The following is a 101843-nucleotide window of genomic DNA, read 5'->3' on the forward strand; positions in this document are numbered from 1 at the left end:
CGCCGAAGTTGAAAGGCAGATTGCCGCTCTGGCGGGTTTGCAGCGTCAACTGGTTACGCGGGCTGGTAAGCCCGCGTAACCCTAATAATTGGCCTCGTAACCGTTGCCGTCGCCGGTGGGCTGTTCGTAGTAGTCCGAATCGCTCGAATCGCTTGAGCCATCGGAATCGTCAGAGCTGACCGATGAGGTTGCGGTGCCGTTTGCGTAGTCGTCAGACGTGTTGTTGCTGAGGTCGCCGATCGTAGAGCTGGAGCCGTCGGAAAGACCCATGGTGTTGGGACCCTTGGGATCCTTGCCGGCATCGACGCGCTCCATCATTTCCTTGAGCTCGTCCTCGTAGACAAAGACGTAGCTCACACCGTCAATCATGGTGCTGTCGTCGGCGTACGAAGGCAGGTTGGCCGAGTAGATACCGTCGACATCCATACCGCGCATGGCGTTGACCGTAGAGACGATATCCTGAACGCTCATATCGGTCACGAGCATATCGGACAGCGAATTAACCAGGCCAAAGATCTTCGTGGCATCGAAGTTATTGAGAATCTGGTTGGCAAGGGCGCCAAGCACCTGACGCTGGTGGCGCATGCGCGTGTAATCGCCGTCGGCATAGGTGTAGCGGCAGCGGGCATAGGTAAGGGCGGTGGCACCGTCCATATGCTGCTGGCCAGCGGTAATCTTAATATCCAGGTGCTCGGGGTCGTCAACATCATCGGTTGCGTTAATGTCGATACCGCCAACCGAATCAATCAGCGCCTGCATACCGTCGAAGCTAACCTCGGCATAGTGGGAAATCTGAACACCGCACAGCTCGTTGACCGCCTCGACCATGGCCTCGGCGCCGCCAACGGTATGGCAGGCGTTGATCTTCATGGTCTCGCCCTTGTACTCGACCTTGGTGTCGCGCGGAACGGAAATGAGCGTCGCCTGCTTTTGCGTGGGGTCGATGCGTGCCAGGATAATCGAGTCGGCACGATACGTATCCTCGCCCGGACGGCCGTCGGTGCCAAGAAGCAGCACGTAGAACGGATCCTTTGCCTCATCGGTGTCAACCAGAACCCGACGCAGATTGTCAGTAATGACATTAGAATCGCCGAGCTTGCCCATAATGGTGGCAAACCACAGGCCGGCAGCGGTAGTGGCACTCAGCAGCACGCCAAGCACGACAATGAGCGCGACGTGACGAATCGTGTGGCTACGGCGACGTTGACGAGCGCGCTCGGAATAGCGAGCCACGTTATCGCGACTGTAGATCTTGGCCTGCGCACCAGTTGAGGGTCTTCGGGTGGTGGTATCCGCGAGGGGCTTTTTATTAAACATAGGCAACCTGTATTAGTAGATGACGGGATCGGGGACGGTAGCATGCTCGACATGCGCGCCAAGCGCCTGCAGCTTTTCGACAAACTGCTCGTAGCCGCGCTTGATGTGATGGATAGCCGAAACCTCGGTCGTCCCGTCGGCGATCAAGCCCGCTACGACGAGGGCCGCTCCGCCGCGCAGATCGGGCGAGGTAACCTGTGCACCCGAGAAGCCCTTGACGCCATGAATCATGGCATGATGGCTCTCGATACGAATGTCGGCACCCATGCGCACCAGCTCAGAGGCAAACATAAAGCGATTCTCGAAGATGTTCTCGGTAATAACGGAACTGCCGCCGGAGAGGGCGGAGAGCACCATAATTTGTGCCTGCATGTCGGTCGGGAAGCCGGGGAACGGAAGCGTCTGGATGTCGACAGGCTTGATACGCTCGGCACGGTTCACATGGACGCCATCCTCGACGCGCTCGCAGTCGATACCCATGAGCTCCATCTTCTTGAGCACCATACCCAAGTGAATGGGACAAAAGCCCGTGACATCGACACCGCGATCGTCTGCCATCAACGCACCGGCGACGATAAAGGTACCGGCCTCGATGCGGTCGCCCACTACGCGATGGGTAACAGGATGCAGCTCTTCCACGCCCTCGATGGTCACGACAGGCGTACCGGCGCCAACAATCTTGGCACCCATTTCGTTGAGCATGTTGGCGAGATCGACGATCTCGGGCTCGCGGGCGGCATTGTCGATAACCGTGGTGCCCTGCGCGCGCACGGATGCCATAATGAGGTTCTCGGTCGCACCGACACTGGCAAACTCGAGCGTGACGGTGGTACCGCGCAGGCCCTGAGGCGCGCTGGCGTTGATGTAGCCGTGGGCGGTATCAAACTCGACGCCCAGGGCCTCGAGACCCAGAATATGCATGTCGATCTTGCGGGCACCTAGGTTGCAGCCGCCCGGCATGGCGATCTTGGCGCGATGGAAGCGACCCAGCAGGGGCCCCATGACGGCGGTGGAAGCACGCATCTTAGCGACGAGCTCATAGGGAGCCTCCCAGGAATCGACCTGAGAGGTATCGATCTCGAGCGTGTGCTCGTCGAGAACATCGATCGTAGCGCCCATGCCCTTGAGCACCTTGCCCATCACGTGGACATCGGAAATATCGGGCACGTTCTGCAGCGTCGTCTTGCCCGGCGCCAGAAGCGTTGCCGCCATGAGTTTGAGCGCGGAGTTCTTAGCACCCGAGACGGGCACGGAGCCTCCGATGGCGTGGCCACCCTCAACGCGGATAATATCCAAGGTCTACCCTTTCAAAAAGCATGCCCGGGGTGGCCAAGCCATCCCGGGCATGATGTGTTCGCAAATGGTCGAACGCTAAATCGTTTGACTATTGGGCAAGCTTGAGCTTACACCATGCGATTTCATTATAGAGGTAGGCGCGGCGTGCATCATCCTCCGACAAATTACCCAGCTTCTCTTCAAAACCTTGAATATCAGCTTTAAGCTTGTCGGCATCGACGGTCGCCAAATCGCAAGCGCGCTCGGCGAGAACGGTCACGACATCGTCCGCAACCTGGGCATAGCCGCCGGCCACGGCAAACGTGTGGTCGACAGTGCCCATGGCCTTATCGAAAACGCGAACGTAACCGCGGTCGATCGTGCAGATCTCGCTGGAGTGAGCAGGCAGAACGCCAAACTCGCCATCCGTGGACGGAATCGACACAAACGCAGCGTCGCCCTCATAGGCGCAGCTCACGGGGCACACGATGCGGATACGCATAACCTACTTCTCCCCCATCTTGCGGGCGCGCTCGCGCACGTCCTCAATCGTGGAAGCATAGCGGAAAGCCTGCTCGGGCAGGTCATCGGCCTTGCCGTCGACAATCTCGGCGAAAGAGCGGACGGTATCCTCGACGCGGACGTAGACACCGGGGTTACCGGTGAACTTCTCGGCGACGTGGAAGGACTGCGAGAGGAACTGCTGAATCTTACGGGCACGGTTGACCGTAAGGCGCTGTTCCTCGGACAGCTCGTCCATACCCAGAATGGCGATGATGTCCTGAAGGTCGGAGTACTCCTGCAGGAGCTCCTGGACCTTGACGGCGACACGGTAGTGCTCCTCGCCGACGATCGAGGGATCGAGAGCGTCGGAGGAAGACGCGAGCGGGTCGATAGCCGGGAACAGGCCGAGCGACGAAATGCTACGCGAAAGAACCGTGGTAGCGTCGAGGTGCGTAAACGTCGTGGCAGGCGCCGGGTCGGTCAGGTCGTCTGCGGGGACGTAGACAGCCTGGACGGAGGTAATGGATCCCGTCTTGGTCGAGGTAATGCGCTCCTGGAGGTCACCCATCTCGGTAGCCAGTGTGGGCTGGTAACCAACGGCGGACGGCATACGGCCCAGCAGTGCGGAAACCTCGGAACCCGCCTGGGAGAAGCGGAAGATGTTGTCGATGAACAGCAGGACGTCCTGGCCGCGATCGCGGAAGTACTCAGCGGTGGTAAGGCCGGCCAGACCGATGCGCAGACGCGCTCCAGGCGGCTCGTTCATCTGACCATAAACCAAGCAGGTCTTGTCGATAACGCCAGACTCGCTCATCTCGAGGAACAGGTCGGTGCCCTCGCGGGTACGCTCGCCGACACCGGTGAACACCGAGGTGCCGCCGTGCTCCTGGGCGAGGTTGTTGATAAGCTCCTGAATCAGAACGGTCTTGCCGACGCCGGCGCCGCCGAACAGGCCGGTCTTGCCGCCACGGATGTAGGGCTCGAGCAGGTCGACGGCCTTGATGCCGGTCTCGAAGATCTCGGTCTTGGTGGTGAGCTCGTCAAAGCGGGGCGCTGCATGGTGGATGGGGTAGAACTCCTCCACCTCGGGCATGGGCTTGCCGTCGACGGGCTTGCCCATGACGTTCCAAATGCGACCGAGCGTCTTGGGACCAACGGGCATCTTCATGGGCTCACCGGTATCGGTGGCGATGAGGCCGCGCTGCAGGCCGTCGGTCGAGGACATGGCGACCGTGCGGACGACGCCGCCCGGAAGCTGGCTCTCGACCTCAAGGATCGTGCTCAGATGACCGATCGGGGTCTCGGCCTCGACCGTGAGCGCGTTGTAGATCGGGGGCACCGCACCGTCAAACTTGACGTCGACGACAGGGCCGATGATTCGCACGATGCGACCATCACCGGCAGTCGTCTTCTTGGTGGCTTCCTCGACCGCAAGCTTTACGGTGTTATTAGCCATTACTGTTCCTCCAATGCTGAGGCTCCGCCGACGATCTCGTTGATCTCGGTCGTGATCGAAGCCTGGCGCACGCGACTATACGTGCGGGTAAGGGTCGAGATGATCGCGGTGGCGTTTTCCGTCGCGGAGTGCATGGCCTTGCGGCGTGCACCCTGCTCGGCAGCCGCCGAATCGATCAGGGCCTGGTAGATGACCGTCAGGATATAAGACGGCACAAGCTTGCCGAGAACATGCTCGGGAGAGGGCACGAACTCGAACGTGGACGAGATGCGCTTAGGGGCGTCGGTCTCGTTCTTACGCGGACCGTGGGCCATAGCGATCATCTCGGGGTCGAGCGGCAACAGATGCTCGACGCGAAGCTCCTGATCCACGCGGTTCTTGGCGTGGTGGTAGACAAGCTCGACACGGTCAAGCTCACCGGCACGATACGCATCGCAGATATGAGAGGAAATCATGCGGGCCTGATTGAAATCGGGCTCAGAGGAGTTGCCCTCAAAGTGCATGACAACGTTTGCGCGGTCACGGAAATACGTGACCGGCTTACGCCCGCACGCGATGATCTCGCACTCGATGCCGTCGTTCGCCCAAGAAGCGGCGAGCTTTTCGGCCGTGCGCTCCACCGTCGTATTGAAACCGCCGGCAAGGCCGCGGTCCGAGGCAATAACGACAATCAGGCCATGCTTGACGCTCTCATGCTTCTGCAGCATGGGATCGGTGCCCGAACAGGAGGCGTCGCCGGCGACCGTCAACATGACGTCGGTCAGCGCCTCCTTATAGGGCTCGGCCTGCTTGGAGCGATCGAGGGCACGACGGATCTTGGCCGTAGAGACCATCTCCATCGTGCGCGTGATCTGCTTGGTCGTGGTAACCGAGGAGATTCGCTTCTTAATGTCGCGAAGGTTGGCCATGGGGCTTAGTTCTCCTCTGATCCAGAAACATCCGAATGGTGCTTGGCCATGAACTGCTGCTTGAAGTCGCCGATGACGCGCAAGAGCTCAGCCTTGGTGTCATCATCGATCTTCTTGGCGCGAACCTTGTCGAGCAGCGAGCCAAAGCCATTGTCCATGTACTCGATGAGCTCGGCACGGAAGGGCAGCACGTCGGCGATCTCCAGGTCATCCAGGAAGCCCTCGTTGCCAGCGAACAGCGTAACGATCTGCTCGCCAACCTCAAACGGCTTGTAACGCGGCTGCTTCAGGAGCTCGGTCATGCGAGCACCATGGGTCAGCTGCTTCTGAGTAGCCTCGTCGAGGTCGGAGCCGAACTGCGTAAAGCCAGCGAGCTCCTGGTACGAAGCGAGGTCCAGACGGAGGTTGCCGGCGACCTGCTTCATGGCCTTGGTCTGCGCATCGCCACCGACGCGGGACACGGAGATGCCCACGTCGACTGCCGGGCGCTGACCCTGGAAGAAGAGCTCGGACTGCAGGTAGATCTGACCATCGGTAATGGAAATGACGTTGGTCGGAATGTAGGCCGAGACGTCGCCGTCCTGGGTCTCGATGATCGGCAGTGCCGTCATGGAGCCGTAACCGTTCTTCTTGGACATCTTGACGGCACGCTCGAGCAGACGAGAGTGCAGGTAGAAGATGTCGCCAGGATAGGCCTCGCGTCCGGGCGGACGATGCAGCGTCAGCGACATCTGACGGTAGGCCACAGCCTGCTTGGACAGGTCGTCGTAGATGACGAGCACGTGGCCGCCGGGGTTGGTCTCGCTGGCGGGCTTGCCGTCCTCGCCGTTGTACATGAAGAACTCGCCGATAGCGGCACCGGCCATAGGCGCGATGTACTGCATAGGGGCGGAATCGGCAGCGGTGGCCGAAACGATGATGGTGTAGTCGAGCGCACCGTGCTGAGCGAGGGTCTCGCGGATGTTGGCAACCGTGGAGGCCTTCTGGCCGATGGCGACATAGATGCAGACCATGCCCTTGCCGCGCTGGTTGAGGATAGCGTCGATGGCGATGGCGGTCTTACCGGTCTTACGGTCGCCGATGATGAGCTCACGCTGACCGCGGCCGATAGGCACCATGGAGTCGATGGCCAGCAGGCCGGTCTGAACCGGCTCGCACACCGGGGTACGGTCGATGACACCGGGGGCCTTGAACTCGATGGGGCGACGGTGCGTGGCGACGATGTCACCCAAACCGTCGATAGGCTGGCCGAGCGGATTGACGACGCGGCCGAGCATGGCGCGGCTCACAGGGATATCCATAATGCGGCCAGTGGTGCGGCACTCGTCGCCTTCCTTGATGGCGTCGACGGCACCGAACAGAACGGCGCCGACCTCGTCACGGTCAAGGTTCTGGGCAAGGCCGAAGACGGTCTCACCGGTATCGGAGCTCTTGAACTCCAGAAGCTCGCCTGCCATGGCGCTCTTGAGGCCGGAGACGCGCGCGATGCCGTCGCCTACCTCGTCGACCGTTGAAACCTCATGCGTATCGACCGTCGCGGAGAGGCTCGTGAGCTGCTCCTGCAGTTTCTTGGCGATATCCTGGGCATTGAGGGTTTCGGACATTAGGCTTCACCTCCGTACGAATTAGCAGAGTTTGCGAGGGTCTCCTGCGCGATGCGCAGCTGCGTCTTGACGGAAATGTCACGACGCTCGCCGCGGGCCTCGAGCACCAGGCCGCCCACGATAGACGGGTCGACCTGCTCGATAAGGAATACCTTGCGGCCGAAGTCCTGCTCGCATTTCTTAGTGATGGTTTGACGCAGCTCGTCGTCGAGCGGGATCGCCGTGGTGACGGTCACGCCCACTACATCCTCGTCTTCCTCGGCAACATACTTAAAGGCAGCTGCCACCTTGGGAAGAAGGTCGAGCTGGTCGCGCTTGGACATGGTGTCGAGCACAGCGATGATCTCGGGGCTGGCGCTAGCCAGACGCTCGATCATCTCGAGGTCCTCGAATACATGGTTCTCGGCCTTGGCGGCTTCCAAAAGGGAGCGCGCGTAGGTCTCGAGCACCTTGTCCTGATAGCGGCTAGTCGGCATTCAGGCTACCTGCTTCCTGGATGTAGCGCTCGATGAGCTTCTTCTGCTCGGCCTCGTCCTCGAGTGCCTCGCCCACGATCTTGGTGGCGACGGCAACGGACAGGTCGGCGATAGAGCTCGCGGCACCGGCGTAGATGGACTTGCGCTCGTCCTCGACGGTCGTGTGGGCCTTGGCGATGATCTCCTCGGCCTCCTTGTGAGCAGCCTCGATGATACGGGCGCGCTCGGACTCGGCGTCCTTACGGGCCTCGAGAACGATGTCGGCAGCCTGACGACGGGCGTCGGTAACGATCGAGTCGGACTCAGCGCGCTTGGCGATAGCCTCCTGCTTGGTCTTCTCGGCCTCGTCGAGGCTCTCCTCGATCTTCTTGCCGCGCTCCTCCATGGTTTTCATGATGCCCGGCAGGGCGACCTTGGCCAGCACGATCCAGATGATCAGGAAGGCGATAAGCGCCGGGATGAACTCCGCCATCTTAGGGATGAGGATGTCCGCACCGGCAGCGCCGTCCTCGGCGAACGCGGAAACCGGCATGAGCAGCGCGGCCGCGGACGCGGAGAGTGCGATCGCGCTCTTCTGGGATGAAAGATTCATACTTGACGCTCCGTGCTATTTAACGATCAGCGCGACAACGAAGCCGATCAGAGCCAGAGCCTCGCCGAAGGCGGAGCCCATGATGAAGACGGTGAACACGCGGCCCTGGACCTCAGGCTGACGGGCCATAGCACCCGTAGCACCCAGAGCAGACAGGCCGATAGCAAGACCAGCGCCGATAACACCGAGACCGTAACCGATAACTCCCACGATTCCTCCTTTGTCGTGCGTGTCTTATTTCACGCAGGATAACCTTTTTTATAACTGCCGGGCTCCATGGGTACGGGCACCGGCGGTTTAACGAATTGCTTACCTTTAAGGCGCGAGCGGAAGGCTACTCCTCCTCCGCGACCTCCTCTGCCTCGGAGACATACACGGCGGTAAGGACCGTGAAGACGTAAGCCTGGATGGCGCCGACCACAAGCTCGATCGCATAGATCAGGATGAGGATGGCAAGCCAGGCTAGCGAAGGCAGGGCGCCAACGGCGTGGGCCGCGGAAACCTGCTGAAGCAGCGGCTGCATGAACATGCTCGCCATGATGGCGAACGAGCCCATGACCACGTGTCCTGCGAACATGTTGCAGAACAGACGGACGGCAAGCGTGATGAGACGCAGGAAGGTCGAGAAAAGCTCGACGACCCACACAAGCACGTTCATCGGGAAGCTTACGCCCTGCGGGGCGAGGCTCTTGATGTAGCCGATCACGCCGTGAGCCTTGCATCCGTAGTAGATGAAATACACGAAGGCGAAGATGGCGAGCGCGGCGGTGGAGCCGATTGCGCCGGTGCCGGGCTTCATTCCCGGAATCAGGCCGATCATGTTATTGATCAGGATGAACAGGAAAAGCGAGCACAGGAACGGGAAGTGCTTCTTCCAGTTCTCACCCACGACGCCCTTGCCGATATCGTTCTCGACGTACTCGATGATGTACTCGAAACCGTTGACGAAGAAGCCCTTGGGGACCAGGGTCTGCTTCTTCTTGAACACGGCCAGGACGATCAGGAGCACGATCGTGGAGACGATCAGCCAAAACGAGTACTGCGTGATGCCGCAGCTCAGATCGCCCACGACAGGGGTGGAGCTGAACTCGCTGACCAGATGATTAATCTCATCAGGCAGCTTTTCAAAAATTTCCACGACTTACCTTTCGACCTCATGAGGATCTCGCAGCGCCTTGACGACACGAACCGTGCAGGCAGCCATAAAGGCCACGAAGCCGATCGCCTCGCCCAGGAGGAACATGCGAAATGCCTCTCCGAACAACACAAACACAACCAAGGTAAAGACGAGCAGGGCGATTGCCGAGACCGCAAGACTCACCATACCCTTGAGCATGTCCGCATTCTGTTTATCGTCAAGAACCGGCTTGAGCGTAAAGACAAAGGGAAGGAAGGCAATTGCGCCCGCGATGGCGCCTGCAACGATAGCGAGCAGATCGGCTATCTGAAACACTGGCGTCCTCACTTTCCTTTTTAACGCTTCACAGAACAGTTCCCGCCAAACATTGGTGACTATTGTACGAGCCAATCGCTAAAGTACAACCGAAAAAGCATCGGTTAATACGCACCTGTTCGTTTTCTTAAGACCTTCTTTATGCCGCAGGTACGGTAATACGTTTTTCTCGAACCCTGCAGGGCAAAACGTCCGTTAACAGGAGTGCGCGCGGTCGCCTTTTGTTCGTCCGCGCGCACCGTTTCTTCGTATTTGCAGCCGCGGCCGTTTAGCCCAGCGACTAGAGCGTGCCGTAGATGCGGTCGCCGGCGTCGCCGAGGCCGGGAACGATGTAGGCAGCCTCGTTGAGATGGTCGTCGATGGCGCAGGTATAGATATGTACATCGGGATCCTTCTCGGTCAGCGACTTGAGGCCCTCGGGGGCCGCGACGATGCACAGCATGCGGATGTCCTTGACACCGCGCCCGCGCAGGTAGCTGATGGCCATCTCGGCCGAACCGCCCGTGGCGAGCATGGGGTCGACGACCAGGCAGATGCGCTGGTCGATATCCTTGGGCATCTTGCAGTAATACTCGTGCGGCTCGTGGGTGACCTCGTCGCGCTCCATGCCGATGTGGCCCACGCGAGCGGAGGGCACCAGGTCGAGGATGCCGTCGACCATGCCAAGGCCCGCACGCAGGATGGGCACGATGGCGAGTTTCTTGCCGGCGAGCTGCTTAAACGTTGCGGTGGTGATAGGGGTCTCGACCTCGACGTCTTCCATAGGCAGGTCGCGCATGGCCTCGTAGCCGTCAAAAAGCGCGAGTTCGCGCACGAGCTGACGGAACTGGTTGGTGCCGGTGTTTTTGTCGCGCAGGATCGACAGCTTGTGCTGGACGAGCGGGTGATCGACAAGCGTCACACGGGACGCATCGTAGGTGACGGTCATGGGTTGATTGCCCCTTTCGTTGCGGCCGCAAAACGGCCTTGCTGACAAGGCGCGCAGCAATGTTGCCGCCGCACGCCATGCATTAGTTTAGCGGTTTGTTGTATCGAGCAGCCCATCGCAGCCCTACTGTGCGGTACTGAGCGAGCGCCTGACTGCATCACACCAGCCCGCAAGGTTTTGTTCGCGGCGCTCGGCGGACATGTGGGGAAGGAAGGTCCTAACGATCTGGGCATTTTGCTCCAGCTCTTCCAGGTCTTCCCAATAGCCGACGGCAAGACCCGCCAAGTACGCGGCACCGATTGCCGTGGTCTCCACCGTCTCGCATTGCAGCACGGGAATATCCAGCAGGTCGGCCTGGAATTGCATGATGAACTCGTTGCGCGAGGCACCGCCATCGACAGACAGGCGCTCGATCGAAAGCCCCACGTCCTGCTCCATGGCGCGCAGCACGTCGTAGCTCTGATATGCCATGGATTCGCAGGCGGCACGTACGATGGTCGCACGGCTCGAGGCGCCGGTCAGACCGCACACGATACCGCGGGCATGCGGGTCCCACCAGGGAGCGCCCAGACCCGCAAAGGCGGGAACGAAGTAGCAGCCCTCGTTGTCGCTAATCGAAGCGGCGAGTTGTGCCGACTCGCTCACGCTCGAGATGATGCCCATGTTGTTGCGAAGCCAGTTCATGGTGGAACCGGCAGCAAAGATGGAGCCCTCGAGCGCATAGCTGATCTTCCCGTTCGCAGCGATACCGATGGTGGAGACCAGACCGTTCTTGGATTCGACGATCTCGTCGCCGGTGTTCATGAGCATAAAGCAGCCCGTGCCATAGGTGTTTTTGGTCTGGCCGGGATGGAAGCAGCAGTGACCGAACAGCGACGCCTGCTGGTCGCCCGCCACACCCATGATGGGCGGCATGTTGGTCATGATGTCGCTCGCGACGCGGCCGTAGTCACCCGAGCTCCAGCGAACCTCGGGCATCATGGAACGTGGAACGTCAAAGAGCGCCAGCAGGTCGTCGTCCCAATCGAGCGTATAGATATTAAAGAGTGCCGTGCGGCTGGCATTGGTGTAGTCGGTGGCAAAGACCTGGCCGCCGGTGAGGTTGTAGATGAGCCAGGTGTCGATGGTGCCAAACATGAGGTCGCCCGCCGCCGCGCTCTCGCGTGCGCCGTCGACGTTGTCGAGAATCCACTGTACCTTGGAGGCCGAGAAATACGGGTCGAGCGTGAGTCCCGTGCGGGAGCGCACCAGCTCCTCGCAACCCTGTTCAACCAACGCGTCGATTGCCGGCGCGGTACGGCGGCACTGCCATACGATGGCGTTATAGATCGGCTGACCGCTCACGCGGTCCCAGACCACCGTGGTCTCGCGCTGGTTGGAGATGCCGATGGCGGCAATGCGGTCGGAGTGGATACCGCTCTTAAACTGGACTTCCATCATGACGGCGATCTGGCTGGCAAGGACCGCCATGGGGTCTTGCTCTACCCAACCGGGACGTGGGAAGCTGGTTTTGACGCTGCGACGTGCCTGCGCGACGATGCATCCGTACTCGTCGACGATGGTCGCAAGTACCGAGGTGGTGCCGCAGTCGAGCGCCATGATGTAGGAACCGCCAAAGTTAAACGAGGCATCTTCCATGCCCAGGCTGCCCAGATTCAACGACATCGCTTACACCTTTCTATTGCATCGGGTCGGACAGGACCCGTTCGATCTCTGATGCGGGAAGTGCGCCTTGGCGCAGGATCTGGAGCCCGCCGTGCTGGAACGACACGATGGTCGAGGCGTCGCGACACGGGGTCTCACCGGCGTCGACGGCAACATCGACCCCCTCCAGGATGCGACCCTCGACGGCGGCAAAGCTTGCCGGCGAGGGCGCACCGTGCGTGTTGGCGCTGGTGCAGGCAAGGGGGCTGCCACAGGCGCGAATGAGCGCCTGCACCACGGGCGAGGCCGAAGCGCGAAGTGCCACCGTGTCGTCGGCGGCGCGCATAAAGGTCGGCACGCAGGGGGCCGCCTTGACCACGATAGTCAGGGCGCCCGGCCAGCATCGTCGGGCGAGCACGCGGGCCTCGTTAGGGATATCCACGCCATAGCGGTCGAGCGCTTCGACGCCATCGACCAGCCAAGCGACGGTTTGCGTGAGTTCACGTTGCTTGAGAGTGAAGATGCGGCGGTAGCCGGTACCGAGCGCAGGGACCGCGGCGCCATTGACGGTGGCTTGCGGGTCGCGCGGCCACGAGGGGGATTCGCTTGTGTCTTGGGGTGCGGCGTCCGAAAAGGCGTTAACTGCCACAGCGACACCATAGACGGTCTCGGTCGGGATCAGGGCCAGACCGCCACAGCCGAGCACCTCGGCCGTGTGCTCGACGGCAAGCCGATGCGGCTCGCGCGCTCCCTCGTATACCCGATAGACCGTCTGCATGTGTATGCCAGCCCCTTACGCTCTGGTGCAAGTTTGTTTACTGTGGGGCATTCTCGCACGAAACGTTCAATCTATTTGCCCAGAGCGCATGTTGGTTTGGTGAGCGGCTCTAGTAGTCGGTGAAAGTAAGGGGGTTATTGGACGGCTACGAACTTCTTTGGTCTTCCGGCGTGACGTTCTTGGGCGGCGTAACGCTCGATACTGTCTATCGTTATCATCCGACGGCCGTCGACGAGTTCAACATCGAGTTTGCCGGCTTTGACCAGCGCGGTAATCCGCGGAGCGGAGACTTTGAGGTCCAGCGCTGCGTCTTTAAATGTTCGGCACGCCGCTTCCCGAGCGTCCTCGTGGTCGATTTCGACTGAAAGGGCCACGACCTCGGCCGAGCGTTCGTACCCTGTCGGAGTCAAACCGTTGTTGAGGTCGTCGGCCAAAAACGCCATCAGTGCCTCGGTAGCATGGGCAATCGCTTCTTCGCGCGTATCGCCATCGGCAAAGGCGCCGGGAATCTGCGGGAAGCTAGCGCAGTAACCGTCGTCTTCTTTTATGAGAACGCAGTCATAGGTAAATCGCTGCCTCATTTTGCCTCCAACTACCATCCAGCTTGGCGACGAATACTTGCCCACGTGCCCTTCTTTGGTCGATCACCACCAGAGCCGTTCACGGTGACAACACGGTCACCAGAAACATACTTAGCATGACTACCGACTTGCGCGACCTTCACGAATCCATCGTGCTTGAGTAGGGCAATGATTTCCCGAAAGGTAGGAGGTTGCATGGGCCGACCTCTTTCAGCCGTCCTAATTATAAACTAATTTATAATTTTTGCTAACCAGTTAATAAATATTACTGGCGCTGTTTGGGCTCGGTGACGATGGCTCGGACGATGCGGGGGCGATCGGTGAGGTCGTGGACGATGCGCACGTCCGACAGACCCGCTTGGCGGCAGAGCTCGGCCGCAGCGTCGAGCGCGCCCTCGTAGAGCTCGCAGGCAAAGAGGCCGCCGGCGCGCAACATGTAGGGCGCCGCGTTGAGCAGGCGACGGAAGATATCGAGGCCGTCGGCGCCACCCTCGAGCGCCAGATCGGGCTCAAAGTCCTTGACCTCGTGCGGCAGCGAGCGCATGACATCGGTGGGGATGTAGGGCGGGTTGGAGACGAGTACGTCAAAGGTGCCCCACTCTTCACGGGGAATGGAGCTCACCAGGTTCGTGAGGCTGAAGGCGACCTCATCGGACGTGAGGCCAAGCGCATCGCGGTTTTTGGTAGCAAGGTCGATGGCGCGCGGCTCGATATCGGTAGCAGTGCAGGTGACGTGGCCGCGACGCTCCCAGGCGATCGAGAGCGAGATACAGCCCGTGCCGCAGCCGACCTCGAGAACGCGGGCAGTGCGGGGCTCGGCTGGGGCAGGCGCAGCGGCATCCTGAGCTGAAACCGTCTCCTGGTCGGCACCCTCGATGGCGATGCCGCATTCGTCGAGCTCGGGCTCGGCGGCTTCCGCGGCTTCGGCTTCTGCTGCTTGCGCGGCGGCTTCCTCGGCCTCGCGATCGGCCAGTTCCTCGGCATAGGCACGGCTGCCCAGTACGTCGCCGCCTAGCGCCGCCTCATCGGCAGCCGTCAGGTTAGCGGCACGGCGCTCGGCAGTCGCCCGTTCGTCTGCCAGCGCGGCCTCGGCCTTGCGTGCCTCCTCGACCTCATCGTTCCAAGGCAGCTCAACACGCTGACGGGCAGCAGCCTCGGGGCTCAGCACCTCGGCATCCAGATAATTGAGGACTTCCTCGACGAGCATCTCGGTTTCGGGGCGCGGAATGAGCACACCGGGAGCGCACGCGACGTCAATCATGCGAAACTGCGTGCTGCCGGTAATGTACTGTAGCGGCTCGCCTTTGGCGCGACGAACGACGGCCGCATGCATGGTCTCGAGCTGGGCCGCGTTAAGCGTCTCGTCCATACGCATATATAGGTCAATGCGCGCCAGGCCCGTGGCGGCGCACAGCAGCCACTCGGCAGAAAGACGGGGGTGCTCCTCGCCGCGCTCGGCCAGGTACTCCTTGGTCCACTCGAGACAACGCTTGATGGTCCAGATCTCGTTTGCCATGGGGTCCTCCCCTCTTAAGCGCCGGGCGGCGCGCGAATGTCGGAGCAGATTGTAAGCGAGGCCAGCGCTTGGCAAGGGACGATTGAAGGCGATTATCGAGAATCAGCCCAGAATTTTGGTTTGGCCCCGTCCAAAGTGTTCATTCGTCGACGTCTAGATTTGCATTCGTCAAGCTTTTGGCAAGGTTGCCCCAAAACTGACCAATATCTAACCAAGAACTTGCCAAATCACTTGACGCGCGACGCATCAAAAAATGCACTGCGACTTCTTGGACGATTATTTGAGCAATATTTTCGGCAGAAGATGCACGCCGTTAATTGCTTTAAGCAGGTAGCTGGCTTAATGGCCATCAAAGCCGATTAAATAACATCTCAAAGCAATGTGCACAACCTAGTCATTTAAGAACGTCCCCAATGACCACCTCTAAGGCGCCGTAGGTTGAGCATAAGTCAGCGAAAACGCCCCTAAGCGAGCAAGGTGACGTGAAATGAAAGGGCGCTGACCTTCTGGTCGCGCCCTTGAAATTGAACGTCAGATTGCCGCTTAGGGGCGTTTGCAGCGTCGAGCCGTTACGGCGTTTGGTAAAACGCCGTAACTTAAACTGCCTGTGCCAGCTTCTCGGCACGCTCGGCGGCGGCGAGCGCCTCGATGACGGTGCCGAGCTGGTCGCCCAGGAGGACGCCATTGTAGGTGGAGTTGAAACCGATGCGGTGATCGGTCACGCGGTCCTGGGGCTGGTTGTAGGTACGGATCTTCTCGGAACGGTTGCCGTGGCCGATCTGGCTCTGGCGCTCGGCACCGAGCTCTGCCTGCTGCTTCTCGAGCTCCATCTCGTACAGACGGGCGCGCAGCATCTGCATGCAGACTTCGCGGTTCTGGATCTGGGAGCGCTGTTCCTGCGACTGCACCACGGTGTTGGTGGGCAGGTGGGTGATGCGCACGGCGGAGTAGGTGGTGTTAACGCACTGACCGCCAGGGCCGGAGGCACAGTAGGTATCGATGCGCAGGTCGGACTGGTTGATCTGAACGTCGATCTCCTCGGCCTCGGGAAGCACGGCGACGGTTGCCGTGGAGGTCTGGATGCGACCCTGGGACTCGGTCTTGGGAACGCGCTGGACGCGGTGCACGCCGGACTCGAACTTCATGACGGAGTAGACGCGGTCGCCCTCGACCTTGAACTCGATGGACTTAAAGCCGCCGGCCTCGCTGGGGCTGGAGTCGAGCACGGTGGTCTTCCAGCCGCGCGACTCGCAGAAGCGCTGATACATCTTGTACAGGTCGCCGGCGAAGATGGCCGCCTCGTCGCCACCGGCGGCGGAGCGAATCTCGACGATGGTGTTCTTGTCGTCATTGGGGTCGCTCGGGATGAGCATGTACTTGATGTCTTCCTCGAGCTGGGGAAGCTTGGCCTCGTTTTCGGAGATGTCCATCTGGAGCATCTCCTTCTCATCGGCATCGGTAGTATCGTGGAGCATTTCCTTGGCAGCCTCGATGTCATCGAGCGCGCCGATGTACTCGCGCGAGGCAGCGATGAGGTCGGACTGGTGCGCGTACTCCTTGTTGAGACGCGTGAACTCCTTGATATCGGAGGCGACGGCTGGGTCGGAAAGCTTCTTCTCGAGCTCCTCGTAGGCCTTGATGATCTTTTCGAGCTTGTCGCGCATGACGGACTCCTTTTATATGCGTGAAGGTGAAAATCGGCAGAATTGATGGGGCGCGGGGCGCCGCTGCGGGGGTAAAGCCCGGCTAGAACATGTCGATCTTCAGATACATGCGCATCCCTTCGCGTATGGGGGTACATAGTTGCGGTCTAACCCATACATGATAGCGTGCGCAGGCAAACCTGCATATAACCCGCACGGAATCCGACAAAGGGAGAGTCCCTTTGTCGGATTCTAGAGCGTATGGAGCAGGGCGATGAGGAAGCGTACGCCCTGGAGGTAGGCGCGGCGGGTGATGCGCTCGTTGGTGCCGTGGACGCCGCGGTCGCACTCGTCATCGTCGACCACAAACGCCGAAAAACGAATGCATTCGGAGCAAATGTGCTGGTAGTTGGCAGCGTCGGTCGCGCCGATCACGGTCGAGGGAACAATCGCCAACGGCTCGGATGATCCGTTTTCCTCCGTCCCCTTTGGATCGCGGAAATAGCGGGCGGCGATGGAGCGAACCGCCTCGAGGCCGGGACCACCGATGCGCGGGGACGGCGAGGGCTCGGAGCTGCCGGGGCCCAGCTCCACTTCGACACGACCGGCAAGGTCCGCCCCGGCAACCGCCTCATGGCAGCGCGCCACAACGTCGGCCACGCTCGTGCCCTCGAGCATGCGGAAGTTAATGTTGGCCCACATATCCTGCGGCATTACGTTGGCGCCGGCGCTGCCTCCCTCGATCTGCGTGGGCGCGCAGGTGGTCGTCACCAGCGGATAGAGCTTTTTGCTGGCGAGGCACTCGCGCACGATGGCATCCCCGTTGGCGGCAATCTCATCCGCCGTGTAGAGCCCCAGCTCGACAAGCTGCGCGGCAAGCAGATCGGTCACGCGCGTCGGCCACTCGATATCGCAGATTGCGGTGATGGCACGGCTCAACACCTCGAGCGACGTGCCGCCGTAGGGGTTGGAAGAATGCCCACCCGCGCTCTTTGTCTTGAGCACAATGTCGGCATAACCCTTCTCAGCCAGGTCGGCGTGCATGAGCCAACCCTCGCCCGCGTTGTACTCGGCAGCCGAAACAATACGGTAGTCACCCTCGTCGATCAGATATTCAAGTTCAACACCGCGCTCCTCGAGCACGCGGCCGATAGCTCCAGCGCCGTACTGCGTGGTTTCCTCGTCCTGGCCAAAGGCGAGCAACAGCGAACGCTTGTGCTCCCAGCCGTGCGCCAACGCATACTCAACCGCCTCGAGAATGCCTGCGACCTGATCCTTCATGTCGATAGCGCCGCGACCCCAAATGTAGGTGTCGTCCACCTGTCCGCTAAAGGGGGCGTGCGTCCAGTCGGCCTCGGTACCCGGCACCACGGGGACCACGTCCATGTGGCCCATGAGCATGACGGGTTTGAGGGCGGAGTCGGAACCGCCAAGCGTCACCAACAGCGAGTGGTCGATAAGCTCGACCTCGCCCGCCGCAAACACGCGCGGCCAGGCCTGCTGCATATAGGCGCGCAGGTCGTCGAAGGGCTGCCAGTCCACCGCCTCGGCATCCATGCTCGAGATGGTCGGAAACGACAGCACGCGGCCCAAGCGCTCGCACGCGCCGGCCTCGTCCATATCGGCAAAATCGTCCTCATGCGCAAAGAAGCGCCAAACCTCGGCCATGACATCCTTTCGATTGTGACGACAAAGGCCGCCCCACGGGAGCGGCCCTGCAACGCAGGCGTTTGCGCCGGTTATTTGTCCTCGAGATAGCGAGAGAGGAACTCGCGAGTGCGCTGATGTTTGGGGTTGCCAAAGAGCTCGGCCGGCGCGGCGTCCTCGAGCACCACGCCCTTGTCCATAAAGACCACGCGGTCGGACACCGTGCGGGCAAAGGCCATCTCGTGCGTGACGACAACCATGGTCATGCCGTCGGCCGCGAGCTTGCGCATGACCTCGAGCACCTCGCCCACGATCTCGGGGTCGAGTGCCGAAGTCGGCTCGTCGAACAGCATGATCTGCGGACTCATGCACAGGGCGCGAGCGATGGCCACGCGCTGCTTTTGGCCACCGGACAGGCGACCCACGGCGGCGTGCGCGAACTTTTCGAGTCCCACGCTCGCCAGATGCTCCATCGCGACCTTCTCGGCCTCGGCCTTGCTCATCTTTTTGAGCGTGACGGGCGCGAGCGTGCAGTTGTCGAGCACATCCATGTTGTTGAACAGGTTAAAGCCCTGGAACACCATGCCGATGTCCTCGCGGAGTTTATTGATATTGCAGCGCTCGGCCGTAAGGTCCTGGCCGTGGAACCAGATGTGGCCCGCGTCCGGGGTCTCGAGCAGGTTGAGGCAGCGCAGAAAGGTCGATTTGCCCGAACCCGAAGCACCGATGATGGTGACGACCTCGCCGGGATTGACGGACAAGTCGATACCCTTGAGCACCTCGAGCGAGCCGAAGCTCTTGCGCAGGCCCTCGACGCGGATGAGTGACTCTTTAGTTTGTGCGGCGGCCGCGGTGCCGGTAGTGGCGGTATCTGCCATGATGATTCTCCTCGTCTTAAGCCTAGTTAGAGCTGGGCAGCGTGGCAGGAGCCTCGGCGCCGAGCTTTTTGCCAAAGGCCTCGAGCAGGCGGCTCGCCACGAGCGTCAGGATCAGGTAGACCACGAGCGCCACGCAGTAGACCTCCATCTGGCGGTAGTACACGCCGGCGACGGTGGTGGTGGCATACATGAGGTCGAACACGCCGATGACCGAGAGCACCGACGAATCCTTGATGTTAATGATGAGCTCGTTGGTGAGCACCGGAATCGCGTTTTTAATGCCCTGGGGGAACACGACCTTGCGCATAGCCTGCCACTGCGAAAGCCCCAGCGAGCGCGCTGCCTCGGCCTGGCCGGGATCGATGGACTCGATGCCGCCGCGCAGGACCTCCATCATGTAGGCGGTGGAGTTGAGCGAGATGGTGACGAGGCCGGCGGTGAAGGTACTCCAAATCTGGTTGGCCTGGGCAGTCTCGAAGCCCATGCCGCGCAAAACGGTGAAGCCCGCGTAATAGATGAGCAGGCCCTGGACCATCATGGGCGTGCCGCGCACGATGGTGGAGTAGACGGTCGCAAAGCCGCGGCCGATGCTCTTAAAGAAGCGCACCAGGTCGTTGTCTACGCGGTCGAAGGTCTGAATACGCAGGAACACAAAGAGCAGCGCCAGGAAGAATGCGATGACGGTGCCGAAGGTGGCAAGCGCGATGGTGATCTCGATGCCACGGATGAAGAAGTCGCCGCTCTTGTAGGTCATGTAGACCAAGCTCGACAAAAAGTCGCTGGGGTTGGAATCCGAGACAATGCTCACCTGCACCAGATCGATAAACGACATGACGCAGCGGTCGACAAAGAAGATCGCCGCGATGACGACCACGACATAGCTGCCCAGGCGCGCGCCGCGACGGAAACGCTCGGATGCAAACGGTGACTTTTCGCGATAGTCGCTCCAGTGCATAACCTTGGTGACGAGCGCTGCCGCCGACACGACGATCCAGGCCCAAAGAATCGCCCAAAGGCAATCCTGGAAGATGCCGGTGGGCGCCAAAAAGCTCAGCGGCGTGGGGTTGCGCTGGCTAAATGCCAAGCCGAGCGCCGCGATAACGCTCGTGCCCAGGTACACATAACGGTGGTCGGCCTTGATAAAGGAGGCCAGACGATTGATGCCTTTCATGCTGCCTCCCTATGCCGGCTGACGGTCGAGGCACGCGTCCCACATTTGGTCGCGCTCCTCTTGGCTAATGCCCTTGAGTGTCTTGTCGATGAGCTTAAGCAGTTTGTCCGAGCCCTTGCGGCAACCGACATTTGCCGTGACCTCCTGCTTAAAGCCCTCGCCCTCGGCAAAGTGGATGGGGACGATACCGGGATTTTGGGCCATATAGCCCTTTTCGTTCTCCGTGTTGTAGGTCACGGCGTCGCACGTGCCCTGCAGCAGATTCGAGAACACCGTGGGGACCGAATCGACCGGATTTTTGTGAACGACGCCCGGGATCTCGTCGATGACGGTATCGAGCATGGTGTCCTTTTGGCCGAGCACCGTGGCACCGCTGAAGTCGCTGAGCTTGGTCGCGTTTTGGTAGGGCGAGCCCTCTTTTACGAACAGGCCAAAGTAGCCGATAAAGTACGGGTCGGAAAAACCGACGGACTCCTCGCGCTCGGGCGTGGCGCTCATGCCGGCGATGATGAGGTCAATCTGGCCGTTGTTGAGCGAGTCGATAAGGCCCGAGAAGCTCTGCTTGACGGCAACGGGCTCGCCGCCGAGAGCCTTGCAGACGATCTTGGCGATCTGCACGTCGTAGCCATCGGCATAGGCGCCCTGCACGTTGTCGATGGGGATCGTGAACTCGCTGGCCTCGGAAACCTGCCAGTTGTACGGGGCGTAGGCCGCCTCCATGCCGATGCGGATCTTGTCCTTGCCGATAACGGAATCGGACAGGTCATCGCGACCGCCGCCCGTCGTGGGCTGAACTACTTCCAGCGTGGAGGGACGCTGGCAGCCGGCAAGTGCGCCGGCGACGACAGAAGCGCTCGCAGCGAGAGCACTACCCAAAAAGATGCGACGGCTGCATACCGGCTGTGGATGCGCGTCGCGTTGATGGGGAGAATGCATAATCTGCCTTCCCTGTTGAATCGTATGCTGACGACTTAACAGGATATACGCCAGCGACCAGCAGCGCAGCACAAGCTCGAAAAATTAATAGACACACGGTAGTCATTGGGAGCGTCGATGTTTTGGCAATGCCAGCGGGCGCCACCCAGAGCGAACAAGTTAGCATGAAAAAGGCAAGGCATAGACCTTCTGGTCATGCCTTGCCTTTTGAATGACAAATTGTCGCTCTGGGTGGCGCGCAGCGTCGACCGGTCCGTCGTTCGTTAGAACGGCGGAACCTCTAGAGCAGGGTAACGCTAAAGCTGCGAACGTCCGTCTCACCCGGTGCCAAGGTAATGGTGTTGACCTTGTGCTCAAAGACGTCGTCCTCGGTGTCCATGGTGGTGTGACCGGTCCAAGGCTCGAGCGCCACAAACGGAGCATCGTTGGCGGCAGACCACACGCCAATGTACTTAAAGCCCTCAAAGTCGATCTTGACGCCGTGGCCCGACTTGCGGCCGCGCAGCGTGACCGTGGAACCCGGGGTATCGGTGAACATGATGGCATCGTTATCGAAACTGCGGTGCGTGATGGGCAGCACGTCCGAGTTATCGGGAGCCTTGTAACTACCCTCGAACGTCATAAGACCGTCGGGCGTGATGACGGGGACCTCGTTAGTCCAAGCCTCGGTAAACGCCAGCTCGTAATCCTCGAACGCCTCGTCCTCGGCACCGGGAGCCGGTACGTTAAACGCGGGGTGGCCGCCCACCGAGAACGGCAGGTCCACGTCGCCGGTGTTGGTGACGGCAAAGGTCTGCGTGAGGGTGGCGTCGCCGGTCAAGGCATAGGTCATGCTGAGCTTAAAGTGGAACGGGAACGCCTTGAGCGACTCGGGCGTGTCGATGATCTCGTACGTTACCGAGGAGCCGTCCTCCGAAACCTCGACCAGCTTGTGTTCGACGATGCGCGCGAGTCCGTGGCGCGGCATCTCGCAGGTGCCGGCCGCAGACGTCGCCGTGTTGTTGCGCAGCGAGCCCACAATGGGGAACAGGATGGGCGCATGCTTGCCCCAAAAGGCGGGGTCGCCCTGCCACAGATACTCGTTGCCGTTGAGGGCAAGGCTCGTGAGCTGGGCACCCATGGAATCGATGGCCGCGGTGAGGCCGCCGCGCTTGATGGTAGTGACGGTGGACATGCTACTTCCTCCAAAAGTAAACAACAGTGTCGAGGGCTATTGTCCCACTCTTGGCGGCGGGGTTGAGCGACAGGTGCAGTTATTGAGCAATAGCGTAAAGGTCAAACCCGCCCTGCGGCGTGCTATCGACCGTATCGGGCGCCTGTGAATTAAAACTCACCGGAACCATGCGCTTTGAGGCACGGTAACGCGTGCCGTCGGTGGCGACGGGCGGCTCATCGACCGTGAGCTCGTAGTCGCCGGGCTTGAGCTCGATGCCGTCACCTTCGGAATTGACGTATTGGTACTCGTCGATTGCTTGTCCCTTGAGCGTGCGGCCCACGATATGGATGAGCATCTGGCTGTCGCCGCGCGCGGTATCCCACGCCGCGCCGTCCTTAACCTCGACCGACACATGCACCGAGCGCGTGCGGCTGAGCGATTGTTCGACGGACATCTCGACCTTGGCGGCGTCTTGGCGCTGCTGCTCGACATGACCCCAGATGCTGCCGATCGCCGAGCAGGCAATGACACCGGCCATAAAGGCAATGAGGATGGGGCCGAGCGGCGAGCGACGTCCTGCATCTTCCTCGCGAGACAGATTGGGGCGACGTGTGGGTGCGGGCGCCTGAGCGCCCTGCGAGGGCACGTCGAGAATGCTGAAGGATGCCGTGCTGTCGGGGTCGATAGTGTGACGCGGCTGCGGGGTCTTTGCCGGCGAGATGGACATATCAGCCGGCTCGCCGAGCGTGGCCGTGGCATCGGCCTTCGCCTCGTCGGCCTCGGCCTGGGCCCAAGCCTGTTCAAAGGTTAGGGGTTCGGCGGCATCGGAGGCGGCTTCAGGCTCGACACCGGCATCGCTGCCGGTCTCGTCCTCGTCGCTCGACACGTCACACGGCGCGGGCTCGTCCCACTCTTCGTCCGGAGCCTCGCCCTCGCTATACCACCATTCAAAGTTATCGATATCCATACGGGGCGCCCCCTTGGCCTCGCAAATAAACACTTGCTAGCCTTATACCCCCAGATGACACGGGAGCTCGCCGGCACAGACAGGAAAAGCGTCACAACATTCGACGCTTTTCCTCGTTTTCGAGATTTTCATCAAATGTTGTGACGGTTTGGATGTGGCAAAGGGACTGTCTTTTTTCACATAGCGAGGGCTGCGCGGATGGAGGGGACCTCCAGAGCCTCGCGGAGCCAGGGGGCCAGCTGCTCGGGGTGACCCTGCAGGTAGCCTTTAAGCTCGGACGGGGCCACGCGGCGCACTTCCGAGATCTCCTCTTGGTTGATATGCAGCTCGCCCGGCTCAACATGGGCAAGGTAGACCTCGCACCATTCGCACTCGCAGCGGCCGTCGCCGTGGTCCTCGCGGTACACCACGTGTCCGAGGTGCTTGAGCTGATCGGGCTCGCGCGTGATGCCAAGCTCTTCGTTGATGCGACGTGCCGTGGCGGCCGCGACGTCTTCCCCGGGGAGCGGATGGCCGGCACAGCTATCGGCCAGCACCCCGCCCCACAGGCGTTTGAGCGGACTGCGACGACAGAGCAGCAGGCGCGCGTCTTCGCCCTGGCCCTCGACCAAAAGCGTCAGAAATGCCTGATGCAGGATTCCCTCGCCGGTATGGGCCTCGATGCGGTCGACGGGGCCAAGCGCCTCGCCGGTCGCGACATCGACCGCCACGACCTCGGCGCCTGCGCCGCCCTTATCCCAGCCGGCGCGCAGAATGCGGGCTGCGGCCTCCTCGAGCGCGGCGATGAGTTCCTTGGTGGTATCGAGCATGCGCCGCAAGTCGTCCGCGGTCGCGTTCTCCACATGAAAACCCGTGCTTGCAACTACCGGCACGCCAAAGCGCGTGGCCAGCGCCGCCGCAATATCGTGCGCCGGGATCTCGTCTCGATGGCACGGAACGGCCAGGATGCTCACCGTCGCCGTACGGCCGGGCTCGGGGCGAGGAATGGCCTGCGCCGTGGCGCCCAGGTGCGCAAACTCCGGCGAGCAGGCGTACACCGCCATGCCTCGCGGCGTCACCGTCAACTGGGCCTCGAGCGCAAACTTGCCCTCGCCCACTACAACCTTTGTCGTGTGCATACCCATGGGATCTCCTGTCGCCCGCAATGTACCTGAGACCATCTTCGCCTGTATTGCGACTATACAGGCAAGCGCAGCCTGCGACAAAGGAGGCAGGCACCTGACACATTCTGTTAGAGTTGCAGGGATTGAATCCCGCTTATTCATGCGACATTGGAGTGACAACCTTGACCGCCGCAACCACGCCTAAAAGTAAGTCAACCGCCGCCGCGCTCTCCCCCGCGCGCACCAAGCTCTGCCTGGCGCTGCTCGTGCTGTTGGGATTCTCGCTCGGCTGCTCCGAGTTCGTGGTCATCGGTATCGAAAGCGACTTGGCAACGGAACTCGGCATATCGCTTGCCACCGCGGGTCAGCTCATCAGCGTGTTCGCGCTGGTCTACGCTATCGCCACGCCGGTGCTCGCGCTCAGCACGGGGCGGTTCCGCCGCTACCAGCTGCTCGTGTGCTACAGCATTGTCTTTGTGCTCGGCAACCTGGTCATGGCGTTGGCGCCCAACTTCCAGGTACTGTTTATCTCGCGCATTGTCCTGGGCTCTGTCTCGGGCGCACTGCTCGCCGTGGGCGTGACGTACATCCCCGAGCTGCTGTCCCCGCAGCAAACTTCGCTTGCCATCTCGGTGGTATATGGTGCGTTTTCCGTGGCAATGGTCTTTGTCACTTCGATTGGCAAGTTCGTGGCCGACACGCTCGACTGGCACGTGGCCATGTACGGCACGCTGACCTTTGCCGTTCTGATCTGCGGAGCGCTCGTGGCGTTTATGCCGCGCGCTGGGCAAACCGACGAGCCTGCCACCTTTCGCGAGCAGGCGGGTCTGCTGCGCGAGCCGAGCATCATCACCGGCATGCTCATCTTTTTGTTTGGCGTAGGCTCGGTCTATGTGTTCTACGGCTACGTGACGCCTTATCTTGAGCAGGTGCTGGGTATGGGCACCGTTCAGGCGAGCACCACGCTTATGGCCTACGGCGTGTTCTGCCTGATCTCGAACATCCTGGGCGGATGGATCGATGCGCGCTTTGGCATGAAGGCGCTGCTTGTGACGTTTGTGTTGCAGGCTGCGGCGTTACTCGGGCTGTTTGCCGTGGGCGGCACCATGCCACTCGCGCTGGTCTTTGTCTTTAGCTTGGCGCTACTCATGTACCTGTTCTCGGTGTCGTGCATCACGCACTTTATGGACGTGGCACGCAGCCGCCACCCCAAGTCGATGGTACTCGCAAGTTCGGTTGAGCCCATGGCGTTTAACGTCGGCATTTCGTTTGGCACCGCGGTAGGCGGAGCCGTGGTGAGCAGCATTGGCATTGCACACGTGGGCGCCGTGGGCGCCGCGTTCTCGCTTGTGGCCTGGGCGCTCACGCTGGTGACGATTAAGCTGGCCCGCTGGGAGCGCAAGCGGGCGAGGGCGTAGGCGTAGGCGTAGGCGTAGATGCGATGCTCGAGCTCGATGATGATCGAAAGGAAACCGCATATGCAACGCGTACTGTTTATCTGCTACGGCAACATCTGCCGCTCGACGATGGCTGAGTCGGTGCTTACCGAGCTCGTGCGCCGCGCTGGGCGCGAGGCGGAGTTTGTAATCGATTCCGCAGCGACCTCAACCGAGGAGATTGGCAACCCGCCGCATCATGGCACTGTTGCCAAGCTGCGCGAGGTCGGGATTCCCGTCGTTGCCCACCGCGCGCGCCAGGTACGTCGCGCGGAGTATGGCGACTGGGATCACATTGTCTATATGGATGCCGAGAACGCGCGTGGCTTGCGTCGCATTTTTGGCAGCGATCCCGATAGCAAGATCTCGCGCCTGCTCGATTGGACCGATCGTCCCGGCGACGTGGCCGATCCCTGGTACACCGGCAACTTCGATGCCACCTACCGCGATGTGCTCGCCGGCTGCACCGCTATGCTCGAGCAACTGTAATCGATGGAATGCAGAGTTTTTAGAGCCACAAATCGGATGAAATGCAGAAATTTGATTTTACTCGCGCACAGAACAACGACGACAACGCCTAAGCATAGGCATAAGCGAAGTCGGAATTCCCATATACAAATCGAGCGTGGACTTTCTCCCACTTTGAGCGTTCAAGTGCGCTCTAAACGGGAGAAAATCCACGCTCATTATCTCGGTGGGAGAAAATCCTCGCTCGCCTACTCGTCGACGATTTCGGCGAGCCAGACGTTTAACGTATCGACCTCGGGGCAGCAGAACTTTGCCGTACCGGGCTCGTTGCCGGGCACGGTTCCGCCATAGCGCAGGATATCGATATAGGGAAAGCCCACATGGCAGGCCATGGCGCACATCTTGCCGCGATCTCGGTCAAAGTCAAAGACGTCGCCCGGCTTGTGACCATGGTGGCAGCGGCACGTCCCCAGCTGGTCCACGCAGCTCACGCGGATACGCGGCCGCTTGCCACGCGGCGCGCCGAGCGGCTTGTCCCCGCCCGCAGGCTTGGCACCGTTCTCGCCAGCGTTACTCATGGTCGATCACGTCCAGGCAGGCCTCGATGGGAAGGCCGGCCGACTTGTCCTCCTGGTCGGCATTGCGCTCGATGAGCTCGGCCACCACGCGCATGGCGTCGGCCGTCGCGCGCTGAAGCGTCCAGCCGCTCATCACGCGACCCATCAATACGGCCGAGAACGTATCGCCCGTACCCGGGAAATACACCGGGATCAGCTCGAAGGGGATCGTGAAATACTCGCCCGCCACATGGTCATAGCCCACCACGGCGTTCTTGCCGTCCACCTTGGCGCTCGTAATGACCACCGACCTGGTGCCCAGCGCGAGCATGGCGTCTACGAGTGCATGAGCCTCATCAGCCGTAATCTCTTCGACGATAGGCGTATCGGTGAGTAGGCATGCCTCGGTATAGTTGGGCACCGCATAGTCGGCGCATTCGACCAGGCTGCGCATAAGGCCGATGGTCGACTCGGGCACACCGGCATAGAGCTTGCCGTTGTCGCCCATGATGGGGTCGACGAACACCTTGGTGCCCTTTTGCGCGCGGCGGTGGCAAAAGTCCGAGATGATGCGCGTCTCTTCCTCGGTCACGATAAAGCCGGTCGAGATGGCGTCGAACTCAAAGCCGAGCTCCTCCCAGATGGCAAGACTCTGACGCACGTACTCCGTGGTGTCGTGGATGTAGAACTTGGGGTAGTTGAGCGTGTCGGAAACGAGCGCCGTCGGCAGGTTATGGATACGGTAGCCCATGTGCGACAGCACCGGCAGCATGGCGGAAAGCGCGACCTTGCCGTAACCGCACATATCGTTAATCAGCAGCAGCTGAGTGTTCTTCATGAGGGTCTCCCTTGTTTCGGGCACAGCGCAGCAGCGCCACAGTGCGACTAAGTGTAGCGCAGGAGGCGTTGTGGGCGGAGGCGAGCGGTACGAAGGGCAAATTGTTGCGGAAAGGTTTCGGAAAATGATCCCTTTTCCTCCGTCCCCAAGGGATCACATGCACCGAAGCGGACCGTGGCGGAATCACATGTTGAGGACGGACAGCGAAAACGCTCCTAAGCGAGCAAGGTGGCGTGAAAGAGGAGGGCATAGGCCTTGTGGCCATGCCCGACGATTGAACGCCAGATTGCCGCTTAGGAGCGTTTGCAGCGTCGAGCGGTTACGGCGTTTGGCAAAACGCCGTAACTATAAGTTTGGTACCTTGACATTCATTTCTCATGCTCCTAGATTGGTTAGGCACAAAACAATTCCACTACCTAACTAAAGAAAGGAGCAACACTAATTCATGTGCGATGAACCTCTTAACCTTTGTCCGCACGAACCCGGCGGCGACCCGTCACAGCCGGCGGATGTACCCGAAGCGGTTAGCTCAGAAGACAAGCTTGCCAAGCGCATCCTCAATGGCCTGGGCTTTTGCGGCCATTACATGCATTTTCATGGCGGAGGCGTGTCCGGCAAGGCGCCCATCATCTGCCTGCTGGCCAAGCAACCCGGCGGCGAGATGTCGCAGCAGGAGCTCGGCATGCACTTTGACCTCAAGCCGGGATCGCTTTCCGAGATCTTGTCCAAGCTCGAGCTCAACGGCCTCATCGAGCGCAGCCGTAACCCCAAGGATCGACGGCAACTCACCATTCGCCTGACCGAAACCGGCCGGGAAAACGCCCGCATCGACCAGGCAGCCCGCATCCGCTTTAGAGAACGGGCCTTTAGCGCGCTCACCCACGACGAGCGCGAGGACCTCGCCGAAATGCTCGATAAAATCCGCGTAACCTGGGAGGAACTGGATGATTAAAACCCTCATGGGAAGCATCCGCGACTATATGAAAGTCACCGTTGCCACGCCGTTGCTCGTGCTTGGCGAGGTGCTCTGCGAGATGCTGATTCCATTTATCACCGCCAACCTGATCGACGCTATCAAAGACGGCGCCACCGTAGCCGAGATGCTTCCCACCGCAGGCTTTTTGGTGCTCATCGCGCTGACGTCACTTGCTTTTGGTGCCGCGGCCGGCGTCACCTGCAGCCATGCGAGCTGCGGGTTCGCCAAGAACCTGCGTCACGACCTGTTCTACAAGATCCAGACGTTCAGCTTTGCCAACATCGATGAGTTCTCGAGCTCCTCGCTCGTCACGCGCCTGACCACCGATATCAACAACGTGCAGCAGGCCTTTATGATGATCATCCGTATCGCCGTGCGCGCGCCGCTGGTATTGATCTTCGCCTTTACCATGGCGTTTATCATGGGCGGCAGCGTCGCCATGGTCTACCTGGTCATCATTCCGCTGCTGGGCTTTGGACTGTTTTTTATCATCTTTAAGGTGCGCCCCATCTTCTCGCGCGTGTTCCACAAGTACGATGCCCTTAACGAGTCCGTCGAGGAAAACGTCACCGGCATGCGCGTGGTCAAGAGCTATGTGCGCGAAGACTTTGAGAAGGAGAAGTTCGCGACCGCCGCGCGCGACGTCCAGATGGACTTCACCCGCGCCGAGAAGCTGCTCGCCTTTAACAACCCCATGATGAACATCTGCGTCAACGGCGCGTTTGTCGTCATCATCTACCTGGGCTCCAAGCTCATCATCACGAGCCAGGGCACGCTGTTCGACGTGGGCCAGCTCTCCTCGACCTTTACCTATGGTTTCCAGATTCTCATGAGCCTGATGCAGCTGTCGATGATCTTTGTCATGGTGACCATGGCCGACGAATCGGCACACCGCATTGCCGAGGTGCTGGCCGCCGAGCCCACGATCGCCGATCCCGCCGAGCCCGTGCTCGAGGTTGCCGACGGTTCCATCGACTTTGACCACGTGAGCTTTAAGTATTCCAAGCATGCGAAGCGCCAGGCGCTCGACGATATCGACCTGCACATTACGAGCGGCGAGACCATCGGCATCATCGGCGGCACCGGCTCGGCCAAGTCCACGCTCGTTAACCTCATCGCCCGCCTGTACGACACCACCGAAGGCGCTGTGCGCGTGGGCGGCGTGGACGTGCGCGACTACGACCTGGACGCGCTGCGTCACCAGGTCGCCATGGTGCTGCAGAAAAACGTGCTGTTTAGCGGCACCATCGCCGAGAACCTGCGTTGGGGCGACCCGAACGCCACCGACGAGGAAGTCCGCGAGGCAGCGCATCTGGCCTGCGCCGACGAGTTTGTCGACGGTTTCCCCAAGGGCTACGACACCTGGATCGAACAGGGCGGCTCTAATGTTTCGGGCGGTCAGAAGCAGCGCCTGTGCATTGCACGCGCCCTGCTGCGTCGCCCCAAGATCTTGATCCTGGACGACTCCACCAGCGCCGTCGACACCAAGACCGACGCCAAGATCCGCGCAGGGCTGGCGAGCTATCTGCCCAACACGACCAAGCTCATCATCGCCCAGCGCATCAGCTCCGTGCAGGACGCAGACCGCATCATCGTCATGGAGGGCGGCCGTATCGCGCAGATCGGCAACCATGACGAGCTACTCAAGACGAGCGAGATCTACCGCGAGACCTTTACCTCGCAAAACAAGATGTCTGCCGAGGGCGAAGGGGCCGTCGAGGCCGACACCGAGGCATCCGCAACGCAAGCTCAGACCCAGGAAGGAGGCGAGGCACATGAGTAAGGCAACGACGGCCGAGCGCGCGCTCAACCGTAAGGGCGGCACCATGTCGCGCCTCATCAAGACGCTCTTTGGCTTCTATCCCGTGCTTTTGCCCCTTGTCGTCGCCGGCGTGGTGCTCTGCGCCATCATCAACTCCATCGGCGCGACCTTCCTGCAGAGCGCCCTGCAGATTATTAGCGAATCGTGGCAGTCGGGCGATTGGGAAGCCGCACAGCCCAAGATCGCACAGCTCGTAACCACCCTCGCCTGCATCTACGGCGTCGGTGTCCTGTCCTCGCTCTTCTGGAACCGCGCCATGGCTATCGTCACGCAGGGCTCGCTGGAGAAGCTGCGCGAGATGATGTTCAACCGCATGCAGGACCTGCCGATCCGCTACTTCGACACGCACCAGCGCGGCGATATCATGAGCCACTACACCAACGACATCGACACGCTGCGTCAGATGATCAGCCAGTCGCTGCCCAACCTGCTCATGACGATCATCATCATCGTCACGGTGTTCTTTATCATGCTGTACTACAGCGTGTGGATGTGCCTGGTCATCATCGCCGGCGTCGCCTTTATGACCTTTATGACCAAGCTGCTCGGCTCCAACTCCGCGCGCTTCTTCATTGCGCAGCAGACCGAGCTCGGCGTGGTCGAGGGCCATATCGAGGAAGTCATGAACGGTCAGAAGGTCGTCAAGGCGTTCTGCCACGAGTCTGCCGCCGAGGCCGATTTTGACGAGCGCAACGAAAAGCTCTTCGAGGTCTCCCAGAAGGCCAACATGTACGCCAACATCCTCATGCCCATCCTTATGAACCTGGGCAACCTGCTCTACGTGCTGGTCGCACTGGCGGGCGGCATTTTCCTGGCGCTGGGCGTGCCCAACCTGAGCATCTCGGGCATGGCGCTGTCCATCGCCGTCGTGGTGCCGTTCCTCAACATGACCAAGCAGTTCTGCGGACAGATCGGCCAGATCTCACAGCAGATCAACGCCGTGGTCATGGGCCTCGCCGGCGCCGACCGCATCTTTGAGCTCATCGACGAGAAGCCCGAGGCCGACGAAGGCTACGTGACGCTCGTCAACGCGCAGGTGAACCCCGAGACTTGGGAGTTCGAGGAAGCCGACCACCACACCGGCATGTGGGCATGGAAACATCCGCACCGCGCAACCGGCGAGATCGAGTACGTGCCGCTGCGCGGCGACTTGGTTATGGACAACGTGGACTTTGGCTACACGCCCGACCACGAGGTGCTGCACGGCGTGTCCGTGTTTGCCAAGCCGGGCCAGAAGGTTGCGTTTGTCGGCGCCACCGGTGCCGGCAAGACGACTATCACCAACCTCATCAACCGTTTCTATGACATTGCCGACGGCAAGATCCGCTACGACGGTATCAACGTCAATAAGATTCGCAAGGCCGATCTGCGCCGCTCACTGGGCGTCGTGCTGCAGGACGTGAACCTGTTCACCGGCACCGTGATGGATAACATCCGCTACGGCAACCTGGATGCCACCGACGAGGAGTGCATCGCGGCGGCCAAGCTCGCGGGCGCGGACGACTTTATCACCCGCCTGCCCGACGGCTACGACACCATGCTCACCGGCAACGGCGCCCAGCTGTCGCAAGGCCAGCGCCAGCTGATTTCGATCGCACGCGCTGCCGTCGCCGATCCGCCGGCGATGATCCTGGACGAGGCCACGAGCTCCATCGACACCCGCACCGAGGCCATCGTGCAGGCCGGCATGGACAAGCTCATGGAGGGTCGCACGACGTTTGTCATCGCGCACCGTCTCTCCACCGTGCGCAACTCCGACGCAATCATCTGCCTGGACCACGGCCGCATCATCGAGCGCGGCAACCACGACGAACTGATCGCCAAGCGCGGGTATTACTACCAGCTCTACACGGGTGCGTTTGAGCTGGAGTAGGAACGATTACTGACGGAGGGTTCCCCGGGGCGGCGGGGTAACTCCTCCGTGCTCAAACATTCTCGCTGCGCTGCGAAACTGCGCGCGGAGGAAATACACCGCCGTCCACGGGGCACCCTCCTACGCGTGATCAGCCCGTCGTTTAAAACGGAATAAAGGTTAGTGAGGCCCTGGCCGTTTGGCCAGGGCCTCGTTTTGTGTGAGCTACTTGAGGAGTTGGGCAATGGCGTTGACGAATTTTTGGACTTGGAGGGTGGGCTCGAGCGGGTAGTGTAAGTAGACCGGCACCTCGCGGCCGCACAGGAACGGCACGCCCACAAAGGCCGGGTGCACGCCCGACCACGCTCCGCAGGTGAGCACCGCGTCGCCCTTTTCCTCCGCCTCGTTAAAAAGCGCAAAGTCAAAGCTGTCCACGTCGATCACGTCCACGCCGCCGTCGGCCAAAAGATCGATACGCAGGCTGTCCATGGCGTCGTTGCCGTGACGAAGCACGCGCAGGCGCATACCCTCCAGGTCGGCAACCGTGATGCGCGTCTTGCGCGCGAGTCGGCTTGTGCGCGGCACGTCGATATAAAACGGCACGGTAACGATGCGAAGCTTTTGGCAGGCGTCTCCCCAGCGCGGGGTCGAAAAACTCGACTGCACCACGTCGACCTCGCGTCCCAGACTGCGCATAACGGTCTCGTGCTCATCGTAAAGGTCCCCCACCGGCACAATCTCAAAACGCAAACGCGGTTCCATGTCGTGCAGCTGCGGCCATAGCGCGAGTGTATGGCGCCCCGGGCACATCATCGACACACCCAGGCGCACGGCGCCGCCATCGCCCGCCGCGCGTCGGGCACGACGCAGTGCGTCCTCGGACTGGCGCATGATCGAGCGCGCGTCGTCCACCAGCAGAGCACCCGCCGGCGTCACCTTGACGCCCGAATGCGAGCGCTCGAACAGCGTGATGCCGAACTCGGCCTCGAAGCCCGAAACCTGCTTGACGAGTGCCGGCGTCGACACGCGCAGCTTTGCCGCGGCACGCGAGAAACTTCCCAGCTCCGCGGCGGCCGAAATAGCGTCAAGTCGTCGATCGTACACGTCAATCTCCCGTTTTCGCACGCGCGGGCCCACAGCACCGCAGGGGGTCGTTTTCGCAGGTCACACGCTCAATTGCGAACAAACCTCAATGCACAGTGTAAACCTACGGTTAACGTCATTCTAACAAATATGCAATTCACCTGCGCGAACGCTAAGCATACGATAACCAGCGAAAACCACGTGGGTCGGTTAATGGGAGCGACCCACCGGGAGGCACAAGAAGGGAAGTTCCTATGAGCAATTGGCTTAAGCTCGAGGGCGATGTTTGCGCCGTGACCGGCGCGCTCGGCGGCATGGGCGTCGAGATTTGCCGCGAGTTCGCCCGCAATGGCGCCAACGTCGTCCTGCTCGACCTGGACGAGGAGAAGGTCAAGGCCGCTGCCGCCGACCTCGCTGCCGAGTTTGGCATCCACGCCGAGGGCTACAAGATGAACGCCACCGACGAGGCCGAGGTTCAGGCCGCCGTCGACGCCACCATCGCCAACTTCGGCCGCGTCGACGTCCTCGTCAACACCGCCGGCATCCTGCGCTTCGCAGCCATGGAGGACCTGCCGCTCTCCGACTGGAACGAGGTCATCAACGTCAACCTCACCGGCTACTTCATCACTTCGCAGCGCTTTGGTCGCGAGATGATCAAGGCCGGCCAGGGCCGCCTGGTGCACATCTCGACCGTCGCCAGCCACTCCCCCGAGACGTTCTCGGGCGTGTACAGCTCCACCAAGGCGGGCGTCAACATGATGTCCAAGATGCTCGCTGCCGAGTGGGGCCCTTACGGCGTGCGCTCCAACTGCGTCGAGCCCTGCTTCGTCAAGACCCCCATGTCGGCAAGCTTTTACGCCGACCCCGAGGTCGAGAAGAGCCGCAGCCGCCTGATCGCCACGCGCCGCATCGGCGAGGTCAGCGATATCGCCAACGCCGTCATGTTCCTGGCGTCCAAGCGCTCGGACTTTACCACCGGCGACGCCATCAAGGTCGACGGCGGCTTCTCCAACATGATGGGTGACCTCACCGCCAAGCCCGGCGGCCGTCGCGCTTATGCCGACAACTACCTCAAGAACAAGGGTGTCGAGCTTTGGTCCGACGAGTCCGGCGTCGCAAAGCCGACTGACCAGTAAACAAGCCCGGTAGAAAGGGGCGCGGGGCAAGCACCTCAGCGGCGTTTGCCCCTCCCCTCCCCCCGCATCGATTAGAAAGAGTCCCATGGCTTCCACCAACTCCAACAAGGGTCGCGCCGTCGTGCTTTCCGCCGCGTGCGTCACCATGTTCTTCATCAGTTCCATCGCGCTGTACTCCGTCGTGTCCAAGAACCTGCTCGCCGTCTACCCCGAGTGGTCCAGCGCACTTACCTGGGCTTTCCCGGTCTTCCAGACCATCATGGCCGTGACGGGCATCTTCGCCGGCCGTATCTCCGACAAGATCGGCCCCCGCAACGTCGTGATCGCCGCCGCCGTGTGCTACGGCGTGGGCTGGTTCATGTCCGGCACCGTCACCGAGCCGTGGCAGTTCTACCTGTGGTTCTCGCTCGTCGCCGCCATCGGCAACGGCCTGGGCTACAACCCCGCGCTCACCACCGGCCAAAAGTGGTTCATCGACAAGAAGGGCCTCGCCTCCGGCATCACCCTGGCCGCTTCGACCGCCGGCCCCGCCGTGCTGTCCCCGGTGCTCGCCTCGCTGCTCATCCCGAGCCTGGGCATCTTTGGCGCCCTCAAGGCACTCGGCGTCATCTTCTTTGTGATGATCGCCGCCTCCGCCCTGTTCCTGAAGGCCCCCGAGGCCGGCTGGCTGCCCGAGGGCTTCGAGGCCCCCAAGGGCGGCGCACACGCCGGCACCTTCGGTGACCTCACCCCGGGCGAGATGGTCAAGACCCCGCGCTTCTGGGTCCTCATCCTCACCTTCGCCTTTGCCGCCACCGCAGGCACCCTGCTCGTGGGCAAGGTTGCCTCCATCGCCGCCGTCCAGCTCTTCGCCGACCCCACGAGCGCCGCTGCCGTCGCCCTCGGCGGCGTGGTGGTCTCCGTCAACACCTGCGCAAACCTGGTCGGCCGTCTGTCCTTTGGCCAGATCATCGACAAGCTCGGCGCCTACAAGTCGCTGCTCATCAGCCTTGTCGTCACCATCGTCGCGCTCGTCATCATGTCGATGAGCTTTACGCAGAGCATGTTCTTTGTGGCGCTCGCCCTGCTCGGCTTTAGCTTTGGCGCCCTGCTCGTCATCTACCCGCCGCTCACCGGTGGCGCCTTTGGTACCAGCAACATCGGCGTCAACTACGGCATCATGTTCCTGGGCTACGCCGCTTCTACCTGGATCAGCCAGCCCATCACCGCCGTGCTGTATCACGCCGAGGCCGGCAGCGCCGCCTACCAGCAGTCCTTCTACGGCGCCATCGTGATTGCCGCCATCGCCGTCGTGCTCACCGTCTACATGATGGTCTCCGACAGCAAGAAGAAGTCCGCCTAGTTGTACCGATGCGACAAAGGGACAGTCCCTTTGTCGCATTCCACCAGCCACCAGCATTAAGGAGTCGTAATGTCTGAGCTCAACCCCGTCCGCATTGCCGTTATCGGCGCCGGCGCCATGGGCCGCAACCACATCCGCTTTGTCACCGAGGAGCCCGAGGCCGAACTCGTCGCCATCGCCGACGCCTTTGAGGGCGCCCGCGCCACGGCCGAGGCCGCCGGCGTGCCGTTTTACACCGATCCCGCCCAGATGATGGACGAGGCCAAGCCCGAGGCCGTCATCATCGCCACCCCCAACGACCTGCACCTGGGCGTTGCCCGCGAGGCCATCAAGCGCAACATCGTGCCGCTGGTCGAAAAGCCGATCTCCAACGACCTCGAGGATGCCCAGGCTTTCGCCGCCGAGGCCGAGACCGCCGGCGTGCCCGTGCTCGTGGGTCAGCACCGTCGTCACAACCCCTTCGTCAACAAGGCCAAGGAGATCATCGAGTCCGGCGAGCTGGGCAAGCTCACCGTGTCGAGCTTCCACTACATGATCTATAAGAATGACGAGTACTTCGATGTCGAGTGGCGTCGCAAGAAGGGTGCCGGCCCGATCCTGGTCAACCTGGTGCACGACGTCGACCTGCTCCGCTATCTGCTGGGCGAGCCCGTTGCCGTCCAGGGCATGCAGTCCAGCGCCGCCCGCGGTTTTGAGACCGAGGACTCCGCCGTGGTCAACGTCCGTTTTGCCGATGGCGCGCTCGCAAGCATGACCATCTCCGATGCCACCGCCAGCCCCTGGAACTGGGAGGCCACCGCTCGCGAGGACCCGCAGTACCGTCCCTTCGACGCCGATGCCTACTTTATTGGCGGCACTAAGGGCGCCCTGTCGCTGCCCCGCCTGCACCAGTTCTCCTACGACGGCGCCTCCAACTGGCACAAGCCGCTGCAGATGGAGATCCCGGCCGTGGACCCGGCGCTGCCGCACAAGATGCAGCTCAAGCACTTTGTGAAGGTCGTCCGCCGTGAGGTCGAGCCCGTCGTGACCCCCGCCGACAACGTCAAGACGCTCACGCTTCTCAACGCCATCAAGGAGGCCGCCGAGACCGGCCAGCTCGTCGAGCTGTAATGCCTTAGGGCAGACCGCAACAGAAACCCCATGCCGAGCCCCTCGGTCCGCCACAAATAAGCCCCTCTTCTTTGCCCTGCGAGCAGCCTCCTGCCCGCAGGGCTTTTTGCTACTTCGCTGACGATTTTTCTGAGACGGAGGCCTTTTGCACCTCAGCTTGATTCGTTCGTTCCAAAACAGTCTTTTGGGACGGGTGGTATCCTTGGTAGCTCTGCGCTGCAAACGCACCTTTACCGCAAGGAGTTTCATGGATCTTATCGCCCAGCTCGCCCGCGAGCTCAACCTTAAGGCTGACAACATCGAGGCAGCCGTCAAGCTCATCGACGAGGGCAACACCATCCCCTTTATCTCGCGCTACCGCAAGGAAGCCACGGGCGGCATGGACGACGTCGCCCTGCGTGCGCTCGACGAGCGCCTGTCCTACCTGCGCAATCTTGAGCAGCGCAAAGAGGACGTCATTCTGCTCATCGACGCCCAGGGCAAGCTCACGCCCGAGCTCGAGCAGCAGATTCGCGAGGCCACGCAGCTCCAGCGTGTCGAGGACCTCTACAAGCCCTACCGCAAAAAGCGCATGACCCGCGCGCAGAAGGCCCGCGAGGCCGGCCTGGAGCCGCTCGCCAACATGATCATCATGCAGGCCTCGGCCAAGGGCAGCGCACTCGACGCCGCCGCGGCATACGTCAACGAGGAGGCCGGCTTCGACACGCCCGAGAAGGCGCTCGCCGGCGCCGCCGACATCGTTGCCGAGACGGTGGCCGAGGACCCTGAGAACGTCGCCGACCTGCGCGCCTTTACGCAAAACACCGCCGATATCGTCGTCGAGGCGACCGACCCCGCGGAGAAGACTCCCTACGAGCCTTACTACAACTTTGACGAGCCGCTGCGCCGTATCCCAAACCACCGCGTGCTGGCTATCGACCGCGGTGAGCGCGAGGGCAAGCTCCGCGTGCGCGTGAACGTCGACGGCGCTGCCGCCACGGCACGCCTCGGCAGCCGTTGGCCCCGACGCCAGGGCGTGTTTGCCCCCATCTTCGATGCTGCCATCGCCGACGGTTACAAGCGCCTCATGGCCCCCTCGCTGGAGCGCGAGGCCCGCGCCAAACTCACCGTTCGCGCCCAAACCGAGGCCATCAATGTCTTTGCCAAGAATCTCGGAGGCCTGCTCTCGGCACGCCCCGTGCGCGGCGCCCGCGTGCTCGCGCTCGATCCGGGCTACCGCACCGGCTGCAAGGTCGCCGTCATGGACGAGACCGGCAAGCTGCTCGACCACGGCGTGGTCTACCCCACCAAGCCGCGCCACGACGTCGCCGGCACCAAGCGCGAGCTCGCCCGCCTCGTCAAGAAGGACGGCGTCAACACCATCGTCATCGGCAACGGCACCGCCAGCCGCGAGACCGAGGAAGTCGTCTCGGAGTTCATTGCCGAGCAGGCGCCCAGCCTTCGCTACACCATCGTCAACGAGGCCGGCGCGTCGGTGTACTCCGCCTCCGAGCTCGCCAGCCAGGAATATCCCGACCTGGACGTCACCGCGCGCGGTGCCATGAGCCTGGGCCGCCGCCTGCAGGACCCGCTGGCAGAGCTCGTCAAGATTCCGCCCCAGTCCATCGGCGTGGGCCAGTACCAGCACGACCTTGACCAGGCCGAACTCTCGCGCACCCTGGGCCACGTGGTGGAAGACGTCGTCAACCGCGTGGGCGTCGACGTCAATACCGCAAGCGCGAGCCTGCTGGGATACGTATCGGGCATCACGCCGAGCGTGGCCAAGAACATCGTGGCCTACCGCGAGGAAAACGGCGCCTTTACCGATCGCCGCCAGCTCAAGAAGGTCCCCAAGCTGGGACCCAAGGCATACCTCAACGCCGCAGGCTTCCTGCGCATCAACGGCGGCAAGAACCCGCTCGACGCGACAAGCGTCCACCCCGAAAGCTACGAGGTGGCCACGTCCGTCCTGGAGCGCGCCGGCGTTCAAGCCAGCGAGCTCAGCCGCGGCGGCGTGCCCGACATCGAGCGCCGCCTGGGCAGCATCTCGGCGCTGGCAAGCGACCTGGACTGCGGCACCCTCACGCTCATCGACATTGTCAACGAGCTCAAGAAGCCCGGCCGCGACCCGCGCGACGATGCGCCCGAGGTGGTCTTTAGCCGCTCGGCGCTTTCCATCGACGACCTGGAACCCGGCATGGAGCTCAAGGGCACGGTGCGCAACGTCGTCGACTTTGGCGCGTTCGTCGACGTGGGCGTGCACCAGGACGGCCTCGTACACATCTCCAAGCTCGCCAACCGCTTTGTCAAGCACCCGAGCGACGTGGTACGCGTCGGTGACACGGTCAAGGTGTGGGTCGAGAAGGTCGACCGCGACCGCAAGAAGATCTCGCTCACCATGGTGCAGGGAAAGTAAACCGCCAAAGCAAGGGTACCCCCTGTAGCAGCGTGCAAAATCGCGAGTATTCTGCAATTTCCGCCGTTCCGTATGCCCCTCAGAGACGAAAAAGCAAGAAACAGCCCCCGTTTTAGCGTCATCAGAGCCAAAACGGGGGCTGTTCCATGCTTCACCCAGCTGGTAAAAGCCTTTACCTTGCTGAATACTCTCAATTTTGCACGGCGCAGGCGGGGGTACCTTTGTCCACGGCAGGATATGGAAGCCTATCACCAACCTACCGGCAAGTTCGTGTCGGCAGCCCCGGCCTTTCCTTTGCCTAGCGCGACCCTCGCGAAGCGCGTGAGCGATAGGGAAAGGAAAGGCCGGGGCGAACAACCCGCGATGTAGTCAGCGTTCGCGTTACGGCAGGATATGGAAACCGAGCGAGGCGATATCCTTGGCAAAGCCGCGCACGGTGTCGAGCGAGACCTCGTACGGGTCGCGGCCGATGTTCTTGCGCTTGGCCAGGATGCTGTTGGGCACCGTAATGATCTGGCAACCGCAGGCTTCGGCCTGGTAAATGTTGATGAGCTCGCGCGTGGATGCCCATAGGACCTCGCAGTTGGGCTTGGCGGCGGCCTTCTTGACCGACTCCGTCATAAACGGAATGGGATCGACGCCGGTGTCGGCGATGCGGCCGGCAAAGAGCGAGATGATGGACGGCGTCTCGGCGTCAACGGCCTCGACCATCTCGTCGACCTGCGTAGGCGTAAAGATGGTGGTGACGTTGACCTTGATGCCGTCGGCCGAAAGCTTGCGGACCAGCTCGGCGGTGGACTCGCCCTTGGTGGTCACGCACGGAATCTTGACGTAGACGTTCTCGGCCCAGGTAGCGATCTCGCGGGCCTCGACCTCCATGGTCTCGACGTCGTCGGCAAAGACCTCAAACGACACGGACACATCGGTGATGTGGGCCAGGACCTCCTTGGCAAACGCGCGGTAATCCGTCACGCCGCCCTTCTTCATAAGGGACGGGTTGGTCGTGAAACCCTGAACGTTGCCGTTCTCGTACATGTCGAGCATGCCCTCGAGGTTTGCACCGTCAGCGAACACCTTGATTGCCATCTGCCTGATTCCTTTCGTTAGCATACGGCCGATAAACTGCTAAACACTTTACCTACGTTTATCAAGGCGTTAGCTGCGGTTTTTTTATCTTCTCGGCGAACGGTTTTGCAGATTTACCATTTTTTATCAACGCCCCAGCGGCAAAACGTTTTTGCCGATCATTGCGTTTGGTTCCGTTCACGGAACAGAAGCAGCGCCTCACCGGCTCATATTCACAACCGCTCCAAATAAAAAGCGGTGACGCCTCGTTTGAGACGTCACCGCTTCCGTGTAGGAGCCGGTTATCGGAGCTCCGCCCGATTAGGGCTTAACGTATGCCTGGATTACTCTTCCTCAACGTGATTGATCACAGCACCCTTGGTGTGGATGAAGTTGGGGACGAAGGCAACGACCAGAAGGACAGCGAGAATCGCGTAGACACCGGTGGTACCGAAGGCCTCGGCAGCGCGGCCAAGCGTAATACCAATGACGGAGAAATCGAAGTCGCCGAACGTAGTGTTCTTGAAGCCAAAGACGTCAAGAACGGGCAGGAGCAGAGCCGGGGCAAAGGTGATGAGCAGGCCGTTGACGAAAGCGCCAAGAGCTGCGCCCTTGCGACCGCCGGTAGCATTGCCGTAGATACCTGCGGTAGCACCGCAGAAGAAGTGGGGAACCATGCCCGGGATGATGAAGATGCCCAGGGTAGCGCCCACGATGAACATACCGACCACGCCACCGATGAAGGAGGCAACAAAGCCGAGGATGACGGCGGTGGGAGCATAGGGGAAGAAGACGGCGCAGTCGACGGCGGGGATGGCGCCGGGGATCAGCTTGTTGGAGATGCCCTGGAAAGCCGGGACCAGGTCGGCAAGGATCATACGAACGCCGTTGTAGACGATAGTGACACCGACGGCGAAGGACAGGGCACAGGTCAGGGCATAGACGATTACATTGTCGCCGCCAGCGATCTTGGTAACGACCGCAGGATCTGCGATGTAAGCGGCGAAAGCGGTAACCAGGTAGAAGAAGGCCATGGTAAGAGCCGTGGAGATGGTGGTGTCGCGCAGGAAGGAGAACTTCTCGGGAACCTCGATCTTCTCGGTGCTGTTCTCCTCGGCGTCCTTAGCAAAAAGCGTACCGACTGCAGCGGAGATGTAATAGGCGAGTGAACCGAAGTGGCCCATGGCGATTTCATCGCCATCGGTAACCTTCTCGGTGAAACGCTGACCAACGGCGGGAAGCATAGCGCTCACGAGGCCCAGGAACATGCCGCCCACGATGACAAGCTGGACATCCTGGAAGCCAGATGCCTGCAGAACGGCAGAAAGCAGGCAGGCCATAAACATGCTGTGATGGCCCGTCAGGAAGATGTACTTAAACTTGGTAAAGCGGGCAATGATAATGTTCACGACGTAGCCGAGAATCAGGATCATCATGGTCTGAACGCCGAGGACGCTCTGAGCCATCGAAACGACGACCTCGTTGTTGGGCACGACGCCGGTGATGTGGAAACCGGTCTCGATGAAGGTACCCAGCGGAGCAAGGTTCTCCTGAACAACAGCGGCGCCGGCAGACAGCATGATGTAACCAAGAATGGGCTTCAGGGTGCCCGTCATCACCTTGTGGGCAGGACGCTTAAGCGCGACAAGGCCCACAAAGGCAAATAGACCCATAATCCACGCTGGCTTGGTCAGAATCGATTGGATAAACTCAAGTATGGGAAGGATGGCTTGCATCTGCGCTTCCTTTCTCTCTAACGTGGGCGCGTTTCCCTCTTCCACAGGGAACCGCCCTTTTTTGTGCCGCTTTAGGCGTTAGCGGCGGCCGCCTTGATTGCCTCGAGGGCGTCTTCGCGGATCTTCTTCTTGTTCACATAGCTGCGAACGATCACAACGTTGCCGTGGAGCTCGGGTGCGAGCTCTTTAACGGTGATGAACAGATCCGGATTTGCGGAAGAAGCACCGTTCAGGTCCATAGACTCAACGTCGGCCTTGATGCCCTCCTCCTCGCAAAGCTCCTCGACTTTGCCAGCGAGCATCAGGCTAGACCCGATGCCGTTTCCGCATACGGTGATGATATGCATGGCAACCTTCCTCTCCTACACGTGACGGTTTTCCGTCTATCCAAAAGCGGCGACGCATCGCCGTGCCATTAAGGCCTAAAAGAATGAACGCATGGTCTCCAAAACCTGCTCGGGCGTATCGCATGCGCTGAGTTTGGCAACGCAGTCATCGTCCTCGAACATCTGCGAAAGCTCCGCCAAGCAACCAAGATGAGCCTTAGGGTCGGGCGCGCAAATACCCACGAGCACGTGAACCGGATCGAAATCCTCGTGTCCAAACGCAACGGCTGGGTCAAGCGTGACGATACAGATTCCCGCTTCACTCACATTGCCATCTGCCTGAGCGTGGGGCATGGCGATGCCCTCTTCCAAGACCATATAGGGGCCGAATTTGTGAACCGATGAAATCATGGCGTCAACATAGCTCTGGTCGCATTTGCCAGCGCCTACGAGCAACTTACCGCATGCCCTGATCGCTTCCTCCCAATCGGAGGCCTCGACGTGGCAGGCAACAAGCTCGGGCTTAAGAAGATCGGTCAGCATGCTCGTCCCCTACTCCTCGGGCAAGATATGAAAACCAAGCGCCTGAACGTCGCGGGCAAAGCCCTTGACCGTATCAAGCGAGTACTCAAGCAAATCTTTCCCGAAATTCTTGCGCTTGGCAAGAATGGCATTGGGGACCGTAATGATCTGGCATCCAACGGACTCCGCCTGGAAGATATTGAGGACCTCGCGCGTAGACGCCCAGAGAACCTCGGCAGCAGGCTTAACGGCAGCCTTCTTTACGGACTCCGCCATGAGGGGCAGCGGATCGACGCCGGTATCGGCAATGCGACCGGCGAAGATGGACAGAATAGAGGGGGTCTCGGCAGAGACGGCATCGACAAACTCGTCGACCTGCTCGGGCGTGAAGATCGTGGTGACATTCACCTTGATGCCGTCGGCAGAAAGGCGCTTGACCAGCGCGGCAGTGGACTCGCCCTTGGTGTTGAGCGCCGGGATCTTAACGTAGACGTTGTCTGCCCAGGTTGCAATCTCGCGAGCCTCGGCTTCCATACCAGCCTCGTCGTCGGCGAACACCTCAAAAGAAACCGACACATCGGTAATGTGCTCAAGAACCGTCTTGGCAAAAGCGCGATAGTCAGTCACGCCACCGGCCTTCATAAGGGAAGGATTGGTCGTGAAGCCCTGAACGTTGCCATTGTCATGCATGTCAAGCATGCCTTCGAGGTTAGCGCCGTCGGCAAACACCTTAATCGCCATGTTCGGTCCTTTCTCATCTAGCACTATTGCTATCGAAAGCCTTCTTCTTTGTTTCAAAAGCTTTTCGGCTTTCTTTTATAAACTATTTCAAAAGCCATCGAAAGCTCAATTGTCAACTTTCCGTGAACGGTCGAATATCGGGTGTGAACGTACTTCTTTTGGGCGGCACCTTCAGAATGAGACTCTTTATAGCCCGTCTACGTGCGAACTATCTGCTACGCATGCATTTGTGACATGCCATTCCGTTCTTTTGATTCATTCGAATTTGCCTTGTTCTTTTCATATCGATACGTTATATTTCGATTACGAAAGGCGCATCTTTTACCTTTTGTTCAAAAGGAGCGGCATATGTCATCTACTTCAGACCTTTCACCGGCCGAGCGTCAGCGATTTATCATGAATTGGCTGGCCGAAAAGCCAAATATCTCGGTATCCGACATCGTTCGCCGTTTTTCGGTTTCGGAAGTCACCGCACGACACGACCTCATCTCGCTGGAATCCGAAGGCAAGCTGCGTCGCGTACGCGGCGGAGCGGTATCGCTTTCTCGCTCCAACGCAATCTCGTATCCCGAAGAGCGCATCAATGTCCAAGTCGAGGCCAAGGAAGCCATCGCCGCAACCGCAGCAACTCTTGTTGATGATGGCGATGTTCTGGTAATTGATATCGGCACCACAGGCTTTTACTTCGCTAAGGCCCTCATGGACAAGCGTGAGATCACCATTATCACCGGCGATCTTGCAATCGCGAACTACGCCAGCTTCAATCTCCCCAATGCTTCGGTAGTGCTGCTGGGCGGCTCCGTGCGCAAGGGCCACCTCTATCTCGCGGGCGCACTAACGCTCGACTGCATGAGCAAACTACATGCCGACAAGGCGTTTGTCAGTGCCGACGGATTCCACCCCGACCACGGTTTTACCGTCGAGCACGACTTCTCGGCCATGATCAAGCATATGTACCTTACCAACTCAAACCAGGGCTACATGATGGTTGACCAGGGAAAGTTCAACAAAACCAGTTTTTATCAGTCCGCGCAGATCGATGACCTCGACGGCATCATCGTTGATGGAGACGACGAGAGCATCATGACGGCGGCAATCGAGAGCAGTCGCAGTCATCCCAAGCTCTATATTGCAAAATAGCTCAAATGGCCGGGTCGCCCCCACTGCGGGCGACCCGGCCATTTATTAAATCAACCCAAAATGCTGCATCGCTGTGACGGTACCGTCGTGTGCGACATCGTCGGTCACGTAGTCGGCGAGCGCCTTGACTTCGGGCATGGCGTTGTCCATGGCGACAGCCGTCTCGACAGCGGCGAGCATACCCAGATCGTTGCCGGAATCGCCAAAGCCAAAGGTGCGCGCGTTGCCGGTGCGACCTAGATACGCCAGCGCCCGCGCCAGGCCCACGCCCTTGTCGATGCCCTTGGGGCTCAACTCGCGATTTGTTTGCTGGGCTCACTTGGAAGAGCGGCGGTAAACGCATCTCCCGGTTAATCCGGCACCGCCGAAGCGAACCCCACACACGCCCGCCGGCAAGCGGCACGCGCCCGCCAACGCAAAGGTCCGGCGGGACGCACCTAGCATCCCGCCGGACCGTCACTCGTCCAGGAGGTCGCCGCGACGAGCCCCTAGATCTTCGCAAGCTCCTCGGAGATGACGCGACAGACATCCTCAGCCTGAGGCATCACGCCGTACATCTCGAAGAAGCCGTGGTCGCAGCCGCGATAACGAATCGCAGTGACGTCAACGCCCGCATCCTGCAGCCTCTTCGCGAACAGCTCGTCCTGATAGCGCAGATAGTCATACTCGGAAGAGATGATGACCGTGCGGGGGAACGCGCTCACGTCCTCCGCGAACAGCGCGGAAATCAGCGGGTCGAGCATCTTGTCCGCATCGCCGTTGACGTACATGGGCGGAAGGTCGTTGTTGGCGAGGCGAATGCGATCAACCCTGCTCAGCGCCTCGGGCCTCTGCTCATCCACGACCTCGTACAGGTCATAGGACCACTCATCCGGAACGGGACCGCCATCAACGAGCGGATAAAGCTCGACAACCGCCTTGATCCTATCCGCGTGAGAGCCCTCGAGCACGACGGCATTCGACAGGCTGCCACCCGCAGAGTCACCAGCCACGGCAATGCGAGTCGCATCAACGCCCAGCTCGTCAGCGTGATCGACAAGCCAGTCGAGCGTCTTCACGCAGTCCTCGACGCCACCGGGGAACATCGTCTCGGGAGACAAGCGGTACTCCGGATAGATCGCGACGCAACCCGTGCGCTCCACGATGTCGCGCAGGCAGTTCTCGTACTGGCCGATGTTGCCCACCATGAACCCGCCGCCATGGATGAACACGAGCGCGGCAGACCCATCCTCGTGCCCCTCCGGCGTGAAGATGTGCAGCGGAATGCCCTTGTCGCCGAAGTTCATGACGACGGTCTTCTTGGCAACGTTCGCGCCCCTCACGACGTGGGTCTCCTTGTTGGGCGCGGAGCGCCACGCGATCACGTCCACCGGTCCGGCCGGCGCCGACCCCGCCGCAGGAGTCGCAGCGAGCTTCGCGTGCGCACGAGCATAGACGCGCGGATCGAGCACGTGCTCGCGGTCGTCACCCGGCACGGGCTTCAGCATCAGCCTCAGGCCGTTAGGCTCGACAACCTCCCTCGCGCCACTCTCAAGCACCTCAAGCTCGGAAGTGGGGTACTTCCTATCCTCGGCGCTCATGGCTAGCCGATCTTCAGCTCGTCGAGCCTGGCGTCGAGCTTGGCCATCTCGTCGGCGGAAAGCTCCCACTCGAACGTCTCGCAGTTCTGAATCGCGTGGGCGTCCGTGCGCACGCCCACGAGAGCGGTGCCCACGTACTCCTTCTGGGTGCTCCAGTTCACGGCAACCTGCGCCACGGGTTTGTCGTGGGCCTCGGCGATCTCGTCCATGACCTTGAGCAGCTCCTGGACGCGCGAGAACTTGGGCTCCCGGAAGTAGTCGTAGAAGCCACCGCGGACGTCGCCTTCCTCGAACTTCGTCAGCTCGCGGAACTTGCCCGACAGGATGCCCGCGCCAAGGGAGCCATAGGTGAAGGAGTCGATGCCACGCTCGTAGCCCCACTTGATGAGGTCCTCGGAGGAGCGGTCAACCATAGAGTAGGGCGGCTGCTGGACGTCAATCTGAGCGACCTTCTCGCACTCCTCGATCATCTCGGTCGTGAAGTTGGAGACGCCGATGTGGCGAATCTTGCCCTGCTCCTTGAGGAGCTGGAGGGCGCACATCGTCTCGGAGAACGGAGTCTTAGCGTCGGGCCAGTGCACGAAGTAGAAGTCGATGTAGTCGGTGCGGAGGTTGCGCAGCGAGCTCTCGACCTCCCTCATGATGTTCTTGAACGAGGAGTCGCGGTCATAGCCGGCGGCGCTGGTGATCAGGCCAACCTTGGTCGAGAGCAGGTAGCTCTCTCTGTCGACGCCCCTGAGCGCGTTGCCGACGACCTTCTCGGACGTGCCGTTGCCATAGCACGGCGCGGTGTCGATGAGGTTGACGCCGTGATCGAGCATGGTGCGGATGGCGGACATGCTGGCGGCGTCATCGTTCTCACCAAAGGAGTCGCCGCCGATCGCCCAGGTGCCCACAGCGAGCTGGGAGACGTCGACATCGGAATTCTTGAGGTGCGTGTAGCGCATGTTCTCTCCTTCTAATGGGGCGGCACGCGTCGAATGTCCTCGATCGCGTGCCGCCGGGAATTGCCTTAAACAAGCTTCGAATGATCCGGAAGCCGCCCTACACGATGCCCACGAGGCCGAGGACGAGCGCCAGAATCATGATGCCAACCAGGATGATGTTGACGTTCACGTTCTTCTTGCGCAGGAGCCAGAGGACGACGAGCGTAAGCCCCAGGGGCACGATGCCCTTGAAGATCGAGTCGAGGTAGGTCTGGATCATGACGGGGTCAGAGTCCTGAACCGGAATGGACAGGATCGTGTTGAATTGGACGTTCGCCGCAGTCATGGCACCGATCATCACGAGGCCAACCGTGGAGGTCGCCTTGGTGATGAGCTTCATGAGACCACCCTCGTACATCTCGGAGATGAAGTTGGTGCCCATGCTGAAGCCGAGGTAGGTCATGAAGTATCGGCAGAGGATCGACGGGATGTTGTAGATCAGCAGGAACATGATCGCGCCGAGGGGCGAGCCGCTCATGGCGAGGTTGATGCCAATGCCGGCAGCGATGACACGCAGGACGCCCCAGAAGATTGCGTCACCGATGCCGGACATCGGGCCCATCAGGGAAACCTTGATGCCGTCGATGGACTCGGTGTCGAAGTCTTCGTGCTGCGAGTTCTCCCTCTCCATGGAGGCGACGAGGCCCATGGCGAACGTGCCGACGTTCTGGGTAATGTTGTACCAAGTCGTGTGACGCTTCATGGCTTCGGCACGGGCCTCGGGGTCATCGGCGTAGTAGCGGTTAAGCGCGGGCTGGACGGAGTACAGCCAGCCGTCGGCGCCAGCCTTGACGGAACCGCCGGCGCAGGAGGCGAACACGGAGAAAGAGCGCAGGAAAATGCTGTTGAGCATCTTCTTGTCTTCAGGGCTCACATTCTTGGTCAGGTTGCTCATGCGAAGAAATCCTCCTCGTCGCTGGTTACAGAGTCGTTGGAAACGGCCTGGGTGGCCAAGCCCTTCTTGGTGAGATCGAAAATCTCCTTGTCGCGGAGGGCGGAGGCAACCGCGATGATGACGCCGAGAACCGCGATGGCGATCATCGGGAGGCCGAGGTACTGGTAGAGCGTGAAGCCCAGGAAGAAGTAGATGCTGAGCTCGGTGCTCCACAGCATCTGGAGCAGGAGCGCCATACCAACGGCGGGCAGGAGGGCGCCCACGGCGTTGAGGCCGCTCATGACATTGGCCGGAATCTGGTTGACAATGGCGGCAACGGGCTCAGCGCCAAGGTAAACGCCGAGGAAGGCGATGAGGCCAAAGGCGGCGTACTTAACGAACCAGAGAACGAAGTGCTGAAGCGCGAGGCCCTTTTCGTTGCCCTCGGCGGCCATCTTGTCAAAGGTGGCGGCGAAGAACGCGAGGAACACGTTGTTCATGAAGATCGAGAGGAACGCGGTGACGACGCCAACGGGAACGGCCAGCGTGATGGCGGCGCCTTGGTCGATGCCGGCGCCAACGGTGAAGGCGACGGCGAGGGCGGTCGCGGTAACGGGCTCGGCGGAGATGGCGCCACCGATGTTAACCGCGCCCATGAAGATTGCCTCGAGAGAGGCACCGATGATGACACCGGTCTTGACGTCGCCCATCAGAAGGCCCGCAACGAGGCCGACCACGAGAGGACGCTCGATCATACACTGACCGAGAACCCAGTTGCCGCCGTAGCAAATCAGCACGGTCAACCAGGCCATTACTGCTAACCCAATCATTTGACTTCCTTTCTCTCATTTCATTTGACCGCCTGGCCAAATCCCCTTATTTCTCCGCCGCCTCGATCAGACTCTTGAGAGGAGTCTTGGGATTGGACGGGATAAGCTGATGGAAAACCGGAATACCCTGCTCGCAAAGCTCCTTCGCGGCCTCGAGCTCATCCGGGTTGAGCATGATCGTGGAGTTGAGGGCGACCTTGCTATCCGGATCGGACTTGTCGAAGCGGCCGACATTGGCAACGTTCACGCCCTCGATCTTGCCCGGTGCGCCTTTAACGAGCTCAAGCACGTCACGCACGCAGTTGGTGAGCGCGAAGATGCGCATGGAGTCCGCACGCGGATCGTTCGCGATGCGGCAAGCATCCGGAACATCCTTGACGAGGAGCTTCTGGCCCGCCGGCGTACCCATGGAAAGCGTCATGCGAAGGGCATCGCTCTCCACGGCGTGCTTGTTGGCGACGATGATCCTGGTGGTGTTGAGCTCCTTGGTCCACACCAGGGCGACCTGCCCGTGAATCAGACGGTCATCGACTCGAACCTGAACAATCATTGTTTCCTCTCCTTACTTATTAGTGCTCTCTAATCGAAGAAGTCTCCGTCGGACCCCTCGTTGTCCGCGGCCTTGCTCGGAGGCTCGACGACCTGCATCGTCGCCCTCGCCAGCTCGACGCTCTGCTTGATCGAATCTGCCGTGACCGGCTCAGCGCCGAGGAGCGCCTCGATCACGAGGCCGAGGTTCATACCGGTAACATGGACGATCCCGCGCTTCTCCGGCTCCATGAGGACGACCTTCTGGAAGACGGAGCCACCGTAGATGTCGGTGAAAATGATGGCCTCGTCCTCAGGGCCCACCGAGTCAATAAACGCCTGGATGCGAGGGGTGAAATCGGAGTCGTCCACGTAGCAGTCAACTGCTTCCACCATGTCCGCCATACCGGTCAGGATCTCGATCGAGCTCCTGATTCCGCTTGCGAGGTGACCGTGCGACGCGACAAGAACTTTCTTCATCGAGTCTCTCCTAGAGCGAATAGTGGTTGGGGTTCAGAAGCTGGATCTTGCTTGCGACGAACGCGCGCATGTCGGGGGCGGCGTCCATCAGGAGGCCAACGCCGTTGCCGTCGTTCTTGCCGGAGCTGATGTCCTTCTCGAAGGCGCGGTACATGGAGCGGAAGTACTCCGTGGCGATGTTGAACTTGCTCATGCCGAGGTTCACGGCCTCCTGGAGCTGCTCGTCGGGGATGTCGGAGCATCCGTGCATGACGAGGGGGACGCTGACGGCCTCCCTGCAGGCCTTGATGCGCTCCATGTCGAGGTTCGGGACCTTGACGTAGGGGCCGTGGGCGTTGCCGACGGCGATGGCGAGCGAACCACAGCCGGTGCCCTCGACGAACTCCTCGGCGAGGTTCGGGTCGGTATAGTGGTCGCTGTTCACGAAGTCGTTGGCGTCGGAGCCGTTGCCGACGTGGCCGAGCTCGGCCTCGATGTCAACGTCGAAGATCTTGGCGACCTGGACGACGTCCTTCGTGAGCTGGAAGTTCTCCTCATAGGGAAGCGAGGAGCCGTCGACCATGACGGAGGGGAAACCGGCCTTGACGCCCTTGACGGCGATCTCGTAACCAGCGGAGTGATCCTGGTGGACGGCGACGGGCACGCTCGCGCGCTCGGCGTAATAGCGGGCGGCGAAGGCGATGATGTCGAGGGCACAGTGGTCCTCGAAGCCGGGCCAGTACTGAATGATGATAGGCATGTGCTCATCCTCGGCGGCCTGGATCGCATAACGGATGGTCTCCGTGTTGATGACGTTGATCGCGGGCACGCCATAGTGGTGCTCGGTCGCATGTTGAAGAAGCTCGTTGACCTTGATGAGAGACATCTTTGTCTTCCTTTCACTTGGATAACCATTGGATTGGACAGTTCTCAGCTCGTCAGCTGGTTGAACACGAAGAGAAGCGCGAAGCAGGCAGGCGCTTGCAAAACGCGGTGGAACCTATGCGGCCGACTGGCCCTCAGGCTGTGGCGCTGCGCTTCGACGCCACAGCACGTACGCCACAAAAGCAACGACCGCAGCAATCGTTGAAGCGAGGGCGAAGGCCAGAAAACCCGCGTGCGTGCCGAGCGCGTCGCACGCCCAACCGCCAAACAGGTTCGCAACCACGACGGACAGACCGCTCTGAACCATCGCGAAGGCGCTCTGACCTCGAGCGCGACAATCCTCGTAAGTGTGGTTGGCAATGTAGGTAACGCAGGAGTAGTAGACGGTCATGTAACTCACGCTCTGCAGCAGCTGGCCGCAGATCATGACCGGGACGATGCCGGTGCCCACGAGCACGAGCCTGAGCGCCGCCATGAAGCAGGAAAAGATCAGGAGGTTCATCTCGCCGAAGCGCCTGACCAGCTTGGAGGAAACGAGCAGGATGGGGATCTCGCTCGCAGCGGAGACCGCACTCAGGACGCCCACGAGGTTCTGACCCTCGCCAAGCTCGACCGCGTAGCGGCCCAAGAACGCCCCGATGAAGCCAATCGCGGCCGAACTGATGAAGGCGAAGACCAAGACGAAGGCGATCTCATTGCTGGTAAACAGCGAGAGGAGGCCCTTTCCGTGGGAGACCTTGGGATCGTCCGCGGCATTGGCGCGAATTCCCGCCTCGGGGAGGCGCCACATGTGAGCCGCGAAGACCACCAGCGCGGCAGAGACCACCGCGAACTGGATTTGAGGAGCCATGTCGAGCAGCCGACCGACGATCAGGACGACGATGGCATAGCCGATAGTGCCACCCATGCGAATGCGAGAAAAGTCCAGGCCAGAGCGATCCGCGAGCTCGATGACGAGGGAGTCGCTCAGGGGCAGGAGCCCCGAGAAAAACGCCGAGAACGCAAAGGTTACGAGAAGGACCGGGACGAACGTCGACGCCAGGTAATACAGCGGAGCGAGTACCGCCGCCGCAAGGCAGAGGATCACGATGACCGCGCGGCGGCGCCCGAGCTTGTCGGCGATCGTCGACCAGAGCGGCTGGATGGCGAGCGCACACACCGGGGTCGCCGCGAGGAGGATGCCGGTCTGGGCTGCGCTGAGGCCGAGGCTCGTGTAGTGAGCGGAGAGGAACGGCGAGTACACGCCCGCGCAGACCCAGTAGAGGACGTTCGCGAAGAACAGCGAAGTCATGCTTGCGTTTGTCCTGGCGTTGTGCATCGTGCTTCTCCCTTCTTGCTCGCCGGGTGCCTGTCTGGGCTTCGAAGTGATTCGCCATCTAGCGTGAAACAAAGTTGTGAGGCGTTGGAACAATGTTCTGTTGTTTCATCGTTTTCGTGCCGTTGTTTCACGGCTCATAAGATAGCAGCTCAAGATGAGATTGCGCCGGGGAAGCACCGATTTACCGTGAACGGTAGGAAATCAGCGGTGAAACGCTATTTCACCGCTTATGAAACATTTTGCTTTATTTTCACCTCTCTTGACCTAAGATACGAAGCAAACTAGGGCCAAGGAGTAACCATGGATAAGACAGGGGATGTGCTCAGCCACATCTGCGCGGTCATGAACAGCCTATCCCCCTCGGAGAAGGCAATCGCAACGTATGTGCTCGACCACCCGTCGGACGTCGCAACGATGACCGTCCGCGAACTCGCCGCAGGAACCGGTACGTCACCGGCGTCTGTTTCGAGGTTCGCAAGGACGCTTGACTACCGAACCTATTCGGACATGCGTCTGGCGCTCGGCATATCCATCAGCAGGGCCTCCGGCGAGGAAAAGGCCACGGGCGGCAAGGTTACTCTGGACGACGTCGAGGGCTCCATTAAGTACGTCCTGTCTCACAAGGTCAAGGAGCTCTCCCAAACCGCCTCGCTCATTGACTCCGATGACTTTTCGACAGTCGTCAATCTGCTCCACAACGCCAACCTCGTCCTGATTGCGGGCGTCGGCAACTCGATTAGCATGGGCGTAAACGCGGCGTTCAAGCTCTCACAGGTTGGAGTCAGGGCGTTTTGCCCCAGTACCACCGATGCCATGGTCTCCGCCGCAACCAGCCTCAAGGAGAATGACATCCTGCTCGTCATTTCGACGTCCGGATACTCGAAGCGCCTCGTCAACATATTCGACTCTGCCGAGGATTCGAACACCCCCATCATCATGATCACAGACAACCCAGATACGCCGCTCGCGAAGCGTGCCACGTATATCATCCGAGCCATCTCGCGAGATCAGGCCATCACCGGAACCGAGGTCGCCTTCTCGCACAGCTCGATCAACTTCGTCATCGAGCTGCTGTTCCTCTTCCTGACCTCTTGCTGGGATGACCCGGTAGAGTTTAACAGGATCATCTCGAAGAATCTCTTGGGAGACAGGCAATACAGCTAGGACGACGCACACCGGCGCACCGACGCCCAGACCGAAACGGGAGGACCCCTTGATAAAGCTCATCCTCGCAGACATGGACGGGACCCTGCTGCCGTTTGGCTCAAGGGTCGTATCGGAGCGCACGCACAGCGCGATTCTTTCGGCGCTTGATGCGGGCATCGCGTTCGGCCCCGCAAGCGGCCGCGACTACGCCGACCTGGCCGATGCCTTTGACGGCGACGCGCGCTGTTTCTCGACCGGCATCATGGCCAACGGAAAGAAGGTCTTCTCCAGCGGCGAACTCGTGTTCAAAAAGACGCTCTCGACGGAGGCCCTCGTCAAGCTCGATAGCGCCGTACGCCCCTACGCGGGGACGTCACTCTGGCTAGTCGCCGATGTCGATGAGACAGGCAAACGCTGCGAGCAGTTCCTCTGCGCCGTCGAGCCTGGCGACGAATTCGCCCTGGAAATCGTTAAGGACTCCGGAAGAGACATGGCGCTCGGAGACGTGCCCACGAACCGTGACGTCACCACCGCCGGCATCTTCGTCAACGTCAGCTCCGCCCCGACGGAAGTCGTTCGGAGTCGATGCAAGGAAGCCTGCCCAGAGCTTGATTTCCCCTCGCCCGTCCCATTCTTCCTCGATGTTGTTCCGGCTGGCTGGAGCAAGGTAAACGGACTCGACGCGCTTCTCGGCAGCCTTGGGGTCACGCTGGACGAGGTCGCTTTTATCGGAGACTCGGAAAACGACGTGACGCTCCTCGAAAAGGTGCCGAACTCCTACGCAGTCGCGGGCGCGATGCCAGAGGCGAAGGCCGCGGCCCATCACCTGATCGGGGACGCAGCCGAGGACTCCGTCGCGAAGCTCATCGAACAGATTGTCCAGCAGCGAGGCTAGGGTTCCGCCAGCGTGGCATGCGCCGCGTGCCTCGTCATCCGTTCGTGGCGCGCTACCTCGTGACGATCCAGAGCGTGGCCATCGTCGCGACGCCGATGCCTACGATGAGCGCGACCCACAGGACGCGGACCACGAGGTTCATGTCGCCCGCCACCACCATGTCGTTCGCGTGCCAGAACCAGCTCTCGTTTCCCTCGCACATGATGCCCTCCCTTGGCCTCGATTACGCCATCTATGGCCGAGCAATCGCAGGTCACGTGCCATGGATTTGCCCTACGCCCAGCTTTCAGTTCTGTAAGGCGGCGGGAGCCTGTGCGAGGCCCCGAGTCCTGAGGCTGTTGCAATGAAAATGGGAATCAAGGAGCACGCATCAATCATATGGGTTCCTTTCGAGGATAAGGGCAAACGAAGCATCCATCATATAATGGAGCGACGCAACCAGAGAGGTCACCCATGGAATTTTACGCAAGCTGCCCCGAGGGCTTTGAGTCCGCACTCGCCGATGAGCTTAAACGCCTCGGGCTTTCGCATGTCCGCCGCCTGAAGGGCCGCGCTACGTTTGAGGGCGAGCTTGAGCAGGGCTACCGCGCCTGTCTGTGGTCGCGCCTGGCCAGCCGCGTGTTCGTAGTGCTTGGGCGCTTTGAGGCGCAGGATGCCGATGAGCTGTACGACGGCGTTTACGACATCGCTTGGGAGACCATCGTCCGCCCCGGCGCCACCATCGCCATCACCGCCCGCGGCGTGACCGAGCAGCTGCGCAACACGCGCTTCTCGGCCCTACGCGCCAAGGACGCGCTGTGCGACCGTCTGGCCGAGACCACGGGCCGTCGCGCCGATGTCGACGCTGCCGATCCCGACGTTCACCTGCTGCTTTCGCTGCGCCAGCGTCGCGCGAGCATCAGCCTGGACCTTTCGGGCGACCCGTTATTCAAGCGCCTGCCGCCTGCCGCGACCCGCGCCGGCGAGGGCACTCACGTGCTGCGCCCCGACTACGCCGCCCTGGTGCTGGCGCAGGTCGGCTGGACTGCACTGTGCGAGCACGAGCTGACGGCCGACGATTACGAGAACGAAGCCCTGCCCACGCTGGTCAATGCCTCGTGCGCCGGCGGCGGCCTGCTGTTGGAGGCCGTGAACATTCTGACCGACCGCGCCCCGGGCGCCGCACGCGAGCGCTGGGGCTTTGAGGGCTGGCAGTTGCACGACGCCGCCCTATGGGAGCAGCTGCTCGCCGAGGCACGCGAGTGCGAGGCGGCAGCACGCGAGCGCCAGGCACGCATCGTGGCCGTAGACATCGACCCCGCCGCCCGCCAGACCGCCGAGCGCATGGTCAAGTGCGCCGGCTACAAGCGTTTTGTCGACTTTTGCGCTGCCAAGCCAGCCACCGTACTGGACCATGTGGGCGCTGTCGCCGGTGCCGCCGTGGTCGCAGATACGACCGAGACACCGCTGTCGCTTATGCATGACGCCATGACGCTGGTCGGCGAGCTGCGCCGTGCGCCCGAGCTCACTTCGGCACCGGTCGCCGCGCTCACCCGCGACGGATTGCTGGCCCGCGCGCTCCACGCTGAGCCCGCGCGCTCCATCGCCGTCATGCCCAACAACGAGGAGGCGACCGTCGAGGTTTGGCCCTCGCTCGACCACGCCGCCGCAGCGTTTGAGGCTGCGACCAGCGCGGATGCTGAGGGCGAGACCTCGGACGCCGACGACGTCATCAGCGACGAAGCCCCCGCCCCCGCCATGCCCGAGCCTGCCGCTACGCTCGACCTGGGCGACGGCAAGCCGCTGCCCGTGCTCATCCCCGAGTCGGAGCAGTTCGCCAACCGCCTGCGCAAGAATGCCCGTCTGCGCCGCAAGTGGGCCAAGCGCGAGGGCGTGAGCTGCTACCGCGTCTACGATGCCGACCTGCCCGATTACTCCGCCGCCATTGACCTGTACGAGGGCTGCCCGCAGACGCCGGGCCGCTGGCTCGTCATCGCCGAGTACGCCGCGCCTAAGACCATCGACCCCGCACTGGCCCAGGCCCGTATGCTCGACATTCTGGCCATCGCGCCGCGTATCCTGGACGTGCCGGCCGAGCACGTGCACGCCAAGGCCCGCATGCGCTCGCGCGGCGGCTCGCAGTACGGCAAGCAGGGCGCCGGCAAGGGCGCATCGGGCGAACGCGCCAACATCGCGCGCCGTCGCCTGCCGCTCATCGAAGAGGGCGGCCTTACCTTTGCCGTCAACTTTGACGACTATCTGGATGTGGGCATCTTCCTGGATCATCGCGTCACCCGCAACCTAGTGCGCGAGCACGCCAAGCAGGCACGCCGCTTCCTCAACCTGTTTGCCTACACCGGCACCGCTACCTGCTATGCGGCCGACGGCGGCGTCGAGGAAACCGTGACGGTCGACCTTTCCAACACCTACCTGGACTGGGCCGAGCGCAATATGCGCCAGAACGGCTTTGTTGGTCCGCAGCATCATTTTGTGCGCGACGACGTGCTCGCCTGGATTCGCGACCAGCGCCAGACGCGCAACCGCTGGGACCTGATCTTTGTCGACCCGCCCACGTTCTCGAACTCGTCCAAGATGGGCCGTCGCACCTGGGATGTTCAGCGCGACCATGTTGAGCTTTTGGCCGGCGTATCGCGCCTGCTCGCGCAGGGCGGCCACGCCATCTTTAGCTGTAACCTGCGCGGCTTCCGCCCCGAAACGCGCAAGCTCGCGCGCGCGGGCGTCGTGTTGGAGGACATTACGGCGCAGACCATCCCCGAGGACTTCGCGCGCAACCAGAAGGTGCACCATTGCTACATCGTGCGCCGCCTGCCCATCGAGGATGCCATGGCCGAGGTCGGCTTTAGTGCCGAGGAGATTGCCGAGCGAACCGAGGAGCTGCGCAACCCCGAAGCCCGCAAGCCCCGTGCAGCGGCACCCGCGCATGCACAGGCCGGCAACGGCAAGTCCAACTTTGCCGGCAAGCCCTCCCCCACCGGCAAGCTCAAAAAGAAGAAGTTCTACGCCAGCAAGCCCAAGGGCAAATAACAAAGTTGCGGTGGAATACGGACTGTTTTGCCTGGAATTAGGCAGTTTTAGACCGTATTTCACCGCGGCTCATATTGGGATGATGGTTGGCGATCTAGCCTTGGGTGACCAGTCGGTAACCGATACCCACGTGCGTTTGGATATAGCGCGGGTGCGCGGGATCGGACTCGATCTTCTTGCGCAGCGTGCCCATAAAGACACGCAGGCTTGCCAGGTCGCTCTTGGTCGCCGTGCCCCAAATCTCGTGCAAGATAAACTGGTGCGTCAGCACCTTGTCGGCGTTGTGCGCCAGCAGGCACAAGAGCTTGTACTCGATCGGCGTCAGATGCAATTCCTCGCCGTCCATCGTTGCGATACCGGCATCAAAATCGATATGCAACTCACCGGTATCGAACGAGCCCTCGGAGGCAACGCCGCCCGCCTGCGCATACGAAAGGCGCCTGAGCGTCGTGCGAATGCGCGCGAGCAGTTCCTCGACCGAAAACGGCTTGGTCAGATAGTCGTCGGCGCCGGCATCGAGCGCGCGGATCTTGTCCGCGTCCTCGCTGCGCGCCGAGACCACAATGATCGGCATGCCCGACCATGCGCGCACCGACTCCACCACCTTGACGCCATCCATATCGGGTAGGCCCAGATCGAGCAGCACAATGCTCGGTGCCTGCGACGAGGCGGCGGCGATGGCGGCATGGGCGGTCTCCACAGCCATATGACGCAGGCCGTGCGCCTCGAGCGCGGCAACGATAAGGTTGCGGACGGCGGGATCGTCCTCAACGACCAAGATGAGCGGTTTTACGGCAGAGTTCGGCACGGCGCTACTCCTTATCAAACGAAACATCGGCGGCGGGAAGCTCAATCGTAAAGACCGAGCCGTGCGGGTCCGCCGCGGCAACCTCTATGCTACCGCCATGCGCCAACGCAATGGAGCGGCAGAGCGAAAGACCCAGGCCCACGCTGCGGTGGCTGTCGGCCAGACCATGGTTGGCGGTGTAGAACGACTCAAAGATCCGCTCGCGGTCCTCGGGCGCGATGCCCGGCCCGTCATCGGCCACCGAGCACGTCACGTGCCCATCGTCGACGCCAATCGAAATCACGATATGCGAGCCTGCGGGCGTATAGGTGATGGCATTGTTCACCAGGTTCACCACGAGCTGTACCATCAGACGCGCGTCGACGCTAACGAGCGCCGGCTCATCGCACGCCACCACCTTAAGGTCGTGCTCGCGCACGGCCGGACTTACGTGGCGCAGCGCCTCCTCGACGATATCGTCCATGAGCTCGAGCGTGGTCGACAGGTGCATACCGCCACCCTCGAGCTTGGTGATGGCGAGCAGGTTCTCAACGGTGGCGTTGAGCCACAGTGCGTCCGAGCGAATGGATAGAAGCAGGCCGCGGCGCGTCTGGGCATCGAGCACCGCGGTGCCGGTCGAGCCCTGGTCGAGCAGCACATCGGCATTGCCCGAAATACTGGTAAGCGGCGTGCGCAGATCGTGCGAGATGGAGCGCAGTAAGTTGGCGCGCAGCTGCTCGTTTTTAGCGAGCACCGCCGCATCCTCGCGAGCCTCCATGGCGCGGGCGCGATCGAGCGCAAGCTCGCCTTCGCTCACGATGGCATCGGCAAGCGTCCGCTCCTCGGGCGTCAAAGCATCGGGCTCGGCGACAATGGCGAGCACCCCCACCACCGAGGCGGGATCACCCGCGCGCACCATGGTGTCACCCGAGCGCACGGTCAGGTATATGCCGTAGAACGCCGAAGCGCCATAGGTGGCATCGAGTGGCGTTCCCACATAGGCGGATGCCGAGAGCCGCGGCGGCATCTGGGGCGCCAACTGGTGCACCGGCACGGCATCGCCCACGGCCGTGTACGTCGTGCGCGGTAGCAGGTCATCGTTATCGGCATCGGCGCTATACCACATGACCGGACAGTCCGAAAGACGCGCCAGCTGCGTTGCCATAGCGTGCACAATCTGTTGCTGATCGCCACACCGCTGCAGCATGCGGTTGGTCTCGAGCACCATCTGCGTGCGACGGTCGCTGGCGGCAGCCTGCGCCAAGGCGCGGCGCAGGGCCAGCGCGATCGAGCTCGATACGAGCGAGACCGCAAACATGATAAAGAACATGCCGGGATAGACGCGGTCGATAAACGACAGCGAGCAGCGCGGGTCGACAAACAAGAAGTTGTAGAGCGCCACGGCGGCGGCAGAAGTCAGCAGGCAGTACAGGCGGCTCCAGGTAAAGAAAGCGCACAGCTGCACGGCGAACACATAGACGATCATGATGCTCGGCGCGAGCCCCGGATGATCGAGCAGCGCGCCCACAACCGTCGCCGCGACCAGCAGCCCCGCCGATACGCAGGCGTCATACAGGGGGCTGCGACGCGTCAGCGTTGTACGCCGCCACCAAAAATTCTCGGCAATATCGCCGTCCGCACGGACGTCCATCAGCGCCCCGCCCCTCTCTCAAAAACAAAAACCACCACAAAGGGGACAGGCACCTTTGTGGTGGTTTACCCTCGTGGTGGTTCTAAGTGTAAAGCCTTCTACGACCGGCAGCCGCTAGACAAACAGCACGTGCGCGAGCAGCGCGCACACACACGCCGCGACAAACACCAGCGCCACGACCGAAATCACGCGATCGGCCATGTCCATGTTGGCCCGATTCGTAAAGAACCGATCTTCGGCAGCGTCGACGCGTGCCTCACGCACCAGGGCGGCGAGCGCCTCGCGGCCATCAAGCATCTTTGCATCCATGCTTGCCTCCCCGGTCTCAATCTTGTCCATCGAAATCCAACTCCATGCAACCTGTCGGCGCCTACGGACGCTCGTCGGGAGCCAGGCGCTGCATCTTGCTCACGGCCTTAAACTTGGTGAACAGCGGCACGTACTCAAAGCTCACGTTGGAGTTCTCCAGGCCGTACCAGCGCGCAGGCGTGCCGGCGGCGCGGCGGATGATGTACTTGAGCGTGATGGCCGTACGCTCGCTGGGCTCCACGTCGCTTTCGGGCGCCAGCAGCTTGCGGATCATGACGAACTTAAACGTACCGATGTTGCCCGGGTCCTTGTAGACCGAGTAGTCATGCGTCTGCGCCGGCAGCTCGCCGCTGGCAGCCAGATCCTGAACAACCTGACGCAGATAGGCATTGACGCGCTGGTTGATCTTGTAGCCCAGATACAGATGCACGCGGAACACGTAGTCGGTGCCGAACGTCTCGACCGAGTAGGCAAAGGTATGCGGCTCCTCCATGGTCTCGACATTCACGAACCACCAGGCGCGAGCGCGCTTGGGGTGCTTATCCAAAATCGAGTAGACGATATCGCGGTCGATATAGTCGGTGTTGGTGTCCTTGGTCAGGTACACGATGTTGTCGCTCATGAGCTCGTAGCGATCGTCGTCGCGCAGGCGTTTGAGCTGCGGCAGATAGCTGCGCAGCGGCAGCAGCGTAAACTGACGTTGCTCGACCGCCGTGCCGTTGTACCAGCACACCATGATGCCCATGATGAGCGCGGCCATAAGGATGGTGAAATAGCCGCCGTGGAAGAACTTGGTGAGCGAGCTCACGAAGAAGAAGCCCTCGAGCATAAGGAAGAAGGCGGCAAAGATCCACGGCGCGACCTTGAGATTGCGCTCCACGTGCAGATAGAAGAAGAGCAGCATTGTCGTGCACATCATGGTCAGGGTAATGGCCAGGCCGTACGCGGCCTCCATGTGCGCCGAGTTCTGGAACAGCAGCACCACGACGACGCAGCCCACGAGCATGACGTTGTTGACCATGGGGATGTAGAGCTGGCCCTTGGTCTCGGCAGGATAGAAGACCTGCATATGCGGCATGAGGTCCAGGCGGCTGGCCTCGGACACCAGCGAGAATGCGCCGGTGATGAGCGCCTGCGAGGCGATGATGGCCGCGACGGTGGAAAGGCCGACGGCAAAGGGGCGCAGACCCGGGGCGAGCATCTGGTAGAAGGGGTTGAGGTCGGCAATACCCATGAGCTCCGGGTTGCCGGCGTTGTTGATAAGCCACGCGCCCTGGCCCATGTAGGACAGCAGCAGGCAGCACTTAACGAACGGCCAGGTGGCATAGATGTTGCCGCGGCCCACATGGCCCATGTCGGAATAGAGCGCCTCGGCACCGGTGGTAGCGAGGAAGCAGCTGCCCAAAATCATGATGCCCGCGTGGTTGTTGGGGCTCAGCAAAAAGGCGATGCCGCGCACCGGGTTGAGGCACAGCAGCACGGCGGGGTGCTGGCAGACAAAGAACAGGCCCGTGCCGCCCAGGAACAAAAACCACAGCGTCATGATGGGGCCGAAGGCGTGACCGATCTTGGCCGTGCCGATGCGCTGCACCAAGAAGAGCGCGATGATGATGGCAAGCGTGATGGCGACGACACGACCCTGGTCGTCACCGAGCACGGCATGGACCGCCGGGATGGTGCGCAGGCCCTCGATGGCCGTGGTGACGGTAACGGCAGGCGTCAGGATGCCGTCGGCGAGGAGCGCCGCGCCGCCCAGCATGGCGGGGATGATGAGCCACTTGCCGCAGCGCTTGACCAGGCTGTACAGGGCAAAGATGCCGCCCTCGCCGTGGTTGTCGGCGCGCAGCGAGATCAGCACGTACTTGACGGTCGTCAGCAGCGTGACCGTCCACACGACAAGGGAGAGCGCGCCGAGCACGAACTCCTGCGTGACGCTTCCGATGCCGCCGTTGCCGGCAACGAGCGCCTTGGTTACATACATGGGGCTGGTGCCGATATCGCCATACACCACGCCCAGCGTGACGAGCATCGCCGAGATGCTCACAGGAATCGCAGCGTGCGAGGCTACTTCCTTTGCCTTTTGTTCCATAAGCCGGTTTCCTCCCAATTTTAACGTTCGACGGGATTATATGTAATCAGCCCATATTTTAATGGCACCGTTTTCCCAGCTAGATAAACATTTATGCGGCCTTTAGGCCACCGCGGCGATATGGAATGTGACAAAGGGACGCCCCCTTTGTCACATTCGTCATTTTCCGAGCCAGTTTTTGAACCACCACTCCATAGAGCGGCTCATCTCGGCCATAAAGGGGCTCGTGTGCTTACGGGTGTAGATGTCGATGACGCGCTCGCCCACCTCGCGGGCGTGCGGGCGAAACATCGCATCCATCTCGGCCACCTGCGCATCCATCGTCGCGGCGTCGGCGCGACAATAACGCTCCTCGTGCACCAGGTTCACCACGGGATGCGCAATGGCCGGGCGCTCCTTACGGGGCGTGCCGATGATGAGCATCGACAGCGGCATGGTATAGGCAGGCAAGTCCAGCAGTGCGGCAACTTCCTCGGCGTTCTCAACGATATCACCGATGTAGCAGCTCCCCAGCCCCAGGGCCTCGGCGGCGACCACGGCGTTTTGAGCGGCGATCACGGCATCCTGCGCCGCGATGGCAAAGTCGCCCAAACCCGGCGCGGGGCGGGGCGCCTTGCCCGTGCGCTCGACAAACTCGGGCTCAAAGCAGCCCACATGCTCAAACAGATCGATCCACTTGGCATAGTCGACCACAAATATGAGTGCCCAGGGCGCCTTGGCGATCATGGGCTGGTGGTCGCACAGGTCGGCCAGACGGTCCAGCGTAGCCTGCTCGCGAATGCTCACGATGGAATACATCATCATGGCGCCCGCCGACGGTGCGCGACTCGCCGCATGCAAAATCGCCGCACGCTGCTCGTCGGTCACCGCCACGGGACGGTCGTCGTCATCACGCGCGAAGGCACGCGTAGACGAGCGATGCTCCAAGATGTCCAGCACCGCGTTGCCCGTAGTCTCGACCGGATAGCCGTATGTATCCACGACCGCAGCTCCGTCGCTGCCCATGTCCGCCTTGCAAACCTGCTCGCTCATCGCCCTACCCTCGCCATTTCTTTAAGAAGCCTTTACGTTTCCGTGTAATTCCCGTCCATTATCGCGCAGGTCGCCGCTACATTGCGCAACACCGCCACGCACGCGCGTTATTATGGCTGGTTGTTGTGCGCAGTCACCAAATGCAGCGCATATCTTGGTAACAATCGGGTAAACCCCCGCTTTCGTAGGTTTTAGTTTGTGAGGAGTCTCAGCATGTTCGCTGCCGCCATCTCGCTCGTCGGTCTTGCGGCGACCGTCTACCTTGTCTTGCGCGAGGCCAAGGCCATTCGCGCTCAGTCGGGCACCGTTGCCAAAAGCGCTCTTGGATGGAGCGTCGCCTTCGGCCTGTTCCAGCTCTTTTTGACCATTTGGGGCGCCATTGGCCTCGTCGCTCAAAACGAGCCGCTCGCCTTTGTGATGCTCATCCTGACCAACGCCATTCTCACCGGATGCGCTTGGGCCAGCATCGCCCGCGACCGCCTCGCCCCGCGCGTCTTTGCGTTCGCCTCTGCCGACGCCCCCGCCCCCACCGGCAAGCTCGCCCGCCTGCGCGGCGCCTTTGTGGGCAAACCGCTCGTCGCCGCCGTCCTGTGCCTGCTGCTCGCCGGCGTCTTTGCGCTGCTGGGCATGGAGGTCTCGTCCAACCACGACTTTACCTGGGTCTACCCCCTGTGCATCCTGCTCGAGTGGGCCATCATCACCGTGCTCATGACCGGCTTGTTCTTCCTATTCCAGCGCCACGGCGCAGCTCCCGCGGTCCTGGCCTTTGCCCTCTTTGTCCTGGGCATTGCCGAGTTCTTCGTCATCACGTTTAAATCCATGCCGATCCAGCCGGGCGACCTTTCGGCCATCTCCACCGCCGCCGCGGTCGCCGGCAACGGCTACACCTTCTCGATCTCGCTGTTCTGCGTGCTGTCCATGAGCTTTACCGCCATCGCCATGCTGCTGTGCGAGTACGCCGGCCTGGTCGCGCCGCATCGCCAGAAGGGCGCCGCCAACGCCAAACGCATGCTGCTCACCAACCTGCTCGTGGCGGTGCTGTGCCTGGGCGGCGTGACCGCGCACGTCACCCTCATCGACTACTACAACACCCTCGGCATCACCGTCTACACCTGGCGCCCGCTCGAGAGCTACTGGCGCGAGGGCTATCTGCCAGCCTTTATTAGTGCAGCGCAGTCCATCAAGCCGCCCAAACCCGCCGACTATTCTGTCGATGACGCCAAGGCCACGCTCAAAAAGTACGCCAAGGCCTACGACAAGTCCGACGCCGCCAAGAGCGACGAGCGCACCGCCGCAAAGGAGCAATTCGACAGCGAGAAGCCCACGGTCATCGCCATCATGAACGAGACCTTCTCGGACCTGTCCATCTACCAGAACATGCGCGCCGGCTACGAGGGCCCGCAGTACTTTAAGAACCTGTCCAACTGCCTCAGCCGCGGCAAGCTCTATGTGAGCGCCTACGGCGGCGGTACCGCCAATACCGAGTTTGAGTTTATGACCGGCAACTCCATGGCCAACCTGGGCTCGGGCGTGTACCCCTACACCATCTACAACATGGAGACGACCGGGAACCTGGCAGAGCAGTTCAAGTCGCTCGGATATTCCACCACGGCCATGCACCCCAACCACGCCACCAACTGGAACCGCGAGAACGTCTATAAGGACTTTGGCTTTGACCAGTTCCTGTCCATCAACGACTTCCAGGGAGCCGATACCCTGCGCGGCATGGTGACCGACCAGGCTACCTACGACAAGATTCTGGAGCTGCTCGACCAGAACGCCGACCCGCAGTTCATCTTCGATGTGACCATGCAGAACCACTCGGGCTACGACACGGGCCTGCTGCCGGTCGACAAGCAGATGCACCTGAACATCGACACGACCGACCTGGACGCCAAGACCGTCGAGGACGGCACGCTGTCCGATGTCGACGAGTACGTCTCGTGCATCGAGCAGTCCGACCAGGCGCTTCGCTACTTCCTCAACGCCCTGAGCAAGCTCGACCGTAAGGTAGTCGTGGTGTTCTGGGGCGACCACCAGCCGTTCTTCCCGTCCAAGTTCAACGATAAGTGGTTTACCAGCGAGGACGACGCCACCCACCAAGAGCGCTTGTGGCAGACCGACTACATCATCTGGGCCAACTACGACGTTGCCGGTTGCGACCAGACGAGTGAGACAGACGACCTGTCCACCAACTACCTGTCCACCCAGCTCATGCAGCTGATCGGCGCACCGCTGACCGACTACCAGAAAGCGCATATGACGCTGCGCGAGTCGCTGCCCGCCATCAACTCCGTGGGCTACGAGGACGCCAGCCTGCGCTGGGCGCTCTCCTCCAACGTCACCGGTGACGACGCCGCTGCCGCAGCCGCCACCAAGGCGCGCGAGGATTACGCCAAGATGCAGTACTACGAGATGTTCCGCGACGGCAAGAACGTCTATACGGAGCACTTCCAGACCGAGGCCAACGAGACCGACCCCAACCTGGCACCGGGTACAACCAAGATCAAATAGCGACACGTCTTAACTGGTTCGTCTGCCCGGCGGCGCGAAACGTAAGGTTCCCTGCTCGGACAGTCCTGCTCGCACGGAGAGCACATTAAGTGCTCTCCGGCTCGTGCGGAACTCGCGATGAACCTTACATTCCGCGTCGCCGGGCAGACGCCTCGGTGTTGAAGCGCGGCTTGTCATGGGGGCATCCGCTGAACATATATAAGACGAAGGCCACGTCATGTGGCCTTCGTCTTGCGCAGGACTGTAGAGCAGGGAACTTCGTGCCAGCCGCCCGGGAGGGCGTTGCGTTTAGAAGATGGACCTAGTACTTATCCCTCCGGGACAAAAGAAGCGCGGCTATAAATGCGATGATTGCAAGCGTCAGCAACACCAAAAGCAACGTGAGCGTGTTGTCGCCTGTTGCCACCAGACCAAGCAAGCCGGGCTTCTTTCTGCCAGCAGACTGCACGGGGATCTTCTCGCCATCGTCCTCGGCGGTGATTTCCCAGCGAATGGTCTTGTTTGCATCGGCAAGCTCGTTGCCCACCGACGTCGGAACGCTTAGCTGCAGATTAAGCACCGTGCTGCCATCGCTCGTAAACGTGGCGATTTCCGTGGGATAGGCGAACACGCTGCCCGGTGTTCCTGTCTGGAGCCAACCTGCAGAGGCATCGCCCACAGTCGCCGTTAAGGTGGTGGGAGACAGCATATGTGCCGTCTCGTGATCAACAACAGCCCGCACAAACACACGTACCTGGGACTTTACACCCGTGGCACGAACCCCAATCTGTTGCTCGCGTACATCGCCGGGCATTAGATCTTTAAAGGCTGGAAACAGATCGGGCTCCCCCGAGGAGTCCGTCGCTCCCGATACCGTTAGCTGGCGTGCATTTCCGTCATAGGCAATCGTGGGAATGTCAGCAAACGCACGTGCAGGAACGGCGAGCGCGATAAGGCAGACGATTGCCGCCATCACGCAATGCAAGAAACACGCAACGTCTTTACGAATCGGAGAGGCCATACTTACGCACCTCCATGCGGCGGCACCAGCACGCCATCCTTGACTGCACAGCCCCATGCCTCTGCAGCTGCATCGCCGGGCGCGGATTGAATTGCCTGGGTCGAAATGTCAACGACCAGGTTCTTCCCATCTGCCTTCCTCTCAGTCACGCTCTTGATGAGCACATCGGTTTTGCCCATCGGAGCAACGGGAGACGTCCAGTAGTAGTACCCGTCGGACGCGACAACCCAAGACGAGGCGGTGTTAGAAGCAGATGCCTTGGACACACTGCCCCACGCAATGACGTAGTCGGTGCCGGCAACTGGTTCATCCCACAGGCGCGCGCCATTCTGGTCCTGCCAGTAGATATCCACCGCAACACGCAGGTATGCCGGGGCCGAGCCGTTGTTTGTAATCATGACGTTGCTCTTCACATTGCCATCGAGCTTCTCATCTACCGAGGGCGCCACCGAACCAAAACCAAACTCGTTGACCAGCACGCCCGTAACCGAAAGCCACGCAAAGGTACCGGCAGCGCCAGCCAACAGGAGAACGCCAACAAGGAGGGCGACGATTTGCTTGCGCTTAGTCATCCTAGTCCTCCTTCTTCAGCGTGCCGTTTTTCCAAACATTCCTGGCACGCGAGCCACCATCGACCCATTTGTCATTCGCGCGCGTGTTGACGCACGTCACCACGGTGTCGCCCGCACTCGAGGCAGACGAGATGATGAGCTCGGCAGATTTGCCGGGCGCCTTGCCCGGCGTACTCAGTTCACCCTCGTAGCGCCATGCCCAAGCCGTGTCTTCCTCGACGGTATAGGTGCCCGCCGGAGCAGCAAATTGCACGCTGCCGACATACCAGACCTCACCGTTTTCGTCGCGCTGCTCGCTAACTTTCACCTCGACCATGCGCGTCTCGGCAGGAGAACCCTCCGACGCCTTTCGCGTTACCTTAAAGCGGAACGTTTGCCCCATTGCGCTGGCGTCGGTAGTCTTTTTAACGATCGTCAGCGCATGAGTCTGGGCAAATTTGAACACGGCATTACCGGGACCTTGCTCGCCTTCGCCTGTCTTCTTGGACTCCAGGCGGTTGACCAGGTCGAACGAGCCGCCACCCGAACCCAGACTGTAGAGCGAGACAAACTTGCCGTTCACAGGCTTTTCCGCCGCAGAAACGCCCTCTGCACCAGGGCCGTAGCTTGCCTGCGTTACCGTAACAGTCAGTTGCGTCCCCATGAACGGCTTGGCAAAGCAGACCTTAAACGGCGCATTGTCGGCACTGTCACCGACGGTGTTGGCCGCGGCGGGATCGAGCAGCCACTTAAGCTGCGCGGTCATAGTTACGGGGCTCGCGGGATCAGACGTATCGTTGGCAACCACGCGATACGTCACAGGATACAGGTCCATGTCACCCTTGACTGGCTCGCCCTTGAACTCATCCCAAGACTTTGCAGTGCCATCGGCACCCACATATCGCCACTCCAAGAAGAGCTCGCGCTTATCGCCATTGGCAGCAGCCTGTTCATCGAGCAGCGCGACGATCTTGGAGTGGGCGTCCGGGTCGTACGCCACGGATTTTTGCTCCATCACAGGATTGCCGTCGTTGTCGTAGACAGGGTTGCCGCTCTCGTCCATTTTGGGAACATCGACCGTGTAGACAAAGCCAGGCTTACCGTCCTGCGCGCGCTCGTCGCCCGAGTCGACCGTCGCCGTAAAGATGACCGCCCCGTCGACGCTGTGATAGCGCACCTTATACGGCGTGACCTTGTACACCGCGGTATACGTCGCGCCCTTAAAGGGTTCACTACCCTCGAGGGGATACTTATCGTCTTCGGTCATCAGAGTGTATTTACTATCGGATTCATAGTCACGCGACCAGCCGACAAAGTCGTACTTGGTGCCATCCTTGCCGACAACCTCAGCTGTAGCTCTTACTTCCAGCGAAATTTGATCGCCAGAGTCGGTGCGCGAAAGAGAACGCACGGAATCGGGGTTATCCAGATTGGCATCGATATTCGATTGGACAATTACCGCGCTGGCACGGTAGACCGGGTACAGCTCCATGGGGGCGTTAACCACAGTGTTTGTATTCACCATGGGGAGGCCGTCCGACCAAACGACATAACCGTTGCCGGATGCCGGTTTAGTTTCCGTCCAGCCTACGAAGGCATTGTATGCGTTCGTTGCAGCATCGATGTCGCCAACGTTATACGTCGGCAGCGGCATGCCATCCTTAAGGCTGCCGAGCGTATTGCCTTCCTGCGCGAGCTTGCCATCGATATCGGTGTCGTTCAGGTGATACACCACCGCAATGGGCGTGTAGTAGGCCACAAACGTATAGGGTTTACCCGGCTCCACGGTATAGGAATAGGTATTGCCGCCTTCGCCCGTCGGATCGAGCTTCTTTACCGTTCCGTCGGGAAGCTCGATCTCGAGCTTCTTAAGCTGATAGGCGCCACCAGTACCGTCGGCATATACCGTCGTCGCAATGTCGGGGCTCACCCTAGCCACCACGTCACCGTTTTGCTGGACATCAAGTGTAGGCGTAATGTCGAATCGCGGAACATTGATGCCCGGCGTTCCGTCAAAGCCCTTGCGGTGCAGGTTGGTGGTGTAGCTAACGTCGTACTTTACGTACACGGGATAGGCATCCTGCCACTGGGTGACCTTGGACTCGTCGGTCGCCAGATACGGCTCTGCCTTATCCGGATCACTCGTCACATAGGGGTCGCCGGTGACGTCGTAGATATACTTCCAGACGTCGGAATCCTTCTGAACCTCGGCGGTCGAAATCCAGCCCAGGAACTTATAGCCCGGCACGGCCATGTCGGCATCGGTCGGGGAAGCTTCGAGTGTCAGATTGGGATTGACGTCACCATCCTTTCCGTCGTAGGGCTTTGTATTAACCGTCCTATCCTTATAGAGATGCGGATAGCAATACAGGAACGTCGGATCTTTACCTTCCGCCGTTTTCTGCTGAAGCAAGTTGCTTTTATAGCGTCGAGTAGCAGCCTGCTTGACGTTGCCACTCTTGTCATAGAAGTTGACGTCCGTGGTCACCATAGCACGGACATAATATTGCTCCGTCGTTTCAACAAAACTCGAAAAAGGATTCTTTATATACGTCCAGGAACCGTCGTCGGGTCTTTCGAGCGTCCAAAAACTGAAGTGGTACCTATCATGCGCGGGGGTAAATTGAACTTTAATACTTGAGGCTTTCCACTCATCACTCAGTTTACCGGCTCCTGGAAAATCAGTGTCGGCAATCATATCCTTGAGAGTGTTCGCGCCGCTGTCGTTACGCACATTATGCGAGTAGGCGTTAATAGGCGCAACGATTTGCGTCGCATCAGAGAGAGCGGTGGTGCACTTATCTGCTGGATTCTTATCATCGTGTAGCACATGGGCGGAGGCGTCCGTGCCAGCACCCCAATGGATAATGTTTTCACGAACATATGTCGCGCCGACGTTTTCCTCGAAGGGCGACTTGTATTTATTCCAAATCGAGCACAACTTCTTGCTGTCCGTTAGACCGCTATTTGTAAATGCCCGAACGTAATAGTCCACCCGGTACTCAAAACGAGCCGTATAGGTATGCAGGACGGTCAGATCGACGTTTGCGGGAAGCTTATAGCTGGGGTCACGGCTTACGCGCACCTCGAGCGGAGCATCCTCGGTTCCCTTGTTTTCGTACCAGCCCAGGAAGCGATAGCCGTCGGGCAGCTTGCCGCCATCGGACAGGGGCGTACCGTCCGTGTTGCACACCTGTACCGTGTAGACGCTAGTGCCGCCCCCGGCAGTCTTGACGTCGACTTTGGTTTTGCCCACGCCAACGCGCTGGCTCACATCATTGAGCGCGTCCTGCTCATTGCCCTCGAACACAGTTATGATGTTCGACACGTAGTCGCTGTACACGGGATAGAAGTCGGCTGGACGGACAACAGTGATCTCGCTACCCGCAGGATAAAAAGCTCCCTGATTTTTAACCTCGGCTAACTTATCCGAAGTGATGGCGGCATAGGCGCCGTTCATACCTTCCTCGCTGCTAGGCTGCGTGGTCCAGCCGATAAATGTCGCGGTAGCGGAAAGCCCCTCGCGGTCTTCGGGAGCCGCGGGCGTCAAACCCACGCCGTAGCGATACCAATCAGTGGACTTGTCGTGCGCGGCACCGGTTTTCCAATCAAGCGTCTTGCCCTTAACGTTATAGAACAGCACCTGCGCCTCGTATGAAGCGATAAAGAGGTCGTTACCCTTGAAGCCGAATTTTTCATCGACGCCGCTTCCGTTGTTGGCGGTGTAGGTCGAAGCCTTATCGTGGTCCGTGTTCTCCTCGACGCGCTTGTCAGCAGCGACAGCAGCAGCATCGGTCTTGCCGTTAAACCAGGCGTTATCGGCATCGATGCGGTTCACATTGACTCCGGACTCGTGGAACCAGCCCATAAAGCGGTAGCCGCCGTTCGCCTCGCTCAGCCCCGCGGGCTTTGCGGAGGTTTCCTGCCTGAACGTTACCGACGTATCGCCCTGGGCCAGGCCTTGGGCCGTTCCCGCCAGCACGGCGCTCACGGCAAAGGCGTACGGATCCGAGGTCGCCTGGTCTTTGCCAAGTTTGGTCTTCTCGATTGTCGCGGTGCCCGCACCGGGAAAATCGATCGTCGCCTTAACGCTCTGGCCATGCACAGGAATATTCAGCTTGTAATCCATCGCCCACTCATTGAAGTGCGAGCCACCCAAGGCCCCGTTGTTAGCAGTCGAGCGCTTGGTGCCGGCACAAAAGTCGTAGTCGTGCTCTTCCCACAGCTCGCGCGTGGTGTAGCGCTCGTCATCCCATGGACCATAGCCATCACCCTTGGTGGTGTCATCGCCGCCAAACGAGGGGATTTTCTTTTTGGCAGGGTTGCCCTGGCTGTTGCCAGAAAGGCTCACGCTCGGCTTAAAGTAGCACTCGGTGACCGTGGCATCATCCTTGTTGGCACGCGCGGCAATGCCGCCCAGGTTCACATCGTTTTGAATGATGGGGATCACGGCGATGGGATTGTACTGACGCGAGCTCAAGTCACCCGCAAAATGGCTTCGAACGAGCTCGTTGCCCTTTTCGGTTAGAATACGACCCGCCAAGCCACCCGTCCACGCGCGCGTCACGGCGACGACGCCCACGTACGACGCGGCATAGCTGTAGCACTGCGCCGTCGAGAAGCAGTCGATAATCTTGGCCTCGCCCGCCATGCAGCCCACAAAACCCGAGGCGTACACGTTGTTGCCGCCCAGGGCGCCAATGGCCACGTCGTACTTATTGGTGACGTCGGTCATGCCCTTCTCGGCAATCGAGCCGTCGTCCTTACGCGTCGGCGTCACGCGACAGTACTCGATAGTCGAGTTCTTAACGTAGCCGGCAAACGCCGCCATATACAGACCCTCACCGCCGAGCGCCTGCACGCCCGAGGTCGTATTGTTGACGGCACGGCCGCCACGGACCTCGCAGTTGTAGAGGGTGCAGCCGTCGAGCTCGCCGGCGATGAGACCGCCCTCAAAGCCTGCGTTGGTAATGAGGTTGAGAGCATTGTTGGCGCAGGTCACGTGCAGCGTGCTCTCCATGACCATAACGTTTTCGAAACGCGTTTTGACGGCCTTGCCCACGATAATGCCACCGCGGAAGTCCGCCCACACGTTGGCGTCCTTGACCAGGAAGTTTTTGATGGTGGCGCCGTTGGTCTCGGCAAAAAATCCCGTATCGCGCTCGGGGTCAAAAGCGTCTTTATCGTAGTTCAGGCCCTCAACGGCGTGGTTTTGACCATCGAACACGCCCTTAAACGGATGCTCCTTGTTGCCAAACGACAGATGCTTAACGGTGTCTGCAACGATGGTTTTCATGTCGTCGCTGTCGAGCTCAATGTCGTTATCGAGATAAACGTGCCAGCCGGACGTATCGCGCTCGCGCGACAGCGCCACACACGACAAAAAGTCAGCCTCGTTTTTGATGTGGAATTCGATTTTGGCCTCGGGCACATCCTCGGCATGCACCACCGTTGGCAGCGCCATAACGCAGCAAAGGGCAATCGCTGCGACGGCAACCAGCCTGCTAAGCATACCCCGGTTCATATTCTTGATCTTCATAGGCTAGTTCGCCTCCGGCCAACCCACAACGTCAAGTACGTCGAGGGCGGTATCGCTTGTCTGCTGGTTTTTGGCCTGCACGGCCTGAACATCGATATCGAGCTTGAATGAGCCGCCGCGCGCGGCATCGTGGTAGTCGCCCACAAATCGCAGCGAGTCCATAAGGCTTTCCGTCATGGCGCCGGGGTCGAGCATGCCGCCACGCCCGGCCAATCCACGGTAGTAGTACCACCCATCGCCGCCGTCGATCCACGGGGACCCCTCGCCCGCGTCCACATGAAACGCAACGTTGCCCGAGGCATCCGCGCACGAGCCGTCGGGTGCCACTGACTTCATGCGCAGGCGCGCGCGAACGTACTCAGGCTGCGAGCCGACGTTCTCCACGCGCACAATGCGGCTGATGTCAGAACCCCCGGCTTTGGTGTCGGGATAGTCCCCGTGCTCGTTGGGCTCAAACGGAATCTCCTCGCCCTGCTCGTTTAGGGTGTATTCGCAGACTCGTACCTTCACGCTGCCAAACGATAGAACGTTGTTCGCCGGAACCATATCAACAGTAAAAGCCAGCGTGCCGCACAGGCACGCCAGGGCCAACAGCGCCATCGCGGCAAGCGCCAAGGTGCGTTTCTGATTGTCGGAAAGATTATTGAGCATTACGTTCGCCAGTCGTCGATAAAAAGGGGGACCGAGATCCCGACCCGAAAATGGGGATGGGGAGCGGGCCGGGATCTCGGTAGAGGGGGTGGGATTACTACAGGTCCTTAGCCCAATTCTTGGCAGCAGCCAAAGCAGACGCAGACGAACCCTCAGCGGTATTGTCTGCCGCGTAAATGAAGCAGTTGACATCCATCGTGGCAGAATTGGCGAAATCCTTTTGCTCGGTGTCCTTGGGCGTAGTCACCTGGCTGAACAGCTCGCCAGTCCACTTATCCTCATTCTTGCTGGCAATAAGCGGGGTAGCCTCGGTTCCTTCGCCAACATAAACGAAAAGGCCACCGAGATAATGAGTCGGCTCGCCCTCAACGGCGGTCGCATCAACGGCCTTCCAGCCAGAGTTAATGGTGAAGTAAGTCGTCTTGGAATGATCGGCCCCGGCAGACGCCGTCTTGTTGTTCACGAAGACGTACACATATGCATCCTCGGATCCCTTGCCGATACCGACATTAGGATTCTTGGGTACAGACACGCCAGGGGCGAGCTTAGAGTCCTTAACCCATTTGGTCTCGGTCAGGTTGCCGTTGACCTTATTGTTATCATCCGGAAGCGGCTGATTCGGATGGTCGGGATCGGTAGTGGGCTTGTTGATGCCCGCAGTGGTGAAGTTGTTGGTCAGGCTCGACTGCGCCGTCAGCCAGGCGTAGGTACCCACGCCGGCAGCCAGCACCAACAGCAGCAGGGCGGCAATGATGCCGTAGCGCTTTTTCTTCTTGTTTTCCATCGTTCTCTTCCTTTCGAGAATCGTCTTCCCCGGCAACGGCCCCTACCGCCGCCGACGTTTTTCCCTGCCGCTATGAACGCCGCTCCCTCGCATGCACGCGGGTATGCTTGCCCGCAGGCTCGTCGGGAACCATCCGATCGAGCACTATCGACGCCGTGATCAGCAGCGCCAGAACGGCCACCACAACAAGCAAACCGGGCATCGTCGTGCAATATGCGTTAACGAAGCCCAGGTAAGGGACACAAAAAGAAACGACACCGATCACGCGTGAAAAAGGCGTCTGCTCGGCGTCGTGCATGATGGTTCCATCTGCATTTTTGTTTGCGATTCCCTGCGTGCTAATCGTCTGCGCCACAGGGTCGATCTCGTACACCTGATGCGTCACCACGGCACCGTCCGATCGGTAAAAGGTTGCATTGTCGCCCACGGCAATATCCGCTGGCTCAACTTGGCGAACAAACACCATGGAGCCAACGGGAAGCTCGGGTTCCATAGAGCCAGAAAGAACAGCAAAGGGCGTGTATCCAAATGCGCGAGGCACAAAAGAAACAACGGCAAGGGCTATGACAAGCGCGAACGCCAAGCTACTCAAAAGTGCAATAAATCGTTTGAGTCTACGCGCAGCCAAAGTGATAATTCATCCCCCTTGAGGCCCTATTCGACCCATCCAAAGGTCAGCAAGTTTCAACAGGAACCGCAAGGCGCTTGAAAAGTGAGTTCGAAATAAGCCAATTTGGAATCTTTTCCTAATAAAAACATAGCGATGTGCTACACATTTTTCAATGTTTTGTCGTTAAATGCTACTTATTTTGGCGTAAGTGGTCATTTATCCCCAAATTGGTCTGTTTTATCCAATATCTGTGACTAACCCCCTATGCAATTCGTCCATAGAGGGTTAAATATTTTGAAAAACCAAGATATCGTACCCCCCCCCCCACATTAAAAATAAACTGCTGGAAGTACCGTTTATTTTTAACCCTCTTTTTGCAGCTTTATGACAGCCCCATCTAATTCGCAGCCCATAACCCTCTGAAAACCGTGTCCCAAAATTCGCTTGCGAAACGGGATGCGGTTTCCGCTTGTGGCCCCGTTGGGAAGCCACATCCCACTTCGGCCGTAAATTCCGGGTCGCGCTTTCCGCCAGACCCCTCAACCGGAAACCACATCCCATTCCAGAGGCAAATTCCGGGACTCAGCTTCCGCAACCCCGTGTTAAGAAAAAAGCCTCGAGAACTTCGAGGCTTTCACATTTGTATTGTTTTGCACGAAGGACCGCGAACGGCGAAGCTACTCGCCCAGCACGGCCTTCTTTGCAGCTGCAGCCATGTTGTCCAAATCCTCCTTGGTGGGGTGATCCTTCGCGGCAACCCAGTTGTCGAGCAGCATCTTAAATCGGGCGTTTTCGGGATCTTGCTCGAGCATGGCCTCGTAGCGCTGCTTAACCGCGGGACCCATCTTGCCCTGGCACATCGCCCAGCCCGCAAGCTCGGCATCCTCGGCCAGATTGGAAGTTACGCGGTCGACAATCTGCTGGTAATAGCTCTGGTCGGCCCCAAAGCCGCAGGTGCCAAACAGGAACACGCGCTTGCCGTGCAAGGCGGAGAGCAACGCCGCCACCGAGGGCGTGCTGGCACCCTTGTCGCACCAAAAACCGACAAGCACCGTATCGGCAGCGCAGGCACCCTCTGCCTCGTGCGCGACCTGCTCCGGATCTGCATCATCGCTCAGCGCGGCGGCATGGATAAACTCGACGCCTGCAGCCTGCAGGGCGCGCTTGATCGCCCCCGAAACCATCCTGGTATTACCGCTCTTGCTGTTAACCACCATAGAGCATGTCATAGTCACGTTGCCTCGTTTCCCCCGAAACTCGAGCCATTAATGCAATTTGTTAAAAGCATATCTTAGTACTAACGACGCAGATGTAAACCATCTGCCGCTAATCGGCAGCCCCTACTGGGCAAACTGGCTGCGGTAGAGCTCGGCGTAGAAGCCGCCTGCCGCTAGCAACTCGTCGTGCGTGCCGCGCTCGATAATCTGGCCGTCGCGCATAACCAGAATGCAGTCGGCATTGCGGATCGTCGACAGGCGGTGCGCCACCACAAAGCTCGTGCGGCCAGCCATGAGCTCGTCGAATGCCGCCTGCACCTGCAGCTCGGTACGCGTATCGATGCTCGACGTTGCCTCGTCCAGCAGCAGAATCGCCGGATCGGTGAGCATGACGCGCGCGATGCACAGCAGCTGTTTTTGACCTTGGCTAAACGTGCCGCCGTCCTCGCCGATCACCGTATCGTAGCCGCCTGGCAGCTGCACGATAAACTTGTGCGCGTGCGCGCGCTTGGCGGCCTCGACAATCTGCTCGCGCGTGGCATCGGGGCAACCGTAGGCAATGTTTTCGGCCACCGTGCCCTCGAACAGCCAGGTGTCCTGCAGCACCATGCCAAAGACGCGGCGCAGGCTCGCGCGCGTATAGTCACGCGAGGAGCGACCATCGACCGCGATGCGCCCAGCATCGATATCGTAAAAGCGCAGCAGCAGATTGATGAGCGTCGTCTTGCCACAGCCCGTGGGACCGACGAGGGCAAAGCGCGTACCGGGTTTGGCCTCGATGCAGATATCCTGCAGCAGCTTGCGGTCGGGCACATAGCTAAAGTCCACGTGTTCAAAGGTCACCTCGCCCTGCGGGGCGGCAAGTTCCACGGCATCCGCCGCATCGGGCTCCTGCTCGCGCGCATCGAGCAACGCAAACATGCGGCGCGCCGAGGCGTACGCGGTCTGGATCTGCGTAATGACGTTGGTGACCTCGTTGAACGGCTTGGTGTACTGGTTGGCATAGGACAGGAAAATCTGCACGCCGCCCACCGTAAGCGCCGCGGGCACGCCCGTGATCACGCCCACGCAGCCGATCACAGCGACCACGGCATAGATGATGTTATTGATAAAGCGCGTGCCGGGGTTGGAGAGCGAACCCATAAACTGCGCGCGCTCGCCCGCGGTGTAGAGCTCAGCGTTGAGGGCATCGAAGCGCTGCTGGGCGTTGGGACCATAGGCAAAGGCGTCGACAAGCTTTTGCTCGCCTACGTACTCCTCGATATGACCACCGAGCTGCCCTTGAATACGCTGCTGTGCCGTAAAGCTTTTGTTGGAGAGCTTGGCAATAGCACCGGCTGCAAAAATGGAAAGCGGCGTGACGAGCACCACCACGAGCGTCATGGTCAGGTTGATGGAAAGCATAAACGCAAGCGTGCCCACGATGGTAATGACACCGGTGAAAAGCTGCGTGAAGCCCTGCAGCAGACCGTCGCCCACCTGGTCGACGTCGTTGACCACGCGGCTCATAAGGTCGCCGTGGGCGTGGCTGTCGATAAAGCTGAGCGGCATGCGGCTGAGCTTATCGCTCGCCTCCACGCGCATGTCGCGCACCGTTTCGTAGGACAGGCGGTTGACGCAATAGCCCTGCAGCCACTGGAAGGCCGCAGCACCTACGACGACAATCGCGAGCTTGGTAACGAGCGGCAGTAACGCATCAAAGTCCACCTGGCCCGTCGCGACGATCAGGTCGATGCCCTCGCCGATGAGAATAGGTGTGTAGAGCTGCAAGATCACCGAGATGGCAGCGCTCACAAACGACGCCGTAAACGAAATGCGGTGTGGGCGAACATAGTCAAGCAGGCGGCGGGTCACCGCGCCCACGGGATAGCGCTCGGGGTCGCCGGGCTGGCGCGGACCGTCTCCCAGGTCGTTGAGGTTATCGTTACCGGACACGTTGGCCGTCATCGTGGCGACCGACCCGGAAGAAGTGTACGGATTCATTTAGCAGCCCTCCTTTGCGCAAACAGATGCAGGGGCGGTCTGGGCGGACGCGAGCAACGCGCTCCCTTGCTGGCCCTCGAGCTCTTCGCGGCGCAGCTGCGACTGGCAAATCTCGCGATAGAGCTGGCAGGTCGCGTACAGCTCATCGTGCGTGCCCAGGCCCGCGACCGAACCGTGGTCGAGCACGCAGATCATGTCGGCGTCGCGCACGGTCGAAACGCGCTGGCTCACGATGACGGTCGTCAGCGGCAGCCCGCCCTCGGCGGCACCGCGCATGCTGAGCTCGCGAATGGCACGGCGAAGCGCCGCATCAGTCTTAAAGTCGAGCGCCGAGGCGGAGTCATCCATAATCAGGATTTGCGGCGAGCCCACCAGAGCGCGCGCGATGGTCAAGCGCTGGCGTTGGCCACCGCTGAAGTTCTTACCGCCCGCCTCGACCGGGGCATCGAGCCCCTGCGGCTTGTTGCGCACGAACTCGCTCGCCTGCGCCATGTCGAGCGCCGCCCAGAGCTCCTCGTCGGTTGCCGCCTCGTCGCGCCAGGTTAGGTTGCTGCGAATGGTGCCGCTCACCAGCGACGCTCGCTGCGGAACGGTCGCGACCACGTGGCGCAGCTGATCGAGCGGCCAGGTGCGCACGTCGGCGCCCATCACGCTCACGCTGCCGGTGCCCGCATCGTACAGGCGCGGGATGAGCGAGACGAGCGTGGACTTACCACTGCCCGTACCGCCAATAATGCCGAGCGTCTTGCCCAGCGGGAGCTCCAGGGTCACATCGTTGACGGCGTTGGCAGCGCCCGCGCCAAAAGAGAAGCTCGCATGGCTCAAGCTCAGCGCAGGAACTGGAGCGACATTGCCCGGCTTGAGCAGCGCGACCGGCTGGTTGCCCCCGTCGGTGATGCTCGGCTCGCAATTGAGCACCTCGTTGATACGCGACGCGCTGGCGCTCGCCTTGGTAAAGACCACGACCAGGTTGGCGACATACACGATGGAGGTCAGGGTCTGCGTCATGTAGTTCACAAACGCCATGACCTGACCCTGCGTTAGCTCGCCCACGTTGACCTGGATGCCGCCCACCCACAGGATGGCGCACACGCCCAGGTTCATCACAAGAAACGTGACGGGGTTGAGAATCGACGAGAGCTTACCCACCGCGATGGCAGTATTGGCCTGGTCATCGGCGGCCTGGGCAAAGCGCTCGCGCTCGTGGTCCTCGCGCACGAAGGCGCGAACCACGCGAGCGCCCGAAAGCCCCTCGCGGCAAATGAGCGCGATGCGGTCGAGCTTTGCCTGCAGCTGCTTGTAGTACGGAATGCAGCGCGCCATGACAAACCAAAACACCAGGCCGATGGCGGGCGTGCAAATCAAAAAGATCATGCCGAGCTTAAGGTCGATGACAAGGGCCGCGCACATGGAGCCCACCGCCAAGAAGGGCCAGCGGATGAGCATGCGCACGCCCAACGCCACGGCAAGCTGCACCTGGTTGACGTCGTTGGTGATGCGGGTGATAAGCGACGGCGTGCCAAAGCGGTCGAGTTCGGCATAGCTCAGTTTGTTGATGTGCTCGTAGAGCGCGCCGCGAATGTCGGTGCCCATGCCCTGCGAGGTCAGCGCCGCCATCTTTTGGCAGACGAGCGTAAACGAGATGCCGATCACAGCCATGGCGCCAAGTACCATGCCGTAGTGGACGACGGCGTCCACGTCGTGCGAGCCAATGCCCTTATCGATCATCTGGGCAATCACCAGCGGCGTCAGCAGGTCAAAGATCACTTCGATCAACTTGCACGCAGGGCCGATCACCATATATCGGCGAAACTTACCACCAAAACGCCTGAGCAACTCAATCATGTATAGGCGCTCCCTATCATCATCCACATTCAATTCGAACCATGATAGTACCGCCACCCCAAAAGAAGCGTAAACAACTCGTCATTTCTAACGGGATTCAGTTTTCAGAGGGGTATACGCGCACACCCAGCCAGTGTCGGGTCAACTAGCATGGTATATTTACATTAGTGCTACCAAGTTAGTCGCCGACCCTTGAAATGAGGTGCCGAGATGAACGACATTCTCGCAAGAAGAGCAAGACGAGCAACTGTGGGCATCGCCCTTTCCGCGGCACTTGTCGCGGGAATCGCCCCCGCAACGGCGATCGCGGCAGAAACCAGCTCCCCCACCGGTGCAGTTGCCTTGCAGACGGAAGATGCGGCCACCGCAAAAGAGAGAGCGTATGCAGCCATGCAGGAAGCGCTCAAAACCTCGAGGCCGCAAAAGACGCCGCAAGTACTGAGAAACTTGCGGTAATCGATGATGACATTGCCGCTTTTCAAGAGATCTACGACATGGTGGTGACGGAAGCCGCCAAACGGAGGGAACGCCTTCCCGCCATGCAAGCGAACGTCGATGCAGCCCAAGCCAAATACGATGAGGCCCACGACCGGACAAGCGGCCTTCAGGCAGAATTAAATAAGGCAATCGACGACGGAGCTTCTAACGAAACTATTAAGCAGTTGCGAAGTAAGATCATGTCGGCAGAAAGGCGAGAAAAATCTTGTGAAGATGATCTTCACCACTGCCAACGCCGGCTCGAAAGCCAGAAAAAACAGGTTCAGTATTTCGAAAGTGAGGCAAAGGAAGCTAAAGCCCACATCGACGAGGACATAGCCAAGCGAAATGCGCTCCTTAGCGATTTGGAAAAGGCGCAAGCGGCCTATGACGACGCCTGCAAGGCATACGAAGAGGCGAAAGCCGCGGCAGACAAGGCCACCTCGCCCGAGATAACGCAACCGACCGAGACGACGCCTCCCTCCAACTCGGCGCAACCGGCCAAAACGGCACAGCCCGCCAGCTCGCCCGCGACCGGCAAAAATACCCCGCCAAGCTCCACCAAGCAGTCGAACTCGAGCAGCGGCAAGCAAGCAGGTACAACCGCCGGCAAGCTCGCGAACACGGGCGACACAGCGCCGAGCGCAATCGCACTCGCAGGAATCGCCGCCATGGGGCTCGGAATAACCGCCACAGCCACACGCCGCCTCAAGAACTCAAAATAGCCGCCAGAGCATACTACCTTCGCCAATCCACAAACCCAGAGACAAAAGAGGCCCGTTTCCCCAACCCATGGAAACGGGCCTCTTTACTTGAAAAAACAGATGGCAATGCCGCCGTCTCTTGTACCACGCAGCCATCAATGCCCAGACAACACTAGCAAGCCGCGTTCCTTAAGGGATAGATTTAATGGCTGTTAATCAAGAGGTATACGCGCACGCCCGATCAATGGCGGGCAAACCGCCTGATATACTTACATTAGTGCTACCAAGTTAGTCGCCGACCCTTGAAATGAGGTGCCGAGATGAACGACATTCTCGCAAGAAGAGCAAGACGAGCAACTGTGGGCATCGCCCTTTCCGCGGCACTTGTCGCGGGAATCGCCCCCGCAACGGCGATCGCGGCAGAAACCAGCTCCCCCACCGGTGCAGTTGCCTTGCAGACGGAAGATGCGGCCACCGCAAGGGAAAAAGCGTATGCAGCCATGCAGGAAGCGCTCAAAAACCTCGAGGCCGCGAAAGACGCCGCAAGTCCCGAGAAACTTGCGGAAATCGATGATGACATTGCCAGTTTTCAAGAGATCCACGACATGGTGGTGACGGAAGCCGCCAAACGGAGGGAACCCCTTCCCGCCATGCAAGCGAACGTCGATGCAGCCCAAGCCAAATACGATGAGGCCCACAACCGGACAAGCGGCCTTCAGGCAGAATTAGATAAGGTACTCAAGGAGCTCGGCGACGAGGCGCCCAGCGCAGCTGTTAAGGAGCATATTAAGCAGTTGCGCAGTGAGATCATGGCGGCAGAAAGGCGAGAAGAATCTTGTGAAGATGATCTTCACCACTACCAACGCCGGCTCGAAAGCCAGGAAAAACAGGTTCAGTATTTCGAAAGTGAGGCAAAGGAAGCTAAAGCCCACATCGACGAGGACATAGCCAAGCGAAATGCGCTCCTTAGCGATTTGGAAAAGGCGCAAGCGGCCTATGACGACGCCTGCAAGGCATACGAAGAGGCAAAGGCCGCGGCAGACAAGGCCACCTCGCCCGAGATAACGAAACCCGCCGAGACGACAAAACCCTCCAGCTCAGCGCAGCCGGCCGAAACGGCACAGCCCGCCAGCTCGCCCGCGACCGGCAAATACGCTCCATCGAGCTCCACCAAGCAAGCAAATACGACCACCGGCAAGCTCGCAAACACAGGCGACGCAGCGCCGAGCGCAATCACACTCGCAGGAATCGCCGCCATGGGACTCGGAATAACCGCCACAGCCACACGCCGCATCAAGAACTCAAAATAGCCGACAGAGCATTCTGCCTTCACCAATCCAAAAGCCCAGAGACAAAAAGAGGTCCGTTTCCCCAACCCAGGGAAACGGACCTCTTTAACTGCAAAAATTCAAACAACAGCACCGCCGCCTCTTAAACTACGTAGCCATCAATGCCCAGACAACGCCAGCGAGCAGCAAAAGGCACGGGATTAAATTATTCAGATAAATGTGACCCTTCAGGCGGTTTTGGTCGGCTACCCGCGAGTGCCGGCAGGGCGCTTGGTAGTCGAGCGATCCCGCAGGCGAAGCCGAGGACCAGCGAGACACCAAGCGCCCTGCCGGCACTCGCGGGTAGCCGCGGCACCAAAAAACGCCTGCGCACTCGATGGATTCGGATGCCCGACAGAGGCTCCTTATGGCTGCTTCCTTCCGGACCTGACCAGATTCGGAACATGTCGTCATCCGAACCCATCGAACGCGCTAGGCGCTCGGTATATCTTACCTGCTCCCGCCCGCCACGGCAAGTGGGGCGAACCCATCGGATGGATTCGCCCCACTCGTCCATATCGTTAGCGGCGCCTGCGGTACAGGACCGCGCCGCCCGCCACGGCCAGCGCGCCGATGCCGGCCATGGCGCCGAGCGCCTCAACCGGCAGGCTGCGGTCGCCGGTGTCGGGCATGCCGCCCTTGGAGCTGCCGCCGGAACCGTTATCGGAACCGCCACCTGAGCCGCCGCCCGGCGTGCCGGGGTTCTCGGGGGTGCCGGGGGTCCCGGGATTCTCGGCATAGCTGTTGGTGAAGACCGGCGGCATGTTGGCGTCGCCCTCGTAGGAGACCCTCGCCGACAGGTAGCCCGTCTTGGTGCCGTCTGCCGCCTCGTCGCCCACCGTGACGACGATCCTGTGCACCGCCTTGTCGTAGGTCACGTGCGCCTGGCCGTCGTCGACCTCGCTCACCGTGAAGGTGTAGGTGCCGGCCTGCTTGAAGGTCAGCGCATCGAACGTGACGCTGCCGTCGGCGGCATTCTTGGCGGTCGACATGACCTTGCCGTCCCGGCCCTTGAGCTCAAAGCTGAACTGGCCCGCCTTGAGCTCGGCGCCCTTGAGCACCTTGGCGGCGCCCAGCTTGAGGGTGACGGGCGCGGCCTCGTAGCCGTTGGTGAAGGTCACCGAGGTGTCGTTCGCGGCATTGCCCTCGGCATCCATGAGCTCGTGCTTGACGGCGAGCGTGCCGTTGCCGGCATCGGTGACCGTCGTGCGCACGCGGTACGTCGTCTTGTCGTATGTCACGCCGCCCGCCGTGCCGGCGACCTCGCGCAGCTCGTAGCTGTGCGTGCCGGGCGCGGTGTAGGTGACGGGGCCGAGCGCGACCGTGCCGTCGGCGGCGTTCTTGCCCGTCGCCGCGACGCTCTCGCCGCCGTCGGCGGCAAGCTTGACCAGCTGGAACTCGAACTCGCCCTCGGCCAGGCCACGGCCCTCGAGCTTCTTGCTCACCTTGATCTGGTCGGTGACGGAGCTCGGCGTCGGGTCCACGCCGTAGGTGTTGGTGAACTCGAACGCGCCCCTGCCCTCGGGCGTGCCCTCTGCGGGCAGGACCTCCGCGGCGAGCGTGCCCGCCTTGGTGTCCTCGACCACCCTGACCGTGAAGGTCCTCGTCGCCGTCGCGTCGTTGACCACGCCGTCGACCGAACCGGACTCGCTCACCCGGTAGGCGAACGTCTTGGTGCGCAGGCCGTCGCGGTCGATCTCGACGCCATCGAGATCGCTCGGCTGCCTGAACGTGACGCGGCCCAGCACGACATTGCCGGCGGCGTCGTTGGTCGCCTCGGTCACCGTCTTGCCGGAGGCGTCGACCGGTGCGGGCGCGCCGTCCAGCGGCTCGATCTTAAAGGTGTACCTGCCCGCGATGTCGGCCTGCGCCAGGCCGAGTCCAGCCTGGCCGAGCGCCAGCGTCTTGGTGCCCGCGAGGTCGACCGTCGCCTCGCCGGCGCTATAGCCGTTCACGAACGACAGCGTGCCGTCGGAGCCCTCGGGGTAGACCACGGCCACATCCAGCCCGCCCTTGCCGTCATCGGTCACCTTGACCGTAATGCCGAAGCTCGATGCGACCGCCGTCACGCCCGCGGGCAGCCGGTCCGTGCCGTCCTCGGAAACGGTATAGGGAATGGCCCAGGAGCCGTCGGCGGCCCTGGTGGCGGTGCCGTCCGCCACCATCCGCTCGAGAGCGTCGGTGGTGTAGGCAATGGGTGAGAACGCAAGCCCCGCGGCCTCGCCGTCGCCGGAGGCCTGGTTGGTCGCGGTCGCGACCACGTTACCCTGGGCATCGCGGACGGAGAACGAGAACTCGCCTGCCGCCGCGGCGCGGCCCGTCAGCGTCTTGGTGGCATTAATTGCCACGTTGCCCTCGCCGCCGAGCGTTCCGGTGGCCTCGTAGGAGTTCTCGAACGCGACCGTCACGGGCGCGGGCGCCGCCGTGGCGTCATCTGCCGTGGAGACCTCGCTGCGGGTGACCTCGACACCGTCCCTGGCAACCGCGGTCGTGACCGTGAGCTTGCCCGTCGCGGCGTCGTAGCCGGGCGCGATGGTCACCGTGCGCGGCGCGGTGTCGTTGGTGTAGCCCTTGCCGCCGAGCTTGGTCTCGGTAACGGTGAAGCTGTAGGTCTTGCCCGCGTCGGCGTCGGTGAACTTCACGTCGCTCTCCGCGGTCCCGCCGATGAGGTCGACCAGGCCGGCCGCACCGTCATCGGCCGCGGCCACGGCGTAGACGTCCTTGCCGGTCTTGAGGCCGAGCTTGGCGGCCGTCTCGGCGTCCGCGGTCACGGTGAAGGCGAACTGCCCCGCCTCCATGGCGCGGCCGGAGAGCGTCTTGGACAGGCGCACTCCCGCGCGGGCCGAGTAGTCGAGCTCGGTCGTGTAGGTGTTGACGAAGTCGCCGCCGCTCGCCTGCGCGATTGCGGGCGTCGTGGCCGTGAGGTTGCCGGAGCCGTCGTCGGTCACGGTCACCGTCATCGTGGCGGTGTGGCCGTCGTAGGCCACACCAGCGATGGCGGAGCCGTCATCGGGCCTGACCTCGCGCACCATGTAGGTGAAGGTCTTGGCGCGCACGCGCTTGCCGCCGACCTCGGCGAACCCGGCGTCCTTGATGTCATCGAGCGTGTAGCGGATGGGGCCGAAGTCGAAGGCGACCCTATCGCCCGCCTTGGTGCCGGCGCCGGCCGTCACGCTGACGGTCTTGGAGCCGTCGGCAGAGCCCTCGGGCATGGGGGCGCCGTCCTCGCCCGCGAGCGTGAACTGGAAGCTGTCGCCCTCCGCCCAGTCGCGGCCCTCGAGCGTCTTGGTGAAGAGCCCCGCGGTGGAGACGTCCCTGCCCTCGGTGGCCGTTCCGTACGTGTTGGTGAACGCGACAGTCGCGCCGTCCTCGGTCACGGCGCCTTCGGCCCCCTCGGCCGTGGTCGCGTAGCCCTCGGCGGCATCCTCGGTCACGGTATAGTGCGCGCCCACGGGTAGGCCGGAGATGATCTTCTCCCCGCCATCCTTAAGCGTGAAGTTCGCCTTGCCGCCCGCGAACGTCACGGCGTGCTCGCCCTTGCCGAAGGTGCCAGAGACGGACTCGCCGTCCCCGTCGGTCAGCGCGACCGTAAAGCCGAACTCGCGCTGGCTGTCGCCGCCGACGACCGTCTTCTTGACGGTGAGGCTGCCCCCGCGGGGCACGCTGTTGTGGGTCGTGTTGGTCTGCGACTCGTTCTCGCCCACCTTGACCGTTGCGGTGTTGGCGATGTCGTCGACCACGGCGGCTTCGGCGGAGACCTTCACGTCGAAGCTGAGCGTGCCCGTGGCGCCCGCAGCCTGCTCGCCGAGCGACCAGGTAAGGGTGCGCGTCGCGGCGTCGTAGGCGGCACCGTCGGCAGAACCTTCAACATAGTTAACGCCCTTGGGCAGGACATCGGTCACCGTCACGTCGGCCGCCTGCGCGGCGCCCCTGTCGTCGACGCTGTTATTGGCCCAGCCGATGGTATAGGTGAGGGTATCGCCCACGCCCACCGGTTTGCCATCCACATCGACCTTGGCGCCCGAGGCGTCCGCCTTGGTGACGGTCTTGGTGTTGTCGTGCGGCGTGAAGGTGTTGGTGAAAGTCTTCTTGCCCCGCTCGTTGGAGATCTCGGCCTTAAGGCCGGCGCCAGTCTGAGTCACCGTGATGTCGAAGGTGTAGGCGTGCGCATCGTCCTCAATCAGGACATCGCCGCTTGCTTTCTCGGTCACGGTCGCGTGGTAGGTGCCCAGATTGGTGAAGCTGAGCTCGCCAAAGGAAACCTTGCCGTCCTTGTCATTCTTCGCCTCGATTGGGTAGCCCTCGAGAACATTGCCCGCACCGTCGGTGAGGGAGAGCTCAAAGACGAACTCCCCCTTCTGAAGGCCGGGCTTGCGGCCGCCCGCGAGCACCTTGGTGAGCTCGGAGACGGACGCCGTGGCGGGGGCGGGGTCGAAGGTGTTGGTGAAGGCGGCGAAGGAGACCTGGTCTGCCGCGATGGAGCCCTCGGCCTTGGAGCCCTCGGCTCCGTTCACCGCAGCCTTGTAGCCAGCGGCGGCGCGCTCGGTCACCGTGTAGGCAGTTCCCGCGGGCAGCCCCGTGATCCTCGCCGTCTGGCCATCTTTGAGCTTGAGGGTCGCCTTGCCGTCCTCGAACGTCGCGTCACCGTAGGTGCCGGACACTTTGCGGCCCATGGCATCGGTGGCCTCAACCACAAACTTAAATATCTTGTCCGCGTCGACCGCCAGGCCCTCGCGCGCCACGACGGTCTTGGAGACGTCGAGCTCGCCCGTCTTCACAGTGTTGGTCACGGTGAAGCCGTCCTTGGCGTCGCCGGTGACCTTAGAGCTGTAGCCCTCGACGGGCACCTCGGCCACGGTGTAGCGGACCTCGGAGCCGGACTCGGAGTACTTGGGCAGGCCCTTGAAGGAGCCCTTCCAGCCGTTGGACTCGTTGAGCTCGATCGACTGGCCGGCGTCCTCGCCGTCGGCGAGCAGGCGCACGGTGGCCTTCTTGGCCGCCGGGCCGACCCACTTCTTCTCGACGGGCACCGAGACCTTGGCCGTGGAGGCGTTGGTCACGGTGAAGCCGTCCTTGGCGTCGCCGGTGACCTTAGAGCTGTAGCCCTCGACGGGCACCTCGGCCACGGTGTAGCGGACCTCGGAGCCGGACTCGGAGTACTTGGGCAGGCCCTTGAAGGAGCCCTTCCAGCCGTTGGACTCGCTCAGGGTGATCGAATCGATGACGGTATCGCCGTTCTTGAGATTTACTTTGACCTCATCAGGATGGGGAATCCTGGGGTTCTCCCAGACCTTTTTAATGGGAATGTCGATATTCTCGGACTTACCGATGACGACACCGCCGTTGGCGCCGATGCCGCCTCCCAACGGCGCCATATTGCCAGAGATCGTCAGCGACGTCTGACCGCCGCCGAGGTTATACGCATCCTCGCTCATCACAGATTTAAGCGCGACGTTCGGCGTGGCGTCGGTAAAGGACAGGGGCTCGCCGTTGTCACCACCGGGCGAGAATCGCGGGATTTCGGGGTTTGTTGCCGCATAAGTGCCTTCGGGGTTAAACAGCCCACCGTCTCTGTACCAGCTGACCTTTCCGCCGCCCGGAGCGCGGTTGGCCAAGGTCAGTTTGTATTTGGCGTCTTTGAAGCCGGTGAAGACAAAGTCGTCTCCCGCCTCACCAGCCGTGTTCCTGGCGATCAGGCCGCCGTCCTGGACGTAGACCTTGGCATCTCCGGTCGGGCAGAACCACATGCCGCCGCCCTGTTTATCCGCATGGTTATCAACAACGAGAGCGTTTTCGATATGGAGCGTACTATAGCCAAGATACTCGTTGCCTTCGCTATACACGCCGCCACCCATGCTCCAAGCAGTATTGCCCTTGATCTCGCCCGCGCTGAGCGTGACGTCATTCGAATAGGTATAGACGCCTCCGCCGGCGGAAGCGGAGTTGCCAGATATGGATCCGCCCTGCATGGTGAAAGCAGTATTCCCCTTTTCGCCGCCCTGGCAGCCCGGGTCAACCACACACACTCCGCCGCCTTTGCCTTTGCCCTTGCCAGACACAACGTTGTTCTTAATCTCTCCACCCGTCATGGTGAACTCGGCGTTGCCCTCAATATGAACTGCTCCGGAAGGATCGTAGGCCGCCTCCAGCCTACTGCTCCTGTTGCCGGAAATCTGGCCACCAGTCATCGTGAACTTGGCTCTTTGGTTTTCGCCCTTACCCTGGCCGTACGCAAGCACCGCACTGCCTCGATAACCGTTGTTGCCCTCGATGCGGCCTCCGCTCATGTCAAAGCGAGCATCGCCCCACAAAATGACGCCAGAAGATGTAAGCCAATAGCAATTGGTGGCCCCGGTAACGACTCCGTTGTTACGGATAACGCCACCCCTCATAACTACATGAGCGCCACTGGACGCGCGAACGGCACCGCAATACGAATGGCGCAGCTCGCACTGCTCGATAACGCCGCCCGTCATGGTAAGCGAGGCATTTTCTCCCGACACGTCGACGGCGCCCGCGTTATCACTGCTCGTGGTGCCGTCGTACACGACGGCCTCGTCAGAGAGCACAACTGCTCCCCTGCTAGAAATAATGGCGCCCTTGTTGTAACGGCCTCTCAGGGACGCTTTCCCTGACAGCTCGAGGGACGCCCTCTCGGCAACATTGACCAATACAGAGACGCCACTTTTCTTTGCCAAGATGGTATAGGGCTTATCCGACGTGATCTTAATCATCTTCCCGGCAGGAATCGTGAGCGTGGAGCCGAGCTTCACGTGCTTTTTCAGGGTGATGACGGTTTCCTTGCCATCGGGGGCCTCGTTGACCAGATCCTGAAGGGTCTTGGTGCTGTCATTGCTCACGGTATCGCCGACGCCGTCATCGATGGACTCGCGCGTGTAGACGATATCGACGCCAAAGAACGGGAGGTTCTCCGAGCCGGTGATGTCGTCCATGCTGTTTTCGATTGTGATCTTTTGAACCGTGCTGCCGTCAAACATACCCGAGGGTATTTTGGTGAGGCCGCGCCCGATCGTCACATCCTTCACGCCATCTACGCCCGAGAAGGCTGCCGTGCCAACGGAAGTCACGGAATCCGGAATGGAAAACTGCTCCGGCAACGTGCCGTAATAGAAGGCGTAGTTGCCAATTTTCTCAAGTGTCCTGGGGAGCTGGACGGCAACGTTGCTCTGGATAAAGGCCCAGTCACCGATACTCCTCAGGCTGTCGCAGAGCCCCACGATCTTAACCGGCGTGTAGCAGAACGCATTGTCCGGAATGTTCTGAAGCGAGGACAGATCCACGGACGCCTGCAGTTTTTTGCACTCGTAAAACGCCCCCCAGCCCATCTTTGTTACCTTGCTTAGATTGGGCACGCTCACCAGGCTGGCACACCCCTGGAAAGCAGAGGATCCGATGCTCGTCAATGTGCCCGGGAAATCGATCCCGGTTAAACTCGAGCAATTCCGAAACGCCCCATCCCCGATGGACTCGATTTCGCTCAGCGCGGTGACGGACGTGAGAGAGGTGCATCCGTCAAACATGTGCGAGGGGATCTTGGTAACCGAAGCGGGCAACGACACGCTTGTCAGAGACGTGCAGTCTTCGAACACGCCCGTTATGGTGTCGGAGAAGGCGACATCTTTTGGAAACTCGATGCCCGTGAGGGCCGTAGCCCCCTCGAAGGCGCCCGAGCCCGAAATCATTTTGAGGGTGGAGGGGAGATCGATCTCCGAAAGGTTGCTGCAGCCATAGACCATCATGTTGGCGCTAATCTCCTCGACGCCCTCATCGAAATAGAGCTTTTCGAGCGAGCCAGCGTTTTGCAGCGAGCAACCGAAGTTCTTGATGGAGCCAGGGATATGGAGCTCCTTGACCTTTGCGAACCTCCGGAAATTCCCTCCGTACATTTTTTCGAGCGTGTCGGGAAGCGTCAGCTGCTCAACGTTCTTGGCCACGATACCAGACGAGAAATATAGTTTGGTGACTTTGTAGGTCTGGCCACCATGCTCGATAGAGCTGGGCACACTCACCGCGGTCACACTGTCGTCGGCAACAATACCTGTGATTTCCGCCGTTCCCTTATCCGTGGTCTCGCACGAATAGGTCACGCCGTCCTGGGCGATCTCAAACTCCTCCGCAGTATACGCAGTCCGCGATTCCGTGGCCGCATATGCGACACCGGCCGTCGCGCCAACGGATAAACATCCGAAGCCGAGAACCAGCGCAAGGCAGAGAGCAGCGACTCTCTGCCCCCCCCCCGCCGAAAACTTTCCTCTCCAATTCCCTTCTCCCCCTCTGGTGTCGCCTTCTCTTCCCACGAGCGATCTATTGATTAAGGACAGTTAAAGACAACATTATGACCAAAGAGGCCCATCATGGAGATAATCCACGTCTTCGCCCGAAATGGTAATTAATTGGCAGGATTAATTGGCGAACAACTGAACGAAGAGCAATCTACTAATGGCACATGAATGACAGCGTCAACACCTGAAGTGCATAGTCTCCGATCCCCAGACAGCACCATCGAGCGCCACAAGGCACAGGATTGATTTGTTCAGATTCACATGCCTGTACGGGTGTTTTCCTAGCCCCGTCCCAAAATGACTACTTTTCTAGATGCGACCGAGGTCGTAGGATCGAGCGACCGCTTCGCCGGCGCAGACGAGGTTCGCCTCGGCCTCGCGCGGATCGAGCGCCGCCTCAAGGGACATAGGCTTGCGACAGATCGGCAGGACAAGGTCGATACCCTGCCCATATACCGCATCCAGGTTGACAGCGCGACCGCCCACGACGGCGACCACCGGCTTGCCATATCGCTTGGCGCGGCGAGCCACACCAACCGGCGCCTTTCCAGCGGCGGATTGCTCGTCCATATTGCCCTCGCCCGTTATGACCAGATCGACATCCCGCACGCGCTCGTCAAACCCAATCAGATCAAGCGCCGTCTCCACGCCCGAATGTAGCTCTGCACCGAGCGCTAGCAGCGCGGCGCCCAGACCGCCGGCGGCACCTGCGCCGGGCACGCCGAGCACCGAGCCAAATGTCCGTGCGCCCTCGGGTGCGCGCAACAACCCCTGGGCCCGAGCCTCGACAATTGCCGTATCGAGCAGGCGGCCGTAGCCGACCATCCAACTGTCGCACCTGCTCAGCGCCTCGGCGTCACCCGCTGGCAGACCCTTCTGTCCGCCAAACACCGCAAGCGCGCCGCGACGCCCTACAAGCGGATTCTCGACATCCGAAAGCACAACGATACGAGCGTCATCCAAAGCCTGAAGCGCTGGCGCCAAATCGATACTCGCCACGTGTTCAAGGCCGGCAAGACCGGGGGCGACATCGCAGCCCTGATCATCGACCACACGCGCGCCCAGCGCCTGCAGCATGCCGGCGCCACCGTCGTTGGTGGCACTGCCGCCCAGACCAATATAGAGTGTCTTTGCGCCCTTGCGAACCGCGCGAAGCATGAGCTCGCCCACGCCATAGGTTGTGGCCGCCAACGCCGCCGATTCCGTGCAGGGTGAATACCCAATACCCGCCGCCTCGGCCATCTCGATGACCGCGGACTCGCGCTCGATATCAACCAGCATCCGGGCAGACGCGCGCTTGCCCAAGGGACCTGCCACCTCGCAGGTCACAAGCTCGCCGCCGCAGGCGGCAATGGCATCGAGCGTTCCCTCGCCGCCATCCGCCAGCGGCAACGCGGCCACCTGGGCATCGGACCACACACGGCGCACGCCCTCGGCAACCGCCGCCTCCGCCCGCGCACTCGACACGCTACCCTTAAAGGAGTCGATCGCCAGCAGCACACGGCGGGGCCGGCGGCACGCAGGACCAAAGTCAACCGCCGTGTCAGTATCCTCACCGGCACCTGCAAGTGCTGCGGCGTGAGCGGCGTGTGCTTCAAGATCGGCCCCACAACCGCAGCCAGCACCATCGGTGCCACGCAGCCTACTAAAATAGCTGCTCAACACCTCACGACACTCGTCTGCCAGCACGCCGGCGGTCACGTTAAACCGATGATTCAGGCGCGAATCGGCATTCAGGTCATACAGCGAACCCAGAGCGCCCGCCTTGGCATCAGCCGCGCCATACACGCAGCGTCCTACGCGCGCGTTAACCATAAGCCCCGCACACATGCAGCAGGGCTCGAGCGTCACGTAGACCGTACAGTCGGAAAGGCGCCAGCGACCGAGCGACCGAGCGGCAGCGCACAGGGCCGCGAACTCTGCATGCGCCGAAGGGTCCTGATCGAGCTCACGACGATTATGCGCCCGCGCGACAATCTCACCCGCGCGCACCACCACAGCGCCAATGGGCACCTCGCCCACCGCCGCGGCGGCGCGCGCCTCCGCCAACGCCTCGCGCATGAACTTCTCGTCGATTTCGGTGCTCGTCATCGTTCGCCTTCCCTGTTTCAAATTCAAAACGATGCTATCATTACGACTCACGGAGAGATGGCAGAGCGGTTGAATGCGGCGGTCTTGAAAACCGTTGAGCGCGAGAGCGTTCCGGGGGTTCGAATCCCCCTCTCTCCGCCACTTTTAATGATGCACCGGCGTCATGGTTCGCTCGAACAGTGCATCGACCACGTCGGCTATCTCAGGTCGACGCTCAAGATCGTGGCCCGATTCCCACCATATCGTGAAAAGTCGAATAATACCGCCGGCGACAAACTCAGACGTCGTCTCGAGTGACACGGGGGCCAGGGCATCCTCGGCAAGCACGTTCATCACACGCTCGCGGATGGAGCGGGCAATGCGGTCGCAAATAACGTTGGTCAACATGCCCGACATGCTGCTTGCCAAAATGTTATCCATGAGCTGCTCGTGCGCCAGAATCAAATCCATGGCATCGTCCAAAATCGCGTGCCGAAGCGCGCGCACGTCCTCGGCAGACACTGCGCCGGCCTCATCGGGCTGTTTTTGCGGCAATCCCGACATGAGCTCATCGATATAAAAGGCAAAGTAATCGTTCTTGTCGCGAAAGTGCTTGTAGAACGTCGTGCGGCGAATCATGGCGCGGTCACACAGCATGGCAACCGTCAGGTCCTCAAAACGATGCTCCTCGAGAAGCTCGGTGAAGGCATCGAACAGGGCGCGGTAGGTTTTCTTAATGCGAAGGTCCACTGGTATCGCCATCCTCAGGGCAAAGACAACACTCGTCAATCTGTCGCATATCTTACACCTGTACCTCGCGCGCTTTGCCCCGGTGCCAACCCCGCCGAAAACATAACGCTTACCGGAAAGTTCGGCACGGCAAAACGTTGCGGGTATACTAGTAGCGTTATACCAACGGCAGCTGGCGCATGCCGCCGCGGCCATTCGAAACGGAGACATCATGATTACCGTCATCATCGGCATCGTTGTTGTCATTGTGATTGTCTGCGCCATCGCCGGCATCTACAACAACATGGTCACCAAGCGTAACCGCATCGATAACGCCTGGCAGAACATCGATACGCAGCTGCAGCGCCGCAACGACCTGATCCCCAACCTGGTCGAGACCGTCAAGGGCTACGCCAAGCACGAGCAGGAGACGCTCTCCGCCGTGATCAGCGCGCGTAACACCGCCGTCAAGGCCACCACGCCCGAGGCCAAGATGGAAGCCGACAACGTGCTGACCGGTGCGCTGCGCCAGCTCTTCGCCGTAGCCGAGGCCTATCCCGATCTTAAGGCAAACACCAACTTTACGCAGCTGCAGGCATCGCTCGAGGATACCGAGAACAAGATTAGCTATGCACGCCAGAGCTACAACGATTGCGTGCTCAGCTACAATAACGCCATTCAGACGTTCCCGGCTGTCATCTTTGCCGGCATCTTCCAGTTTAAGGAGCGCCAGGGCTTCGAGGCCGCCGAAGCAGCCCGCCAGGCCCCGACCGTCAAGTTCTAAACAACAAGGCCGAGTCTTAAGCCAGTTCATCAACCCTTTGGGGCCCAAGGCACAAACCTTGGGCCCTTTTCGTGTCCACGCACAACGCGCAGCCAAACAAAAAGCGCGGCCTAAAAGGCCGCGCACCATATTCAATTCAGCCAAGTAATCCCCTGTCGCGACAGCGCCGAGCCGCAGGGCAGAGAGCAAGTTCCCTCCCAGCGCACTCCGCAGGACGCAAGAAGCCCTCGCCGCACGAAGTGCGCAGCGAGGACTTCTTGCATGTCCGAGGACGCGCTGGGAGGGAACTTGCTCTCTGCCCAGACGTGCTCGCCAAGAGCTGTAAGGCAAATTACGCGACGGTGTAAACCCAGTTGTGCTTGTCCTCGACAGCACCGGACTGGATACCAGTCAGGGTCTCGCGAAGCTTCTTCATCACGGGACCGATCTCGGTGTAGCCAGCCGGGAAGGTCACGGTCTCATCGGCACCATAGACCTTGTTGTCGATCTCGCCCACCGGGGAGATGACGGCAGCGGTGCCGCACAGGCCGCACTCGACAAAGGTACCGGCCTTGACCTCGGCCCACTCGACGGGACGCTGGTCAACGGTCATGCCCAGGTCCTGAGCAACCTGAACGAGCGAACGACGGGTGATAGAGGGCAGGATGGAGTCGGTGTGCGACTGCGGAACGACGAGGGTGCCGTCCTCCTTCACGAACAGGACGTTCGCGCCGCCGGTCTCCTCGACATAGGTGCGAGACTCGGAATCGAGATACAGGTTCTCGGCATAGCCCCCGCGGTGAGCCTCCATCGTGGGCTTGAGGGACATGGCGTAGTTCAGGCCGGCCTTGATGTTGCCGGTGCCGTGCGGTGCCGCACGGTCATACTCGGAAACGCGCAGTTTGACGGGCTTGAGGCCACCCTTAAAGTACGGACCGACCGGGGTCACGAGAATACGGAACGTGTACTCAGGAGCGGGAGCCACGCCGATCACGTCACCGGAGCCGATCATAAACGGACGCACGTACAGGGTCGCGCCGGAGCCGAAAGGCGGAACCCATGCGGCGTTGGCAGAGACGACCTGCTTGACGGCTTCGACAAACTTGTCCTTGGGGAACGGGGGCATCTCCAGACGCTGGGCAGAGTTGTACATACGCTCGGCGTTCATATCGGGACGGAAGCAGACGATGCTGCCATCCTCGGCGGTGTAGGCTTTCAGGCCCTCAAAGACCTCCTGGCAGTAGTGGAAGATGCCGCCGCACTCGGAGACGTGCATGGTGTGGTCGGTGGTCAGGCCGCCCTCGTCCCACTCGCCGTCCTTCCAATGGGCCTCGTAGCTGTAATCGGTCTTCATGTAGCTAAAGCCGAGGCTACCCCAATCGATATCCTTCTTCTCGACAGTCATATGTCGCTCCTTACATACACGGTTGCATACTCGCGAACCCGCACGCAAGGACCGAAGCCGGCCGCGTCGCAACGTCGCATACCCGGAGCGTAGAGCCGGGCAGGACACGCGGGCAGCATCAAAGCCGATGGCGCGTCGATTCGCATGCAGGTGATTGTACTCCCCGCACGCCTTAGATAAAACGATTTTCTTTAACTAAGTAAAGTATTTTCATTTGCCTTCTACACAAAAGGCCCGCCATCGAATCCGATGACGAGCCTTGGAATTAACGTCCGAAAACAAGCTCGGACTAGGCGTTCTTTTTACCGAGCTTAGCCTTAACCAGACCGACCACGGTCGGGATGATCGACACGGCGACAATGCCCACGATCAGCAGCTCAAAGTGCTCCTGCACAAACGGAATGCCACCAAAGAAGTAACCAAGCAGCGTAAAGACTGTCGACCAGGTAATGCCACCCAGCACGTTAAAGATGACAAAGTTGCGCCAGTGCATACCGCCCATGCCGGCGATAAAAGGCACAAAGGTGCGAATGAACGGGAAGAAGCGACCGAGGAAGATGGCCAGATGGCCCCACTTATCCAGGAAATCCTCGGACTTTTTGATGCGCTCGGGCGTCATGGCCTTTACCTTGCCCGAGGCGATGATCTTACGGCCAAAGAAGTGGCCGATCATAAAGTTGCACTGATCGCCCAGGATGGCTGCGGCCCATGCGGTGGCCAGAAGCGCCACGATGTTAAAGCCGCCATTATGGGCAAAGAAGCCCGAGGCAAACAGCAGCGAGTCGCCGGGAAGGAACGGGAAGAACACCACGCCCGTCTCGATAAAGATGATCAGGAACACGCAGCCGTAGGCCATGAGCGGGCCGGCGGCGATCCAGCTGGCGATCGCAGTGCGCGGATCCTTAAGCAGCTCGGCGATAAAATTGATGAAACCCATGAAGTAAAACCTCTCAGTTGTGGGCGCGGACACGTCCAAGTTGACCAGTATACGGTTGCGGCGCGAGCACGGGCCAAACCCCTCAAAAGTCTTACTTCATTACCAGCAAGTTTGCATAACTGACACCTGTCGCCTATAGCAAAGTAAGATTGCCCTTCCTAATCCCTAGCGAATCGCTATACTTTATTGAATCGCATTATCACGGCGCTAAGGGAGGGCGGCCGGTGAGCTTTATCAATACCATTCGCGAGGACATCAAGACCGTCCAGGCGCAGGACCCTGCCGCGCAAAATGGCCTGGTCATCTTCCTGTCCTACCCCGGCCTGCACGCCAAGTGGAATCATGTGCCCGAACACTGGCTGTGGGAACACGGCCATCGATCGCTTGCCCGTGTGCTCTCGCAGTTAACCCGCCATATCACCGGCGTCGAGATTCATCCCGCCGCGCAGATCGGCAAGCACTTCTTTATCGACCACGCCATGGGCGTCGTTATTGGCGAGACTACCATCGTGGGCGACAACTGTGTGCTCTACCAGGGCGTCACGCTCGGCGGCACCGGCAACGAGACCGGCAAACGCCACCCCACCCTGGGCAATAATGTCACCGTGGGCACGGGCGCCAAGGTGCTTGGCAACATCCACATCGGCAACAACGTCAAGATCGGCGGCAACTCGGTCGTCGTCAAGGACGTGCCCGACAACTGCACCGTCGTGGGCGTGCCCGGGCGCATCATCAAGCGCAACGGCTGCCGCGTGTTCGAGGAGAGCTTCGACGCCAAGCAGCATCGCGAGTACATGCCCGACGATGCCGCCGAGCAGAGCGCCCTCAACCGTCAGGGCATCACCGAAAACGCCCGTCGCGTCAGGGAACTCGAGCAAGAGGTGGCCGAGCTCAAAGCCCTCGTCGCCAAGCTCGTGGACGAGCGCTAGGGCCGCGGGCAACCGCCACAGCCTGAACGCCAACACGAAAGGCGCGCCGGGGAATCCGCTCCCGGCGCGCCTTCTTTTCGATGTGACATGCGGGACTGACCCTTTGTCACCTTATGCGAACTGGCTTAGGTAGAGGTCGGCATAAGCGCCCTCGGCAGCCAGCAGCTCCTTGTGCGTACCCTGCTCGATGATATTGCCGTGATCCATGACCAGGATGAGGTCGGCATCGACGATCGTCGACAGACGGTGCGCAATCACAAAGCTCGTGCGCCCGCGCATGAGCGCATCCATGGCACGGCCGATGGCGAGCTCGGTGCGCGTGTCCACGCTCGACGTCGCCTCGTCCAGGATGAGGATCGCCGGGTTGTTGAGCAGCACGCGCGCGATGGTCAGCAGCTGACGTTGGCCCTGGCTGATGCTCTCGGCATCGTTAGCCACACGCGTGTCGTAGCCCTGCGGCATAGTGCGCACAAAGAAGTCGACCTGGGCGGCACGTGCGGCCGCGACAATCTCCTCGCGCGCCGCCTCGGGACAGCCGTAGGCGATGTTCTCGGCAATGGTGCCATCAAATAGCCAAGCGTCCTGCAACACCATGCCAAACTGCTGGCGCAGCTCGCCGCGGTTCATGTGGCTCGTGTCCACGCCGTCGAGGGTAATGCGGCCGCCGTCGATCTCGTAAAAGCGCATGAGCAGGTTGATGAGCGTGGTCTTACCCGCACCCGTGGTTCCCACCACGGCGATCTTCTGACCCGGCTCGGCGGTAAACGACACGTCTCGCATAAGCGGCTTGTCGGGCGAATAGCCAAAGCGCACATGCTCAAAAGCGATGCGGCCCTCCACCTTGCCCGGCAGCTTGGCGGCGGCCACCGGCAACGGATCGGCCTCCATCTCGGGCTCGTCGAGCAGGTCGAACACGCGCTCTGCACTCGCCAGTGCGCTCTGCAGCGAGTTAAAGGTAAACGACAGCTCCGTCATGGGCTCGGACGCCTCGTTGATAAATTGGAAGAACGCCTGGAACACGCCGACGGTCATATGCCCGGCAACCAGCATGCTGCAGCCCACCAGCGCGATCACGATCTGCGCCAAACGGCCGATAAAGCGCACCGCGGGGCCGACGGCGTTAATCATAAAGTCGGCCTTGGTGCTCACGCGCGCCAGCTCCTTCGAAGCCTCGTGCACCTCGGCAGAGCTCTGGCGCTCGCGGTTAAACGCACGGATCACCAGACGGCCCGAGTAGCCCTCCTCGACCGCGCTCGTAATCTTGGACACCCACTCCTGGCGCTCGCCCGTCACATCATGCGTGCGGCGCGACACGACCTTCGTCACCAGCAGCGAAAGCGCCGTAAAGAACAAAAAAACGAGCGTGAGCGGCACGCTAAACACGAACATCACGCTCACGGCGCCCACCACGGTACCGATCGACACCAGAATCTGCAGCAGGCCGCGCTGCATGCTCTCGGACATCTTGTCCAAGTCGTTGGTCGCACGGCTGACGACCTCGCCGGGACGATGCGCGTCAAAGTAGGCAAGCGGCAGACGGTTGAGCTTTTGTGCGATGCGGTTGCGCAGGCGCAGGTTGAGGCGCTCGGCAACGCTCGACATCAAAAAGCTCTGGAGTGCGTAGAACGAGGCGGCGGCGGTCCAGATCATAAAGTAGATAAAGATGGTCCTGCCGCAGTTCTCCCAGGTAATGCTGAAGGTAGCGTTGTTGGCAAACGCCAGCTTCATGTGCCCCCACAGCTCATCGATCACGCGGGCACTGTAAGCCGGCGCCGCGGTGTTAAAGATGGCATAGAACACGATACTCGCGAACACGATATAGAAGCGCCAATGGTCGCCGGCGGCCTCGCTCCACAGGCGGCGCACCGTCGCCCAGGTGTCGCGGGGCGTCTCGTCCTCGTCCTCGTCGTCAACGTCGCGCATGCGCTCCGCCTCGGCGCGGGCGCGCTCGTCCTCGGCGCGCTCGTTTTCCTCGTAGAGTGCCTGGCGGCGAGCCTCGCGCTCCGCCGCTGCCTTGGCGTCTTCCTCCAGGTCGGGCGTGGCGCCCGTCTCCTCGACTGTCTCTGCAGCCGCGGCGTCATCGGCGATGCTCCACTTCTTGAGCTCCTCGGTCATGCTACTCACCTCCCTTCATCTGCGATTCCGCGATAGCGCGGTACACCTCGCAGGTTTCCATGAGCTCGTCGTGCGTGCCTAGGCCCACGACTTCACCGTCTTTGAGTACCACAATCTGATCGGCATGCAAAATAGTCGAGATGCGCTGGGCGATGATGAGCACCGCGGCATCGCACGTCTCGTCCTGCAGCGCATGGCGCAGTGCCGCATCGGTCTTAAAGTCCAGGGCCGAAAAACTGTCGTCGAAGATATACAGATCAGCGTGCTTCATGAGTGCGCGGGCAATCGCCAGGCGCTGGCGCTGACCACCCGAGAAGTTCGTGCCGCCCTGGGCCACCGGCGTATCGAGCCCCTGGGGCTGGTCGAACACAAAGGTGCTCTGGGCAACCTCCAGCGCATGGAGCATGTCAGCCTCGGTCGCGTCTTCGTTGCCAAAGCGCAGGTTGCTCGCCACCGTACCCGAGAACAGCCATGCCTTCTGCGGCACATAGGCGATACGCCCGCGGATATCGTCTTGCGAAAGGTCGCGCAGATCGACGCCGTTTAGGCGAATGGCGCCCTTCGTGGCATCGTGGAAGCGAAGCAAGAGCTTGGCCACCGTTGACTTGCCCGAGCCCGTCGAGCCCACGATCGCGGTCGTCTGTCCGCGGCGGCAGGCAAAACTCAGGTTGTACAGGGTGTCCTCGTCGGCATCATCAAAACGGAATGACATATGGTCGAACACGGCCACCGTGTCGGCCCCATCTGCGGACTCAGGTGTCCCGTCGCCCAGCGTAGCCTTACCGTCCACGATGCTCGGCTCGATTTCGAGCACCTGCTGTGCACGGCTGAGGCACGCCGCGGCGCGCGGAAGCGTCAGCACCACCACCTGCGCCATCATCACAAAGAACAGGATCAGGATCGCGTACTCCAGCACGGCCGAGATGCTGCCGATTTGCATAGCATGGACGCCCACGCGGTTGCCGCCCACCCACAGCACCGCCACCTCGGCGATATTCATCAAAAAGAAGCTGGAGCTATCGAGACCCACAAACAGGTGGTTGACCTTGATGGCATTGGCTGCATAATCGCTAAACACCTCGTCCAGGCGCTGCTCCTCGTGGCGCTCCTTGTTAAATGCACGGATGACGCGCACGCCCACGATGTTTTCGCGCAGCACCACGTTCATGCGGTCGATAAAGCTCTGCAGGCGCATAAAGATCGGCGCGGCGTTGGCAACGGTAAAGACCGCCGCCACCAGCAAGATCGCAACGACCACGCCCAGCAGCGTGCCCATGGCAGGATCGATAAACCAGGCAAAGATGATGCCCGCCACGGCCAAGAACGGTACCGGTAACACCAGCTGAATCGTCTGCAGGATCGCTTGCTGGATCACGTTGATGTCGTTGAGCGAGCGCGTGATCATCGAACCCGTACCAAAGCGCTCAAAGTCGCTGGCGGACAGCTCGAGCGACTTATCGTAGACAGCGTTGCGAATGTCGCAGGCCACATTGGCCGCCAGACGGGCCGAAAGATAGCAGCCCAGCACCGCGCCGCCACTGGCCATGCCGGTCGCGATGAGCATATACACGCCGTTGCGCAAGATGTAGTCGATATCACCCGTCGTGATACCAGTATTGACCATATTCGCCAACATTGTAGGCACCAGCAGCGTGCCGACGTTATCTATCAGCAGTACAAACAGCGTCACCGCAATCAGCCCGCGATACGGCCTCATAAATCTCATTAAGAGTCGCATGTCTCCCCTTCTCCCTTATCGTCAGCCTCGTTCTCGGCGGCCACTTGCCGTTTAAATGCCTCGCACTCTTCGTTAAGAACATGGGAGAACTTACCGACCAAGCGCATGATCTCGCGCTGTTCCCACGGCTCGAGCGCCTCGATTGCTCCGCTGGTATATAACAGGCTCTCCGTCAAGGTC

84 protein-coding genes, 1 tRNA gene, 1 other RNA gene and 1 pseudogene are annotated in these 101843 nt (G+C 60.8%); 21 read left to right on the plus strand and 66 right to left on the minus strand.

What is annotated here, in order from left to right:
- Positions 1 to 81: 81 nt before the first annotated feature.
- The 17 genes from DW892_RS07520 to DW892_RS07600 all read right to left on the minus strand — a co-directional run bounded on the left by DW892_RS07520 (position 82) and on the right by DW892_RS07600 (position 15032).
- Entirely contained in the window at positions 82 to 1317 is a 1236-nt protein-coding gene (locus tag DW892_RS07520; RefSeq protein WP_117655380.1) for an LCP family protein, read from the minus strand.
- A 12-nt stretch (positions 1318 to 1329) separates the two neighbouring features.
- Complete coding sequence (gene murA, locus DW892_RS07525) at positions 1330 to 2613, minus strand: UDP-N-acetylglucosamine 1-carboxyvinyltransferase (protein ID WP_117766713.1); 1284 nt, start codon at positions 2611 to 2613, stop codon at positions 1330 to 1332.
- Between the two features lie 88 nt (positions 2614 to 2701).
- Complete coding sequence (gene atpC, locus DW892_RS07530) at positions 2702 to 3094, minus strand: ATP synthase F1 subunit epsilon (protein ID WP_117766715.1); 393 nt, start codon at positions 3092 to 3094, stop codon at positions 2702 to 2704.
- A gap of 3 nt (positions 3095 to 3097) precedes the next feature.
- On the minus strand, positions 3098 to 4552 hold the full coding sequence (gene atpD, locus DW892_RS07535) for a F0F1 ATP synthase subunit beta (RefSeq protein ID WP_006235717.1): 1455 nt from the start codon (positions 4550 to 4552) through the stop codon (positions 3098 to 3100).
- Entirely contained in the window at positions 4552 to 5460 is a 909-nt protein-coding gene (gene atpG, locus DW892_RS07540; RefSeq protein WP_117635546.1) for an ATP synthase F1 subunit gamma, read from the minus strand. The genes atpD and atpG overlap by 1 nt, the downstream gene beginning before the upstream one ends.
- Positions 5461 to 5465: 5 nt before the next feature.
- Complete coding sequence (gene atpA / locus DW892_RS07545) at positions 5466 to 7064, minus strand: F0F1 ATP synthase subunit alpha (protein WP_117635547.1); 1599 nt, start codon at positions 7062 to 7064, stop codon at positions 5466 to 5468.
- Positions 7064 to 7540 (minus strand): FoF1 ATP synthase subunit delta, encoded by a 477-nt coding sequence (locus DW892_RS07550; RefSeq protein WP_006235713.1) that lies wholly within the window; start codon positions 7538 to 7540, stop codon positions 7064 to 7066. The genes atpA and DW892_RS07550 overlap by 1 nt, the downstream gene beginning before the upstream one ends.
- The gene (gene atpF / locus DW892_RS07555) at positions 7530 to 8132 is read right to left on the minus strand and encodes a F0F1 ATP synthase subunit B (protein ID WP_117635548.1); all 603 of its coding nucleotides are present in this window, start codon (positions 8130 to 8132) and stop codon (positions 7530 to 7532) included. The genes DW892_RS07550 and atpF overlap by 11 nt, the downstream gene beginning before the upstream one ends.
- A gap of 15 nt (positions 8133 to 8147) precedes the next feature.
- On the minus strand, positions 8148 to 8342 hold the full coding sequence (locus tag DW892_RS07560; RefSeq protein ID WP_022094262.1) for an ATP synthase subunit C: 195 nt from the start codon (positions 8340 to 8342) through the stop codon (positions 8148 to 8150).
- 124 nt (positions 8343 to 8466) lie between these two features.
- The gene (gene atpB, locus DW892_RS07565) at positions 8467 to 9270 is read right to left on the minus strand and encodes a F0F1 ATP synthase subunit A (protein ID WP_022094263.1); all 804 of its coding nucleotides are present in this window, start codon (positions 9268 to 9270) and stop codon (positions 8467 to 8469) included.
- Between the two features lie 3 nt (positions 9271 to 9273).
- Positions 9274 to 9585 carry a hypothetical protein gene (locus DW892_RS07570; RefSeq protein ID WP_117564996.1) on the minus strand — a complete coding sequence of 104 codons (312 nt, stop codon included), beginning with the start codon at positions 9583 to 9585 and terminating at the stop codon, positions 9274 to 9276.
- Positions 9586 to 9865: 280 nt separating this feature from the next.
- Positions 9866 to 10513 (minus strand): uracil phosphoribosyltransferase, encoded by a 648-nt coding sequence (gene upp, locus DW892_RS07575; protein ID WP_035138786.1) that lies wholly within the window; start codon positions 10511 to 10513, stop codon positions 9866 to 9868.
- A 123-nt stretch (positions 10514 to 10636) separates the two neighbouring features.
- Complete coding sequence (gene glpK, locus DW892_RS07580) at positions 10637 to 12178, minus strand: glycerol kinase GlpK (protein WP_117766717.1); 1542 nt, start codon at positions 12176 to 12178, stop codon at positions 10637 to 10639.
- 13 nt (positions 12179 to 12191) lie between these two features.
- Positions 12192 to 12935: an L-threonylcarbamoyladenylate synthase gene (locus DW892_RS07585; protein ID WP_117766719.1), complete on the minus strand. Its 744-nt coding sequence runs from the start codon at positions 12933 to 12935 to the stop codon at positions 12192 to 12194.
- Positions 12936 to 13069: 134 nt separating this feature from the next.
- Entirely contained in the window at positions 13070 to 13516 is a 447-nt protein-coding gene (locus tag DW892_RS07590) for a type II toxin-antitoxin system HicB family antitoxin (RefSeq protein WP_158567041.1), read from the minus strand.
- 11 nt (positions 13517 to 13527) lie between these two features.
- A complete protein-coding gene (locus tag DW892_RS10665) occupies positions 13528 to 13713 on the minus strand; it encodes a type II toxin-antitoxin system HicA family toxin (RefSeq protein ID WP_089573106.1) in 186 nt (61 codons plus the stop codon).
- A 68-nt stretch (positions 13714 to 13781) separates the two neighbouring features.
- Positions 13782 to 15032, minus strand: a complete 1251-nt coding sequence (locus DW892_RS07600; RefSeq protein ID WP_117766723.1) for a HemK/PrmC family methyltransferase — start codon at positions 15030 to 15032, stop codon at positions 13782 to 13784.
- Between the two features lie 36 nt (positions 15033 to 15068).
- Between DW892_RS07600 and DW892_RS10315 the strand changes: the two genes are divergently transcribed.
- Complete coding sequence (locus DW892_RS10315; RefSeq protein ID WP_147349859.1) at positions 15069 to 15395, plus strand: hypothetical protein; 327 nt, start codon at positions 15069 to 15071, stop codon at positions 15393 to 15395.
- A 233-nt stretch (positions 15396 to 15628) separates the two neighbouring features.
- Here DW892_RS10315 and prfA read toward each other — a convergent pair whose 3' ends face one another.
- The 8 genes from prfA to idi all read right to left on the minus strand — a co-directional run bounded on the left by prfA (position 15629) and on the right by idi (position 24548).
- Positions 15629 to 16696, minus strand: a complete 1068-nt coding sequence (gene prfA / locus DW892_RS07605; protein WP_055252487.1) for a peptide chain release factor 1 — start codon at positions 16694 to 16696, stop codon at positions 15629 to 15631.
- A gap of 231 nt (positions 16697 to 16927) precedes the next feature.
- Positions 16928 to 18343: a M20/M25/M40 family metallo-hydrolase gene (locus DW892_RS07610; RefSeq protein ID WP_117766725.1), complete on the minus strand. Its 1416-nt coding sequence runs from the start codon at positions 18341 to 18343 to the stop codon at positions 16928 to 16930.
- Between the two features lie 71 nt (positions 18344 to 18414).
- Positions 18415 to 19200 carry an amino acid ABC transporter ATP-binding protein gene (locus DW892_RS07615; protein WP_117766727.1) on the minus strand — a complete coding sequence of 262 codons (786 nt, stop codon included), beginning with the start codon at positions 19198 to 19200 and terminating at the stop codon, positions 18415 to 18417.
- Positions 19201 to 19222: 22 nt separating this feature from the next.
- A complete protein-coding gene (locus DW892_RS07620) occupies positions 19223 to 20371 on the minus strand; it encodes an amino acid ABC transporter permease (RefSeq protein WP_117766729.1) in 1149 nt (382 codons plus the stop codon).
- A 9-nt stretch (positions 20372 to 20380) separates the two neighbouring features.
- The gene (locus tag DW892_RS07625; RefSeq protein ID WP_117640968.1) at positions 20381 to 21307 is read right to left on the minus strand and encodes a transporter substrate-binding domain-containing protein; all 927 of its coding nucleotides are present in this window, start codon (positions 21305 to 21307) and stop codon (positions 20381 to 20383) included.
- 280 nt (positions 21308 to 21587) lie between these two features.
- A complete protein-coding gene (locus DW892_RS07630) occupies positions 21588 to 22481 on the minus strand; it encodes an aldose 1-epimerase family protein (RefSeq protein WP_117766731.1) in 894 nt (297 codons plus the stop codon).
- Between the two features lie 79 nt (positions 22482 to 22560).
- Positions 22561 to 23430 carry a hypothetical protein gene (locus DW892_RS07635; protein ID WP_117766733.1) on the minus strand — a complete coding sequence of 290 codons (870 nt, stop codon included), beginning with the start codon at positions 23428 to 23430 and terminating at the stop codon, positions 22561 to 22563.
- A 176-nt stretch (positions 23431 to 23606) separates the two neighbouring features.
- Positions 23607 to 24548, minus strand: coding sequence for an isopentenyl-diphosphate Delta-isomerase (gene idi / locus DW892_RS07640; RefSeq protein ID WP_187365008.1), 942 nt, complete (start codon positions 24546 to 24548; stop codon positions 23607 to 23609).
- Positions 24549 to 24706: 158 nt separating this feature from the next.
- Between idi and DW892_RS07645 the strand changes: the two genes are divergently transcribed.
- Positions 24707 to 25951 carry an MFS transporter gene (locus DW892_RS07645; protein WP_233546881.1) on the plus strand — a complete coding sequence of 415 codons (1245 nt, stop codon included), beginning with the start codon at positions 24707 to 24709 and terminating at the stop codon, positions 25949 to 25951.
- Positions 25952 to 26011: 60 nt separating this feature from the next.
- Positions 26012 to 26458, plus strand: coding sequence for a low molecular weight protein-tyrosine-phosphatase (locus DW892_RS07650; RefSeq protein WP_117766737.1), 447 nt, complete (start codon positions 26012 to 26014; stop codon positions 26456 to 26458).
- Positions 26459 to 26685: 227 nt separating this feature from the next.
- On the opposite strand, the gene DW892_RS07655 is transcribed toward DW892_RS07650, so the two are convergent.
- Both DW892_RS07655 and DW892_RS07660 read right to left on the minus strand, forming a co-directional pair.
- Positions 26686 to 27015 carry a TIGR04076 family protein gene (locus DW892_RS07655; protein ID WP_117766739.1) on the minus strand — a complete coding sequence of 110 codons (330 nt, stop codon included), beginning with the start codon at positions 27013 to 27015 and terminating at the stop codon, positions 26686 to 26688.
- Positions 27008 to 27832: a PfkB family carbohydrate kinase gene (locus DW892_RS07660; RefSeq protein ID WP_117766741.1), complete on the minus strand. Its 825-nt coding sequence runs from the start codon at positions 27830 to 27832 to the stop codon at positions 27008 to 27010. The genes DW892_RS07655 and DW892_RS07660 overlap by 8 nt, the downstream gene beginning before the upstream one ends.
- A 445-nt stretch (positions 27833 to 28277) precedes the next feature.
- Here DW892_RS07660 and DW892_RS07665 point away from each other — a divergent pair, with 445 nt between their 5' ends.
- Genes DW892_RS07665 through DW892_RS07675 form a run of 3 tightly spaced genes read left to right on the plus strand, consistent with a single transcriptional unit; the run spans position 28278 to position 32503 of the window.
- Positions 28278 to 28784: a MarR family winged helix-turn-helix transcriptional regulator gene (locus DW892_RS07665; protein WP_117766743.1), complete on the plus strand. Its 507-nt coding sequence runs from the start codon at positions 28278 to 28280 to the stop codon at positions 28782 to 28784.
- Positions 28777 to 30591, plus strand: coding sequence for an ABC transporter ATP-binding protein (locus DW892_RS07670; RefSeq protein ID WP_117637688.1), 1815 nt, complete (start codon positions 28777 to 28779; stop codon positions 30589 to 30591). The genes DW892_RS07665 and DW892_RS07670 overlap by 8 nt, the downstream gene beginning before the upstream one ends.
- Positions 30584 to 32503 (plus strand): ABC transporter ATP-binding protein, encoded by a 1920-nt coding sequence (locus DW892_RS07675; protein WP_117766745.1) that lies wholly within the window; start codon positions 30584 to 30586, stop codon positions 32501 to 32503. Before DW892_RS07670 ends, DW892_RS07675 begins: the two co-directional genes overlap by 8 nt.
- 204 nt (positions 32504 to 32707) lie before the next feature.
- On the opposite strand, the gene DW892_RS07680 is transcribed toward DW892_RS07675, so the two are convergent.
- Complete coding sequence (locus DW892_RS07680; protein ID WP_233514502.1) at positions 32708 to 33586, minus strand: LysR family transcriptional regulator; 879 nt, start codon at positions 33584 to 33586, stop codon at positions 32708 to 32710.
- 233 nt (positions 33587 to 33819) lie between these two features.
- Here DW892_RS07680 and DW892_RS07685 point away from each other — a divergent pair, with 233 nt between their 5' ends.
- From DW892_RS07685 to DW892_RS07700, 4 genes are all read left to right on the plus strand, one after another.
- Complete coding sequence (locus DW892_RS07685; RefSeq protein ID WP_117766749.1) at positions 33820 to 34701, plus strand: SDR family NAD(P)-dependent oxidoreductase; 882 nt, start codon at positions 33820 to 33822, stop codon at positions 34699 to 34701.
- A gap of 85 nt (positions 34702 to 34786) precedes the next feature.
- A complete protein-coding gene (locus DW892_RS07690) occupies positions 34787 to 36043 on the plus strand; it encodes an MFS transporter (protein ID WP_117640988.1) in 1257 nt (418 codons plus the stop codon).
- Between the two features lie 69 nt (positions 36044 to 36112).
- Positions 36113 to 37153, plus strand: a complete 1041-nt coding sequence (locus DW892_RS07695) for a Gfo/Idh/MocA family protein (RefSeq protein ID WP_117766751.1) — start codon at positions 36113 to 36115, stop codon at positions 37151 to 37153.
- A gap of 247 nt (positions 37154 to 37400) precedes the next feature.
- Positions 37401 to 39548: a Tex family protein gene (locus tag DW892_RS07700; RefSeq protein WP_117766753.1), complete on the plus strand. Its 2148-nt coding sequence runs from the start codon at positions 37401 to 37403 to the stop codon at positions 39546 to 39548.
- 381 nt (positions 39549 to 39929) lie between these two features.
- On the opposite strand, the gene DW892_RS07705 is transcribed toward DW892_RS07700, so the two are convergent.
- The 5 genes from DW892_RS07705 to DW892_RS07725 all read right to left on the minus strand — a co-directional run bounded on the left by DW892_RS07705 (position 39930) and on the right by DW892_RS07725 (position 43938).
- Complete coding sequence (locus tag DW892_RS07705; protein WP_233543052.1) at positions 39930 to 40634, minus strand: transaldolase; 705 nt, start codon at positions 40632 to 40634, stop codon at positions 39930 to 39932.
- A 323-nt stretch (positions 40635 to 40957) separates the two neighbouring features.
- Positions 40958 to 42349 (minus strand): PTS ascorbate transporter subunit IIC, encoded by a 1392-nt coding sequence (locus DW892_RS07710; RefSeq protein ID WP_117766757.1) that lies wholly within the window; start codon positions 42347 to 42349, stop codon positions 40958 to 40960.
- Between the two features lie 71 nt (positions 42350 to 42420).
- On the minus strand, positions 42421 to 42696 hold the full coding sequence (locus DW892_RS07715; protein ID WP_022094539.1) for a PTS sugar transporter subunit IIB: 276 nt from the start codon (positions 42694 to 42696) through the stop codon (positions 42421 to 42423).
- Positions 42697 to 42771: 75 nt separating this feature from the next.
- Positions 42772 to 43218: a PTS sugar transporter subunit IIA gene (locus DW892_RS07720; protein WP_117766759.1), complete on the minus strand. Its 447-nt coding sequence runs from the start codon at positions 43216 to 43218 to the stop codon at positions 42772 to 42774.
- Between the two features lie 9 nt (positions 43219 to 43227).
- On the minus strand, positions 43228 to 43938 hold the full coding sequence (locus DW892_RS07725) for a transaldolase (protein ID WP_117640993.1): 711 nt from the start codon (positions 43936 to 43938) through the stop codon (positions 43228 to 43230).
- 348 nt (positions 43939 to 44286) lie between these two features.
- On the opposite strand from DW892_RS07725, the gene DW892_RS07730 reads away from it, so the two are divergent.
- Positions 44287 to 45078, plus strand: coding sequence for a DeoR/GlpR family DNA-binding transcription regulator (locus DW892_RS07730; RefSeq protein WP_158549398.1), 792 nt, complete (start codon positions 44287 to 44289; stop codon positions 45076 to 45078).
- 45 nt (positions 45079 to 45123) lie between these two features.
- On the opposite strand, the pseudogene DW892_RS07735 reads toward DW892_RS07730, so the two are convergent.
- From DW892_RS07735 to DW892_RS07775, 9 genes and pseudogenes are all read right to left on the minus strand, one after another.
- Positions 45124 to 45375 (minus strand): annotated as a pseudogene (locus DW892_RS07735) (HAD family hydrolase); the annotation flags it as partial.
- A 191-nt stretch (positions 45376 to 45566) separates the two neighbouring features.
- Complete coding sequence (locus tag DW892_RS07740) at positions 45567 to 46658, minus strand: alpha/beta hydrolase (RefSeq protein WP_117640996.1); 1092 nt, start codon at positions 46656 to 46658, stop codon at positions 45567 to 45569.
- 2 nt (positions 46659 to 46660) lie between these two features.
- Positions 46661 to 47605, minus strand: coding sequence for an aldo/keto reductase (locus DW892_RS07745; RefSeq protein ID WP_055251950.1), 945 nt, complete (start codon positions 47603 to 47605; stop codon positions 46661 to 46663).
- 97 nt (positions 47606 to 47702) lie between these two features.
- A complete protein-coding gene (locus DW892_RS07750) occupies positions 47703 to 48539 on the minus strand; it encodes a PTS system mannose/fructose/sorbose family transporter subunit IID (protein ID WP_055251948.1) in 837 nt (278 codons plus the stop codon).
- Positions 48536 to 49348: a PTS sugar transporter subunit IIC gene (locus DW892_RS07755; protein ID WP_089573151.1), complete on the minus strand. Its 813-nt coding sequence runs from the start codon at positions 49346 to 49348 to the stop codon at positions 48536 to 48538. Before DW892_RS07755 ends, DW892_RS07750 begins: the two co-directional genes overlap by 4 nt.
- A 46-nt stretch (positions 49349 to 49394) precedes the next feature.
- Positions 49395 to 49898 (minus strand): PTS sugar transporter subunit IIB, encoded by a 504-nt coding sequence (locus tag DW892_RS07760; protein ID WP_055251944.1) that lies wholly within the window; start codon positions 49896 to 49898, stop codon positions 49395 to 49397.
- Positions 49899 to 49927: 29 nt separating this feature from the next.
- Positions 49928 to 50356: a PTS sugar transporter subunit IIA gene (locus DW892_RS07765; RefSeq protein ID WP_055251942.1), complete on the minus strand. Its 429-nt coding sequence runs from the start codon at positions 50354 to 50356 to the stop codon at positions 49928 to 49930.
- A 10-nt stretch (positions 50357 to 50366) separates the two neighbouring features.
- Positions 50367 to 51221: a class II fructose-bisphosphate aldolase gene (locus DW892_RS07770; protein WP_055251940.1), complete on the minus strand. Its 855-nt coding sequence runs from the start codon at positions 51219 to 51221 to the stop codon at positions 50367 to 50369.
- 114 nt (positions 51222 to 51335) lie between these two features.
- On the minus strand, positions 51336 to 52538 hold the full coding sequence (locus DW892_RS07775) for an MFS transporter (protein WP_055251938.1): 1203 nt from the start codon (positions 52536 to 52538) through the stop codon (positions 51336 to 51338).
- Positions 52539 to 52838: 300 nt separating this feature from the next.
- Here DW892_RS07775 and DW892_RS07780 point away from each other — a divergent pair, with 300 nt between their 5' ends.
- Positions 52839 to 53702: a MurR/RpiR family transcriptional regulator gene (locus DW892_RS07780; RefSeq protein ID WP_117640420.1), complete on the plus strand. Its 864-nt coding sequence runs from the start codon at positions 52839 to 52841 to the stop codon at positions 53700 to 53702.
- Between the two features lie 49 nt (positions 53703 to 53751).
- Positions 53752 to 54579, plus strand: coding sequence for an HAD hydrolase family protein (locus tag DW892_RS07785; RefSeq protein WP_117766761.1), 828 nt, complete (start codon positions 53752 to 53754; stop codon positions 54577 to 54579).
- Between the two features lie 52 nt (positions 54580 to 54631).
- On the opposite strand, the gene DW892_RS10405 is transcribed toward DW892_RS07785, so the two are convergent.
- Positions 54632 to 54781 (minus strand): hypothetical protein, encoded by a 150-nt coding sequence (locus DW892_RS10405; RefSeq protein ID WP_158567043.1) that lies wholly within the window; start codon positions 54779 to 54781, stop codon positions 54632 to 54634.
- A 251-nt stretch (positions 54782 to 55032) separates the two neighbouring features.
- On the opposite strand from DW892_RS10405, the gene rlmKL reads away from it, so the two are divergent.
- Positions 55033 to 57603 (plus strand): bifunctional 23S rRNA (guanine(2069)-N(7))-methyltransferase RlmK/23S rRNA (guanine(2445)-N(2))-methyltransferase RlmL, encoded by a 2571-nt coding sequence (rlmKL, locus tag DW892_RS07790; RefSeq protein ID WP_117766763.1) that lies wholly within the window; start codon positions 55033 to 55035, stop codon positions 57601 to 57603.
- Positions 57604 to 57697: 94 nt separating this feature from the next.
- Here the strand turns inward: rlmKL and DW892_RS07795 are convergent, their stop codons facing one another.
- The 5 genes from DW892_RS07795 to DW892_RS07815 form a co-directional block, all read right to left on the minus strand.
- On the minus strand, positions 57698 to 58411 hold the full coding sequence (locus tag DW892_RS07795) for a response regulator (protein WP_199665671.1): 714 nt from the start codon (positions 58409 to 58411) through the stop codon (positions 57698 to 57700).
- Between the two features lie 4 nt (positions 58412 to 58415).
- Positions 58416 to 60041 (minus strand): ATP-binding protein, encoded by a 1626-nt coding sequence (locus DW892_RS07800; RefSeq protein WP_117766765.1) that lies wholly within the window; start codon positions 60039 to 60041, stop codon positions 58416 to 58418.
- A gap of 114 nt (positions 60042 to 60155) precedes the next feature.
- On the minus strand, positions 60156 to 60350 hold the full coding sequence (locus DW892_RS07805) for a hypothetical protein (protein ID WP_147349860.1): 195 nt from the start codon (positions 60348 to 60350) through the stop codon (positions 60156 to 60158).
- Positions 60351 to 60411: 61 nt separating this feature from the next.
- The gene (locus DW892_RS07810; RefSeq protein ID WP_117766769.1) at positions 60412 to 62439 is read right to left on the minus strand and encodes a KUP/HAK/KT family potassium transporter; all 2028 of its coding nucleotides are present in this window, start codon (positions 62437 to 62439) and stop codon (positions 60412 to 60414) included.
- 159 nt (positions 62440 to 62598) lie between these two features.
- Entirely contained in the window at positions 62599 to 63471 is an 873-nt protein-coding gene (locus DW892_RS07815; protein ID WP_117766771.1) for a nitroreductase family protein, read from the minus strand.
- 213 nt (positions 63472 to 63684) lie between these two features.
- Here DW892_RS07815 and DW892_RS07820 point away from each other — a divergent pair, with 213 nt between their 5' ends.
- A complete protein-coding gene (locus tag DW892_RS07820) occupies positions 63685 to 65985 on the plus strand; it encodes an LTA synthase family protein (protein WP_117766773.1) in 2301 nt (766 codons plus the stop codon).
- Positions 65986 to 66286: 301 nt separating this feature from the next.
- Here the strand turns inward: DW892_RS07820 and DW892_RS07825 are convergent, their stop codons facing one another.
- The 9 genes from DW892_RS07825 to DW892_RS07865 form a co-directional block, all read right to left on the minus strand.
- The gene (locus DW892_RS07825; RefSeq protein WP_117766775.1) at positions 66287 to 66985 is read right to left on the minus strand and encodes a hypothetical protein; all 699 of its coding nucleotides are present in this window, start codon (positions 66983 to 66985) and stop codon (positions 66287 to 66289) included.
- A 2-nt stretch (positions 66986 to 66987) separates the two neighbouring features.
- Entirely contained in the window at positions 66988 to 67557 is a 570-nt protein-coding gene (locus tag DW892_RS07830; RefSeq protein ID WP_117766777.1) for a hypothetical protein, read from the minus strand.
- A gap of 1 nt (position 67558) precedes the next feature.
- A complete protein-coding gene (locus DW892_RS07835; protein ID WP_117766779.1) occupies positions 67559 to 73075 on the minus strand; it encodes a hypothetical protein in 5517 nt (1838 codons plus the stop codon).
- Positions 73076 to 73078: 3 nt separating this feature from the next.
- Positions 73079 to 73726, minus strand: a complete 648-nt coding sequence (locus DW892_RS07840) for a hypothetical protein (protein ID WP_117766781.1) — start codon at positions 73724 to 73726, stop codon at positions 73079 to 73081.
- Between the two features lie 97 nt (positions 73727 to 73823).
- A complete protein-coding gene (locus tag DW892_RS07845) occupies positions 73824 to 74510 on the minus strand; it encodes a hypothetical protein (RefSeq protein ID WP_117655345.1) in 687 nt (228 codons plus the stop codon).
- A gap of 70 nt (positions 74511 to 74580) precedes the next feature.
- A complete protein-coding gene (locus tag DW892_RS07850) occupies positions 74581 to 75138 on the minus strand; it encodes a signal peptidase I (protein ID WP_158557021.1) in 558 nt (185 codons plus the stop codon).
- 659 nt (positions 75139 to 75797) lie between these two features.
- Positions 75798 to 76349 carry a flavodoxin family protein BilS gene (bilS, locus tag DW892_RS07855; RefSeq protein WP_117638043.1) on the minus strand — a complete coding sequence of 184 codons (552 nt, stop codon included), beginning with the start codon at positions 76347 to 76349 and terminating at the stop codon, positions 75798 to 75800.
- A 111-nt stretch (positions 76350 to 76460) separates the two neighbouring features.
- Positions 76461 to 78320 (minus strand): ABC transporter ATP-binding protein, encoded by a 1860-nt coding sequence (locus DW892_RS07860; protein ID WP_117638044.1) that lies wholly within the window; start codon positions 78318 to 78320, stop codon positions 76461 to 76463.
- Positions 78321 to 80165 (minus strand): ABC transporter ATP-binding protein, encoded by a 1845-nt coding sequence (locus DW892_RS07865; protein ID WP_117766785.1) that lies wholly within the window; start codon positions 80163 to 80165, stop codon positions 78321 to 78323. It abuts the gene before it with no gap.
- Positions 80166 to 80375: 210 nt separating this feature from the next.
- Between DW892_RS07865 and DW892_RS07870 the strand changes: the two genes are divergently transcribed.
- The 3 genes from DW892_RS07870 (at position 80376) to DW892_RS07880 (ending at position 82656) form a co-directional block, all read left to right on the plus strand.
- Complete coding sequence (locus DW892_RS07870; protein ID WP_117766787.1) at positions 80376 to 80621, plus strand: hypothetical protein; 246 nt, start codon at positions 80376 to 80378, stop codon at positions 80619 to 80621.
- A gap of 38 nt (positions 80622 to 80659) precedes the next feature.
- Complete coding sequence (locus DW892_RS07875; RefSeq protein ID WP_117766789.1) at positions 80660 to 81367, plus strand: LPXTG cell wall anchor domain-containing protein; 708 nt, start codon at positions 80660 to 80662, stop codon at positions 81365 to 81367.
- Between the two features lie 299 nt (positions 81368 to 81666).
- Entirely contained in the window at positions 81667 to 82656 is a 990-nt protein-coding gene (locus DW892_RS07880) for an LPXTG cell wall anchor domain-containing protein (RefSeq protein WP_117766791.1), read from the plus strand.
- A 349-nt stretch (positions 82657 to 83005) separates the two neighbouring features.
- Here the strand turns inward: DW892_RS07880 and ffs are convergent.
- From ffs to tadA, 3 genes are all read right to left on the minus strand, one after another.
- Positions 83006 to 83101: signal recognition particle sRNA small type (gene ffs, locus DW892_RS07885), an RNA gene on the minus strand.
- A gap of 94 nt (positions 83102 to 83195) precedes the next feature.
- Positions 83196 to 90782, minus strand: a complete 7587-nt coding sequence (locus tag DW892_RS07890; protein WP_117766793.1) for a Spy0128 family protein — start codon at positions 90780 to 90782, stop codon at positions 83196 to 83198.
- A gap of 504 nt (positions 90783 to 91286) precedes the next feature.
- On the minus strand, positions 91287 to 93068 hold the full coding sequence (gene tadA / locus DW892_RS07895) for a tRNA adenosine(34) deaminase TadA (RefSeq protein ID WP_117766795.1): 1782 nt from the start codon (positions 93066 to 93068) through the stop codon (positions 91287 to 91289).
- A gap of 51 nt (positions 93069 to 93119) precedes the next feature.
- Here tadA and DW892_RS07900 point away from each other — a divergent pair.
- A tRNA-Ser gene (locus DW892_RS07900) sits at positions 93120 to 93209 on the plus strand.
- A 3-nt stretch (positions 93210 to 93212) separates the two neighbouring features.
- Here the strand turns inward: DW892_RS07900 and DW892_RS07905 are convergent.
- The gene (locus DW892_RS07905) at positions 93213 to 93797 is read right to left on the minus strand and encodes a TetR/AcrR family transcriptional regulator (RefSeq protein ID WP_158549345.1); all 585 of its coding nucleotides are present in this window, start codon (positions 93795 to 93797) and stop codon (positions 93213 to 93215) included.
- Between the two features lie 211 nt (positions 93798 to 94008).
- On the opposite strand from DW892_RS07905, the gene DW892_RS07910 reads away from it, so the two are divergent.
- The gene (locus DW892_RS07910) at positions 94009 to 94560 is read left to right on the plus strand and encodes a LemA family protein (RefSeq protein ID WP_082421874.1); all 552 of its coding nucleotides are present in this window, start codon (positions 94009 to 94011) and stop codon (positions 94558 to 94560) included.
- A gap of 331 nt (positions 94561 to 94891) precedes the next feature.
- On the opposite strand, the gene DW892_RS07915 is transcribed toward DW892_RS07910, so the two are convergent.
- Positions 94892 to 95944, minus strand: coding sequence for a branched-chain amino acid aminotransferase (locus tag DW892_RS07915; RefSeq protein WP_117766797.1), 1053 nt, complete (start codon positions 95942 to 95944; stop codon positions 94892 to 94894).
- 289 nt (positions 95945 to 96233) lie between these two features.
- A complete protein-coding gene (locus DW892_RS07920; RefSeq protein WP_117635597.1) occupies positions 96234 to 96881 on the minus strand; it encodes a DedA family protein in 648 nt (215 codons plus the stop codon).
- A 224-nt stretch (positions 96882 to 97105) separates the two neighbouring features.
- On the opposite strand from DW892_RS07920, the gene cysE reads away from it, so the two are divergent.
- Positions 97106 to 97810, plus strand: coding sequence for a serine O-acetyltransferase (cysE, locus tag DW892_RS07925; RefSeq protein ID WP_117766799.1), 705 nt, complete (start codon positions 97106 to 97108; stop codon positions 97808 to 97810).
- A gap of 111 nt (positions 97811 to 97921) precedes the next feature.
- Here cysE and DW892_RS07930 read toward each other — a convergent pair whose 3' ends face one another.
- The 3 genes from DW892_RS07930 to DW892_RS10410 all read right to left on the minus strand — a co-directional run.
- On the minus strand, positions 97922 to 99925 hold the full coding sequence (locus tag DW892_RS07930) for an ABC transporter ATP-binding protein (protein ID WP_117766801.1): 2004 nt from the start codon (positions 99923 to 99925) through the stop codon (positions 97922 to 97924).
- A gap of 1 nt (position 99926) precedes the next feature.
- Entirely contained in the window at positions 99927 to 101651 is a 1725-nt protein-coding gene (locus DW892_RS07935; RefSeq protein ID WP_233546884.1) for an ABC transporter ATP-binding protein, read from the minus strand.
- On the minus strand, positions 101651 to 101843 hold a 193-nt coding region (locus DW892_RS10410), incomplete at its 5' end, for a hypothetical protein (protein WP_158567045.1). The genes DW892_RS10410 and DW892_RS07935, both read right to left, overlap by 1 nt.

This window comes from Collinsella sp. AM40-7AC (genome assembly GCF_003468125.1).
Lineage (GTDB): Bacteria > Actinomycetota > Coriobacteriia > Coriobacteriales > Coriobacteriaceae > Collinsella > Collinsella aerofaciens_O.

What these genes read in the sequence shown, in the direction of transcription:
- DW892_RS07520 (WP_117655380.1), bottom strand. Translation starts at nt 1,317, where the DNA reads ATGTTTAATAAAAAGCCCCTCGCGGATACCACCACCCGAAGACCCTCA.
- atpC (WP_117766715.1), bottom strand. Translation starts at nt 3,094, where the DNA reads ATGCGTATCCGCATCGTGTGCCCCGTGAGCTGCGCCTATGAGGGCGAC.
- atpD (WP_006235717.1), bottom strand. Translation starts at nt 4,552, where the DNA reads ATGGCTAATAACACCGTAAAGCTTGCGGTCGAGGAAGCCACCAAGAAG.
- atpG (WP_117635546.1), bottom strand. Translation starts at nt 5,460, where the DNA reads ATGGCCAACCTTCGCGACATTAAGAAGCGAATCTCCTCGGTTACCACG.
- atpA (WP_117635547.1), bottom strand. Translation starts at nt 7,064, where the DNA reads ATGTCCGAAACCCTCAATGCCCAGGATATCGCCAAGAAACTGCAGGAG.
- DW892_RS07550 (WP_006235713.1), bottom strand. Translation starts at nt 7,540, where the DNA reads ATGCCGACTAGCCGCTATCAGGACAAGGTGCTCGAGACCTACGCGCGC.
- atpF (WP_117635548.1), bottom strand. Translation starts at nt 8,132, where the DNA reads ATGAATCTTTCATCCCAGAAGAGCGCGATCGCACTCTCCGCGTCCGCG.
- upp (WP_035138786.1), bottom strand. Translation starts at nt 10,513, where the DNA reads ATGACCGTCACCTACGATGCGTCCCGTGTGACGCTTGTCGATCACCCG.
- glpK (WP_117766717.1), bottom strand. Translation starts at nt 12,178, where the DNA reads ATGTCGTTGAATCTGGGCAGCCTGGGCATGGAAGATGCCTCGTTTAAC.
- DW892_RS07585 (WP_117766719.1), bottom strand. Translation starts at nt 12,935, where the DNA reads ATGCAGACGGTCTATCGGGTATACGAGGGAGCGCGCGAGCCGCATCGG.
- DW892_RS07590 (WP_158567041.1), bottom strand. Translation starts at nt 13,516, where the DNA reads ATGAGGCAGCGATTTACCTATGACTGCGTTCTCATAAAAGAAGACGAC.
- DW892_RS10665 (WP_089573106.1), bottom strand. Translation starts at nt 13,713, where the DNA reads ATGCAACCTCCTACCTTTCGGGAAATCATTGCCCTACTCAAGCACGAT.
- DW892_RS07600 (WP_117766723.1), bottom strand. Translation starts at nt 15,032, where the DNA reads ATGGCAAACGAGATCTGGACCATCAAGCGTTGTCTCGAGTGGACCAAG.
- DW892_RS10315 (WP_147349859.1), top strand. Translation starts at nt 15,069, where the DNA reads ATGTCGGAGCAGATTGTAAGCGAGGCCAGCGCTTGGCAAGGGACGATT.
- prfA (WP_055252487.1), bottom strand. Translation starts at nt 16,696, where the DNA reads ATGCGCGACAAGCTCGAAAAGATCATCAAGGCCTACGAGGAGCTCGAG.
- DW892_RS07610 (WP_117766725.1), bottom strand. Translation starts at nt 18,343, where the DNA reads ATGGCCGAGGTTTGGCGCTTCTTTGCGCATGAGGACGATTTTGCCGAT.
- DW892_RS07615 (WP_117766727.1), bottom strand. Translation starts at nt 19,200, where the DNA reads ATGGCAGATACCGCCACTACCGGCACCGCGGCCGCCGCACAAACTAAA.
- DW892_RS07620 (WP_117766729.1), bottom strand. Translation starts at nt 20,371, where the DNA reads ATGAAAGGCATCAATCGTCTGGCCTCCTTTATCAAGGCCGACCACCGT.
- DW892_RS07625 (WP_117640968.1), bottom strand. Translation starts at nt 21,307, where the DNA reads ATGCATTCTCCCCATCAACGCGACGCGCATCCACAGCCGGTATGCAGC.
- DW892_RS07630 (WP_117766731.1), bottom strand. Translation starts at nt 22,481, where the DNA reads ATGTCCACCGTCACTACCATCAAGCGCGGCGGCCTCACCGCGGCCATC.
- DW892_RS07635 (WP_117766733.1), bottom strand. Translation starts at nt 23,430, where the DNA reads ATGGATATCGATAACTTTGAATGGTGGTATAGCGAGGGCGAGGCTCCG.
- idi (WP_187365008.1), bottom strand. Translation starts at nt 24,548, where the DNA reads ATGCACACGACAAAGGTTGTAGTGGGCGAGGGCAAGTTTGCGCTCGAG.
- DW892_RS07650 (WP_117766737.1), top strand. Translation starts at nt 26,012, where the DNA reads ATGCAACGCGTACTGTTTATCTGCTACGGCAACATCTGCCGCTCGACG.
- DW892_RS07655 (WP_117766739.1), bottom strand. Translation starts at nt 27,015, where the DNA reads ATGAGTAACGCTGGCGAGAACGGTGCCAAGCCTGCGGGCGGGGACAAG.
- DW892_RS07660 (WP_117766741.1), bottom strand. Translation starts at nt 27,832, where the DNA reads ATGAAGAACACTCAGCTGCTGCTGATTAACGATATGTGCGGTTACGGC.
- DW892_RS07665 (WP_117766743.1), top strand. Translation starts at nt 28,278, where the DNA reads ATGTGCGATGAACCTCTTAACCTTTGTCCGCACGAACCCGGCGGCGAC.
- DW892_RS07670 (WP_117637688.1), top strand. Translation starts at nt 28,777, where the DNA reads ATGATTAAAACCCTCATGGGAAGCATCCGCGACTATATGAAAGTCACC.
- DW892_RS07675 (WP_117766745.1), top strand. Translation starts at nt 30,584, where the DNA reads ATGAGTAAGGCAACGACGGCCGAGCGCGCGCTCAACCGTAAGGGCGGC.
- DW892_RS07685 (WP_117766749.1), top strand. Translation starts at nt 33,820, where the DNA reads ATGAGCAATTGGCTTAAGCTCGAGGGCGATGTTTGCGCCGTGACCGGC.
- DW892_RS07690 (WP_117640988.1), top strand. Translation starts at nt 34,787, where the DNA reads ATGGCTTCCACCAACTCCAACAAGGGTCGCGCCGTCGTGCTTTCCGCC.
- DW892_RS07695 (WP_117766751.1), top strand. Translation starts at nt 36,113, where the DNA reads ATGTCTGAGCTCAACCCCGTCCGCATTGCCGTTATCGGCGCCGGCGCC.
- DW892_RS07700 (WP_117766753.1), top strand. Translation starts at nt 37,401, where the DNA reads ATGGATCTTATCGCCCAGCTCGCCCGCGAGCTCAACCTTAAGGCTGAC.
- DW892_RS07705 (WP_233543052.1), bottom strand. Translation starts at nt 40,634, where the DNA reads ATGGCAATCAAGGTGTTCGCTGACGGTGCAAACCTCGAGGGCATGCTC.
- DW892_RS07710 (WP_117766757.1), bottom strand. Translation starts at nt 42,349, where the DNA reads ATGCAAGCCATCCTTCCCATACTTGAGTTTATCCAATCGATTCTGACC.
- DW892_RS07715 (WP_022094539.1), bottom strand. Translation starts at nt 42,696, where the DNA reads ATGCATATCATCACCGTATGCGGAAACGGCATCGGGTCTAGCCTGATG.
- DW892_RS07720 (WP_117766759.1), bottom strand. Translation starts at nt 43,218, where the DNA reads ATGCTGACCGATCTTCTTAAGCCCGAGCTTGTTGCCTGCCACGTCGAG.
- DW892_RS07725 (WP_117640993.1), bottom strand. Translation starts at nt 43,938, where the DNA reads ATGGCGATTAAGGTGTTTGCCGACGGCGCTAACCTCGAAGGCATGCTT.
- DW892_RS07730 (WP_158549398.1), top strand. Translation starts at nt 44,287, where the DNA reads ATGTCATCTACTTCAGACCTTTCACCGGCCGAGCGTCAGCGATTTATC.
- DW892_RS07740 (WP_117640996.1), bottom strand. Translation starts at nt 46,658, where the DNA reads ATGAGCGCCGAGGATAGGAAGTACCCCACTTCCGAGCTTGAGGTGCTT.
- DW892_RS07745 (WP_055251950.1), bottom strand. Translation starts at nt 47,605, where the DNA reads ATGCGCTACACGCACCTCAAGAATTCCGATGTCGACGTCTCCCAGCTC.
- DW892_RS07750 (WP_055251948.1), bottom strand. Translation starts at nt 48,539, where the DNA reads ATGAGCAACCTGACCAAGAATGTGAGCCCTGAAGACAAGAAGATGCTC.
- DW892_RS07755 (WP_089573151.1), bottom strand. Translation starts at nt 49,348, where the DNA reads ATGATTGGGTTAGCAGTAATGGCCTGGTTGACCGTGCTGATTTGCTAC.
- DW892_RS07760 (WP_055251944.1), bottom strand. Translation starts at nt 49,898, where the DNA reads ATGATTGTTCAGGTTCGAGTCGATGACCGTCTGATTCACGGGCAGGTC.
- DW892_RS07765 (WP_055251942.1), bottom strand. Translation starts at nt 50,356, where the DNA reads ATGAAGAAAGTTCTTGTCGCGTCGCACGGTCACCTCGCAAGCGGAATC.
- DW892_RS07770 (WP_055251940.1), bottom strand. Translation starts at nt 51,221, where the DNA reads ATGTCTCTCATCAAGGTCAACGAGCTTCTTCAACATGCGACCGAGCAC.
- DW892_RS07775 (WP_055251938.1), bottom strand. Translation starts at nt 52,538, where the DNA reads ATGCACAACGCCAGGACAAACGCAAGCATGACTTCGCTGTTCTTCGCG.
- DW892_RS07780 (WP_117640420.1), top strand. Translation starts at nt 52,839, where the DNA reads ATGGATAAGACAGGGGATGTGCTCAGCCACATCTGCGCGGTCATGAAC.
- DW892_RS10405 (WP_158567043.1), bottom strand. Translation starts at nt 54,781, where the DNA reads ATGTGCGAGGGAAACGAGAGCTGGTTCTGGCACGCGAACGACATGGTG.
- rlmKL (WP_117766763.1), top strand. Translation starts at nt 55,033, where the DNA reads ATGGAATTTTACGCAAGCTGCCCCGAGGGCTTTGAGTCCGCACTCGCC.
- DW892_RS07800 (WP_117766765.1), bottom strand. Translation starts at nt 60,041, where the DNA reads ATGGACGTCCGTGCGGACGGCGATATTGCCGAGAATTTTTGGTGGCGG.
- DW892_RS07805 (WP_147349860.1), bottom strand. Translation starts at nt 60,350, where the DNA reads ATGGATGCAAAGATGCTTGATGGCCGCGAGGCGCTCGCCGCCCTGGTG.
- DW892_RS07810 (WP_117766769.1), bottom strand. Translation starts at nt 62,439, where the DNA reads ATGGAACAAAAGGCAAAGGAAGTAGCCTCGCACGCTGCGATTCCTGTG.
- DW892_RS07815 (WP_117766771.1), bottom strand. Translation starts at nt 63,471, where the DNA reads ATGAGCGAGCAGGTTTGCAAGGCGGACATGGGCAGCGACGGAGCTGCG.
- DW892_RS07820 (WP_117766773.1), top strand. Translation starts at nt 63,685, where the DNA reads ATGTTCGCTGCCGCCATCTCGCTCGTCGGTCTTGCGGCGACCGTCTAC.
- DW892_RS07825 (WP_117766775.1), bottom strand. Translation starts at nt 66,985, where the DNA reads ATGGCCTCTCCGATTCGTAAAGACGTTGCGTGTTTCTTGCATTGCGTG.
- DW892_RS07830 (WP_117766777.1), bottom strand. Translation starts at nt 67,557, where the DNA reads ATGACTAAGCGCAAGCAAATCGTCGCCCTCCTTGTTGGCGTTCTCCTG.
- DW892_RS07835 (WP_117766779.1), bottom strand. Translation starts at nt 73,075, where the DNA reads ATGAAGATCAAGAATATGAACCGGGGTATGCTTAGCAGGCTGGTTGCC.
- DW892_RS07840 (WP_117766781.1), bottom strand. Translation starts at nt 73,726, where the DNA reads ATGCTCAATAATCTTTCCGACAATCAGAAACGCACCTTGGCGCTTGCC.
- DW892_RS07845 (WP_117655345.1), bottom strand. Translation starts at nt 74,510, where the DNA reads ATGGAAAACAAGAAGAAAAAGCGCTACGGCATCATTGCCGCCCTGCTG.
- bilS (WP_117638043.1), bottom strand. Translation starts at nt 76,349, where the DNA reads ATGACATGCTCTATGGTGGTTAACAGCAAGAGCGGTAATACCAGGATG.
- DW892_RS07860 (WP_117638044.1), bottom strand. Translation starts at nt 78,320, where the DNA reads ATGAATCCGTACACTTCTTCCGGGTCGGTCGCCACGATGACGGCCAAC.
- DW892_RS07865 (WP_117766785.1), bottom strand. Translation starts at nt 80,165, where the DNA reads ATGATTGAGTTGCTCAGGCGTTTTGGTGGTAAGTTTCGCCGATATATG.
- DW892_RS07870 (WP_117766787.1), top strand. Translation starts at nt 80,376, where the DNA reads ATGAACGACATTCTCGCAAGAAGAGCAAGACGAGCAACTGTGGGCATC.
- DW892_RS07875 (WP_117766789.1), top strand. Translation starts at nt 80,660, where the DNA reads ATGGTGGTGACGGAAGCCGCCAAACGGAGGGAACGCCTTCCCGCCATG.
- DW892_RS07880 (WP_117766791.1), top strand. Translation starts at nt 81,667, where the DNA reads ATGAACGACATTCTCGCAAGAAGAGCAAGACGAGCAACTGTGGGCATC.
- tadA (WP_117766795.1), bottom strand. Translation starts at nt 93,068, where the DNA reads ATGACGAGCACCGAAATCGACGAGAAGTTCATGCGCGAGGCGTTGGCG.
- DW892_RS07910 (WP_082421874.1), top strand. Translation starts at nt 94,009, where the DNA reads ATGATTACCGTCATCATCGGCATCGTTGTTGTCATTGTGATTGTCTGC.
- DW892_RS07915 (WP_117766797.1), bottom strand. Translation starts at nt 95,944, where the DNA reads ATGACTGTCGAGAAGAAGGATATCGATTGGGGTAGCCTCGGCTTTAGC.
- DW892_RS07920 (WP_117635597.1), bottom strand. Translation starts at nt 96,881, where the DNA reads ATGGGTTTCATCAATTTTATCGCCGAGCTGCTTAAGGATCCGCGCACT.
- DW892_RS07930 (WP_117766801.1), bottom strand. Translation starts at nt 99,925, where the DNA reads ATGACCGAGGAGCTCAAGAAGTGGAGCATCGCCGATGACGCCGCGGCT.
- DW892_RS07935 (WP_233546884.1), bottom strand. Translation starts at nt 101,651, where the DNA reads ATGAGATTTATGAGGCCGTATCGCGGGCTGATTGCGGTGACGCTGTTT.